This is a genomic window from Bradyrhizobium sp. WSM1253 (assembly GCF_000244935.1).
GTDB lineage: Bacteria > Pseudomonadota > Alphaproteobacteria > Rhizobiales > Xanthobacteraceae > Bradyrhizobium > Bradyrhizobium canariense.
The window spans coordinates 2,754,678-2,866,089 of the sequence record NZ_JH600073.1 but is presented as its reverse complement, the minus strand read 5'-3'; the positions used below and the strand labels follow the sequence as shown (position 1 = coordinate 2,866,089).

Sequence of the window (111,412 nt, the reverse complement as noted above, 5' to 3'; positions counted from 1 at the left end):
CGGCGTCGAAATAAGCTGGAGGAATTTCGAATTTGTTGGGCCTGCCGATCCGGGACGGCATGGCGTCGGTGAGATCCTTGTAAGCACTGATCACGGCGACGCGTGCCAGATACAGCGCTTGGCCCGGCAGGTTCGGCAGCGGCTGCTTCGCCTCGATCTGGCGCCGCCGCTCGGCCAGGATTGCCTTGAAATCGCCGAGCGCACGCTCGTAGGTCGCAACCGTTTCCGCTTGCCTGGCCGTGAGCGTTTGCGCCTGGCTCGGAACGAACGTCGTAAGGAGCAGTCCAAGCGCCGCGATGATGGCGAGGAGTTGACGTCGTGCAGTCATGGCCGGTTCCCCCAACGATTCGTCGGTCGGGGGATCGTAGCCTAGTCGTTGGCTTCGGGCGGCAGGAAGTCGACCTCGTGCAGCGCCGAGATGCGCACGACCTCGGCCGGGTCGGTCAGGTCATGGAGCTGGTTGAACAGCGCCTCCAGCTTCTGCATCGGCGAGACCCAGAACAACGCGCGGGCCGGTTTGTCGGATTTGTTGAAATAGCCGTGCGGGATGCCGCGCGGCAGGCGCACGAGATCGCCGGCATGGGCCTTGACCCATTTGCCGTCGAGCTTGAGGTCGAGCGTGCCTTCCTGCACCAGGATGAATTCGTCCTGGGTCGGATGGATGTGCACCGGCACGAACTGGCCAGGATCGCTGTTGGTCTCGAACGCGAAAGTAGACTCGGTGACGGCCTTCGGGAAGTAGACCTGGCCGAGGATGTTCCAGGTCTTGCCGCCATAGCCCGTACCGTTCGCGGTGATGCCCTTTTCGAGTGCAGTCATGGCTCGCCTCCAATGGGATTGTAACCGAGACGGAGTGTTGCGCAGCAGCCATGCGCTGTCCATGCGCAAGACGCGCCCTACCGCCTGTCGCGTTCAGCGGCCTGCCTGCGCAGAAAGCCTTCGAGATCGGCCTGCACGGAATAGGGCGTCGGGATCGGATCGCCCGCGTCGTCGACGGCGGTGTCGAGAGAGCGGCGCAGCATGCGCGCGAGCTCGGCCTTGCGGTAGGGCTTTGTCAGAAGCGGCGCGCCCTTGGTGGCGCGTCCCTGCGCATGCGGGGCGTCGTAGGCGTAGCCCGACGTGAATAGCACCCGCAGCGAGGGGCGCGCAGCCACCATCTCGTCGGCGAGCTCTCGTCCATTCAAGCTGCCGGCCATCACGATGTCGGTGAAAAGCAGGTCGAAGGGCGTTCCTTCGGCGGCGATGGCGAGCGCCTCGGCCGCATTGGCGGCCGGGATGACCTTGTAGCCGAGGCTTTCGAGCTGGACCGTGACGTACTGGCGGACGTCGCGGTCGTCCTCGACACAAAGAATGGTTTCCGTCCCACCCACGACCTTGCGCTCGTCATAGCCGGTGGGGCGAAGCGTGCTCGCCTCCGCCTTCGGCAGGTAGATCGTGAAAGTCGTGCCGCGTCCTTCCTCGGAAGCGACCTTGATGCCGCCGCCGGACTGCTTGATGAATCCGAACACCATGCTGAGCCCGAGCCCCGTGCCCTTGCCGACGTCCTTGGTCGAGAAGAAGGGATCGAAGATTCGCTCCAGAATGGCCGGCGGAATGCCGGTGCCGGTGTCGGCGATCTCGATCTCGACATAGTCGCCGGCATAGCCGGCCCCGACCGCCACCGCCTCGCGGACGCCGAACACGACGTTGCGCGTCGTCAACGTCAGTCTGCCGCCATCCAGCATCGCGTCGCGGGCGTTGATTGCGAGGTTGAGAAGCGCCGAGCTCAATTGGCCGCGATCGACCAGGGCGAGCCAGACGTTGCCGTCGAGCCGGGTCACGATCTCGATCTTCTTGTCGAAGGTTGCCAGCAGCAGCTTTGCGAGCTCTTCGAGCAGTTCGTTGATGTCGCTCTCGGCCGGCTTGAGCGCCTGCTTGCGGGCAAAGGACAACAGGCTCGACGTCAGCGCGGCGCCGCGGTCGGCGGCGTCGCTGATCAGCTTGGTGATGGTGGCGAGCGGCGGATTGTCCTTCACTGCGTCGGCGAGGATCTCGATCGTGCCCGTGATCACGGTGAGCATGTTGTTGAATTCGTGCGCGATGCCGCCGGTGAGCTGGCCGACAGCCTCCATCTTCTGGGCCTGGATCAGCTGCTCCTCGGCGGCGCGCTTCCGCGTGACGTCCTTGACGAAATTGTTGATGAGGGTGCGTCCCCCGAGGTGGAGCGCCGTGCTGGACGCCTCGATCAGGATGTCATCGCCGTTTCGGTGCAGCAGGGTCGCTTCGAACCGGATGCCGATCGGCGTATCCGACAATTCCGGCAGCAGCCGCATCATGCGTTGCCTGAAGCCGTCGCGCAGCGGCTCGGCGATGAGGAGGTTGACGACGTCGGTGCCGAGCGCCTCCTTGCGCGTCCATCCGGTCAGGGCCTCGGCCTGAATGCTCCATTCCAGCACGATGCCGTTCTGGTCGGTCTGGACGAAGGCATCGAGCGCGGTCTTGATGACGGCTTGCGTCAGCTGTGCGCTGGCCCGCGCCTGCTCGGTCAGTTGCGCGGCGGCGCGTTTGTCCTGCGCCGTTTCGATCGCGCGCGTGCACAGACGAGCCAGCAGGGCCGCAATGGCGCCGCTTGCGAGCAGCGCGACGATCTGGGCAATGCCGAACCCGGTGCCGATCGCGGCATGGAGACGAGGAGAGCCGCCGCGGTCACGATGACCTGCGCTGCCATCGCGAGTGTCAGAAGCCCCCTGAGTTTCATGGTCTCACACCAACGCGTCAGTCGCAGACCCTCGTGTCCGCCCTGTCAATGACCGGCTCCACCTGAGCTACAGATGTGAGCTACAGATTCCGCGCGGCGGCGTCGAGGGGCAATTTGCGGTGGTACCGGGTAGGCCGGCGCTTCAACCTGCCGGCGAATCGGTCTGGCGCAGCGTCGTCACCCAGATCACGCGTGCCGTCTGCTGGGTCGGGTTGTCGAACATGTGCGGCACGATGCTCGGAAAGCGAAAGCTGTCGCCGGCCTCGAGCAGATGGGCCTGGTTGTCGAGCCACAGCCGCAGGCTGCCCGAGAGGATATAGCCCGCCTTCTCGCCGGTGTGCTGCAGGAAGTCGGTGCCGGACGAGGCGCCGGGATTGAGGGTGAGCTCGTAGAGTTCGAGCTGGCCTTTGTCTGCCGGCGTCAACGCTTCCTTGACGACGCCGCTGGCGGTGAGCCGCAGCAGGCGCCGGCTGTTCTTGCGCACGATGTAGCGCTGCACGTCGGCGGGATCGGTTGTCTCGAAGAAATAGGAGATCGGAACGTCGAGCGCGATGCTGAGCAGGCGCAACGTGCGGATCGACGGCATGGCACGCGCGCGTTCGAGCTGGCTGATCATGCCGTTGGAGAGGCCGGTCTTGTTGGCGACGTCCTGGATCGACAGGCCCGCACGCTGGCGCAGCAGCCGCACGGTCTCGCCGAGGCGCTGGTCGACCGCATCGTCGGCCTCGATCGCCGGTGCATCCTTCGGATCGTTGATCTCGCCGCGACCATCCATGTCGCTCTCCCATACATCATCTCAGCCCCAGACAATGGCGGTCTGGAGCTTCAGTCGGAGTGAAAAGGTCGCGCATCCTACCAATCCGATTGACAGCTGTATTTAGTCGTGATGAACTTTTGATAGAAAAATTTAGAAGCACTAAAGCCCACTCCTGTCCTTTTGCCGGGGATCTCGGGGGCGCGGGAGACGGTGCCGCGTGCGAAAACGGAGAGTGGTCATGGCGGACGACACCGGGAAGTTCGGCGTTGGGGCACTGCATCTCGGCAATCCGAACCGCCGTCAGATCTTTCAGCTCGGCGCGGGCGCCGCGGCGGGATGGACGCTTTCGGGCCACGCGTTTGCGCAGACCGAACGCCCGACCAATCCGCCGGACAAGCCGCGCGGGCAGGTGATCGCGGCGCTGTCGCAGGAGCCGACGGTCTTTCATCCCCTGATGCCGGGCATCGAAGTCGATCAGGGCATCTGGTGGCAGGTGTTCTCGCCGCTCTGGTTCATCGATCCCGACGGCAAGTTCGTTCCCGACCTCGCCCGCGAAGTCCCGACCATCGAGAATGGCGGCCTGTCGGCCGACGGCCTGACCTGGAAGATCAAGCTCCGCAGCGACGTGAAATGGCACGACGGCACGGCGTTCACGGCCGAGGACGTGAAGTTCTCGCTCGAGCTGATCAACAATCCCGATTTCCGCGCGCGCAGCCGCGTCGGCCATAGTCTCGTGAAGGACATCAAGGTCGTCGCGCCCGACGAGGTTCACTGGCGCATGGAAGCTCCCTATTCGCCCTACATGTCGATCCTGGGATCGCTGACCTTCATCGTGCCCAAGCACATCCTGGAGAAGGTGACAGATCCGAACGCCTCGCCGTTCCACAATGCGCCCGTCGGTACCGGACCGTTTCGCTGGGGCGAGCGCGTGCCCGGCGACCACATTCAGCTGAATGCCCATACCGGCTATCACGGCAAGGGACCTTACGTTGAGCGCGTAGTGTTCAAGTATATTCCCGACCTGACCGTGCTCTACACCCAGTTCCGCACCGGGCAGGTCGACTACACCGGCCTGCAAGGCATTTTGCCGAACTTCGTGCAGGAGGCGAAGACGCTGAAGGGGCGCAAGATCTTCGTCTCCTCGACGTCGTCGGTGGAGCACATCGCTCCCAATCTGGAGTTCGGCGCGTTGGCGGACCGCACCGTGCGCGAGGCGCTTTATCTCGCGATTAATAAGCAAGCGATCATCGACGCGCTGAACTACGGCTTGCCGACGCAGACTGAAAGCTTCGTGCCGCAGCAGGCCTGGTCATTCCAGCAGGGGCTGCCGCAGCACAAATACGATCCGGCCAAGGCCAACACGCTGCTCGATGCGGCCGGCTGGGTGCGTGGCTCTGGCGGGGTGCGCGAGAAGGGCGGCGTCAAGCTCGAATTCACCAATTCAACGACGTCGGGCAATGCGGTGCGCGAGCAGACTCAGCAATTGCTGATCCAGGACTGGCGCGCGATCGGTGCCGCGATGCGCGTGAACAACATGCCGGCCGCGGTGATCTGGGGCGACTTCTGGCAGCAATCGAAATTCAATTCGGTGATCGTGGGGGTGAATTTCATGCTCGGCAGCGACCCCGACGTGACGCCCCGCTTCGGCTCCGGCGCCATTCCTGCCAAGGGTGGCCGCGGCTACAACACCTATCAGTATCGCAACCCGGAGGCGGATCGGCTTCTCGCAGAAGGTGCCAAGCAGTTCGATCTGGCGCAGCGCAAGACGACCTATGGCACTCTGCAGAAGCTCATCCGCGACGACCTCGCGATCCTGCCGCTATTCCAGGGCTTCATCGCCGAAGGCGTGAAGGAAGGGCTGCAAGGTTTCCGCCCCAACATCAACATGTCGATCAACTGCTGGAACATCCGCGAATGGTATTGGGCCTGATGGTTCAGGTGCGCGAGATCGCCTGAGATGGCCCGTTACGTCGCCAATCGCCTGGCGCAGGCGATCATGTTGCTGGTGATCGTGTCCGCGATCGGCTTCGCCATTCTGCATCTGGCGCCCGGCGGTCCGCTCTCGCAATTCGCGGCCTCCGCGCAGATGACGCAGGAGGATCTCGATCGCGTCACCAGGCAGCTTGGCCTCGATCGTTCGCTGCCGATCCAGTATCTCGACTGGTTCGGCCGGATGCTGAGGGGGGATTGGGGCCACTCGTATCGCGACGGCGAGGCGGTGCTGTCGGTGATCTCGTCGCACCTCGGCGCCACGCTGGAGCTGATGTCGACGGCGACCATCATCGCGGTGCTGCTCGGCGGCTGGATCGGTGTGCTCGGTGCGCTGCGCCGCTATTCGCTGTTCGATTCGCTCGCGACCGTCGGCGCCATGATCGCATTGTCGATCCCGACCTTCTGGTTCGGACTCGTCACGATTTACATCTTCTCCGTGAAGCTCGGCTGGTTGCCGGCCGGCAACCGCGAGACCGTCGGCGACGGCTCCTTCCTCGACCTTCTGCATCATCTGATCGCGCCGGCGCTGGTGCTGGCGCTGGTCGAGACCGCGATGTGGGGCCGCTTCATGCGTTCCTCGATGCTCGAGGTCATCAACCAGGACTACATTCGCACCGCGCGCGCCAAGGGCATGCCGGAATGGCGCATTCTCACCGTGCACGCGCTGCGCAACGCCCTGCTGCCGATGATCACCGTTGCCGGCCTTCAGTTCCCGACGCTGCTCGGCGGCGCGCTGGTCGCCGAAACCGTGTTCACCTGGCCGGGCATGGGGCGCCTGTTTCTCGATTCCATCGGCTATCGCGACTACCCCGTGGTGATGGGCATTTTGATGTTCTCGGCGATCATGGTGCTGATCGGGTCGCTGCTCGCCGACATCCTCTATGCCGTCGTCGATCCCAGGATACGGGTGGGCTAGGCGATGACGAGCGCAGCCCTCTCGACCGTTCAGCTCGCGCCGGGCCATGCCGCCTGGCGGCGCTTCCGCCGGCACCGGCTCGCGCTCGCGGGCGCCGTGATCATTCTGGTGCTCGTCCTCGGCTCGGCCTTTGGTCCCTATCTGCTGCCGTTCGATGACACCTATATCGATATCATGAAGCGGTTCGCGCCGCCGTTCTCCGGCGCGCACATCCTCGGCACCGACGAGCTCGGTCGCGACGTGCTGGCGCGGCTGATGATGGGCGCGCGCGTCTCGCTGTCGATCGGCTTCGTCGCGATGGTGATGGCGATGGCGGTGGGCATCGTCGTCGGCGCTTTCGCCGGCTTCTTTGGCGGCGTGGTCGGCGCGGTGCTGATGCGGCTGGTCGATGCCATGCTCTGCTTTCCGACCATCTTCCTGCTGCTTGCGCTCGCGGCGCTCATCGAGCCCGGCTTCGTCACCACCACCGTGCTGATCGCGGCAACTGCCTGGATGTGGGTGGCCCGCGTCGTCGAGGCCCAGGTGCGCTCCCTGCGGGAACGCGAGTTTGCGGTTGCTGCACTCGCGTTCGGCTCGTCGAACCTGCGGATCATGTTCCGCGAGCTGGTGCCCAACGCGGTCGCGCCGATCGTGGTGGCGGCGACGCTGAACGTCGCCAAGGCGATCCTGCTGGAGTCCTATCTCAGCTATCTCGGTTACGGCATCCAGCCGCCGGCGGCGAGCTTGGGCAACATGCTCAACAACGCACAGATCTATCTCACCAGCGCGCCCTGGCTCGCGATTGCGCCCGGCCTCGCCATCACGCTGGCGGTGACGAGCTTCAACTTCCTCGGCGACGGCCTGCGCGATGCGCTCGATCCGCGAATGAACATCCCATGATCTGCAAACTAGCGATAAGCAAGCTTGCTCCGATCGAACTGAATATCTGGAGTGCCCCATGTCCCCGCCGCTCACCCGTATAAACAGCGATGAACGCCTGCCGGCGCAGGTGGACGTCGTCGTCATCGGCGGCGGCGTGATCGGCGTCTCTGCGGCCTATCATCTCGCCAAGAAGGGGCTCACCGTCGCCCTGGTCGAGAAGGGCCATGTCGGCGGCGAGCAATCGAGCCGCAATTGGGGCTGGTGCCGCCAGCAGGGTCGCGCGCGTGAGGAGATCCCGCTGGCCCGCGAGGCGCTGCGCCTGTGGGAAGACATGCAGAACGATGCCGGCGTCGATGCCGGCTTCCGCCGCACGGGCGTGCTGTTCCTGACAAAGAGCAAGGACGAGCTCGCCAGCTGGGAACGATGGGCGGCAACGGCGCGCGAGATGCAGGTTCACTCGACCGTCCTGACGCCGGCGGAAGTCGCCGAGCGTCTGCCCGGCAATTCCGAGACATGGGTTGGCGGCCTGCACACGCCGAGCGACGGGCGCGCGGAGCCCTCGATGGCCGTGCCTGCGCTTGCGACCGCCGCACGAAAACACGGCGTCACCATTCATCAGGGCTGCGCCGCGCGTGGGTTGGAGACGCAAGGCGGCCGGGTGAGCGCCGTGGTCACCGAGAAGGGCTCCATTCGCACGCAATCAGTGCTGCTGTCCGGCGGAGCGTGGTCGTCGCTGTTCTGCCGCCGCCATGGCATCGAGCTGCCGATCGGCCTTGTCAATGCGACCGCGTGCCGGACCACGCCCGGGCCGGAGATTACCTCCGGTGCGCTCGGCACCGATTTCTATTGCATCCGCCGCCGCCTCGACGGCGGCTTTACGCTGGCGCTGCGCAACCGCGGCACGGTCGAACTGTCGCCCGATCTGTTCCGCTACGCGCGAACCTTCTGGCCGACCTATCTGCATCGCAAGAACGGGTTGAAACTGTCATTCGGCAAATCCTTCTTCGACCAGCTCACGCGGGGCACCAGTTGGAGCTTGGACAAGCCGTCGCCGTTCGAGACCGAGCGCGTGCGCGATCCCGCGCCTGACATGTCGCTGGTCAATGCCGCGCTGGCTTCGCTGATCAAGTCGAATCCTGAATTGAAGGACATCGAGATCGCGGAAGCCTGGGGCGGCACGATCGACTGCACGCCGGATACCATCCCGGTCATCTCGCCGGTCGACGCCATGCCCGGCTTCTTCCTCGCTACCGGCTTCTCCGGCCACGGCTTTGGCATCGGTCCTGCGGCCGGCAAGCTCGCCGCCGACATCGTGACGGGCGCGACGCCGCTGGTCGATCCCGCGGCCTACAGCCACAAGCGCCTGATCGACGGCCGCCGGCTCGCGCCGGTCAGCCCGTTCTGAGGGCCTTGCGGCATGACGGTTCTCTACAAGGCCAACATGGTTCGCGGCGCTGAATGGGCGGGCTTCTTCGCCGAGCGCGCGCCCGATGTGCCGTTCCGGCTCTGGCCCGACATCGGCGATCCCGCCAACGTCCGCTATCTCGTGGCGTGGGTGCCGCCGGACGACATCGCGACGACTTTCCCAAATCTCGAGCTCGTCTTCTCGGTCGGTGCGGGCGTCGACCAGTTCGACGCGTCAAAAGTTCCGCCGCACATTCCGCTGGTGCGCATGCTGGAGCCGGGCATTGCCGAGACGATGGTCGAATACGTCACCATGGCGGTGCTCGCGCTGCATCGCGACCTCCTGCCCTTCATTGCCCAGCAGAAGGAACAGGTCTGGCGCGAGATCCGGATCACGCCGGCCAAACGTCGGCGCGTCGGCGTGATGGGCCTCGGCCAACTCGGCCAGGCCGTGCTCGAACGGCTCAGAGCTTTCGATTTTCCACTTCTCGGCTGGAATCGCTCGCCGCGCGAGATCGAGGGCGTCGCCTGTTGCGCAGGCATGGAGACGTTGCCGGATTTCCTTGTGCAGACCGACATTCTCGTCTGCCTGTTGCCTTTGACCGATGAGACCCGCGGCATCCTGAACGCGGATCTGTTCGCGCGCCTGCCGCGCGGCGCGTCGCTCGTCAACGTCGGGCGTGGCCCGCATCTGGTCGAAGCCGACTTTCTCGCGGCGCTCGACAGCGGCGCGTTGTCGGGTGCCGTCCTCGATGTCGCCGAGCCGGAGCCGCTGCCTGCGGGTCACCCTTTCTGGAGCCATCCGCGCATCCTGGTCACGCCGCACAATGCCAGCATGACCACGCCGGATACGGCGGTCGATTTCGTGCTGGATGTGATCGCGCGCCACCGCCGCGGTGAAGAATTGCCGGGGCGTGTCGATCGTAGTCGCGGCTATTAGGACACTGGCATGAGCAGCGGCGCAAGGATACCTGACCACGTCGCTGCCAACGCGACGTCGCCGGTGCTGTCGGTCTCCGGCCTGACGACGTCCTTCATGCGCGAACGGCAATGGAGTCCCGTCGTCCGCGACGTGTCGTTCGATATTGCCTCGCGGGAAACCGTGGCGATCGTCGGCGAGTCCGGTTCGGGCAAGAGCGTCACCGCGCTCTCGATCATGCGGCTCATTCCGAAGGAGAACGGCCGCGTCGAAGGCAGCGTCCGGCTTGCCGGCCGCGACCTGCTGACGCTGGCCGAAGCGAGCATGAAGGACGTTCGCGGCAACGAAGTCGCCATGATCTTCCAGGAGCCGATGACGAGCCTCAATCCGGTGCTGACCATCGGCTTCCAGATTGCGGAAGCGCTGATCCAGCACCGCGGTCTGTCGCGTGCGGCGGCGGAGGTCGAGACCATCCGCCTGCTCGATCGTGTTCGCATCCCCGCGGCGAAATCGCGCTTCCACGAGCATCCGCATCGCTTCTCCGGCGGCATGCGCCAGCGCGTGATGATCGCGATGGCGCTGGCCTGCAAGCCGAGGCTGCTGATCGCGGATGAGCCGACCACGGCGCTCGACGTCACGATCCAGGCCCAGATCCTGGAGCTTCTGAAGGAGCTTCAGCAGGAAGAGGAGATGTCGATCCTCTTCATCACCCACGACATGGGCGTGGTTGCCGAGATCGCGGACCGCACCGTGGTGATGTATGGCGGCCAGGCGGTGGAAACCGACCATACCTCGCGCATCTTCGCAGCCCCTTCGCATCCCTATACGAGGTCACTGCTCGCGTCCGTGCCGCGCCTCGGCTCGATGGATGGGCGGACGCGGCCGATGCGTTTTCCGATCGTGGACAAGCAAGCGGGAACCTCGGACGAGCCGGCGGAGACGCCCGATACGGTCTCGATTGCCGAGCGACCGCTGCTCGAGGTCTCCAACCTCACGACGCGCTTTCCAATCCGCTCGGGCCTGTTCGGCAAGGTCTCGGGCCGCGTCCATGCGGTCGAGAACATCTCCTTCTCCTTGCGCGCCGGGGAGACGCTGGCGCTGGTCGGCGAATCCGGCTGCGGCAAGTCGACGACGGGCCGCTCCATTCTCAAGCTGACGGAGCCCGACAGCGGCACCGTTCTGGTCGACGGGCAGGATGTGCTGGCGATGAATGCCCGCACCTTGCGTGACTTTCGCAAGCAGATGCAGATCGTGTTCCAGGATCCGTTCGCGAGTCTCAACCCGCGCATGTCGGTGGGAACGGCGATTGCGGCCCCATTGCTCGCCAACGGGCTCGCCACGGCGTCGCAGGCGCGGGAGAAGGTCGCCGACCTGCTCGTTCGCGTTGGTCTCACCGCCGACATGGCCCCACGCTTTCCGCACGAATTCTCCGGTGGCCAGCGCCAGCGCATCTGCATTGCCCGCGCGCTCGCGCTCGGACCGAAGCTGATCGTCGCGGACGAAGCGGTTTCGGCACTCGATGTTTCGGTCAAGGCGCAGGTCGTCAATCTGATGCTCGATCTTCAGGCCAGCATGGGACTTGCCTATCTCTTCATTTCCCATGATATCGCTGTGGTCGAGCGCATGAGCCATCGCGTCGCGGTGATGTATCTCGGCGAGATCGTCGAGACCGGCCCGCGCGCGGCCCTGTTCGGCAATCCGCAGCATCCCTATACGAAGAAGCTGATGGCGGCCGTGCCGGTGCCCGATCCAGCGCGCCGCGGCACCAGGCGACAGGTAGCGAACGACGAGATCAGAAGCCCGGTGCGCTCGCCCGATTACCAGCCGCCCGTGCGCCAATATCGCGAGGTGTCGCCGGGCCACGTCGTCCAGGTCTGGGGCGAGGAATGGTCCAACTGACGTGCGCAGGCCGCAAATCCTTTCCAAAATGCACGATGAGGTCGCGCAGCGATCTGCCGGGCAGGTCAACGGTTGTGTCCTTCGCCCTGCCGGGCCTGTTACATCACGCTGAAATCACAATGAAATCATCGCGTCGCGACCCGGTGCGACGGCCGGCCGCGCCAGCTTCGTGCTATGCGCTGCAGCTGGACCGTTGGCCGTCGATCTCCGATAATGCGCGGATCTCGGGAAGGCCGGCGAAGGCGTGCCTTTACGGATGGATTTACTAGAATGACACAAGCAGGCGTCTACGGGCAGAGGCTCGGGCAGGGCCTTCGCTCCGAGCAAGCACCGGTCCTGATCACGCGTTCGCTGCACAGCGCCGAGCTCGCGGTCACCGAGGTTCGCAACGACGATCCGACGCCGGATATTTCCGGTTCCCTGGCTGCGGAAGATGCCTATCTCCTCAGCCTGAAACTCCGCGACTATCCGGATTGCGAATGCTGGGAGGAGGGCCGCTGTGTCACCAAGGCGGATGTTCGCGCAGGTGCGACCTATCTGTACGACCTCAAGCGCGACCCGCGCTATGTGATCGACAAGCCGTTTCACTCGCTCTTCTTCTATTTGCCGCGCTCGGCGCTCAACGGCATTGCCAGGCAACCGGGCGGGCCGCGCGTTGGCGAGCTCAGCTACGAGCCAGGTGTCGGTCATGACGACGAGGTCGTTCGACATGTCGGTGCCTCCTTGCGGCAAGGACTGTGCCGGCCCGACGAGACCAACCAGCTTTTCGTCGATCACATGATGCTTGCGCTCACCGCCCATGTCGCCCAGACCTATGGTGGGCTGAAGCCAGCCGCAGAACCGAGCCGCGGCGGTCTCGCGCCATGGCAGGTGAAACGTGCGTGTGACCGGCTCGATTCCGATCTCTCGGGCAAGATCGCGCTGCAGCTGATCGCGACCGAGCTTGGTCTGTCAGTCAGCCACTTCTCACGCGCGTTCCGGATCTCCACCGGACTGCCGCCGCATCAATGGCTGCTTCAGCAGCGCGTCAAGGCGGCCAAGCAACTTATGACAGTTCGCGACCTGCCGTTGTCCGAGATTGCCATATCGGCCGGATTTGCCAATCAGAGCCATTTCACGCGGGTGTTCTCGTCCATCGTCGGCGTCAGTCCGGGCGGATGGCGCCGCGAAACGGATGGCGGACGGGACAAGACTTGAATTTACCGGCGCTTCGCCAGCGAGATCGTGTAGGCCGTGCGGCGCGCCGCAAAGATCTCGTCCGGCGGATGGCCGATGCCGTCGGCAAGATTGACGGGATTGAAGATGGATCCGTCGCAGGCCTCGTTGGTCTCGAGGCTGGTGATGACGATCGTCCCTAGCCGCACCTGCTCACGGTTGTCCTCGTCCGGCCATCGCAGGGTCACGTCCATGGTGGGATCGCCGGGACGGTCGAGCAAGGCCATCACGTTGAAGCGGACATCGCCGGCTGCGATCCTCCGCGCGAGATCGTCATGCAGGAAATCAGCCGACTTCGCCCTCGCTTCGTCCTCGCTCAAGGTGACGTCACCGCCCACAGGCGCGACCTTGAACTTGATGAAGCGGGTTTCACCCTTGGCGTTCGTCGCGGGAAAGGCGTGCACGCCCCAATAAGTCGTGGCGGCAAAGCTGCCGGGCAGCCGGCGTGCCGCGACGTAATTCGCCTGGTTCAGTGTTTCAGGATTGGCCGCGGAAAAGGCCCGGACCTTCTCGATGTCAGGCTTGCCGTCCGCGCCTGGGATGCGCGCCTCGAGGAAGGCGAGCATCTGGTCGAGCGTCCGTGCAAAATGCACCGGAGCGGTTTCCGTCAGGATGTCCGAGCGATGCGCGTCGTCGCCAAGCCTGAAGCTGAAGCCGCGCAGGACGAGATTGTTGGTGTCGGTCACCCCGGGATTGCCGCCGCCAACGGAGAAGCGCGCGAGCACCCGCGACGGCTTGGTGAAGCTCAGCGATCGCGTGATCTCTGCCGCGCGATCGGACGGGGCATAGGTCCCGCGCACACATCGACCCTTGGCGAAGCTCGCGCGCACCTTCGGCGGATTGCCTGCGACCGCCTTCAATGCATCGACGACCGCGGCGGGTGTTGCAGCGGGGGTGGGAAGTTCGGACATGGCTTGGCCTCCGGCGCGAGCGGCATGGCCAGGTTTTAGGTCTGGTGCAGCGCCGGCGTCTTTCCCAAAGCCGCGCTGCCTTGTCCGATCCTGCTGATTGCTTGCTCGCGCTTCGGGAATTCACGTGGGCAAAACATGGTATGAGTGGATAGATCTGATGTCGGCGAGACGCGGGACAACTTGTTTACTGATGGCTCTTTCAGCTCCCGCGCTCCCGGGTCTCGCGACGATGCAGACTTGTCCTCCGGAAATTGTGATCGGATAGAGCAACGGGGAACCGCGTTATGTGAACCGTCTCATATTTCACCACTCTCTTTTCGAGCTATCACTCCCGCAAGAAATTGCCGCACCCGGACTTAACTGACAGGCACGGGTGAGATGCAATGCCTGCGTAGCCGCGTGCTCGCAGCTTTGGATTGGCTCTCGTCTTGCTCACGAGCAAGCCAGCCCCATCACTCAGCACAGATTTTTCAGAAGTTGGAATCAAGGCAATCGCAAAACGCGTCCACGAGGCTGCCTCTATTCGGGGTCGGCCGGTAGGTCGCTACTTACCTAAGAAGGAGACCCCCAATGAAAATTAGTGATGCAATTTCCAGCGCATTTTCCCTAACGAGGGGCTCCGGCAATCTTCGGATCGCTCGTTCCGGTCTGATCAGGTCGGCCCATCTTCTTGAAAGAATAGGGCTCGCAGCCGTTGGGGCCTCTTGCGGCCTCTATGTGGGTGCGGCCCTGTTGCGTGAGAAAGGCGGACTGTTTGAAAGCGGCTGGATCGTGCTGATAACGATGCTCTACGGAGCTCTTAGCTATTACGTCGGAATTGATTTGTCTCGCAGTGTCGCGCGGAAGTCGATTTCGAGCACCTCGGAAGAGTGGAATGGTTCCGAGCCGGCTGAGATTATGAGTGCGGCCGGAACGTTCGGCGCCGCGATTGCCGCAACTCTGTCCGTCAGCATCCTTGTCCTTGATCATAACCCAGCCAATGGGCTGATAGCCTTTGTTGCCGGCTGTTGGGTGGTTGGTTCTTCGCTCCAAGTCGCGGCGGGCACGATGGCTCGCAACTACGAAGCACGCATGGACAAGCAATGAAGGAATTGTGCTCACCCAATAACGTCTGCTTGGCGTCATGACGAGAGCACAAGCCGCAGCGCTGGATTCGGCTTCAGGTCCCGAGTGAGTCGTGATCACTCATCGCAACCTCTGTCGTGCAACGCTGCGTGAAGACGATGTTGGGTAGCGCAGTCTTTCGCATCGGGCGGCGACCCGGCTTGGAAGCCGTGTCGGTACTGAGTAACCTAAATTATCGCACAACAAACAAGACGTGCCATCATGGCGATGTTGGGATATCGTCCCCGCGCCGTGGTCCAAAATCCTGCTAACCGCCAACCACACGATCGGTGGAGCCAATGCAGATTGCGGAGTGGCTCGACAAACTGGGGCTTGGGCAATACGCAGAGCATTTTGCCCAGAATGCAATCGACGTGGGCATCCTCCCCGAACTGATGGACGAGGACTTTGATAAGCTCGGAGTCCTGCTAGGCCATCGCCGCAAAATGCTGCGTGCTATTGCCGACCTCGATCCAGCCGCGTTGATCGCATCGCCGACGCCTCCTCAGGACGCCGAGCGGCGCCACCTCACCGTTATGTTTTGCGATCTGGTCGGCTCGACCGCGCTCTCGGCGCGTCTCGATCCCGAGGATATGTGGGAAGTGATCCGGGCCTACCGCGCCGCCTGCGCGAGCGTCGTTGCGGCTTATGACGGCAGGATAGCCAGGTTCGTCGGCGACGGAATACTCGTCTATTTCGGCTATCCTCGCGCCCACGAGGATGATGCGGAGCGCGCAGTGCGAGCGGGTCTCGACACTATCTCCGCAATTGGGCAGCTCAAAACAGGCGCCGACGAACGGGTTGAACTGCGCATCGCAATTGCGACAGGGCTTGTGGTGGTCGGTGACCTCATCAGCGGAGATGCGTCAGAGGAACAGGCAACCGTCGGCGACACACCAAACCTTGCCGCTCGGCTCCAGAGCCTGGCGGAACCGGGCGCGGTCGTCGTTGCTTCGTCGACGCGCCGGCTGCTTGGTGATCTCTTCACGTTTCGCAATCTCGGCCGCCGTGAGGTCAAGGGCATAGCCGAACCCATCGCAGTCTGGGCGGTGGAGGGAGCGATCGCATCCGAGAGTCGCTTCGAGGCGGTCCGCGCGGTACGCTCGATCGGTTTTGTCGGCCGCAGGGACGAGATCGAGTTCACTCTCTCGCGCCAGCGGCTGGCATGGCAGGGGCAGGGGCAGATGGTATTGATTTCTGGCGAAGCGGGCATCGGCAAGTCGCGCATTGTCGCAACGCTGTCCGAAAGCCCCTCGTTGGGGGCTCACCGCCGGGTGCGATATCAGTGTTCGCCCTACCATATCAACAGTGCGCTCCATCCCTTTGTCGCGCAGCTCGAGCGCGCCGCCGGCATCAGGTCGCACGACACGCCTGGGCAAAAGCTCGACAAGCTCGAGGCAATGCTGGCGCTTGGAACACAGCAGGTCGCCCAAGCGACACCGCTCATTGCGGCTCTCCTTTCGATTCCCACCGACGACCATTGTCCGCCGCTGAGTTTGAGCCCGGCGCAGCAGCGGCGACAGACATTTGCCGCCCTTCTGGATCAGCTTGAGGGGTTGGCGCGAGAGCAACCCCTGCTGATTATCTGCGAGGATATGCATTGGGCCGATGCCACGACACTTGAACTGTTCGATCTCGCGGTCGATCGGATCAGAGGCCTGCCGATACTCGTGCTCATGACATCCCGGCCAGAGTTCGAGCCCTCCTGGTCGGGCCTTGCCAACGTTAGTCTGTTGCGGCTCGACCGACTCGATCGGCAGGACTCGCGCGCGCTGGTCGAACAGGTAGCCGTTGGTCGTCAGCTGCCACGCGAGATGATGAAGCAGATCATCGATAGGACGGATGGCATCCCACTATTCGTCGAGGAATTGACCAAGATGGTGCTGGAGTCCGGGCTACTCGTCGAAGATGCCGGGCGCTATCGCCTCGATAATCCGCTCCCGCCGCTCGCTATTCCCGCGACGCTGCAGGATTCGCTGATGGCGCGGCTTGACCGGCTGGCCCCGGTCAAGGAGTTGGCGCAGATAGGCGCCGCCATCGGTCGCGACTTCTCATACGCGCTGCTGAGATATGTGGCGGGACGCGATGATCTGACGCTGAGCGCTGCGCTAGCGCAACTCGAAGAGGCCGAACTGCTGGTGCGTCGCGGGGCTCCGCCCGAAGCAAACTATAGTTTCAAGCACGCTCTCGTTCAGGAAGCGGCCTACGAGAGCCTGCTCAAGAGCAAACGGCAGGTGCTTCACAAGCGCATCGGCGATGTCCTGCGCGAGAAGTTTCCAGTCGTCGCCGAGACTGAGCCGGAAGTTCTGGCACACCACTTCACTGAGGCGGGGCTGAACGAGGTCGCCCTCGAATGGTGGCGCAAGGCGGGCCTGCAGGCGCTGAAACGCTCCGCCTATTCCGAGGCGATTGCACATCTCGGCAAGGCGATTGCCGTCGCCGATGAGCTGCCCGATGAGCTTGACCGGATGATGAGTAGGCTACATCTTCAAATCGCATATGGCCGTGCATTACGGGGCAGCCTCGGGCACAGCGCTCCCGAAACGGTAGCCGCATGGACGCGCGCCCGACAGTTCGCAGCCGACATCAATGATCCGGTTGAACTTGCGCCAGTCCATTCGGGTCTCTTCAATGCCTGCCTGACACACGGCGAACTCGCGCCGATGCGGGCGCTGGTGGATGCTATCGTGAACGCCGCTGAACGGCGACCGGACTCACCGGTGGCCGCCGTCGTTGCACATTGGACGGGCGGGGTTACCTGCTGGTTCGGGGGCGACTACTTGAACGCGAGAGTACATCTTGAGAAGGCACTAGAGATCTATGGTGACGAGCCGGATCCCGCGACGTTTAGGGGCTCGGCACTGGATCTCCCATTCGTGATCATGAGGTTTCTTGCCCTGGTGCTTTGGCCGCTTGGCAGGATCGCTCGCGCACGTCGCCTCGCCGTGGAAGCGATAAGTGCTTCCGGAGAAAAACGGGCGCTTTCTCAGGCCAATGCGCTTGTTCATCGAGCTGTGTTCGACGGACTATGCGGGGGCATGTTGCAGCAAACAGAGACGATCCTGGCGCTCGGTCTCGCTCGCGACCACACGATGCCGCTGTATGTGGCCGCCGGCACCTACCTGAATGGCCTGGCCAAGTGGCGTGCCGGCGACGGAATGGCCGGGCTAACGGAAATGCGTCGCGGCTGGACCTTGCTGCACGAGAATGACTGCTACCTCTGTGAGCCGTTTTGGGGGATGCATGTCGCGATGGCGGATGCAGAGTCGGGCCGACTCGAAAACGGGCTGGAAATCTTGAGCGGATTGATCGCATGGGCGGGGCAATCCGGTCAGCATTGGCTTGATGCCGAGCTGCATCGCGTCTACGGGGAGCTTTTGTTGCGTCATGATCCTTCGGACCTAGCCAGTGCCGAAAATGCGCTAAACCGAGCGCTGGAAATCGCACGGCACCAACAGGTGAAGACTTTCGAGCTGCGCAGCGCCCTTGGACTTGCACGCCTGCACAAGACAAATGGCCGAGCGGGCGCGGTATCCGAGGTGCTCGCTCCCGTGCTCGCTGAATTCGATGCGGAGCGCAATCTTCCCGAAGTCGTTGAAGCCAGAGAGCTGCTCAAGCAAGTGCATTAGGCACGTGCGGTTTCTCTAGCTGGCCGTTTGGTCAGGAAAGGCGTCGAGATCCTGTCTCCGGTCGCCTCACTGCAATGCGCGTTGAAGTTCGCTCGTGACGTACGGGCCAGGGGCTGACGGGTTACGAATTCACGTGCACGAAATCCCGCAGCAGCGGGTAGATCTCGTTGTTCCAGCGCTTGCCCGAGAACACGCCGTAATGGCCGACGCCAGCCTGCATGTGGTGGACGCGGCGGTAGGCGCGCACGCCGGTGCAGAGGTCTTGCGCGGCCAGCGTCTGGCCGATCGAGCAGATGTCGTCCTTCTCGCCCTCGACCGTCATCAGCCCCATGCGGCTGACGGCCTTGGTGTCCACCGGACGTCCCCGATGCATCAGCTTGCCCTGGGGCAGAAGATGCTCCTGGAACACGTCGCGCACGGTCTCGATGTAGAACTCGGCAGGCAGGTCCATCACGGCGAAATATTCGTCGTAGAAGGTCTTGATGCTGGCCGCCTTCTCCTTCTCGCCCTTGGCGATGTGATCGGCGAGATCGATGTGCTGCTTGATGTGGCGCTCGAGATTCATCGAGACGAAGGCGGTGAGCTGCACGAAGCCGGGATAGACTTTCCGCAAGGCACCGCGGCACTGCATCGGCACGTAGTTGATCAGGTTCTGCTCGAACCAGTCGATTGGCCTGCTCTTGGCGAATTCGTTGACCCTGGTCGGCTGGATGCGCGTGTCGATCGGGCCGGCCATCAGCGTCAACGTCGCCGGCCGCGAAGGATGGTTGCCCTCGCACATGATCGCTGCGGCCGCGAGCGCCGAGACCGAGGGCTGGCAGATCGCGACCATATGCGGGCGCGGGCCCAATTGGCCGAGGAAGTCGATGAGATGCTCGGTATAGTCGTCGAGCCCGAAACGGCCCTCGCTGCGGGGAATGTCGCGCGGATTGTGCCAGTCGGTGATGTAGACGTCGTGGTCCTGGAGCAGCGTCTTCACGGTGCCGCGCAGCAGCGTCGCGAAATGGCCGGACATCGGCGCCACCAGCAGCATGCGTGGCTGCTCGCCCACGCCCTCCTTCTTGAAACGCAGCAGCGAGCCGAACGGGGTCGCGTAAGCGATCTCCTCGGTCACGGCGACCTCGCGATTGCCGACCATGACGCTGTCGATGCCGTAGGCGGGGCGGTGATAGGTGAGGGTGGAGCGGGAGATCAGCTCCAGCGCGGCCGACAGCCGGCCGACGACCTGATCCGACAAGCCCTGCGGCACCAGATTGAGGAATTTGAGCGCGGACGAAGCGCCCGACCGCCACGGCGCCGTCAGGTCCATTTGGTTCTGAAAGGCCTGATAATACATCGACATCATACTGAAACGCCCACCTGTCCCGTGCTGCTATGCAATATCGGAGCCAAACCCGGGATGGGCCGCCCTCAAGATTGGCACGTCGCTTGCTGCTCTTTTTGCGGGAAGCACAGGCACTGCGCACTCCCGCAGTCCGGGCGGGGTGCATGTCTTAGGCGTGAGTCACAGGCGTGAGGGAAGGCCACATGGCGAAGGCGACACTGACCATCAGCAGCAAGAACTATTCGTCCTGGTCGCTGCGTGGCTGGCTGCTGACGAAATTTTCCGGGCTCGATTTCGAGGAGATCGTCACCGCGCCGGACGACGCGTCGGCGCGCGCCGAAATCCTGCTGTTGTCGTCGTCGATCCTGGTGCCGTGCCTGCGGCACGACGGCGCGGTCGTCTGGGATACGCTGGCGATCGGCGAATATCTCAACGAGGCGATGCCGAATGCAGGGCTGTTGCCCGCGGATCGCGTCCAGCGCGCGCATTGCCGCTCGATCTGCGGCGAAATCCATTCCGGCTTCACCACCTTGCGCGCCTCGCTGCCGGTCAATTTGAAGGGGCACTTCCCCGGCTTCAAGATCTGGTCGCGCGCGCAGGCCGACATCGATCGCGTCTGGGCGATCTGGCGCGACTGCCTGGACAAATCGGGCGGGCCCTTCTTGTTTGGCGAGACCCGCACCATGGCTGACGCGATGTACGCACCGGTAGTGACGCGCTTCGTGACCTATAACGTCAAGCTCGAGCCGCAACTGCAGGCCTATGCCGATACCATCATGGCCATGCCGGAGATGAAGGAATGGATCGCGGCGGCAAGGGATGAGCCGGCCGAGATCGAGGAGCTCGAGGTCGAATATTAGGCAGGCCGGCTGCCATCTGCCTGTTTTGGGAGCGAGCATCCAACCGCCGCACCCAGCCGTCATGTCATTGAAGCCGTTAACTTTTGACGCCGGTGGCCGGCTGGCCCTGCTCAGGCGCTGCGCAGATATTGTGTGCGCCTGGTGGCCAGTTGCGACATCTAGCCGTGAACAGGCGCGTACGGGGCCCTGCGGCTGATTCGGACGTGATTCGTTCGGGCCGCGTTCCGAAGGTTAAGACGGGACGCGGCCCCGTTGCATTTTGAGACAGAAATCAGTGCTCAGGCCACGCCCGAATGCTTCATGCGCGGGACGCGCCAGCCGATAACGGTAGCTTCGACTGCGACACCAGCCGTGTGGTTCTGCCAGCGTCCCTCGACATAGCGGCAGGCGAACGGCAGCTGATAAGTCCCGCTGTGGTCCTCGCACAGCACTTCGACTGCAAGGCCAGGCGGCGGTTCTCCGGCGCCGTCGAATTCCGCCAGTCGTCTGTCGCGCGTTGCCATCAAAAACTCCCCTAAACAAAGCCGCGAAAGGAGCGCCCATTTCCTCCGCGTGCAGATCATCGCTCCCCGTCCGAGGGAACAGCCGCAAGCTCAACGCGAGAATGCGGTGCGAGTGTGGTAGCCTCGACAGGCTGCGTGCAAAAAGCGCACATTGCCGTGATTGATTTGACGAGGAACCTGCATGCTGCTTCGAAGCACCGGCGCTTGTTTCGCGATGGTACTCGCCACGCTGGCGATTGTGTCGGTCCGCGCGCAGGACGTGCCCGGCATCGAGATCTGCACCGTCGAGAAGACCATGGAGCGCCGCACCAGCTGCCTCCAGAGCAATGTCGACTTCCTCCAGAAGACGATCACCAAGCTGAACCTCGATCACCAGCAGAAGCTGGACGCCGCGGCTCGCCAGATCGATGCGTTGAAGACGACCGTGGCCGGTTTGCAGAAGACGCTCGGCGATCTCCAGGCCGCGCAGGCGAAGACCGCCGAGGATGTGAAGAAGAAACAGGATGCGCCGCCGCCAAAGGATGCGGCGAAATAGCCGCCGCGCTCAGGCGACGCGATATCGCTCCATCACGCTGCGATCGGGCTCATGGCCGAGCCCAGGTCCGGTCGGCACCGCGACATGGCCGGTGGCATCGACATCGGCGCGGCCGCCCCAGAGGCAGGCCTCGCGCTTCAGGTAAAACATCTCGACGAACCCGTCGTCGCGCCCCGCCAGGAGATGCAAGGTCGCCAGCAGGCCGGGGCCGAAATACGGGGAGTGCGGAACGACCTTGACGCCGACCCGATCTGCGAGCGCTGCAACCTTGAGAAATTCCGTGATGCCGCCGACCTTGATCACGGACGGCTGGGCGTGGCTGACCGCGCCCGCATCCATCATCTGGCGAAATTGATATTCGGTGCAGGCGTTCTCGCCGGCGGCGACACCGAGCCCGCCCTTGCTGCGGACTTCGGCGAGCGCCGCAAAATCCTCCGGCGGCCAGACCGGCTCCTCCAGGAACATCGGCTGCGCGTCCCGGCATGTGCTGGCGAACGCGATCGCCTCTTCGCCTGATAGCGGGCAGTTCATGTCCACCATCAGCGGAATGCCGGGCCCGATCGCCGCGCGGGCGGCAAACACCGCCGGCGCCGTGGTCTCGTGCAGCTTGATGGCGCCGTAGCCGAGCGCGAGCGCCTTCTTGCATTCGGCGGCGATATTGTCGGGCGAGCCGATCCGCAACAGGCTCGCATAGGCCGGAATGGCCGGGCGCCTGGTGCCGCCGAGCAGGCGGTGCAGCGGCACGTCCTTGATCTTGGCGGCGAGGTCCCACAGCGCGATGTCGAGCCCGGAGATCGCGAACATGGTGATGCCGTAACGCCCGAACAGATGCAGGTTACGCTGGATCTGCTCCATGACCGCGGGAATGCCGGCGGCATCGGGAACCTCCAGCCCGCGGGCCTGCGGTGCGATCATTTCCTCGACGGCACTGCGCGTGGTGCGGGGGCAGACATAAGCAAAGGCATCGCCCCAGCCTGTCAGCCCGGCGTCGGTGGTGACCTCGACGATCACCATGTCGAGGGCGGTGATGGCGGAAGCGCCCTGACGGAAGCTCGCGACACCGGCGTCATAGGGGATGCGGATATGGTGCGGCCGCACATCGGTGATCTTCATGACACGGTTCCTCCTGCTTTCTTATGAGCGGTTTCAAGAACAACCCGAGTGTAGCCATGAACGCCCGGACGTTGCCAGAGGCTGGTCCGGCGTTATCCTCTTGCGGGACCGCAACGCCGATCAAGCGAAACCCGCGGACTTCCATGCATCATGGTCGCGCTTCGAACGAGAGAAACGCCATGAACCCAGCCCAGCGCGCGCTCTGGTATGTCGAGAGCCATCTGGCCGAGCCGATGACGCTCGACGAGATCGCTGCGATATCGGGCGTGTCGCGGTTCCACATCGTGCGCGCGTTTGCCGCAGCCACCGGCCTGCCGGTGATGCGGTACGTGCGCGCGCGGCGGCTGAGCGAAGCGGCGCGCAGTCTTGCGAACGGCGCGCCGGACATCCTGTCGCTGGCGCTGGAGGCGGATTACGGCTCGCACGAAGCATTCACCCGCGCGTTCCGCGACCAGTTCGGCACCACGCCCGAAGCGGTGCGGGCCGCGCAATGCACCGGCCATCTCAAGCTTCAGGAGCCGATCCTCATGGACTCAACCATCGCAGACAAACTCGCCACCCCGCGCTTCGAAACCACAAGGGCCTTCCTCGTCGCAGGCATCAACGAGCGCATCTCCTGCGACAACGGCGCGGCCATTCCTGGACTGTGGCAGCGCTTCCACCAGGAGGTCGCCGACATTCCCGCGCGCGTTGGACCCGTCGCCTATGGCGTCTGCTGCAACGGCGACGATGCCGGCAATTTCGACTACATCGCCGGCGTCGAGGTCGCCGATTTCTCCGAGCTGCCGCGCCGCTTCGGCCGTATCCGTATCCCCGAGCAGCGCTACGCGGTGTTCACCCACGCCGACCACGTCGCCTCGATCAGGCGTACCGTCAACGCGATCTGGAATCAGTGGCTGCCGGCCTCCGGCCTGAAGGCTGCCGATGCACCGAATTTCGAGCGCTACGACGAGAACTTCGATCCCGCCACCGGCAATGGCGGCCTGGAGATTTGGATACCCGTGCGAGATTAGCGCGCAACGCTGGCATACCATCCCGCTTGCTTGGCAAGCCTCGGCGACTTTGTCATAACCGCAGGCAATCTTGCGTGTGGGGCCCGTGCCGGACATCCCGTGCAAGTCATAACAAGCAGCCGGGAGGGTCCCACATGTCCAACGTCCGCGTTCTCGCCACCGACCTCGAATTTCCCGAAGGGCCGGTCGTGATGCCGGACGGCTCGGTCGTGCTGGTGGAAATCCGCGGCCAGCGCCTGACCCGCATCCATCCCGACGGGCGCAAGGAGATCGTCGCGAAGATTCCGGGCGGCCCGAACGGTGCAGCCCTAGGCCCCGACGGCAAGATCTACATCTGCAACAATGGCGGTTTTTCCTGGATCCCGACCCGCAACATGATCATGCCGGGTCCGCAGCCCGACGATTATCTCGGCGGCTCGATCCAGCGTGTCGATCTGCAATCGGGCCAGATCGAAACCGTCGTGACGCGTTGCGGCGAGCACGATCTGCGCGGGCCGAACGATCTGGTGTTCGACAAGCAGGGCGGCCTCTGGTTCTCCGATCTCGGCAAGCGCCGCGCGCGCGAGATGGACGTCGGCGGCATGTACTATCTCAAGCCCGGCATGAAAGAGATTGTCGAAATCGTCCACGGCGTGTTGCCGGCAAACGGCATCGGCCTGTCGCCGGACGAGGCCACCGTCTACATCGCGGAGACGCCGACGGGCCGGCTCTGGGCCTACGAGCTCTCCGCGCCCGGCACGCTGAAGCCACGCGACGTGATCTATCGCGGCGAGCGGGGCAAACCGATCTGCGGCCTCGGCGGCTACCAGATGTTCGACTCGCTGGCGGTCGAAGCGAACGGCAATGTCTGCGTCGCCACCCTCGTCTCCGGCTGCATCTCGGTGATCGCGCCCGATGGCACCCTGGTCGAGCAGGTCCCGACCGGCGACCGCGTCACCACCAACATCGCCTTCGGCGGCCCCGAGCTGAAGACCGCCTACATCACGCTCTCAGGCAAGGGCGAGCTGATCGCCATGGACTGGCCGCGCGGCGGTTTGCCGTTGAATTTCCTGAACAAGTGAGCCAAGCCGTCATTGCGAGGAGCGAAGCAATCCGGCAGACCCTCACCCTGAGGAGCGCGCCCTTCGCGCGCGTCTCGAAGGGCGAGGCCACCAGCAGGGCCTTCATCCTTCGAGACGCGCGTGCCGCGCTCCTCAGGATGAGGAGCTGACAGCCTGGATTGGTTCGCTTCGCTCGCAATGACAACAGAGAGAGACCTGCAATGCCCTGGCCTGATCCCATCACCCTGCGCGGACAGCATGCCGGTCTGGAGCCGCTGTCGCATCAGCACCGCGAGGGGCTGATCGAGGCCGTGAAGGATGGTGAGCTCTCCACCATCTGGTACACCGCGATTCCGACGCCGGACAACATGGGCAAGGAAATCGACCGCCGGCTCGGTCTTCAGGCCGCGGGCTCGATGCTCCCCTTCACCGTGTTAGATGGCAGCGGCAAGATCGTGGGCATGACGACCTACATGAACATCGATGCCGCCAACCGCCGCGTTGAGATCGGTTCGACCTGGTATGGCAAGAGCGCGCAGCGCGGCCCGCTCAACACGCAGTGCAAGCTGCTGCTGCTCACCCACGCCTTCGAAACCCTGGACTGCATTGCGGTGGAATTCCGCACCCACTTCTTCAATCACCAGAGCCGCCGCGCCATCGAGCGCCTGGGCGCCAAGCAGGACGGCATCCTGCGCAGCCACCAGGTCGCGCCCAACGGCACGCTGCGCGACACCGTGGTCTACAGCATCACCGCGGCCGAATGGCCGACCGTGCGAATGCATTTGAATTATCAACTCAACGACAAGCCGCGCTAGAGCGGCCGAGGCACCATGGACAGATTTGATTATGTGATTATCGGCGCGGGCTCCGCCGGTTGCGTGCTCACCAGCCGGCTGAGCGAAGACCCCAACACCAGCGTCTGCGTGCTCGAGGCGGGCCCGAGCGACTGGCATCCCTACATCCATCTGCCGGCAGGCTTCATCAAGACCTTCCATATGAAGAGCATCAACTGGGCCTACCAGCAGGAGGTCGGGCCCTGGACCGGCGGGCGCAGCATCTACGCGCCGCGCGGCAAGACGCTCGGCGGTTCGTCCTCGATCAACGGCCATATCTACAATCGCGGCCAGCGCATGGATTTCGACACCTGGGCGCAGATGGGCAATCGCGGCTGGGGCTATGCCGACGTGCTGCCCTACTTCCGGCGGCTGGAGAAGCGCGTCGGCGAGGGCGAGGACGTTTACCGCGGCCGCGACGGCAATCTCACCGTTACCACCATGAACTGGCGCGATCCGCTTTGCGAAGCCTTCATGGAAGGCGCGGTGAGCCTCGGCATTCCACGCAACCCCGACTACAACGGCGCGAAGCAGGAAGGCGTCTCTTATTGCCAGCGCACCATCGATAAGGGCTTGCGCGTCTCCGGCGCCACCGCCTTCCTCAAGCCCGCGATGAAGCGGCCGAACGTGCACGTCCACACCCACGCGCACGCGACCGAGATCATCTTCGAAGGCAAGCGCGCCGTCGGCGTGCGCTACATGAAGGGCGGCTCTGGCGGCACGCCGGTCGAGGTCCGCGCCAACAAGGAAGTGATCCTGTCCGGCGGCACCTATAATTCACCGCAGCTGTTGCAGTTGTCCGGCATCGGCTCACCGGATCTGTTGCAGGCCCACGGCATCGCCGTGCGTCACGCGCTTCCGGTCGGCGAGGGCCTGCAAGATCACTACGCGCCGCGCACGGTCGCGCGCGTCAAAGACATCAGGACTATCAACGAGCTCCGCCGTGGTCTGTCGCTCTGGGTCGAAGCGCTGAAATGGGCTACCACGCGCGGCGGCCTGCTGTCGCTGTCGCCGACCATGGTCTATTGCTTCTGGCACTCCGGCGAGAGTGCGGATTCGTCCGATCTCCAGCTCACCTTCACACCGGCGAGCTACAAGGAAGGCGTGCAGGGCCAGCTCGAGGACGAGCCCGGCATGACGGTGGCCTCCTGGCAGCAGCGCCCCGAGAGCCGCGGATATGTCCGCATCCGTTCGTCTGATCCGTTCGCGCCGCCGATCATCCAAACCAACTATCTCGACGCCGAGCTCGACCGCCGCGTCATCGTCGGCGGCATGAAGCTTGCGCGCAGGCTTTTGAAGAGCGCGCCGCTGTCGCCCTATTACGCCTACGAGGATTTCCCGGGTCCCAACATCAACACTGACGACGAATTCCTGGCCGCAGCCACCGAGCGCGGCACCACCACCTTCCACCCCGGCTGCACCTGCCGCATGGGCCCGGCGGATTCGACCTGGGCGGTGGTCGACGACCAGCTCCGCGTTCACGGGGTGCAAGGTCTCCGCGTCATCGACGCCTCCGTGATGCCGCGCATGATCTCGGCCAACCTCAATGCCTCCACCATGATGATCGCCGACCGCGCCTCAGACCTCATCCGCGGCAAGCAGCCGATGGAAGCCGCGCGCGTGCCGGATGCGGCGGTGGCGTGACCTTGTAGGGTGGGTTAGCGAAGCGTAACCCACCACGCCTCTCGACGCGGAGACAAAGGAGGTGGGCTACGCTGACGCTGACCCACCCTACAAGCTGCAAGACGTAGGCGACGTGCTTGAACGACTGGAGCGCTGGTATGCGGCTCAATGCAATGGAGATTGGGAGCATACCTACGGTATAACGATCGAGACGTTGGATAATCCCGGCTGGAATTTCAAGGTGGAGCTAAGGGATACATATTTGTCCGGCCGGACTTTCGAAGAAGTTGCCGAGCCTCAATCAAGCGATCATCGGAAGTTTTTTCATTGTCGCGTGAAGGACGATGTGTTCGCGGGGGCCTGTCCTCCTGACAGGCTCGGCGAAGTCATTTCGATCTTCTTGCGCGGGGCTGAAACGCGCTCGGCGGAGCAGATCGAAAAGCTCGCAAGGTAGACCGGATGGTCCAAGCCGGTACCCGGCCTTCCCTGCACCCTCTTTGTTTGAAGGAGGTGATGGAGAGAGCATAGCTCGGGCGGATGCGCCGCGAGGATGCGATTTGAAATGCGAGTTGGAGAAGGCGATGCTCGCCCTTGCTCCGTCATTGCGAGCGCAGCGCGCAGCGAAGCAATCCAGTCTGTCACCGCGGGGGGATTCTTATCGAAAGGTCACGCGGTATGGCCCTGGCTTTCGCCAGGACGACCCGTAGGTTGCACTGTGCTTCAATTTTACGATTTCAGCCCGTATTTTCTTCGTGCAACTGCTGGTTCGCGCGCAAGGCGGCGTTTTCCTTGCGGAATCACACAGGACTTGGGTGTGGCTTATGCGTCACAGCCGGCGCGTTCAGCGGCCCGCGGCCGTCGCCGCGATGATCTCGAGCTGGTTCCTGAGCCAGCGGTGGGCCGGATCTTTCTGATAGCGCTGGTGCCAGACCATGAACATCGGCAGCTCGGCCAGGGTTCGCGTGCGCGAGGCCAGCGGTATCCGCACCTGCGCGAAGCCGTGCATCACGCCGGGCGCCAGCAGGCTCGGCATGCTCGCCAGCATTTGCGAGCCACGCAGGAAGGACGGCACGCCGGAGAAGCTCGGCACGGAGATCGCGATGTCGCGGTGGAAGCCGTTGGCTGCAAGCCGACGATCGAAGTCGAGGCGCTCATTGTCAGTGTAGACCACCGTGATGTGACGCGCCGCGAGATAGGCGCCGCGCGTAGCCGGCGCGGCACGCGCTTTGGGGTCGTAGTAACAAACGTAATGGTCTTGCAGCAGGCGCTTCTGCACGATGTCGATGCCGGACGGCGGCAGCGGCGTGATCAGCAGGTCGCAGCGGTTTTCCCGAAGCATCGCTGGCGACGGCGACTGCGAGGGGATCACGCGCAGGTTCAGGCTCCTCACTTGCGCGGCGACATGATCGAAGAACCGCGGCAGCAGCAGGTCGCGCTGGAAGTCGTTCGCGGCGATTGTCAGCGAAAGCTGCGCGCTCGCCGGCTCGAACGTGACGCCGCCGGCAAAGCTCCGCATCTCGTCGATCAGTGCTCGCGCCTTTGCCGCGAGCGCCTGGGCGTGCGCCGTGGCCACAATGCCGCGGCCGGATTTGGCAAACAGCGGATCGCCGACGATCCGCCGCAGCTTGTTGAGGGCGTGGCTGACCGCGGATTGCGTCAGGCCGAGCCGCGTTGCGGCCGCCGTCACCGAGCCCTCTTCCAGCACCGCCAGGAACAGCTCCAGCGCGTGGCCATCGAGCGCCAAATGATCGATTTTTTTCATGGAATTCATTATAATCGATCTATTTATCTTGAGAATAGCTCGCGCCATCATCTCCCGATAAATCGTGCGCCCAACGGGCGCCAGAGGGAGAGACAACGCCGATGCATGCCCAGGCGCCAGCCTTGCGGGATCCCCGCCTCAACCGCCCCGAGCCGTTCACGCCTCCGCTCGGTGACGGTGGCTTCTTCCAGCGCGACCGTTCCATGCATCCGCCGGCGCACGCGCCAGGCTACAAATCCTCGGTGCTGCGCTCGCCGCGCCAGGCGCTGCTGTCGCTTGAGACCTCGGTCTCGGAGATCACGGGGCCGGTATTCGGTCACAACGACCTCGGCCCGCTCGACAATGATTTGATCCGCAACTACGCCAAGGACGGCGATCCCGTCGGCGAGCGCATCATCGTCCACGGCCGCGTGCTGGACGAGACGGGCCGCGGCGTGCCGGACACGCTGGTCGAGTTCTGGCAGGCCAATGCCGGCGGCCGCTACCGGCACAAGAAGGACACGTATCTGGCGCCGATCGATCCGAATTTCGGCGGTTGCGGTCGCGCGCTGACCGACGACACCGGCTATTATTATTTCCGCACGGTGAAGCCGGGGCCCTATCCGTGGCGCAACTACGTCAACAGCTGGCGTCCCGCTCACATCCACTTCTCGGTGTTCGGCTCGGGCTTCGCACAGCGTCTGATCACCCAGATGTACTTTGAGGGCGATCCCCTGATCCCGGCCTGCCCGATCCTGACGACGATCCCGGACAAGGATGCGCTGGAGCGCCTGGTCGCGCCGCTCGACCTCAATGCATCGACCCCGTTCGACTCGCTCGCCTACCGCTTCGACATCGTCTTGCGCGGCCGGCGCTCCACTTACTTTGAAAATCGCACCGCAGGGAACTAGGTCCATGCCGCAGCCGCTCAACTACCTCAAGGAAACCGCCTCGCAGACGGCCGGGCCCTACGTGCATATCGGGTTGATCCCGGCCATGGCCGGATTCGACATTTTCGAGAAGAACTTCTCCAATGTGCTGGTGACGCCGAACACGCAAGGCGAACGCATCACGCTGGAGGGCAAGGTGATCGACGGCAGCGGCACGCCGCTGCGTGACGTGCTGCTGGAGATCTGGCAGGCGAACGCGGCCGGCCGCTACAACCATCCGGCCGATCGGTCGACCGGCCCGCTTGACGAGGAATTTCGCGGCTGGGGTCGCGCCGGCTCCGACTTCGAGAGCGGTCTCGTCACCTTCGAGACCATCAAGCCGGGCGCGATCATCGACAAGACCGGCCGCAAAGGCGCGCCGCACATCAATGTCTGGACCGTCGCGCGCGGTATCAACATCGGTCTCAACACGCGCCTCTATTTTTCGGACGAAGAGGCCGCCAACGCCGCCGACCCCGTGCTCAGCCTGATCGAACAGCCGATGCGACGTTCGACGCTGATCGCAAAGCGCAGCGAGCGTGGCGGCAAGATCGTGTATGCCTTCACGATCAATTTGCAGGGGCCGGAAGAGACGGTGTTCTTCGACGTGTGAGAGCCGCCGCCCGAAGGTTCACTCCACCTGGTCGCCGCGATCGATCGCTACGCGCGCGCGGAATTGCGGTGACTGACGCATCTCGCGCGATCCCGGCCGATTGGCCGGATCGCGCCCCACTTTTGGTTGCAGTTCTGCCAAATCGATGAATATGTCCGCCTGTCGGCGCAGCTCGTCGGCGACCATGGCTGGCTGAGTGGAGAGTGTGGAGACGACCGTCACGCGGACACCGAGGCGTTGCAGGGCTTCCACCAGCGAACGAAAATTCCCATCGCCCGAGAACAACACGATCTGATCGACGTGCTCGGCGAGTTCCATCGCATTTACGGCGAGGTCGACATCCATGCTGCCCTTCACCTTGCGGCGGCCGGTGATGGCGTCGACGAATTCCTTCGTGAGTTTCGTGACGACGGTGTATCCGTTATAGTCGAGCCAATCGATCAACGGACGGATTGACGAATACTCCTGATCCTCGACGACGGTCGTGTAGTAGAAGGCCCGCAACAGCGCACCTCGGCTTTGGAATTCGCCGAGCAGTCGCCTGTAGTCGATGTCGAAGCCGAGCGCCTTGGAGGTGGCATGGAGATTGGAGCCATCGATAAAGAGTGCGATCTTCTCAATCGAAGACATTATGCACAAATCTCCGGTTGTACGCGAAAGGTGGCCGGTCCAACCGCCGGGGGCGGTGTGTCGGCCGGAAAAACATTGAAGCCACCGATGGCTTGCCGAAAAAGCAGCGCAGACGACCGGACAGGGGCGGCCGTCTTGCGCCCAGGTTAGGGAGGATACAATGCCCACCGGCGCCAGGGCGCCGAATGCAGCCAGGCTAAGGCGCGCGCATTCCCTACTCAATTGTACTGAGGTAAAGGGCGCCTATCCAAAGGATAGGGCCCCATATACGAAGGTTAAGTGGCAGCGCTGGCAACAAAGGCCATTGCGGTTCCCAGCGTGGCCTTCGACCACAGGCGCGCCTGATCGATCGGCCGATGTGTCAGCCTTCCTCGCCGTGGAGCTGCGCGCGAAAGGCGCGCGGCGACACGCCCGTGGCGGCGGCATAGACCCGGCTGAAATAGGCGGGGTCCTCGAAGCCAAGCGCATAGGCGATCGTCGAGACCGGCAAATTGGTATAGACGAGGTTGCGCCGCGCCTCGCGGATCAGCCGGTTGAGGATCAGGTGCGAGGCGGTGTCGCCAGTTGCGGCCCGCGTCACCCGGTTGAGATGGGTCGGCGTGATCGACAGCGCGCCCGCATAGTCCGCGACGCTCCAGCGTTCCAGATGATGCTGTTCCAGCAGCGCCTCAAAGCGGCGGAATAGTCCGCTTTCAGCCGTGCCGTTGCCACCGCTCTCGCCAGTGAGCGCGCGGGCCACCAGCCCGATCATCGCCGCCGACAGTGCACGCAGCACATGCGCTCGGCCGAAATCGCGCGCGGCGTGTTCGGCAAAGATCTGCTTCATGGTGGTCCGGATCTGCGGCGTGCCGCGTATCACGGCCGAGCGCGACAAGGCACTTCGCAGGCCTTCAGAGGCGAGCAGCGCTTCGTCCAATATTTCCGCGGCGATGGTCAGCACCCAGCCCTGGGTATCAGGCACGAAACGGAAGCCATGGACGTGGCCGACAGGCACGTTGACGATCTGCATCGGCTTCAGCTGCACCACGCGCCCGTCGAGCGTGGCTTCGCCGCCGCCGCGCTCGATCAGCAGCACCTGGTGCAGCCGGGCATGGCGGTGCACGGCCAGCGTCCAGTCGTGCAGCACCGAGCGCGAGGCAATCGTCTCGCAATGCACGACATCGGGCAGATCGCCGGACTCGCCGAACAAATTGTAGACCCGGATCGCCGGGGCGGGGGCTGCGCGTCTCATGTTCGAATAGTACAAGACAAAGACGAAAGCCTCCATCGGTCAGCGGCGCTGAATCTGCAAGAAAGTGCCGAGGAGGACGCAAAAATGAAAGTTCAGGTCTGTATCATCGGCGGCGGGCCGTCCGGGCTGCTGTTGTCCCAGCTCCTGCACCTCAAGGGTATCGACACGGTCGTGCTGGAAAAATCCAGCCGCGACCACGTGCTTGCCCGGATCCGTGCCGGCGTGCTCGAACACGGCTTCGCCAGGCTGATGCGCGAGGCTCAGTGCGGCGAGCGGATGGACCGCGAGGGTGAGATCCACAAGGGATTCGAGATCGCCCATGATGGGGTGCTCTCCCAGATCGACCTCCACAAGCATTCCGACGGCAATTCGGTGCTGGTCTACGGCCAGACCGAGCTGACGCGCGACCTCTACGAGGCGCGCGACCGCCTCGGCGGCAACGTCGTGCACAATGCCGAGGACGTGACGCCGCATGACCTGACCTCCGACCGGCCTTACGTGACCTATCGTTCGAATGGCGAGACCGTCCGAGTCGATTGCGATTATATCGTCGGCGCCGACGGCTTTCACGGCGTCAGTCGCAAGTCGATCCCGAAGGACGTGCTGCGGGAATACGAGAAGATCTATCCGTTCGGCTGGCTCGGCGTGCTGTCGCGTACGAAACCGGTGTCGCCGGAGCTGATCTATGTGAAGCATGAGCGCGGCTTCGCGTTGTGTTCCTTGCGGTCGCAAGTGCTGAGCCGCTACTACGTCCAGGTGCCGCTCACCGACAAGGTGGAGGACTGGAGCGACGATGCGTTCTGGGCCGAGCTGAAGCGTCGTCTGCCGGACGAGGTCGGCGGCCGCCTGATCACGGGACCGTCCATCGAAAAGAGCATCGCGCCGTTGCGCAGCTTCGTCGCCGAGCCGATGAGCTACGGCCGCCTGTTTCTCGCCGGCGATGCCGCCCACATCGTGCCGCCGACGGGCGCGCGCGGGCTGAACAGCGCTGCCTCCGACATCTATTATCTCTACCACGCCATGCTCGCGCACTATCAGAACGACGATGATTCCGGGCTTCAGGGCTATTCCGCCAACGCACTGGCGCGGATCTGGAAGGCGCAACGCTTCTCGTGGTGGATGACGATGCTGCTGCATCGCTTCCCCGACCGTTCCGAGTATGAAAACAGGCTTCAGCAGACGGAGCTGGAGTATCTGCTGTCGTCCGAGACGGCGCAGCGTCTGCTGGCGGAGAATTATGTGGGGTTGCCGTTCTAGCGTGGAGTGAACCCGAAAGCGGTGCGACGCTGCGCTACTTTCCTTCTAGGATGTTCACCGGAGTCCAATCCGACCCCGGTGGATTTGTAGCGAGCGCAGTCGCGCGCTTGTCAAAAAGCGCTGACGCCGGATCCATTTCCGCCGTTCGCCCGAACGCATCAGCCGCCTTCGCAAACTCCCTTGCCCGCCAGCACGCCAGCCCTTCCGCATACGCGGCGGCAATCTTCGCCTGCCCGGCACTCTCCGTGCCCTTCTCCGCGAGGGGCTCGAACACTTTGATCGCCTCGCCGCGTCCTATCACTTTGATGGCGTCGAGCTCGCGCCAGGTGAAAGTATTGCCTGTCTGCGCGACAGTCGTTTCTGAGGCCATGATGGAGGTGCCATAATATTTGTTGGCGCCTTCGAGCCGCGAGGCGACGTTCACGGTGTCGCTCATCACGGTGTAGTTGAAGCGGCGGCGGGAGCCGATATTGCCGACCACGGCCTCGCCGCTGTTGAGCCCGATGCGGTGCGACAGGCCGCGGCCGGCGAAAGCGGCGCTGGCGGCATTAAGCTCCGCCAGCTTTGCGTGACATTTCAGCGCGGCATGGACGGCGTGGCGCGCATGCGCGGGATCGTCGGCGGGCGCACCGAACATGGCGACGATGGAATCGCCGATATATTTGTCGACATAGCCGCCATGGCTCTCGATGATGTCGGTCATGGCCGACAGATATTCGTTCATCAGCGTCACCAGTTCGCCCGGCGTCATCGTCTCGGCGATGGAGGAGAAGCCGCTCAGGTCGGAGAAGAACATCGTGACGTTGCGCATTTCGCCGCCGAGCGCCGGCATCTTGCCGGAGGCCACCATCGTCTCGATCACTTCGGGGGCGAGATAGAACGCAAAGCTCTTGCGCAGGAAACGCTCGTCACGATCGGCCAGCACGAAACGGTAGCCGATCATCATCGCGAGTGCGGCAAGGCTTGCGAGTGCCGGCTCGGTCAGCGGCAGCGCCAAGGCATGGACGAATGCACCGACGGCCACAGCGGCGTATACGGCGGTGAGGCCAAACCAGGCGATCAGTGCGGCACCCGGTGCGAGCACGCAGGCCGCGCAGGCCACGATCGCTGCGAACACGATGGTGAGAATGCTCCGCAGTGGAAAGCCGAGCTCGGTCACCGCATCGCGTTCGATCAGATTTCGCACCGCGTTGGCATGAACGAAGACACCGGCGATGTCGCTGCGGGCCTTTTGTACGGTGCTCGCCGGGGCAGGCTGGGCGCATCGTGGACCCGGCGTTCCGTCATATCCGCCGGACAGTCGCATCGAGGTGAGCTTGCGATCATCGAAATTCAGGGCGGTGCCGAGCAGCACGACTTTGCCGCCGAAGGCGCGACGGAAGAAATCGCGGTCGCCTTTTTCGACGCAGGCTCGCAGATCGGCGAAGGAGAAAGTCGGAATGTCGCGGCCCAGTCCTCGAAAATTGAGCGCCAGTGTATTCGGTACCGCACTCGGAATTGCATAACCGGACAATTCGGTCGCTCCGGACGGTGCAATCTCGGGCTTTACAGCGAGCGCGCGCGCGGCGAGCTCGACCGCCATCGCGGGGACCGGCTTGCCGTCGATCGAGAAGCTCAGCGGCATCCGCCGGATCACGTCGTCGGTGTCGGTATGGACGTTGAGGGCGCGGATATTGTTTCTCACCACCAATTGCTGCGCGCGGTCGGGCCTTTCCTGATGGTCGTTGCTCAGGATCTCGCCGAGCACCAGCTTGCCGCTGTCGGAAAGCTTCCGCAGGGCGATGAGATAGTCCCGATCGAATCCCTTGAGTCGCGTGCCCAGCGACGCGTCGCCGAAGGGAATCTCAGACTGCTCGATCGAGCTCGGGAAGATGACGTCGAAGCCGATCGCCCGGGCGCCGCCGTCGTCGATGCTGCCGAGAACCCGGCCGATCTCGCGCGTCCAGGTCTGCGTTGGCGATCCCTTGAACGGCGGAGTGTCGTAGGTCTCGCCGTCGATGGCCACGACGACGACCGGGGATGTCGCGGGATCGCGTTGGTCGCCGACGAACTTGCTGCGCAGTGCCGTGAGGATATCGAGCGACAGGCCCTGCAGCGTCTGCAACGGTGGAGACGTCACGACGGCGCCTGCAAGAAGCGCAATCAGGATCGCTGCAACGATGTCCCGTCTGCCGATCCGCCGCATCGCCCCGCCGCTAGCTGCCTATTCTAGCCGCAGCAGGCGCCCGACGATCGGCGTTGGCGACGACGTGGCGCTGGGATCGACCTGGAAGGCGTAACGCTTGGTGCCGAGGATGGCGAGATAGCTGCCGCCCGGCGTCAGCGACTTCCCGGCCTTGGCGAAGTCATAGAACTTGCCTCCGACCATCGTCTCGCTCTTGAGGGGAACGCTGATCGTGGGCTCCTTGCCATCGGTACGTTCGATCACCAGGGTGCTGCCGCTCTTGGCCTGCACCAACGGCGCGACGCCGTAGAGCGTCGGCAGCTTGGCCGGAGCGTTGCCCTTGGCGTCCGACCGCATGGTGCGGAAGGTCGTCGCGGCACTCTGGTTCGCCTCGCGCTCCGATAGTTTTGCCGCGTTGGTATCGCAGGGCACCTTTTCACGCTTGACCTCGCCGAGTTGCACGGTGCTCTGCTCGGTGCCGACCATGACGACGCCTTCGCTGATGGTCTCGCGCTGGCACGATTTGAGATAGCTGAGCGTAATGGTTGCCTTGGGCCCCAGCTTGATGATCTTGCCCGGCGCCACATAATCCATGAACGCGACACCGTCGACCTTGCCTTGCACCTCCTCGACGATGGCGGCCGGGGTCTCCGCCAAAGCGGGGGCAGCAAGACAGCACGCGCCGACAACAGCGCCGATCAGGCTTTTCATGGGAATTCTCATCCAATTCGACCGATACTTGCCCGGTCCCCGTCCAGGCCCGATGCTTAGCAGCGAAACGCCCAGGTAAGTGTGACCGGAATCACTCTCAGCTATTGGTGCACTCTATCAGGAAGAGGTTCAAACCGGCGACCGGATGGATAATTTCATTCGGCTGGGACGGCCTCGACCGGGTAGCCCTCCGCTGCACTCTCTATATCAATAATGGGCGCGAGCGTGGCCTCGGTCTTCTGATACGGCGTCGCCTGCTGACCGTCGGCGATCTCGACCACTTCCTCCCAGCGCGACAGGAAGGCTAGCTGTCACGAGCTGGCTGGAGTTGATAGCGGTTATATGCGTGCTGCCAAACGAGGTCGGCACGCCGATCGTTTTTAGCGCGGTATGCAACGAGCTCCATCTTTCTTGCCCGCTGCACGGGGGAGCGTGCGCCCGCCCGCGTCGCTGCGCGTCGGCAGCAATTTGACTGGCTCGCTTTGCAGGGCGTTAACCGTGGCGGAATGCTCCCCGCGCGGGTCATTGTCGCGCCCCAGAGTTGGTTGCAAATACGTTTGAGTTTTACGGTGGATGTTTTCATGCTGAGAGACGGCAAATATGCGGCCTGGTTCAGGACCCCGCGCGGTCAGGGCACGGGCGTCGTGCATCTGGCGGAGGGACGAATCTCCGGCAGCGACAGCTTCTTCACGTATGGCGGCTCTTACCGAATCGACGAGCAGCGCTTCACGGCGGTTCTGACCACGCGGCGACATGCCGAGGGGCCGCCGACCGTGTTCGGGCTCGACGAAGTCGAGGTCAAGCTCTCGGGCGTGTGCAGCGGCGCGATGGCGACTTGTTCCGGAACGGCCGAGCAGGCGCCCGATGTGACCTTCGAGGCGACGCTGATCTACAGCCAGGACGAGGTGCCCGCCGTTGAGGCCAGAGGTGCGGTCGTGAAGCTCAACGCAGACAAGCTGCCCAAGGGGCTCGACGGCCGCTCGCGATCGCGCCATCCGTTTGCGCCGGGATCGCTCGGCTCAGAACGGAATAGACCATAAGGCCACGTCTCATCCCGCCTGATCGACTTCGACGATGTCGTCAGGGCTGCTTAAGCGGATGAGCCCTCTGGTGCCAGGCCCAGGCGGTGCGGATCACGGTCGGCAGATCCGAATGTCGCGGCACGAAATTCAGCACTTTTCGCGCTGCGGAGGGATCGGCGACCAGATAGGTGGGATCGCCGGCGCGGCGCGGTTTGACGGTGTGGGGCACCTCGCGCCCGGTCTCCTGCCTGATGGCAGTCAGAATTTCCCGCACCGAAAAGCCGGAGCCGGTGCCCAGATTGAAGCTCCCGCCGGCATGCCCTTGTTCCAGCAGCTTCAGCGCCGCGACATGCGCTGCGGCGAGATCGGTGACATGGATGTAGTCGCGGATCGCGGTGCCATCGGGCGTGTCGTAGTCCTCACCGAACACGGCAAAATCGACATGGCCCTGTAACGCCATCATGGCGCGCGGAATGAGATGGGTTTCATTGTCACGCAATTCGCCGATGCCGCCGGCAGGATCGGCGCCGCTGGCATTGAAATAGCGCAGGCAGAACGCGCCGAAGCCGTAAGCGGCGCGGTAATCGGCGAGCATGCGCTCGATCATCCACTTCGATGCGCCATAGGGGTTGATCGGCGCGCAGGGGAAGTCTTCCGGCAGTTCCTTGGAATCGGCATTGCCGTAGACGGCGCCGGTCGAGGAGAACACGATACGATGGCAGCCCGCATTGCGCATCGCCTGCAATAGCGACAGCGTGCCCTGCACATTGTTGATGTAGTACTTTTGCGGGTCGGTCATGGACTCGCCGACGAGGCTCGCCGCCGCGAAATGCATGACCGCCGTGATTTTGTGCTCGGCGAAGGCGCGCGCCAGCGTGGCGCCGTCGAGCAGATCGCCTGTTACCAGCGGCCCGGCGACGAAGCCGCGATGACCTGTCGACAGATTGTCATAAACGACGGGCTGATAACCGGCGGCGGTCAGGGCGCGACAGGCATGCGAGCCGATATAGCCCGCGCCTCCCGTAACGAGGACAGTCGGTCGGTCGGTCATGTCAGCTTACCTCGAGGTGAAATCAACGATCATCGATGCGCCCGTGGCCAGCACCAAATCGGCACACAGCACGAGCACCGCAAGCGTCAGCAATGCAGGACGTTTGCGGCGAAGCCGGCCCAAAGTGGTGCCCAAGTCGGTGCCAAAGGCGGGGACATGCCGGGTGGCGCCACGGGACACGACATCACTCAAGGAGAGGGCTTCCGAAGTGACCTGTCCCAATGCGATTGCCTCAGCTCAACGGTTGATCGATCTGGTGAGCATAGATTGATCTTCACCGTATGCAACCCACCGGGGGCTCGCCACGATTGTCCTTCTTCGTTTAGCTCGCATTGACCCTATCATTGCGAAACGGTCGGCGCGCGCATCGCGGCAACCGAAGCTTTAAGCACGAAAAATAAGCTGATGCCGAGTAAAGGAGTGACTGAAACATGGCACAGATCTGGATGACTTATGACGAACTCGCCGGGCTTAGTGGATGCACACCTGCCGAGGCCAGAATGCGGGCCATCCATTTGTCACTTGACCGCCGCAAAAGCCGCGATGGCGCAACCCGCGTTAAGCTCGATCTGGCGCTGACGGCTAAATTTTTCGCGTCTGTCCGGGACGCCGGTTTTGATCTGGACGGCGCCATCGAGGCGCTCCAGGCCACCCATCGGCAGATGGCAGAACTCCTGTCGCCGAACCAGTTCCAGGGCCGGCGCCGGTCGGCTTAGCCCCCGCATGCTCCGACCAACTCGCCTGGAACAGGCAAGGCCGAGGCAGCCTGCGGATCTGCTGGCCGGGAGATGGCAGGCGAACATTCATACGGCCGCGAACCCGGGCGGTGAACTACGCGGATAAATGATGAAACAACGACGGCAACTTCCGATGCGGACGTGCTGCTCAGGCGGGCGGTCTCGGTAAGAAGGCCAGGATTGTTTGAGCGAGGAGGACCCCGACGGTCCCGCCTGCTGCTTTTTGCAGCACGTCTAAGAAACCCGGATCACGATCGGGTGTCATTGCTTGCAGGATTTCGAGCCCCATTGCGACGGCCACGACAAGCGAGCATGCGAGGGTGAGCCGACCAGGCAACAGGAAGGACAACAGAAATCCCAGCAACCCATAGGCGCTGAAGCGCTCGATCACGACGACCCAATAAGCCTCGTGATGACCGATAAGCACGGGTCTCCCCGCCAGTCTCGCAAGCGTAGCATAGACGATGAGCGCGAAGCAGACGCCTGCGGCTGCGATAAGATGGTTTCGGCGCATTGGACGACCATAGCCGGATGGGAGCCAGGCCGCGTTGAAAGATGAGAGTATCGTTAAGGCTGATTGAGCGGGGGCCAGATGGATATGGAGCGTTTCGCCGGTCTCGGGTAACGGTTGAATCCAGTCAGGCCACCAGCACCGCGTCGGTCGGAAATTTAGCGCTCTGCGCCAAGCAGCGTGACTCGACCAACTCGTTGGATCGAAGGAAGGGCAGTGGGGCGGAGACCTTACCCCTCCGCTCTCAAGCTCTAACGGCCCAGTCGATGGCGGAGGGAAGCGGGTGCGGGATTGTAGGGCGCGATGGGAGCCTGCCGAGTGCTGCCACCATGCTGTGACCGGGTGGCTCGCAGGCGCAAGACCACGAAGGCGATATTGATAGCCAACCAGACCAGGATGACGGAAATGGCAAGATGTGCCACAGCCAGACCTCACGATGAAGTTGGGATCAACGCGAGCGCGCTGGTTCGGTTCCCTGGCGAACAGGGCTACTGCGCTTTTATCTCCTGCAGCCGGATTCGAGGCTTTCGAGCGGACGGGGGTCTCACCTTGGCTTGAGTCTGGCTCCAGTCCGATCAGCAACACGTCGAATTCGTTCTTCGTCAGAACCGGTGATCGCGCGCCCGCGGCCATCATGACCTCGTTGGCGGAACACCGCCGCACGCTAGACCTTTTTTCTCGCCTTCGTTTTCAACGAAAGACCAAGGCGCAAGGCCATGCGCTTGATCGCATCGGGCGATCGTCCGAGCTGTTTCGCCGCCTCCTCCAATGAAGCCGAAGACTTGGCCAACTCCATCAGCCGGCGGTCTTCCTTGAACGACCAGGGCTTGCGCGCCATAACCGAAATCATCCTCTCGTCGAGACAAAGACAAAGCCGCCAAGCGGACCCATGTCGCTCGACGGCTTTGCTTGGGTGGGGCCGAGCTTGGGGAAGCCCGGTGAGACGATGGGATAAGTGATCGGTGAGACTTCGCAACAGACAACGCGGATTAAGCTAACCGCTCAACCTTAACGCGCCTCATCCGGACTTCGTGGCTCCGTATTATCACGGAGATTTCAATGCGGATCAGCAGTGGCCGTCGCCGCGTTTTGAGTGGTTCGAAGCCGAACTTATCGACCGGAGATTCTGAAGGCTGCATGGACTGGGGCCGTCGACGTGAACCCGGATTAACATCCGGTCTGATCTAACTTCAATCAGTGAGACGTTTTGTCATTCCCCGGCCCGCGGCTATTGGGCAACGACCAAACTTCAATCAACTCCTTGCACAAATTTCATCATCGCCTGACAAAACTTTCAGCGGCGCCAATCTTGAAGTCGTCACAACGACAAGATGAAATGCAATGGGAGGAACGCGCCGGAAAAATGGGACGTTCAAATGTTGGCAATTGTGGTTTTGAGTTCGATCTTCGCTGGCGGTTTTGCTTGCGGCTATGGTGCGAGGGCGTGGCGCTCGCGCAAGCGATCTGCAAGGTATCGTCTCTACGCGCCCTATACTCCCGAGGCAACAGGGGCGGGACGAAGTCGGTCGCCGTCGTAATGGTGGAATCTCGCGCGTGGCCTGTTTGCCGGACGATCTGCGCGGCGTGATCGAAATAACCATGTGCGGTTAGGTTAACTTGTCGCAACTCTTGAGAGCTTGGCCAACGTCACCTAGAACATATCGATTGACAGCGAAGTTTAGTCGCCCCGATTTTTCCGGGGCCCGCGTTAGAGTAGGCGTAAATGGCGTATCTGATTGCGTTGCTGAGCGCGATAATTTGTATCCTTGTGTTGATGGTTTTCGTTCGCGCCTATGATCGACACCTGAAAGATCTTCCAGGTCCTTGGATCATGGAGGAGGGTCGTTCGAATGACTGATTCAAGGCACAACGCGCCCCGCAGGTATTTCGTTGATGCGCAAGGGAAACGGGTGCTGATAGGGCTGTCCCTGCAGGAAACAGCGGAGTTCGAAGCGCTGGACATCACATCGGGAGAGATGGTTCAAATCGGTCCGGGCGATGGGGCCGCCGCGGCGCACGAAGCTCGATGGCTTGACCTTTATTCCAAACACGAAGGAGCCTGGCGGGCGTGGATCGCACAAAGCCAGGCGGAGCAGCCACAAGATTCAAGCTTTGTTAACTATGTCTGACCGATGTTAGCGGTCCAAATCTCGAACGTGGGATGGCCCAAATGTTTCAGCTGTTCCTGAGAGCGCGCGCACACAATTTTCTCAGCTCCCGCCGTGAGGACAAGGGCTTCAAGGCCCGTACCGTCGAGCGCGATGCGGAGACGGACCGCGTTCGAATCGATGCCGTCATGGTCGCGATCGATGCGGCATTGCGCGATGCAGAGAGGGAGCAGGTCGGCCTCGGACGACGCGTTGATGACGCGCTTGCGCGTGCATCCGTCACCTTCGGCAACGGCACCGATGAATATCTCGAACGGGAGCCGATCGACAGCCATCATCAAGATCTCTTTGCCGCCGATATCTCCAACGGCCAGCGGCGGCTCAAGGAATTGGCAAACACCATCACTCACTTGAGGTTTATCAGGACCGCGATGCTCACGCGCTTTCCGAACCTGAAGCCGCCGCAGCTCAATAGCTAGGATCGAGGCTTTGGCTCGGCATCTGCCGTCTGGTGAAAAGCAGCAGGTCCGGGCGCGATGGATATCTCGGCCCGAGAAGCATCATCTCTCGCAGAGCAGCTTCTGCCACCAGACATTTCGGCGCCGCTTTGCCGTTTGGCTCTTCTGTCCTTTTTGATATGGTCCCGTCCTGTTCTCGGACGGATTGAAGGAGCGAGCCACGTGATCTCCAGAAATTTGCAAAGGTCGATGGGATTGGCATTTGTTTTGGCTATTGGCGCACCAGTCACGGCTTCGGCCGTCACGGTAGAAGTCGCGCGTGCATGCGACGCAGCTTTGGCCAAGGCCTTTCCGCCAAAGCAAATCGGCAATCCCGCTGCGGGCAGCGCCGGGACTGTCAAGGAGCGGCGCGATTATTTGAGCAAATGCGTCGCGAACAACGGCAAGGTCGACGATGCGCCGGCGGATGCGCCTAAAGATGCCAAGGCCAAAAAATAAACGAAACGCGTCGCGCCACTTTAGCGTCGCGGCGGGCAGGGGGAGTAGAACGCGCCGTTCGTTGCATTGATGCGTTCGACGCATTGGTTGGGATCAGTCGGCGTCCCGGCCACCGTGAAGTCATAGCCCATACCTTTGACGACCACGACGTAGCGACCCGGCGAAAGCGTAAAGCCGTCCTGCTCCGGCTGCAGCGATAGCATTCTCGGCTGATCCTCGACCGGACCGACTTTGTAAGGGTAGGACATGCTGCGGATGACCCAGGTGTCGCCGGCAGTGACCATGGCCGCTTTGCCGGTTGCATCGACGCCCATCGCTCGGGAGACTTTTGCGACCACCCGAACCTCGGTCCCGGTTGCATCGACGCCACCGTCGGGCCTGAACACAATGAAGCTGACATCTCCGCTTGTCAGGGTCGTCGCGCTGGGCGTGGTGATTGCCGCTGAGATCGCGACACGACGGTCTGGAATCTTCCCGGGGACCGGCTTGAGCTCCTGGAGCTGGCCCTCGCTCAGGGCATAGACGCCAAACGCTGTTGGCAACGGCATCGAGGGTTGAGCAGCCGGCGTCGGCTCCTTCGGTGTCGGTTCGACGCTCTCACCGCTCGCTGGAGTCACAGCCGCGGTGGGCTGAGGCTCGGGGCTTGTCGAGCTGCGCCTGGACAGCGTCGCGGACTGCCACAATGCGAGGGATTGCGTCCTCAACCGCGGCCAATAAGTAACCGCCGCGCTGGCGCCGGCAATGACGACCAGGATGGCGGCTAATCGGATGAGGGAGTTGAGGATGCCGCTTCGCTGAGATTGGTCGAGCGGTCTGGGCCGCGCGACAGAACCGCGCCTGGTTTCCGCCGCCGTCGGGACGGGCGGCGAAGGCGGAACGGGCTGAGGAGCCGGGGGATCGAGTGGCGACCGATGCGAAGCGACGTCTAGGGCCGAGTCCGGCGCTGTGGACAGCGCGTCGCGCTCGCTGCGTTCAAATGATAGCTCAACGTCCCGAATGGCGCGTTCGAGCAGTTGCTGGAGCTCGCGGGATTCCCGTGCGTCGCCATGGGTGAATTGTTCCAGAAGCTTGATGCGAGCCAGCTCATATACGATTTCCCGGACCTGCCGTGGGTCGCCGGATATGTCGCGAATCCGCCCGGACAGGAGACGCACAAACCCGGCCTTGATCGCGTGCGTATTTGGCGCGCCGGCGGCGGTGTCGCTGGGGTCGGTCATCAAGGCCGATCAAGTAACCCGGAACAGGCTATTTCGCTAGGCATTTCCCCGTCAAATCCGATCGCCGCGAAAGCCGCTTTGATCGCCAACCTTGCAAGAGCCCTCGTCGAACAGCTTCGGGGGCTTGCTTTTGGGCAGAAAGCTGTGACAGTTCGACGAGCTCCTCTTTCCGGTATTTTGATCATGCGCGACGGTTTCATAGCACTCACGTTTGTGGCTCTCCTGGTGCAACCTTCTTTTGCACAAGGGACCAAGGACAAAGCCAATTTGACGAGCACCAGCATCGTGACCACCCCTACCAAGAAAACCCAAACGGCCCAGAGCGCCTCCCGACCGACAGCCGTCCGGATCCTGGCGCCGGGTAAGCTGCCGAGCGGGATGGCGGCTCAGGGGGTCTGGAGAGACGGCAAGCTGATCGCCGTGCCTCGGCAATGACGCCCAAGCAAGCGTGAAGGAACGGTGATCGACCCCCCGATGTTCTCGCTTGGGAGACATCTCATGAAACGATTAGTCCTGACCGCAGTTGCGCTTTTTGTGACCGCAAGCACGTGGGGTCCAAGCGCTTTGGCCCAGGGGGTCAATGATCCGTCGACGCCCAACCGAAATGTCATCATCGTCAATCCCTCGCAGCCTGCGCCGAGCACGGCTACGCAGAATATTCCGAGCCAGATTCAGCCGCCTCTGGTGAGCGGGGGGCGCGCACGCCCCTATTATGGAAGCAGAACGCGGGGGAGTGGGTCGAGCAGGCGCTAGTCTGGCTACTGTGCGTTGGGTGTCATTCCGCCGCCGGTGGGGAAGTTGCTGGATTTGAGCGCCATTCCACTGACGCGAAAGCGGACATTTCCTGCCAGGTACAAATAATCCGAGGTCGTGCTGCTGACGGTCCGCACCTCGACATAGGTCAGCGTGATCGAACCCACGCTTGGGGTTACCTGGGTGATGTCGACAAACCGAGCTCCCGGGAAAAGCTTCTGGTCGAGGCCATAGAAGATCTTTTCCCGCTCTGACCACAGCACGAAGTGACCGCCGGTCTTCTGATCGACAGCTTCGTATTGCGTATGGATCACTTGCGGGTATTCGATCTGGCCTGCCGCTGCAAAGTGAGTCCCCAAAAAGATCGCCAGAACCAGGAAAGTAATGTTGCGGACCACTGGTCAATACCCTCGCGCGCTAAAGCACAAAGCTTGCCCGCGATTTGGCTTTCGTGCAATCGGCAAACGTATACATTGAATGGAGTAGACGAGACGTTTCCGGCCCTTGCTCGTTCTTGTTGCTCTGCCCTGGAGTTACAGCGTGCGAACCGCGCGACCCCACACCTCACTAGCTCATGCAAGGCGGCTTGGGCCGTTGTCGGGAGCGGTCCTGACCGTTGCCGGTGCGATCGGCTTCGGTCTCGCAAATCCGCCCTCGTGTTTTGCCCAGACCGAGCCGGAGCCCTCGGTCAACGACTATCTCCCACCAAGCGAGCCGGAAGTCAGCCGTGACGAGTGGCGTCAGCGTATCGAAGATGCGCGGCGAAGATCCAAAGAGCTCTCGCGCGAGCGGCGGGATCATCCCGAGTTCTATAAGCCGGTCCCGGAGGATCCGGACCTTGTCGCGACCGAACGTCTCCTCAACGATGACAGCCTGCAGCGCGGCGACATCGTCTCGACCAAGAAGGGCATGTTCGTCTACCAGGGGCGACCGGATCAACCGCGCCGCGAGCAGGATTTTGTGCCGATCGCGCCAAAAGCGACGCGTTGAAATTGACGACGAACCAGCGGGCTAAGTCGCGCTCGAACGCTCAGTACCGCCGCAAAATCTGATTGAACTTCGGATCGTTCCCCTGCGTGGTCTCCAGAAGCAGCGACTTGCCCTGCGGCGTAGCCTGCAGGTAGGCAGCGATCAGGAGCTGCTCGTAGCGAGAGCGGTTGGCAAGCGCCGAGCGAACGTCCGATTGCGCCAGCAGCTTGATCTCTTCGTCGGCGGCCGCCGCGCTCGAGGTGACGGTTTGGAGCCGTGCGAAGGCAACAGCGATCGGCACCGCGCCGGTCAAGTAAGACATTTTCACTGCGGGCGTCACCAGCTCACCCGACTGCGCCTTCAGCGTGCCGAGCGTGAGCCAAAGCGCAGGCCGGATGGGTGATACTTTCAGGGCCGCAACAACGGCATCCTGGGCCGCCTTGTTCTCGGTCACCCTGCTGGTCGCATCGGCTGCGGGATGGTGAAGAAAATCCGCGGCTTTGGCTGCCGCATAATTCGCCAGCAAGTCGCCGTCCAATGAAAGGGGCGTCAGAACGCCCGAAGCGGCTACCTTGACCTTCTCGGGCGGAAACTCGCCCAAGAACAAATCGCTCGCCCGAAAGTTCGACCGCGTGAGGTCGCCGTAAAAGCCCAATGTTGCGTAAAGCAGCAACATCACTGCGATGCAGGCGCCAACGATGCGAAGCAGGATCATGCGGCTCATGATGAATTTCGATGCCCGTGTGGCGGGGCGCGGGAGTTGGCCAGCAACTCTGCAAAAGTCCTAAATTGCGAGCAGACTATCGCCCTGGATCGTGAGCAAGGTCAAGTTGCCGGTCGCGTAGGCGCCGGTGTCGATATTGATCCGGTTCGAGCGGATATCCGGGACGCTGACCGGGGTATGGCCGTGGACGACATATTTGCCGAAGCGTCTTTCGGACTCGAGGAATTCCTCGCGGATCCAGAGCAGGTCCTCCTCCTTTTGACGTTCCAGGGCGACGCCCGGCTTCACGCCGGCGTGCACAAAGAAGAAGTCGCCACACGCGAAGGACGGGCGGAGCTGCTGAAGAAACGAAAGATGCTCCGGCGGAAGCGCCTGCCTCAACCCTTCGATCAGCTCAATCTGCTGCTCCGGCGTCGGATTCATTGTCGGGTTGATGCCGTAGGAAACAAGGGTCAGCAGGCCTCCGTAGCGACGCCATTCCTCCAGCCGTGCCGGGTCCTTGAGGACCTCGAGCAGGAACACTTCGTGATTGCCCTTGAGGCACACTGTCTCATGCGACTTCGAGCGCTCGATCAGGAGATCAATCACAGCACGCGAGTCCGGGCCCCGGTCGACATAGTCGCCAAGAAACACCTGGATCGCTCGTTTGGGAGCGGACCGAGCAAGGTCGGCGTCGATGACGGTTAAGAGCGACTGAAGCAGGTCGGCGCGTCCATGCACATCGCCGATGGCATAGATCCTCACGCCGTCGGGAAGCCGAGGCTTGACGTTCTTACGAAAGCGCTTGGAAAGGCCCATCAGCTCATCGAATCGGGTCTGGCGTCAAAAATGCAGGGCATGATCGCTCATAGCAGAACAAGTTACGCCTCGGTATTCTTAATTGTTTCTAACCAAGGCGCGGCGGTTTTGATTAAAGGACTGCTCGGCTTTTGAGCCGGATTTCAAGACGTCTCGCGTAGCGTTTCCCCAACAAGAAATGGGGAGCGCGACATGCGCAAGACTTTAAAGTTCCTGGCGATTGCCGCTGCTCTGTTGGCTGGGGCGGCTCAACACAAGGCCGAGGCCGCCTTCGTTGGTGCGCCGTCGGCGTTGCGCGGCGCCATCCAGTACATCAAGTTCAACCAGCCGACCTTGGCGCCGATGGCATTCACGATCTTTTGCCTGAAGTACGAGGGCGAGTGTAAGCCGCGACCGCAGCAAATCGTGTTCAGGGGCGGACGTTTAAAGCTTACGGGCGAGCGCCTGGCGCAGCTTCAGGAGGTCAACCAGCGGGTCAACAGCGCGATCCGACCCGAGCCCAATTTGGAGGGGCTGCGCGGCGAGAAGTGGCTGCTGCATCCCACCAGCGGCGACTGCAACGACTATGCCGTGACAAAACGCCATGACCTGATCGCCAAGGGCTTTCCGGCGCGATCGGTGTTGCTCAGCGAGGTCGTGACGACCTGGGGTGAGCATCATCTCGTAGTCGTGGTGCGCACGTTCTCCGGCGACCTCGTGCTGGATAACCTCACCGGGCACATCCTGCCGTGGTCGAAAAAGTCCTATCGGTGGGTCCGCATTCAAATGCCCAAGAACCCGACCTACTGGGCGTCACTCGCTGATCGCGACGTCTAACGACGAGCAACTAATGACCCGTGCCGCGTGCGGACTGGGTGATGCTTTGGGACAATCCGAGTCCCACGATCGTCGACAGACAAAGGATTGCTGCCGGATGCAGCAGTCCTGAACCAGCGAAGCTCTCAACCAGCGCGAAGACAAGGCAGGCCGCGGCCGCCGCAGGGAAGAACGAGTCGCGGCCGCGCTGCAAAGCTCCAAAAAACAAGCGTCCCAAAGCCAACATGCCCACCAGCAGCGCGGCGGAAAAGCCGATCCATCCGGTATCCGCGAAGACGGCAAAAGCCGTCGAGGGCGCCGTCAAAGCCGCGCCGGCATCGCTTTGGTAGATCCTGCCAACGGCTGAAAAGGTGCCTGCGCCCGCACCGAACCATCTGGTGTCGGCCAACATTCGCTCCAGCGCGGCTCTGGTTTCGGCCCCGACATCCGGGACAAGCCGCAAAAGAATCGGCCCCGCATTCTTTTCGAACAGGAAGCTCAGGACAATCATCGCTCCGACCAGCGCGGCTAAGGACAGCGCGCCCGCGGCCAACGGCGATAGGTCGATCCTTCGAATGACAAGGATCAGTAAGATCAACACGAGGCCAAAGGCCGCAGCGATCGCACTGTTCGTCCCGGATAAGCCAAAAACCGCAACTGCGCTGGTTAGAGCGCCCACGAGGCCGCAAAGGCCGATGGTGACCGAACGAACGAGCGAGTGGCGCGTTTCGGCCCGCTCGGCGGCCAGCTGCATGACGGCTAGATTAAGCATGACGCCAAGGCCGGCCATCGTTGTCGCCAGGTCGGAAGGAACGGCGGTTGCAAGGGCGGACGACAGCGGATGCAGATCCAAGGTCAGAGCCGACACCGCTGTTACCCCGCTCAGCACGAACAGCACCAGTTCGGCACGGCTGCGGTCACGGACCACGACGATTGTCACGCTGAGCAACGAGATCGCTGTAAGGGCCTGAAACAACGCATTCAGGGTGAGGCCGAGATCCGCCGTCACTGGCCCAAGCGACAGGCCACCGAGAGCATCGTGGCTGCTCGCCCAGATCGGATGCGCCCAACTCAGCCACAGCGGCGCCAGCTGGGTTGCGATGCAAAGGGGAATGGCGATCAGGACCCAGCGGCCCCAGACGGTGGCCCGCAGATAGTGCTCGTAGTCGGCCTTTCGTGCGCTGAAGACCGCTGCAAATAGCCCCAGGGCCGTCGCCGTCATCCCGAGCTGAACGCCGAATTTGGCGCCGGCAATGTCGAGAGCGGATGCAGAAACAAGGCAAACGATGAGGGCAAAATAAGCGAAGGACAAACGTGCGCCTGGAAGGAATCCTGAAAGGGTCAGGCCACCATACAAGCCGGAGGCAAGTTTTCAAACAGAGCTCTGCAGCCAACGCAGCTCCCAGCCCAACCCCACATCAACGAAGCGTCGCCTGCGGGATTAGACGGATTGATGCGCCAAAGAGGTCAGCGGGCGGTCTTGAGCGGACGGGCAAACACGCGAGCGGCACGACCAGCGGCGAGAGCAAAGCGGGCGGCCGAGCCAAAGAGATAACCGGCCTGGAGCGCGATGGCCGCGAGCACGACGCCCTTCAGGCCGTCAAGAAAGCCCAGATTGGCGATCCAGCCGACCGGGATCGCGGCGAGCAGCATGACGAACGTCAGCGGCAGGAGCACCAGGACGCGAAAACGCTGGCCCAGAACTGCGCCTACCAGAAAGCTGAAGATCAAAAGCTCGGTCATCCGAAACACTCCGTGCTCCGGACCTTAGGTTCCCCACCCTAAAAAGACCCTTAAGTCGTATGGCTAAATTTTGTCTATTGGCCGCAACTTGCCGCCAGAGAATTATAGGCTTCGCGAAGCCCGTTCAGGGCCACCACGCCTTTGATCTCGCTGTCGCTTTCCTTCACCACCACGGAAAGCGAGGGCGTCGTCTGCCACTTACCAGCGGCAAAGGCTGAGACCTCGTCCGGTAACAGGACTGCGGCCCCGGCCGCTGCCATGCTGGCTTCGACCGTCACGGTGCCCCCCGTAGCGGAGGCGATCGTGACCTTAGGGCGGCTCCGTGGCGGGAAGGGGCGGATCAAGGCCACCAGCACGTCGATCTTGCCTTTGGGAGCGCAGCGGACGATCAGGCCGGCGAACTCCGGGTCAGACTGCATCGTCTCGGCTGTCTTGGAGATGGAAGCGAAGCTCTCGCCCTCTTTGGGACCTGGGGTGCGGGCGAATTTCCAAATCGAGGATGGGTTTGCCACCGCAAACATGCAGACCGAGTGCAATCCTGATGGCCCGACGGCGCAATCACCTCCCAAGGGGGCGGAGCCCCCAGCTGGAGCCGACGAAAGTCCCCCAAGTAAGGACGACAACAATCCAAGAAGGGCCAAAGCCAGAATCGGCACGTCGGAAATCCATCAAATTGGTGCTGTCGGCTTTACTAGCAGAAGGGCGGGGATTTTGGAGAAGGTCTCTTCCTGGGCATGGTGCCCGTACATCGGGCAAAAGGATGTCAACAAACAGTCACAAGGGGTTAGTCGGGTTCCGGACCGTGGCTTGCACGCAACAGTTGGGGACTCATTGGGCCGTTAACCATCCGCTCAGGGCTGGGAACCCTTGTCGCACTGCCCACTAGGCCGTACCAATCGATGCAATTGGAACTACGGGGGCCGTTCATGCATACCTTTGCCAAAACGTATCTATTCAAGCCGGCTTTTCTGGCCGTCGCTTTGGCGCTGGGGGCGTGTTCGACCAACCCGGGCTCCGGCCCGTTAACCGACGACGTCAACAACAAGATCCAGACCGAGAATGCACCGGCCTATGAGCTGGTGCCGCTCAATCCGGCCACGGTGAAGATCCTGCACACCCATGAGCCCAAGGGGCTCGCCGGCGTGTTCACGGACCGGCGTCCGCCTGCCAGCATCGTGTTCGGCATCGGCGACGTTGTTGCGGTTACCATCTTCGAAGCCGCGGCAGGCGGTCTGTTCATCCCGGCGGAAGCCGGCGTCCGTCCGGGCAACTTCGTCACCATTCCGGATCAGTCGGTCGACAACGACGGCTTCATCACGGTGCCCTACGCCGGCCAGGTCAAGGCGGCGGGTCTCACGGCGGTACAAATTCAGCGCTCTATCGTTGAGAAGATCTCCAACCGCGCCATTGAGCCTCAGGTCGTGGTTGCGATGTCCTCGCAGCGCACCCAGCTCATCAGCGTGCTCGGCGAAGTCAATGCGCCGGCACGTTATCCGGCGAGCGCCGCGGGTGCCAAGGACAAGGTGCTCGACGCGATCACCCGCGCTGGCGGCATCAAGGGCCAGGGCTTCGAGACCTGGGTCATGCTGGAGCGTGCCGGCAAGCGGGCGACCGTGCCGTTCGAGAATCTGGTCATGAGCCCGGAGAACAATATCTATGTTCGTCCGGACGACAGCGTCTACGTCTATCGCGAGCAGCAGAAGTTCCTGGCGTTCGGTGCCAGCGGACAGAGCGGCGAGTTCAACTTCGATGCCTGGCGCATCAACCTCGGCGAGGCTGTCGGCAAGGCCGGCGGTCTTCTGGATGGTCAAGCCGATCCGGCTGCGGTGTATCTCTATCGCCGCGAGCCGCGTGAGGTTGCTGCCCAGCTTGGCATCGACGTCAGCAAGTACACCTCTGAGACGATCCCGGTCATCTTCAACGTGAACTTCCGCGATCCGGGTGGCTTCTTCCTGGCCACCAAGGTCATGATGAAGAATGGCGACGTGCTCTATGTCTCGAATTCGCGCAACGTCGAAACTGCCAAGTTCCTCACCTTCCTGAGGGTGATCATGGCGACCGGCAGCGATGCGGTGAACCTCTCCAACGACGCCCTGATCTTCCGCAACAACATCAAGCTGGCGCCGTAAGGCGGGGCCAACCTGATCCACGAAACGATGGCACCGGGGCTTTGTCCCGGTGCCATTTTCATTTAGCAATCACCGGCGGTGCAGTTTGGGTGGATCAAGGCTTCACCGAGCAAGATTCACCGCCGATCGGTCACCCCGCAGGTTGCAAGGTCTTCATGTGCTTTGGACGGCAAGCAGCTCGGTGCTTATTGGCTCTCGTCATCGCGGGGCCGCCTCTGACGGCCAAGGCTGCCGGCGAAACTCAACAGCTCGGTGTCCGCCACCGGATCGACGTGGTGGTCTCGGCTGAGCCTGATGCACCAATTTTTCGGCACTTGCGCGAGGCCAAGGGCGAACTCTCCTTCACCGTCCGGCTTTCAGCAAACGCGAAGGAGAGCCGCTTCTTCGGAATGCTGCACCCCTCGTTCTCAGACATTGTTGTTCCTGACGGCGCGGGCAAACCTCTGGTCCGGCAGACCAAGCTATGGGAGGAAGAGGTCTGCCATCAGCGTCGCGGGCTTCCGAAAGTGACGGTGACCCAGCTCGCGGGACATTTCGGCGAAGGGGAGGGGGGGATTGAGTTCTCCGGCATCAACCGCCACATCGGTCTCTTGGTCCCGCCGGATGAATTAACCCCTGGAATAAAACTCGATTCGGGGAGTGATGATCTTGGGCTATTCTACGGCTTCCGGGCGCAGACCCGGGTCAGCCGTTTGAATGTGGATCTGAAGATCTATCCGATCGATTGCTTCCTCTAGAGCTAGAGCCAAGGCCGGCTAACCGACGATGCGCCTTCCCCATATAAGTTGGTCGTGGAGCTGGCCTGCGACCTTCATCCTGTTGTTCGTCGCCGCCGGCGCGCCGTTTCCGTTCGGCTCGACCAACGACCTCTCGATCGCGTTCTGGTGCCTGTGCCTGGGCCTCGCCTTGATGGTGGCGCCCACGCGCGACTTGCGCCGACCCCATCTCCGGATCATCGCAGGCATCGGGGTGATTGTGGCCGGATATGCCTTCGTGCTGCATGAGCAGCTGTCCGATCATCCCTGGATCGCACCGTTCAACCCGATCTGGAAACAGGCGTCGGATCTGTTGGGCGTGCCGATTGCGCCGTCGGCGTCCATCGTCAAGAACGAGGCGTTCTTCGCATTGGGCGCGCCGCTTGCGAACATCCTGGCGATCCTGCTCGGAATCACCGTCGGCGCGAACCGCGAGCGGGCGCGGCAAATGCTCTGGGTTATCGCCGTTTCCGGCAGCCTCTACGCGCTCTACGGCGTGCTCTCGTTCCTGATCGAGCCCACCATGATCCTGTGGCGGGACAAGACCGCCTATCTCGGCAGCGTCACCGGCACCTTCATCAACCGCAACACGGCGGCGGCCTATTTCGGCTCCTGCGCGGTGATCTGGATGCTCTTGATCCTGGAGGATGTCCGCCGGCGCTTGCCTGAGCGGCACCTGATCTGGAAGCGCGTCTGGCGCGATGTCGCCGAGATCCCGCCGCGCCAGATCCTGCCGCAGCTCGGAGCGCTCTTGATCTGCCTGATGGCGATGTTCATGACCGGCTCGCGCGCCGGCGTCGGCCTGTCGCTGCTCGCGATGATCGTCGCCTTCACCATATTCCTGCGCAAGGACCTGCCGCCGCGGACCGGCATCTGGATCTCGCTCGGCTCCGGAATCGTGGTGGCGCTCGGCCTGATGCAGCTGCTCGGCGGCCGCGTCTCCAGCCGCTTCGACAGCCAAGGGCTCGTCGACGAGGGCCGCATCGAGGCGTGGAAGTCCACGCTGCGAATCATCGCCGACAACCCCTGGTTCGGCACCGGGATGGGCACCTTCCAATGGGCCTTCCCGCCCTACCGGAGCCCCAACATTTCGATTCGCGGAATCTGGGATATCGCCCATTCCACGCCGCTGGAGCTCGCCTCCGACGTCGGCATCCCCATGGCGCTTTTGGTGGCGGCCGCATGGGCGGTCATGTTCGTCATCCTGGGCCGCGGCGTGTTCGCAAGGCGGCGCGACGCCATCATCCCGCTGGCGGCGGCGGCGACCGCGAGCCTGTCGCTGCTGCATTCCTGCCTGGACTTCACGCTCCAGATCCCCGGCTATTCCATTCCGTTCTTTGCGCTTTTCGGCGCCGGCCTGGCGCAATCGTTTCGCATCCGCGACGCTCGCCCGGACGTTGTGCAAGGCGCTGTGGAGGGCGCTGTGAAAGGCCAGCAAGCCAGGCGGACCATTGCGGCCAAAAAAGCCGTCCCCACGCATGTCTGAGCTTCACAAAACTGTCTATTTTTGAAGCAGTTGCTGCCTTAACGAAGTTTTCAGTATGAGTGGACAGCCGGGGGTTGTTCCGCTAGTTTCGCGCTGCACGCATCACTTGCCCGAAGCTACGGGTAGCTGATTTCAGGAGGAATTTATGGGGTTTGTTAAGTTTGCGCTTCGTCTGGCCGCGGCCGCGGCTCTCGCCGCGACCATTTCAAGCGCCGCCAGCGCAGCCGTTTATCCGCCGCAGCGCCAGCTGCCGCCGCAGGTCATTTCGGAGTTCAAGACGACGCCGGGCAGCCTGCTGCAGCAATATCCGGCCGGTGCGCAGCTGATCTCGCGCGTGCGCGACCTCGGCGCGTCTGATCCCACCACGCTTCCGGCCCTGATCGCGCTCCTCAAGGACCCCGCGACGACCAAGGACCAGATCCGCGCGATCACGGCCGGCCTCGCCCAGGTTGCCCGCATGGCCGCGGCGACCGACCAGGCTTTCGCCAATGAGATCCAGGCCGCGATTGCCGGCACCGGCAGCGCCGACGTGATCGCAGCCTACCAGGCCGCAACCGGCGACGTCGCGATCGCGGCGGCCGGCGGTGGTGCAGGTGGCGGCGGCTCCGGTTCGGGCGGCCCGATCGGCAATCACGGCAACACCGGCGGCTCCAACAACGGCGCGCCGACCTTCGGCGGCCTGCACTACGCGACGACGGTCAGTGGCGGCGCCTCGGGCGGCGTGAGCGGCACCACCAACGCCGCCAACCGCATCAGCACGCGCTGACCGTAATTGCCCGGAGGCCATGAGCCTCCTGGCTGCCTCATTCGCGATCCAGTCAAAGCGGCGCTTCATCGCGCCGTTTTGCATTTCGGCCGTTAAGCTTCATGTGAATTGGCAGGGGCTCGGCGCATTGCGCTGCATCAATTCAGTTCTGGTTGCAATAAGGCCGTGCTATTCTGGCGTGCGGCCTCATTCTTGCGCGAGCGCTTCGCGAACGTCGAGCCCGCGATGCCGGACTTTCAATCCTTGCGTGTTTAACGGATTGCTTTTGGGAATTGCCCGATGCTGCAAGTGAATAAGCCTTCGTCGGAGATCAACCGCGGCTATGCCGAGGACGAAAGCTCACCGGCCCAGACGCTCACCTCCTATGTCGAGATCATCCGCCGGCAATTCCCGACCATCGTCGCCATCGTCTCGGCCTGCGTGATCCTGGCGCTGCTCTATCTCTTCACCGCCGCGCCGCAATTCACCTCGACCGCCGCGATGGTGATCGACACCCGCAAGGTGCAGCTGTTCCAGCAGCAATCGGTGCTCGGCGACATCGCGGTCGATTCGGCCACCATCGAAACCCAGGTCGAGATCCTGAAATCCGAGAACATCAGCCTTGCGGTGATCCGCGACCTGCACCTGATCGACGATCCCGAGTTCACCGGCTCCGGCGGTGGCCTGCTTGGCTCGGTCCTCGGCTTCATCGGCGACCTGTTCTCCGACGGGCATGCTCAATCCGAATTCGAGCTCACCCGCAAGGCGCTGGAGCGCTTCGAGAAGAACCGCACCATCAAACGGCTCGGCCTCACCTATGTGATGGAGATCGGCTTCACCTCAAAGGACCCGGCGAAGGCCGCCAAAATCGCCAACTCGATCGCGGACGCCTACATCGTCGACCAGCTCGAGGCGAAATACCAGGCCACCCGCCGCGCCAGCGTCTGGCTGCAGGACCGCATCAAGGAGCTGCGCACCCAGGCTTCCGCCGCGCAGAAGGCGGTGGTCGATTTCAAGACCGCCAACAACATCGTCGACACCGGCGGGCGGCTGATGAACGAGCAGCAGCTCGCCGAGGTCAACAGCCAGCTCATCATGGCGCACGCCGCCACGGCCGAGGCCAAGGCACGGCTCGACCGCATGAACGACATCCAGAAGCAGGAGATCCCGGATGCCAACGTCGCCGACGCGCTGAAGAACGACACCATCGTCAAGCTGCGCGGGCAATATGTCGACATGGCCTCCAAGGAATCGATCTGGTCGAGTAAGTACGGCTCCGATCACTTGGCCGCGGTCAACCTGCGCAGGCAGATGGCGGAAATCAAGAAGAACATCATCGACGAGCTGAAGCGCATCCAGGAATCCTACAAGAGTGACTACGACATCGCGGTCACGCGTGAGGAGAGCATCAAGGGAAGCCTCGCCAACGTCGTGTCCGAATCCCAGCTCACCAATCAGGCGCAGGTAGCTCTCCGCGAGCTCGAGAGCAACGCGCAGTCCTACCAGGCAATGTACGACAATTTCCTGCAGCGCTACATGGAAAGCGTGCAGCAGCAGTCGTTCCCGATCACCGAGGCGCGGGTGATCAGCGCGGCGACCACGCCGCTGAAGAAGAGTTACCCGAAATCGCTGATCGTCCTGGCGGCGAGCCTGCTCGGCGGCCTGATGCTCGCCTTCGGTGCGGCGATCGCGCGCGAGCTCGCCGACAAGGTATTCCGTACCACCGGTCAGGTCGAGGATGTGCTGGGCGCGAACTGCATCGCCATCCTGCCGGCGCTCGGCGCCGCGGCTTCCGGGCCGGGCCTAGGCGAGAAGATGCTGGGCGGCAAGCTCGCCAGGAAGGGCAACCCGCAGCCTGATCTGTTGCGCTATGTCGTCGACAACCCGCTGTCGCGCTTCGCGGAAGCCGTGCGTTCGGTGAAGGTGGCGGTCGACCTCAACTCCATCGTGCGCGAGAACCGCGTGCTGGCGACCACCTCGACCCTGCCGAACGAGGGCAAGAGCACGCTCTCGACCAATCTCGCACAGCTCATCGCCCATGGCGGCGCCCGCGTCATCCTGGTCGACGCCGATTTGCGCAACCCCTCGCTATCCCGCGCGCTGGTGCCCGATGCCAGGATCGGGCTGGTCGACGTCGTCGCCCAGAAGGTCCAGCTCGAGGAGGCGCTGTTCGTCGATCCCGAAACCAAGCTCTCGATCCTGCCCGCGGGCGCTACCTCGAAGCTGCTGCACACCAACGAGGTGCTGGCGTCAAAGGCGATGCACGCGCTGGTCACCCAGCTCCGCTCGCAATTCGACTACGTGGTGCTGGACATGCCGCCGATGGCGCCGGTGGTGGACGTGCGCGTTACATCCTCCTTCGTCGATTCCTACGTGTTCGTAGTGGAGTGGGGCAGGACCAAGATCGATGTAGTCAGGCACAACCTGCGTGGGGCGCCCGAAATCCAGGACAAGCTGCTCGGTGTGGTCCTGAATAAGGCCGATACCAAGGCGCTCGCCCGCTACGAGTCGTATCATGGCCGCTACTATTATCAGAAGTATTATGCTCGTTACGGATATGTGGAATAGGTCGTGGGCCTCATCGTTCGTAGTGCGCTCCTTACGTTTGGCGTGCTTAGTTTAGTCTGGGCTTATTTGGCGCTGCCTTCTTTCGTGCTTCTTGGGCCAGCGAGAACTGCTACTGACCGCATAAGTGTGGGTGAGCGGTTTAAGCCTGAGTTGGTACGTGAGACACTAGCGCAAGCTATGATCGATCCTGCGACCTTATTGCTGCATCCTGAAATTGCGCGTGTGCGAGCCCTTTTAGCGACGCGTTTAGCGGACGAGGCGCTTCAGAACAGAAGTGGTGATGTTGATACCGAGTCAGAGAGAGCCCGAGAAAATCTTCTGGCCTCGCTTGAGAGGTCTCCTTCCGAGGCACTCCTATGGTTGTCGCTCTATTCTGTAAGCATGCGCTGGAGTGGCTTTGACTCCAAGTATTTCGGCTATCTTAATCAATCTTACTTGGTTGGACCACGTGAGGGCTGGATTGCCAACCAGCGCAGCCGAATAGCGTTGGGCGTATTCCCTATGCTCCCAAGTGGTCTACAGCGGAACGTCCTTGACGAATTCGCCGCACTGGTTGACTCAGGCTTCGTCGAGGATGCTTCGCTGTCGATTCTGGGAGTTGGTTGGACATATCGTGACCGCCTTCTCGAAAATCTCCAACGAGCAGACATCGTGAATCGAGAACAGCTGGCGCGGCGTCTTTCCTGGGAAGGCGTTAGCGTGGCAATTCCAGGCGTGGCGCCTGGAGAAAGGCCTTGGAGGTGATCCGTCAGACTACGGCACTAGCACTATATTTTGCATTTGCAACTTCCCTGGTCGGGTTCGTCGGACCTTTCGCAACCGCTGTCAGGGGGCAGTCTCGCCCGTCACTCACAATGCAAGGTCCGGCTGAGCAATCAAATTCTCCGACGATTCGCGATGCGTTTGGTCGGCCTTGCCTCGATGTAGAAGCAGCTGCTCGTGCTCATGTGGTCAGTCCAGAAATGATGGATCACTTAGTCAGCATAAAGAACAACTGCTCCCGAACTATCCGCTTGAAGGTATGCTATTTCAACTCAGACCGATGTAATGATGTAACGGTGCAGGGCTACAAACGGGTAGATAGCATTCTCGGCACAATGCGAGGGATCCAGTTCTTTCGCTACTCACTCACTCCTCAGAAATGAGATTAACTGAGGTGAGAAGGGCGGCAAGGCGGATCATGGCTGATGGGCGCTCTTCCGGAGAACTTCGGCCAGTCTTATTGCATTCTTCGAGATATCAAAGTCGGCAAGAAACGTGCGGCGCGCTGACGTACTGAGACTTTCTTTCTCCTCGGGTGACATCGAAATAAACCGCTTCAAGAGCGATCGAACCCCGTCCGAATCGTCATTATCGACAAGGCCCGCTTTTCCCGCTAGGATCTCTCTCCAGATATTGACCTTGTTGGTGATTAATACCGGCCTGCCGCAGGCAAGAGCCTCTGCGACGACAATCCCGAAGTTTTCCTGATGGGATGGCAAAACAAACGCTTCGCAAGAGCGAAAGGCTCCCCACTTCTCGTCACCTACCAACATTCCGGGCCAATGTATTCTGTCGCCGATTCCGAGCTCGTTTGCGCGCCTCTTCAGTCGCTCGATCAGGCCGGGATCACCGGGGCCCGCTATCACAAGGTCGAGCTCTGGAGCGCTGCTAGCAACCTCCGAAAATGCATCTATGAGCAAATCGCACCCCTTTTTAGGGTGGATCCTACTTAGAAAAAGCAAAAAGTCTCTGCCGCCCAAAGATCCAACCCGTTGGCGAAACGCTGCCTTCTGCGAGCTTGCACCGCTCGGAGCATCAGCCGTACCGTAACTTATCACTCGCTCCTGCACTCGATAGGGATAGAACGCGTTCCGAGCCAGTATTCTTTCCTCTTCGCAGGTGAATAAGACTTCATGGGCATTCGCTAAAAGAGGTCCCTCCACGAGCCACCATGAAACCTGCTTAGCGATCGTCTTAATCGGATACGTTCGGCGAAACCATGGATCGAGCATGCCGTGAGTGAACACGAGGTAAGGTACATCCAAATCCGGAAGCGCCCGCCTCGCAGCCGCAGTCGCATAATTCCAGAGCCCGCTCACCAGGACGACGTCATATTTTTGCACGTTATCACGCAGCCATTGGACAAGCCTTGGCGCATAGCCATAGCGTACCCAAGGGAACAGCTTCTTTGTTGCGCGAAGTTCGCTACGTGTTTGTCCCAGAGGGAATACAACGAGCGGGAAACCTTTCAACCAAGGATCGGCCGGATGATCTAGCGTCACAAGATCCCTCGTATGGCCTAGGCTTGAGAGAACCTCCGAAGACCGTATAATGCCTTCGATAGGCCCGCCATAGCGGGGGTCAGCTGTTGGGATGATATGGAGTATCTTCACGGTTGTCCTCTGGCGGCAGATTTGGATGGCGAGAAATTGTAGAGGAGACGGTGGCACGAAAGTCTACGGGCTGCTTCGCTTTCTACCAGATGACCTGTATCCCACGACGTAAACGTTTCTTCCCAAGCATGGTTATTTCTTCAGATGCAGAATAATACTAGGCCTACCGTTGCTGTCTTGTTGACGTGCCACAATCGGCGCGAAACAACCTTAAGAACTTTGAAGTCGGTCCAGGCGGCGGTACAAGATTCATGTCATCCTAGGATTGTATTAGTCGACGATGGTTCGCGGGATGGCACGGCCGAAGCAGTTAAGCAAGCATATCCGGATGCTGTCGTTCGGAGCGGCGATGGTCAACTATATTGGAACGGCGGCATGCGACTGGCTTGGGAAGTCGCTTCAGCTGGGCAGCCAGATTTTTATTTGTGGCTCAACGACGACACCCAGTTAAGGCCAAATGCAATAAAGGATCTTCTCGAACGCTACGAGCGAGCAGCTCGTAGTCGGACGATAATCGTTGGTCGCACGGTGGATCCTGCGAGCAAAGAGACGACCTACGGAGGCTATCGTCACGCGAACGGGGTTTCCAAAATTCGGTTTCGGCGCCTCACTTCCAATGAGGAGCGCTGCCATACGATGAACGGAAATTGCGTTTTGATCCCTGGGATGGCTCTAGGTGAGGTCGGAGGCATGCGCTCTCAGTATCGACATGCCTTTGGAGACAACGACTATGGTCTCAGGGCAACAAAATGCGGCTATGACCTTCTCGAATTGAAGGAGCCTATCGCAGAGCAAGAAAGGAATTTCGCCTATCACGAGGCCGTCCGAACCCTAACGCTCAAGAATTGGAGGTTTATACTCTTCCACCCAAAAGGTGTTCCTGTTCGAGAGTGGTTTTTCTTCTGCAAGACTCACGGTGGCTGGTTATGGCCTGTGAATTTTGCCGTTCGGTATTTGAAAATGGTGTGGCGCTGATGGTTGCTTCAATGAGGCTGGCATCGTCACTTCCCGCTTACGGTCGATCACGGGCGGTATTCATCTTCGTGGGAGTATTTTTTCTCGCTGGCGCCGTTCAATATGCGCCCGCCGCCTTCTCCGATTCAAGCTCCAGTACACCTCTCTATTGGAGATTTCAGGAAACTGATTTGGAGCAGGTCGGTCCTCTAAGGTACGTCAAGGACGCGGTTCTTTTGCTGTTTGGCGCGTACTGGCCCTTTGTCGTGTCGCGCTTCCCGTCAGCGATCCATGCGTTGTTTAAATACGCCGTGTGGTTTTTGGCCGTCTTGTGCTTCGGATTAATCGCCTACGTTGCGGATACGGGATTTTTGCCGTTCGTTACGGCAGGTCTTCGGTGGTTGCTGATTCTGCATGCGGCAGTTGGAGTCGCAGCACTCGCACTATTGGGCAGATCATCGGCCTTCAGCGAGCGTTTTATGGTTACAATGCTGATTGCGATTTGCCTGTTTGATCTTTATCCCGTGCTCCGGCAGCTTGGTGGTGCAAGCGTTGCCAACTTGGCCGTTATTCGATTGCCCGGCATGTTCAGCAATGCCGGAACCGCAGGATATTTTTCTGTTGCATGTGGAATTCTTGCACTTATTTCCACCAAAGCGGGGCCGGGCAGGTGTTGGAGCTTGGCGGTACTCAGCCTGTTGATCGCGGCTACGTCAGGTACGCGCTACGCAATTCTCGCCAACCTGCTCTTGATGATCTCAAGCTACAGCCGAAGCTCCTCTAGAGCTGGTCTGAATCTCAAGGTTATTCGCACTTACCTCTTGTTTTTCGTAATCGTTCCTTCAGCTCTCATTGGAGGGGTGGCGCTCATCGCGTTCGCTGGACGCGATGGGCTTGTCGACCAGCAAATGGCTCAAGGAGGGCGACTGGCAAACCTTTTACTCGTCTGGGACGAGATCGAGCGGGCCGATGCATTCGATGTCTTATTTGGACGCGGCATCGGGGTTGGTACAAATACGGCTCAGGGGATTGCGGCCGCAAATCAAATTGATCCGTTGTCCGTTAAATGGAACATCCTTATCGACAATACGATTGTAACGACCTTCTTGCAGTTAGGGTTGCTCGGCTCGGTTCTGGTGTGGGTGGGAGTGGCGTCGATGCTCTGGCCTCTGGCCCGAAAGGAAGCCGTGCCAATTCTTATTGTCATTGCGCTCGGATTGATCACTCAAAATATGTTTGAGCAGTATTTCTTGATGCTTGCCTTTGCTCTTGGGCTAGCAGTAACAAGAAAATCCTCATTTGAAGTCAAGTCACGCCCTATGCTTGGAGCTTTCGATGGTAACGCGCCGGGACTTTATTCAAGGAGTCGCGCTGGCCGCCAGCTCAGGCGTAGTAACTCGGTCTAGTTTTGCCGAATTCCAGCCAGCCGATTCTGTTCAAGCAATTATCTTGTCTGGGTTCAACCAGCCGGGAGATCGAGGAAGAGGCGCCTTATACGCGCGAGGTGACGCAACCGGTCTTCTTCCGATCAAGGATCGATCAGGCAGTTGGTGGAACCTGAATGCCAACACTGGCGAAGTGTGGGCCGGTTGGTTCGGTGCACTTGGTTTAGCCGATGACACCGCTGCACTTCAGTTGGCGATCGATCATGTGTATCGACAGGGTGGTGGTACTGTGCGGATCAGTGCAGGCGAGTATACCGTTGCAAGTGTAAGTGGTTACGCCGAGATCGCGGCTCATGATGATGGACAACTTGTGGGGTTTCCCGCAATCGAGCCGGAGGTTGTGCAATCGCAAGCATTTGCGGTTCGAGTACCTGGAGGCGTCAGGATTGTCGGCGAGTTTGGAACCTACTTTAAGGGCTCATACACTTTTGGAAATGCAAGCAGAGACGAACTGATTTGCTTCGCTATTGACGGCTCTGGTTTTGTACAAAGCGTCGCGATTGAAAACATAACGTTTCGAAATTACTTCATGGCAATTGGCTCTCCGAAGGCGAACCTTGTCATGGCGAAATTTGAAAACCTACGATTTGAAAATTGCGCACTAGGCTTATACGTGAGGCAGCTTGAGCGATGTTACGTCGACCGCGTAACTGCGCAAGGTACCGGTTGTGTTGTCGCTGTTGGTGGGCAATGGTGTTCGAGAGAGGACGTTTATCAGGAAGGGGGCGGATTCTGCGACAAGACCTATTTCGGTACAATTCACAACATCTATCAGCGTGTGATGGGCACTGCAGAAGCTGCGATAGACGACTATTTTGACAGGTCCTTCTACAAAACCAGGAATGAGCGAATCCGCCTTGGTCCGCCGACTTATGCGCGGTCGATTGCTCGGAACTTCAAATATCGCGGACTCTGCGGAAGGGCAGTATATATAATGGCGCGCCATGGCCGACCAAGTAACGCAAATACGTTTCGATTGATCAGTCATGCTTACGCCCCAAGAGCTGCGCTTTGGATCGATGCTGCGCTAGCTTGCACGGGTGACGTAGTTTACCTGGAGAACTGCGGTTACCAAGATAACGTTAACCGCAAAGGTGGTATAGGCGAAGTGTTCGTTGACACTTACCTGGGTGATCGAGTGCGCGTTCCGGCCTTTGTGAAGGGGGTCAATTGCAAGATCGACGCTCAGAAGGTCTTCTGCGAACGACTGGTATTGGAGCCTGAGTCTCCCGATCATTTTATGTTCAAGTCTGATGTCCTCTTCACTAGCGGGAATCGTTAGCGAGAACGGGCGAGGGTCTCTTCAAGGAAGTTGAGCAAAACGGGATTCATCATTGATGCGTAAGCACCAAGGTGGCGTCCTTCTGCAAGCAACGCTGAAAGGCCGGACCGCAGAATCTAGCACGTCTCTCTAGGTTAGAGACGCAGCCCGATATCCCTTCACTTCGGCGGGATGGCCGGCGACAATCGTGCCAGGATCGACGTTGCGTAACACCGTACTTCTGGCGGCCACTATGGCACCGGCGCCGACTGTCACGCCTGGTGCGATAAAGCAGTCCGTGGCGATCCAAGCTTCCCGCTCAATGATGACGGGATCGGCTACCAGCGGAAAAGTAATGTCCTGATAATTGTGAGTAGCCGCACAAATGTAGGATCGCTGTGATATCACAGCATTGTCTCCGATAGTAATGTGTCCGAGGCTGTAAATTTCGGCGTGATCGCCGACCCAACAGTGGTTACCAAATCTAACTTTCCAAGGGTAGGTCACTCGAGCCGTGGGCCTGATGAGTACGCCTCTTCCAACCTCTGCGCCAAACAGGCGAAGCAGCCAACGGCGCCAAAAAAAAGCCGGCTGGGGAGACCAAGCGAACAAAGTCTGTTGAATCGTTTGCCAGACAAGTACTGTGAGCCAGGATCGCCCTCTGAATTCTGGCGGTGTTCTAAACCGCGACAGGTCCTGATATTTCGGCCCCTTCTGGTCTATCATTCATTTCCCCGGTCAACGTGTGCGTGTCTTAGCAGCCCTGGAAAGCGCCGTTTGCGAGGCCTTGAAGCCTGATCCAACTTTTTGGCAAGGAGCGTCAAAGTTCAGATTCGGAAGTAAATATCTCCCCGCCGGTAGACGGCCTGCATGCCGTGCCGTTGATTGCGGCTAGCAGTGCACTGACGGCGATCGTAGGCTCGCGCCATACCGCACGTGATTCGAATGATGGTGAGGGGCTTGGTCCCAGGGCTCACGTTCTAGTGTCTTTAACCATCTGGCTCCTTAGAACTTTTCTGAGTTTCAGTATAACCGGTATCCCGGGGCAAATCACGTAGCAGGCGGAGAGAGCCCAAACTCCGCCGGCTACGCCGAAATGACCGTACGCCAAGAGCTTTGCTGGAAACGCCGAAAGGGTGAGCAATACTGAGGTTATCGTCTGAAATCGATATTGCCTAGCACTATTCAGGTAAGCGTTATACGCGTACGAGGCGGACTCGATTGTTTTCCAGACAGCAAGCCCGACTAGTAGACTAAGAGGTGGATCGACCTTCCCGCTCACCCATGCTTGCAAAATCAACGGCATCGCTGCGATCAGCATTAATCCGCAGGTCGCTGACGACAGGCACGCTATTAGCAACGCCTTACGTAGGGTGATACCGACCCAAGCCGCTTCGCCGCGAGCTAGAGCTTCGCTCATGGCTGGCCACAATGGGACGAGAGCCATGGAAAGGATAATGCTGGGGAGACTCATCAATCTTTCAGGGACCGAGTAGATAGGAACTGAAGACGAGCCAAGACTATGGGATATCAGCACCGCATCTGAATTATAAACCAGCGCCGACATCACTTGGATCGACAAAAACATAGAGCCGATCTGAAGAGACTCCAGTAGTTTAGATCTTCCAACTAGAAGTATCGAAGGTCGGTAAGGAGCGCCAGCGTAACAGAAGAAAAAGACCGTGTTGAGCACATTGGTAAACAGAGGTGCTGCCATATAGATGATGACAATGTCTGGTAGTGTGGACCCGTTGTGAAGCGAGACTACAATACCGAAAAGTGAGGCAATAGTGGAGGCGATTTGCCAGAGACTTGCTACAAAACTGGTCTGGAATCCAATTTGAATCTTCTGGATTAGAGCCAATGGCATGTTCAGCAGGAAAAGGATCAGGAAGCATTTGAATGCGTGCTGAATTTCAATATTGACGGCTTGATTCGACGAACCGATTGGCGACAGGCTTGCTCCCGCAAGCAGGGCAAGTGAATAAAGGATCAGCAGAATCAGAGCGACTGTGGCGAGCACAAAATATGCATTTGTGATCGATCTGCGAATGCCCAGCCTGTCCTCTTTGCCCGCCGCCGCCGATATATCATTGATAATTCCATTGCCGATGCCTAGGTCAGCAAACGAAAGGAATAGCGTCAAGGAGGCTATGGCTGTCCACGCGCCAAATTGTTCAAGGCCCAAATGATTCAAAAGGATTGGTATGAGGAGTAGATTGGCTCCGATTGCGGTTCCTCGAGCAATCATGCTCGAGAGAGCGCTCAACGACACTCTTCGAGCTCGTTCTTGTACCCGTCCCGTCACCGAATTGGTGTCAAAACTTCTCAGTCGGATGACGCGCTTTGCCTGATGAAATGCATTGAACACTCGCTTCGCAAGTGCAGGAGCGAATTGTGACTGTGTTGGCATTGGTTCACATTAGAGCGTAGCAGGCGGATTCTCAAACCGAAGCTCACGTATTTTTCTTGCAGGAGAGCCAGCATAAATCGAGTTTGGCTCCACATCGCCCACCACGACGCTGCCTGCCCCGATCACAGCGTTGTCACCAATCCTAACACCTTTGCAAACGATGCTTCTTGTTCCTATGAATACGTTGTTTCCCACGATGACTTCAGACACGTTCTGAGGACTAACCTGAGCAAAACGGCGATCCAACGTATCGGGCGGGTGAAAATCAGTGTCGAAAATCATTACATCTGCTCCCATTAGGCAGCCTTCGCCGATTTGGATACCCTTGTGTGCGCAAAGTACCGTGCCGCTCAACCCGCTGTTGCGGCCAATTTCGATGACTGCGCCCTCAGCCAACGTTCTCAGTATTACAGGAGATCTCACGCCTAGAGCAGTTGCGGAAGAGTGAGAGGTCAATACGCAGCCGTCTTTGATAATGATTCTTGAATTGCGTGCTTGGGATACTACGGGAAACCCATGAAAGCGCACATTCTTGCCTATCTCAAATCCCTGTCTAGGGAGTAGCAGCTTTGCAAGCGCGTCCGCAATCCTGAGGCGAATCTTGATGAAGATCATTGAGGGGGCCGAGTCGGTCTTAGTACGCCGAACCTTGGATAAATCCGGCCATTAACGTGCGCAGCAAGATCTTTAAGTCCAGCCACAAGCTCCAATTATTAATGTACCACAGATCATACTCCACGCGCTTCTGCATCAGCTCGAGCGTGCGGGTTTCTCCGCGGTAACCATTAACCTGGGCCCAGCCGGTGATGCCGGGCTTCACATGGTGGCGGAAGGCGTAGTTGCCGATGATCTGCTCATATTCGGTGTTGTGGGCGGCCGCGTGCGGGCGGGGGCCGACCAGCGACATGTCGCCCTTGAGCACGTTGAAGAGCTGCGGCAGCTCGTCGATCGAGGTCTTGCGCAGCCATTTGCCGATTGCAGTCACGCGCGGGTCGTTCTTTTGCGCCTGCACGATTTTCGGGCCGTCCTCGAGCACGCGCATGGTGCGGAACTTGAAGATCTTGAAGGCGCGGCCATTGAAGCCGTTGCGGGTCTGGCGGAAGAACACCGGCCCCTTCGAGGTCGCCTTGATCAGCACGGCGGTCACCAGCATCACGGGGGCGAACACGATCAGCGCCAGGCTTGTGCCGGCAAGGTCGAGCGTGCGCTTGAGCGCGCGTTCGTTCCAGGACAGCGGCGCGCGGCGCAGCTCCGCGGTGAAGGTGTTGCCGGTGCTTTGCAGCGGATAGCGCAGGAAGCGCGCGGCGTGGGAATCGGGCACCAGATGCACGGGAACGGGCAGGATCTTCAGCGCGTCCAGGATGCTGTCGATGGCGTGCTGCCGGCTCCAGCTCATCAGCAGGAAGATGTGCTCGACCCGGTTCTCGCGCGCATAGGCGATCAGCTCGTCAAAGCGCGGTGCGATCGCCGACAGCAGCAGCGGCGAGGCAAGGTCGGTGGAGCGGATCTCCATGATCCGCATCAGGCGATAGCCGTGATGGGCAAGATCCATCATGGTGTTGGAGGCGGCCGGCAGCCCGAATTCGGCGATCATGACCGCGCGGCTGTTGGCGAACGCGCCGGTCGCAAGCGCCCTGGCGGTCCAGCGCCCGGCCGCTAGCTTCCAGGCCAGCAGCACGGCCAGCCCGACCAGGTAGAACGAGATCGTGGTGCCGCGGGAAAAGTCTTCGCTGACCTTCATGGTGAAGGCGATCGCCAGCAGCGCGCCGAACAGCCCGGTCCACGTCGTCAGCGTGATGCGGAACGCGCGCGGCAGGTTGGTGATGTTCTTCAGGCGGTAGCCGTGCTGGACCGTGGTCAGCAGGATGAAGTTGATTGCAACCACGACGCTCGCCGCGGCGTAGACATTCGCCTTGCCGAGCGCCGATTGCGTGTAGAGGTGATAGGCGACCGCGCAGCCGAGCCCGCTCAGCACCACCAGCACGGCGTCGCAGACCATCACCAGTCGCTCCACAACCAGTGGGCGAAGAAAGTTCCATGCCAAACCCTGGGGCGCCGGCGAAATTGGCTCCACCACGCGGATTTCCGCAGCCGAATCAGGGACGGAAGCCGGTCGAGCCGATAAAAGTGTCATCGCGCTAATGCTCACTTACGAACAATTCACTATCCGAATACACCGTGCTATCGGGCAGAATCGCAATTAAAACAAGGCGAAGAAAAAAGTAACCTTACCCCAATGGGTTGATAGTAGCGCATCTTTGCCCCTGCCCAATATGTTAAATGTCACAGTTCGTTAGGAAGCTCTCAAGGAAGCTCTCAGTGACTCAGACCCGGTCCCGGCGGCGATCCAGGAGAAGGTTCAGCCGGTATGTGGCGATCGGCCTTGCGACCGTTGCCCTGCTGGGCTTGGCCTTTATCACGCTGCGCCCAGATTCGGTGCCGCCGCGGCGGGCATCGAACCCCGCGGCCGCGGCAAGTCTGCTCCTCGACGGACCCTACGCGGCGCGCTTTGCCGGCGAATTGATCGCGCTCAAGCAGGGCTTTTTCACTTCCCAGATCGCGTTGCGCCCGCACCCTGATGACCCGAACTTCGTCGAGACGATCGCACGCGAGCATGCCATTGGCGTGACAAGCGGCCAAAAGTTTCTGTTGGCTGCTTGGCGCGGCGTGCCCGTAACGGCGTTCGCCGCAAGCTTCCTCGACACATCGATTGCGCTTTTTACCCTGGAAAGCTCCGGGTTGCGCCGGCCGCCCGACCTGGTCGGCAAGCGCGTCGGTTATCGCAGGACCAGCGAAGGAGACGTAATCTTCGATGCGATGATGGCGCAGCTCGGCCTGCCGCGCAGTCAAGTGACAAAGGTGGTCGATCGCGACAGCTTCGATGCGCTCCGGGCCGGCGAGGTCGACGCCATCATCGCCGCCATCGATGACCGGCCAACTCCGTCCGGTACGGGCCACGCCCGGCTGAATGTGATCAAGCCGCAGGACTACGGCATTCATGTCCCAGGGCTGGTCTATTTCGCCAGCAACGATCTTATTCATGACCGTCCATCCGTGATCACCGACGTGCTCCAAGGTCTTATCCGCGGCTGGCAGTTCGCCTATGGCGATTATGCACGAAGCGTGCCTGTTCTCGCCAGTTTTGCTCCCGAAAGGCTCAGCCCGGATCGCCTGAAAGCCGAGTTGCAGCAGCAGCGGAGCCTCATCTTGCCAACCGGTGGCCGCATCGCCGACTACGACGAAAGCCGCTGGAGGACGCTTCGGGACATCCTGATGTTCGCGAAGCTGGGTGAGGAGGAGGTGCCGCTCGCCCAGGTAGTCAACTATCAGTTTCTCCGGGACGTTTATCGTCGCTCGCCCGATCTTGGCTCGCCCGGCGCCTGGAGCGGAGACAACTAGGGCCAAGAAGCCACAGTTCTGCGCCATATCGCTTCGAACATAAATTCGGTGCGTCGGATCGGTTGCGTTCCTCCCCTGGGCCTTGGTAGTCTGTTTCGTCTATTTCACGGCGATTTCTGGGGTGATTGACGAAGCACAGTGCCGCCGAAGCAGTTCTCGCAGGGCTGAGTGGCTTCGCTGATGAGTTCGTTGGGGCAAAGGAGCTTTACAAATGTTCAAGACGTTTGCGCAGGTCGGGCTTTTGGCGTTGGCCACTTCTCTGTGTGCAGCGAGCGGCGCAAGTGCCGGCATGCAGATGCCTGCAAGCGCGGCTTTGCTCACGGGTGCCGCCCAGGTAACGCCGATCACCTTTTGGGCACAACCCTATCCATACCGTTATGTGCCGTCGCGTCACTGTCCGCTCGTTCGGGTAGAGACTCCGTACGGCTGGTATTTGGATCGCGTCTGCGCCCCCGAGGGTCCCATCCTCCGACGTGCGTACTGATCCGCTGGACTAAATAATGTTTTATCGAACAAGCAGCCGTGCGGCTCGCGCGGCTGCTTGTCTATTTTGTCGCCAATGGCCTGCTTTGAGTTTGTGCACCCTGCTGCAGTTCACCATTAATATCCTCGCCGTGTTAGGCGGGCTGCTCGATGGTGAAGATTGTGTTAGCGAGTGAGAACGCGCACGAGTCTTGCTTGACGCATCAGCGCGCCGCGTGAATGGGCTGTACTGTCGGTTTTTCCGCATAGGTGTGACCGAAGAGGGGATGTATGACAGGGGCTTCTACCTACGATCTTTCGGGCAAGCGGGTCTTCGTCGCGGGTCATCGCGGCATGGTCGGTTCAGCCATTGTGCGGCGTCTTGCTTCCGAAAATTGCACGGTGCTTGTTGCCGATCGTCGCGAGCTGGATCTGACGAAGGAAGAGCCGACGCTGCGATGGCTGGAATCCAACCGTCCGGACGCGGTGGTGCACGCTGCTGCAAAAGTCGGAGGCATTGCTGCGAACAGCAGCTTTCCTGTCGACTTTCTCTGCGAAAATCTAGCGATCGAACTCAATGTGATCCGCGCAAGTCACGCCATCGGCGTTCAGCGCCTGTTGTTTCTGGGCTCGTCTTGCATCTATCCCAAGCATGCCAAGCAGCCGATTGCGGAGCGTGAATTATTGACTGGGCCGCTTGAGCCGACAAACGAATGGTACGCCATCGCGAAGATCGCGGGTCTCAAGATGTGCCAGGCCTATCGTCGCCAATATGGGGACGATTACATTTCGGTGATGCCCACCAACTTGTACGGCCGTGGCGATAACTACCACCCCGATCACAGTCACGTACCGGCCGCGCTGATCCGCCGCTTCCATGAAGCAAAGCTCGCGCAAGCACCGAGCGTGAGTGTCTGGGGCACGGGCACGCCGCTTCGCGAGTTTCTCAACGTCGAAGACTTCGCCGACGCGTGTATCTTCCTTCTGAAGAACTATTCAAGCGACCAGCCGATCAATGTCGGTAGCGGCGACGAATTATCGATTGGCGATTTTGCGGCAACGGTTGCAGACGTGGTGGGCTATCGGGGCAAGCTGGTCTTCGATACGTCCAAGCCGGACGGTACGCCGCGTAAGCTGCTCGATAGCTCGCGGGTGCGGGCGCTTGGTTGGCAGCCAAATACTTCTTTGCGCGCCGGTCTCGCTGCTGCGTATGCGGATTTTCTAAAAGGCTACGGTCGTCATTTGGAGGTTAGCGCCACCAGCTGAGCCAGCTATTCTGCTGCAATAGTTTAATCTCTGAAAAACTTACTTGGATTGCGCCTTTATGCGGGTTCTTTTGGTCGGCATCAATTATGCCCCCGATCTGATCGGAGTGGCAAAATACAATAGCGAGCTCTGCGAAAGCCTCGTCACCGAAGGTCACGAGGTCAGGGTGATCACGGCTCCGCCGTATTATCCCGCCTGGAAGATTCCGCACCGCTTCAGTAGTTCTTACTTCAGAACGAGGCATATCGATGGCGTTCGGGTCACGCGTACGCCGATCTATGTGCCCGAACATCCGTCAGGGGCGAAGCGACTTATCCATCATGCCTCCTTCGCACTCTCGAGCGCAGTGCCGGCCCTCGCGAATGCGCTCTCCTGGCGACCAGACGTCATGATCGCGGTAGCCCCGTCTCTGATGTCCGCTGCCTTCGTCTCGTTCGTTGCTCGTCGCGTCGGCGCGAAATCGTGGCTCCACATTCAGGATTTCGAGGTCGATGCAGCGTTCGATCTTGGTCTGCTGCGCAATGGTTCCTTGCGCAAATGGATGCTTAGAACTGAAGCAGCGATCCTCAAATCCTTCGATCATGTTTCGACTATCTCTCAGCCGATGATGGATCGCCTGATCCTCAAAGGCGTGGACTTCGATAAAGCAGTTGAGGTCAGAAATTGGATTGATACCCGGGCGATCTGCCCCGCCTCGCGGATGACGAAATATCGCGAGCAGCTCAAGCTTGGCGAGACCGACATCGTTGCGCTCTACTCCGGAACGATGTCGAGAAAGCAAGGGCTTGAATTCGTGATCGAGGCCGCGATCGGGTTGGAGCAAAGCCATCCACATATTCGGTTTATTCTTGCCGGCGACGGACCAGATAAGACGAGGCTCGAGCAATTGGCCGCCGGGCATTCCAACATCCACTTTTTCGGGCTTCAGCCCAAGGAAAGCTTCAACGAGTTGTTGGCAACTGCCGATTTCCACCTGATTCCGCAGAAGGCGGAGGCGGCCGATCTGGTGTTGCCTTCCAAGCTTGGCGCGATCTTTGCGTCCGCTCGGCCAGTCATCGCCATGGCCGAAGAGGGTACGGGGCTTGCGGCGGAAGTCATCGGCGCGGGCCTTGTGACTCCACCTGGAGATTCGTCCGCTCTTCAAGCCGCAATTTGCCAGCTTAGTGAGGCATCCGCCCTCCGCGAACATTACGGGGAGGAAGGAAGAAAGCGAGCCCTTGATCGGTGGGACCGACAAACAATTGTTCGTCGGTGGTCGGAAGTCATGGCGGACGAGCGCAAGTCGACAGGGGCGATGGGAATCGGACCGACAAGCGCTAACGACAACATTGGACTTCCAGTGGAGGATGCGGTTCGGTTGCCCTGAGGCGTCTGGCCTCGACTGCGGAGAAATGACGTCTGCTGACGAACAAGAGCAGCCAAAGGTGAGCGTCGCGATGAGCGCTTACCTCCGGCCCGCTCGCGGTGACGGCTGATCTAACTCAGGATCACTCGTGACGCGGAAAGTATCTGAATCCGTGCTGCTTGATCAGTTCGTCGCGCTTTGCCGATTCGAGGTCTTCCTTCATCATTTCCTGAACCAGAGACTCGAAGGAGGTCGTTGGCTCCCATCCGAGTTTCTGCTTCGCTTTCGCGGGATCTCCCAAGAGAGTTGCGACCTCTGTGGGCCGGAAATAGCGAGGGTCGACCGAGACGATACATTTGCCGGTAGAGACGTCATAGCCCTTCTCATCGACGTCGCTGCCTTCCCAGCGAATCCTTATTCCGACTTCGCTGGCCGCAATATTAACGAAGTCTCTCACGGAATGCTGCACACCAGTGGCGATGACGAAATCCTCCGGCTTCTCCTGCTGCAGCATCAACCACTGCATCTCGACGTAGTCGCGGGCGTGGCCCCAGTCGCGCAGCGCGTCGAGATTGCCCAAATACAGGCGCTCCTGAAGACCTAAATGGATTCGCGCGAGTGCTCGCGTGATCTTTCGGGTAACGAAGGTCTCACCGCGAACAGGAGACTCGTGATTGAACAGGATGCCGTTGCAAGCATACATGCCGTACGCTTCGCGATAGTTCACCGTGATCCAATAGGCGTAGAGCTTGGCGACTGCGTAAGGAGAGCGCGGATAAAAAGGAGTGGTCTCCTTCTGCGGAATTTCCTGAACCAGTCCGTATAGTTCGGAAGTCGATGCCTGGTAAAAGCGGGCCGTCTTCTCGAGCCCCACGATGCGCATGGCTTCGAGAATCCGCAGCGTCCCCAGCCCATCGGAATTCGCAGTGTATTCGGGTTCCTCGAACGACACGGCCACATGGCTCTGCGCAGCCAGATTGTAAATTTCGTCAGGCTGTACCTGGGCAACTATCCGGATGAGGCTGGAGGAGTCCGTCAGATCGCCGTAGTGCAGCCGGAACGGCGGATCGGGCTCGTGTGGATCGAGATAAAGATGATCGATGCGATCGGTATTGAAGAGGGAGGTCCGGCGCTTGATGCCATGGACTTCATAGCCCTTCCCTAGAAGCAGCTCGGCCAGGTAGGCCCCGTCCTGGCCCGTAACACCGGTAATTAATGCGCGCTTTTTGGTCATGCAAATTCTCACAGACTGGATGCGTGTTCTTACCCAATAGCCTGTCCCGTTGCTACCCGCGGCAGAGTATTTTTGAGCTGATTGGGCGCTATTATTAACGAGCCAGCCGTATCAACTTCGGAGGGCCGGCTAAGGGCCTAATACCCCAAGCTCTCGGGATGACTGAATTCCCGAACGTGGCAGAATTCGAACCGCAGGCGAGCAGCTAAGATCTCGCAAGACCGCGCATCCAGAGTTGAGGGTTCAGACCCGATTGCGTGCGCAGGAAGACGTATTGATCCGAGGCTTCGTTGAGCTGGACGACCGCCCCGCTCAGATTGTCGAGAACGAAACTGACTCTTCCTTCTCGTACGAGCAAAATGAGGTGATGCTCTCCTGTGTTGCGAATAACAACTTCTGCCAAAAGGAGAGACGAGGTTGGCCAGCCCGCTTGGAGCAGCAAATGGCGTTTTGTAACGGCATAATCGCCACAGTTTCCATCATAGGGAAAGATCTGCCATTCATAGTCATTCCGGCTTACCAACAGACTCTCGGGCGCGATGCTAGAATTGACAATTGAATTGATTTGATTGAGCTCGCGCCAGCGCTGCCCTCGGAAGCGGAAGCCTGTTATCCGACGGTCCTGCTGTTCCTGGCAATCTTCAGGGTACTTTGTACAGAACAGCGTGAACGAAAGCGGAGGGACGACCTCCTGTGTGTCGAAATTGGAGTAGGCGGGCCGGCTGCTAACACAACACGCCAGCACCAGCATGCGTGCAGCATGTCGGATCATCGCATCGGCCTCATGATGGGCTGGACGATCCTTGTATATTGCGACGCAATAATGAAAACGCGATATCAAATGTGAGGCAGTCGATGCCTCAATCTGCGCCGTTATGGGCCACTTGCAGATATCGCGCGAGCGGTGTGGGTTTCGAGGCAACGTATTTCGCTTTCGGAGCGACGTGCAGCAAGATCAAACGCCCACCCTCAAAGAGGATGGGCGCGTGGTGACTTACGACAGGATGACGTCCTACTTCTTCTCGGCGCTGGCTTCCTTAGCTGGAGGCGGCTTCATGCCGACGGTCAACTGGCGGATTTTTAAAGCGCCGCCTTCACGTATGTCGATGCCGCCCCAGAACACTGTGACCTGGGTGGCGTCGCCGCTCTTAGGGTCCTTACCGAAGATGTCGGTCTCGCCGTTGGCAACGACCAGATCGTTGTTGATGACCGACATGTTGCCGACTCTGATCTCTATATGATCGGTGCCGTTCTTGAAGTTGTTTTCGTATACGGTCTTAAGATCGGAAAACACACCGCCCGGGTTGATCTGGACCCCGTCCTTTGTATAGAGCGCAGCGACACAGCCCGCGTCTTTCTTGGCGACGCAGTCGGTGTAGGCGACGGCTAATTTTTCGGCCTCCTGCTTGACCTCATCGGCGAGTGCCGGTGCAGAGATGAAAGCGGAAGAACACAATGCCAAGAGCAATGAACGTCGCTTCATAACAACTTCCCCTCTGGTTGTGATGCACAATTGCATCGCGACGTCCTCCTGACGTAGGACGTCGCGTTGCATTTGTTCCGAGGGGCATTCTTTCGTTAGGCTGTAATACTACCGGCTTGCGAGTATATGCCACTTTGCACGGCTTGGCGCGCGCCAACTTTGATCATCGACGACGGAGGCGGCATTCCTTCGAGAATGCGGCGAATGCGGTCGGGAAAGACAGGCAAGTTGACGCATTTGACAGATGAAAGTGTCTTGCTCGACGCCACGATGGCCTACTTGTTCATCATGGTTAGGACGAACGACAAGCTCGCTACGGCCCAAGGCGCCTAAATTGCCGTTCAACGGCGAGGGCCGGCCTCAGGCAGGAAGCCCACCCGTAAATTTCCCAAGTGTCGGTAATAACGCTCGCTGGTTAACTGGTGCGGATCGAGCGCCGCATCATGAAAACACCGAAGCCAAAGCAATGGGCCGAGCAGGAGGTCCGACGGTTGGTCAGGCTGGCCCGGCAGGGAGTTGGCACATCGAGGATAGCCGCCGATCTCGGTCGCCACGCCGGATCGGTGAGGCGCATGGCGCGAACGTTGGGACTGCTGTTGAAGAAGTAGTCCCCGAGCGATCTTGAGCGCAGCGCGGCTAACCTACAGCCCAAAGCCTCGGCCAATCTACCGCGCAAGCTTGAGCACGGCGTCGGTATTGCGGCCATAGAAGAACGCTCGATCAAGCTGCGAAAAGATGCCCATTCCAAATAGCGCGATGGCAATGCCTCTAAACATGGTTGTGGACCGGCTTGAACGATGGAGCGAAAGTTCAAAACGGCCCCAGGTACTCATTAAGAGGCTGGCTGCCTGATGTGCGGTTTACCGCCAACATCGGCCGAAGAGCGGATGGGCTCCGAGGTCGCCGATGGGCCCACGAGCGGACGTAGCTTGCCCGCTATTCAATCACCTCGTCGGCGCGCGCGAGAAGATGGGGCGGGATGGTAAGGCCGATTATCTTTGCAGTTCTCAGATTGATCGCCAACTCGAACCTAGTAGGCTGCTCGACGGGTAGATCGGCGGGTGCAGCGCCGTTCAGAATTTTTCCTGCATAAACGCCAAGCTGGTAGGAAACATCGGTGATGCGCGGTGAATAACTCATAAGTCCCCCATATTTTACGAAAAGAGACCACTCGTAGATCGCAGGAATCCGACCTTGCTCGGACAGCGCGGCAAGTCTTTCTCGCCGCGCGATGTAGAATGCGTCTGGGCTAACGAGAAGTGCAACATGCTGCTGGTCTGTGATCTCCTTGAAGGCAGCAGCAATTTGCTCGTCTGTGCTGGCCTTCAGAATGTGAATCGCCCGCGCGAGCGACTTAGCGGCAGCCTCAGCGTCTGAGGCGACCACATTTGCGTTAGGGTTTGTCGGATTGATCAGCACGGCGATCGAACCGCCTCCCGGCGTCAACTCGGCCAAGAGCTCAAGTCGCTTGGCCGTAAGCTGTGGAGTGTACATGCTCACACCGGTGGCGTTGCCTCCGGGCCTGTTCAAACTGGAAACGACGCCAAGGGATACAGGGTCCATGGCAATTGCAAACACGATGGGGATTGTCTTTGTTGCGGAAGTTGTCGCCAAGACTCCATTGGTGCCAGTGGCGGCGACAATTACCTGAACACGGCCTTGGACGAGGTTAGCTATCAGCTCCGGAAACCGATCATACTTTCCCTCGGCGAAGCGGTACTCGATTGCGACGTTCTGATTCTCAACAAAACCCTTGGCGCGCAGCCCGCCGCGAAAAGCGACGAGCAGTTCCTTGCTTTTCTCGGCGGAATCGAAGCCAAGGTAGCCTACTATCGGAAGCGGGCTCTTCTGGGCGTATACCGCACACGGCGACATCGCTACTGCAATCATGAAAAGCGCAATGAGCTCCCGTCGCCTCATTTGGGCCTCGAAGATAGTGAGCCGGTTAAATGTTATCAGGTGTTAGTTGTGGCAGCCGGTGCACATCGTCGCACCCAATGCAAATGCTGCATCGCAAATGCGGTGCAGGACCGATCGGCTTTGGGTCATTCGCCTCAATTTGCCAGCGTGTTCTCGAGGTCCGCTCTGGCCCCGACGGCCGACGTGCGGGACACGATGGCGATCTTCGCCTTCGGGCCAACAAGCGACATTCACAAATAGCACGCGGTTCGCGAGCAGAGCGCGAATGCAGCCGGCCTACTTAATTAAGATGGCGCAGGTATCAGGCCGTGACATTTCATGATCTCGCCCATCCGGGCAGGATCAGGAGGCGCAGGGCCGCCGATGGCTATGGCCATTTCTCGGAAGAATTCCGGCCCGAGAACGCCTGGCGTGAGAACGCAAAGCATTTTCGCAATCGCCTGCGTCTCGTTGACGAACCCGTGGACAACACCGCGCGGGATGAAGAGATCGTCTCGGGGCTTGATCTCGATGCGCTTGCCGGCGACCGTCCAGGTGATGACGCCCTCAAGACCATAGATCGTTTCTTCCCAGTCACGGTGATGGTGCGGGACCGGCATACGGGAGTTGGGCGGGATCACCACCTCAAACATATCAAGCGCCCCGCTGGTATCATACTTGGTGCGCAGAAACCGCAATTGCATTTCGCCAACCTTGATAAGTTCAGCCATTGTCGTGCCTTCCGTGACGCCATAGAAAAGATCGCGGGACGGCTCAGCCCATCCGCACCGAAGTATCAGCAGAAAGCCTATGGTCGGACCTTGGGCATGTCTATTGGGCAATGATGTCTGGCATGGGTCAAAATGCGAAGAACTCAACGCGAGCAAATCTGGTCCGCCATGCCTCACTGAGCGGACCTCAACCGGTGCGCTGCTACTTCGCCGATGGCCCAGCAGCGGTCAATTGGCCGAGTCGACCCAAGCCGTCCTGACAGGCTGGGCCAAAGAAGCGGCTGCACTGGCCTTTAGTTGAACTGTTGTCGTTTTTGAACCTTCGCTCGAATTGCCGGACTCACGTCAGTAGACGATGGGGATGAACTGTCCCATCACAGCGTCGAGCGATTTTGGCTACCGTCACTCATCAGCGGCAGTTGCAACGGACTTAGTTTCGGGGTTGCCAGCCTAAGCCGCACCAAGCCAGCGGATCGGCCGGTGAATATCGCGGAGGCAAAGAGATGTTTCCAGCGAAACTTGCGGCATCGTTGCTTGGCTCAGCGTTGCTGCTGACACCCGTACTGGCACGTGACGATGGCCGATACGACCACTCTCCGCTGAAGCCATGGTTCGAAAGCCTGCAGAGCGAATTTGGGAAGTGCTGTACCGATGCCGACGGATACATAGTGTCCGATGCGGATTGGGAGTCCACTCGTGGGCGTTACCGCGTCCTCATTGACGACGAATGGGTGATCGTACCTGACGGCGCGGTTATCACACAACCAAACCGTTTCGGCCGCACAATGGTCTGGAGGCACTACATAGACGGCCATCCGCGCGTCCGATGCTTCATGCCTGGCAGTATGACTTAATGCCCTTTAAAAGGTAGTCCGCTTCGGTCAAAGGCTGCCCTCTCCAGCCAGCATGGCCTTGGTCGGATCAGTTGCCCGAAGCGGACATCCCCGCGCTCCGGGCTGGGGTCAGCCACGGGCCATCAGCCGACATGCACCAGCGGGTTAAGCAATCCGCTGTAGCAGCGTCGATTGAACGTCGTTGCCCCACGAAGCAGCTGATTGTTTCACCCCGGCGTCATACCTTTGCTCTTGATCACCGATATGGCGTCCGGCGTTTTCAGGTAGTCGACGAGCGCCTTCGCGGCTGCGGCTTCCTTCGTGCCCGCACCGAGCGCGGCCGTGAATACGACATCCTGCTGCAAGTCAGCAGGGAACGGGCCAACCACATCGAGGCCCGGCACCGTCAAGACGTTCATCAGGAACAGCGCGAGTTCAGCCTCGCCCTTGGCGACCACAGCGACGACCTGTGCCGGCGTCGGCTGCGCTTTCATCTTGGCTTTCATCTGCTCGGTGATGCCGAGGCGCTCGAATACCTTCGCTATTGAATAGCCGGTTGCGCTTTCCGGAATTGAGGCGACCGATTCCGCATTGAGCAAGGCAGCTTTTAACGCGTCGGACGTGGAGATGTTGGGCTTCGGCGCACCGGCGCGAACCGCGACACCGAGGCCGACACGAGCTATGTCCAGCGTCGGCCCGGCTGCGAAATGTGATCGCGCGCCAGCGTCCCTCATCACCTCAACCGGCACGACACCGACATCAAACGGCTTGCCGGAGGTAGCTTCCTTGATCAGGTTCGGAGTGGTGCCGAAGAAGATATCAAGCTTGTGGCCCGAGGTTTGTTCGAACTTCGGCTTGAGACCCGCCCACACTGCTGTCATGGCGCCGCCGGCCAGAACCCTCAACTCAGCTGAGGTCGCAGCCGATGACAGCATCATCACGGCCAAGATGCCCCCTGCCGCGAAAGAAAACGTCCTCATGTGACTCCCACAAGTCAATATGAACTGAGCGTTGATCGCACGTCGACGCTACGCCATTCTAGGTTAAACGCCTAATGTCTCAGATGGGTCACAAGCAGTCCCCAACCGCATTCACACGGCGGGTCGGCTAAGGGCCCAGAAGCTGACCAACGCTGGCGATGCCTGTCTCACGCGAATACTTTGCGGCGGTGGCGAATGCTGGACGGGGAGCGTCCAGAGAGCTCCCGAAAGGCGGCGTTGAACCGGCGCACGCTGCCAAAGCCGGCCCGGTAGGCGATCTGGGCCAATCGATCATTTGTCTCGTCAATTAGGCGCTTCGCCCGCTGTACACGCCTGGTCTTTGCTACCTGCTGCAGGCTGGCCCCGACATACCGCTCGAACAGACGCGCGAGGTGGCGCGAGCTTACCCCGAGCCGATCGGCGAGTGCAGCAACCGAACCGTCGTCCAACGCGCCACCATCGATCAATTTCGAGGCGCGCGCGACTGTCGAGCGCGTGTGGTCCTGACTGCCGTGTAGAAACGGCCGTCACCGCGCGGATTCATGCCCGTAGCTGCGACGCCACCCACACACCGATCGAGCGGGCACGACGTTTTGGCGTCAAAGGGATCGGCCGAAACCGAGCGGCGTCACCGGCGCAGCGGTCCACTGAGGAAACGCTGATTCCTAATCTCGCGAAGGAGCAGCATGCGCTTGGTTTGTGCTGCGTTGAGCAGCCCCTCGAACAAGACCAGGACCTCGCGGGCCTGCACGTAGACTTCGGTGGTGATGGCGCGTTGGTCGAAGCCATAGGTCCTCAGCCGCGCCTCTATCTCGGACGCAGCGACGGGATCACACCGCCAGCTCAGGGCATTTTGTAGCGTGTAGGTCTCGGCCTCCGCTTCGAACTCGGGATCAATTCCGACCATGTCGATGCGCCGCAGCGCCGCCTCAACCGCCTTTTGGCGATAGGTCTCGAGTAATTTATGCCGCAACATGCGGTAGCGCTGGATATCCCAGGACAGTTCGGCGACGTCAATGGCGAGGAGCCATTCGATGGCGGAGCGCGGCGCGAGGTCGGTAAAAATCGCCTGCTGGAGCGCCTGGTAGTGTTCGAGCTGTTCGCCCGGCAGCAGCAGTGGCGGGGACGCCAAGGACTCAAACTCGACCGGCAGCGTCGTGACGGTGAGCTCGCGCGCGGTTTGGAACAGACCGTTCATCCGGCGGCCTCCGAATCCAGGTTTGCCGCAAGCGACGCGGCGCCGACGGCGACGTTGGCGGGATCGTGGACGGGGCTTGCCGCCCACAACTCCTGCGCCACCGGCAGCGGCGCGATCTGCAGGTTCGCCCACCACGCCCGTTCATTGCCGTGCTGATGCAGCTCCTGGTGATGCGCGCGGCACAGGGGGACAGTGAACTCATCGCTGACCTTGCGGCCGAGCGCCCGGGCTTGAGCGAATTTCAGATGATGGGCATCGCACGGGGTTTGCCGGCACACCAGGCAGGGCTGCCCCCTAACAAACAACAGGTGCGTCTTGCTGCGTTTGCGGGACGGCTCCTTGGGATAGGCGAGCCCGGCCTCGGGTAGCGCTGGCTGCAGCGCGGCCTCGGCGTCAGCAGCAGGCGCTGCTGGCAGGCTTGGCGTGCCATTCAGGTCGGCCGTCTGCTCGGCCTGAGCACGGCCAGCGTCCTCAAGCTTGGCCTGATAAGCTGCCTCGACGTGCCGGGCATCCGGCTCCTGCAGGCTGTTCTTGAGCGGGAGGCTCGCCATGGCCCAGCTGAGCAGATCGGTGCTGGCGGGCAGCGCTTCGAGCTGGCGCAATAGCTGCTCGCGGAGTGCGGCGGACTCGCCCGGCCGCAGCACCGGGGCACGGTTGAGAGCGCCCTTGCCGGGCGAGGCCTTGGGGTTAGGTGGTGCGGGGGGACCAGCGGCCGCATCCGGGGCGTCCAGATCATCCTCGCCGGCAATCCCGACCAGCGCGAACAGGGCGTAGCGTCGGGCGTAGGTGAGCGCCGCGCCCATGCGGTGCGGCGCCTCAATGTCCCGTGAGGCGCAGACCGGCCACTCCGAGGAGATCCACTCGCCGGAGGAATGGGCAAGCAGGGTGGTGAGATGGATGTGGCCGGTGACCTGTTCGACCCGGGTGCTCTGGATGGCGGCGATCTCCTGCTGGCTCAAGGTCTTGCGCACGATGTCGAGGCCGCTCGCCAGCGAGGCGTAACGAAAGCTGCGGTCGTCATCGCGCAGGAACGGCGAGCGGATCTGAGCGGTCAGGGTCTTTTCCGGGTTGGTCAGTTCGGCCTGGGCGCGGGCCAGCGCCGCCGCGATCGCCCCGATATGCTCACTGGCCTGGTGCATGGACGCGCTCCATCTCAACCGGATCAAAGCTGATCGCGCCGGCTTTGGAGCGTTTGGCGCGAAGTCCGTGGCCAAACGCTTCCTTGGCATCCTCGGGCAGCAGCTTCTTGAGCTCGGTCTTGGCCAGTTCGTGCTCGCCATGGGCATCGCGGGTGCGCAGATAGGTCGCCGCGCATGCGGCCCACAGATTGGACGCGCTCATGTCGACGACCTTGACGGCGGCGAGCCGCGGCCGTGGCGCCTCGATCCCAAACAGCAGCGGCGGCTCGCCGCTCTGCACGCAGCGCCAGAACTTCTTTTCCGCCGTCAGCAGCAGGTGTTGGTAGAGCGGATCGGCATGCACGGTGATCTCGACCCATTTGCCGCCGCCGGTGATGATCGAGAGCACGGCCGCGCGCGCCGCGACCACCCACATGTTGTGCTGCAGCTGAGCCATGTGCTTCTCGGCCGCTGCCTCTTCAGTAAAGGCCCAGGGCAACATGAACTTGGCCTCGAACACCGCGCCGGTTTCTGCGACGATGCCATCGAGGGTGGCCGCCATCCAGCTGTGGACGGGATGGCGAATCCGCTTCTGAATATCCGTAATAGTCACGCCCGACGCGCGCTGGTACCAGCTGCGGTTGAGGTCTTCGGTCACGCTGCCGAGCTGGACGATGAGGTTGTGCGCAAAATCTTGCGGCGCGATCTCGCCGCGCTTTTCGCGCCACAGCCGCGTGAGATCGTCCTGATCATTGCCCATGATGATGCGGGCATCCGAGCCGCCGACAAAGGCGCGCCGGTCAATAGGGTCGAACTTGACGATGCGATGTGGCGTCTCCGCGCCATCGGTTGCAATCAGGGTCACCGGTCTCTCCTTGGTTTGGCAAACGCGGCTTGCCGCCGCACCACCAAAACCCCCGCCACTGCGAGGGGAGAGACCGGGGCCAAGGGCCTGCCGGCCGGTTTAATGATTAACGCTCCTTTTGCGCGGGAATGCCAGTCCTTTCTGCAGCAATTTTGCTGATCTTTGGGCTGGAAAATCCTTGAGAAGTCAGGATGTTAGGGCCACCTTTCCAGGTGCCGCAACTAGCCCCCGGCCGAGGAGCTCGACATGTCGTCAATTCGACAAATCGAAGCCAATCGCGCCAATGCCAAGCGCAGCACGGGCCCGACAACGGCGGGCGGCAAGGCAAGGTCCAGCCGCAACGCGTTGCGCCATGGGCTCGCCAGGAGTTGCAAGCCGGACGAGCCGGAGGTCGCAACGCTGATGATTGCAGTTAGCGCGGGCCTCGGCTGTGACACTGGATCGGACACGGTAGCCGCCCTTGCGAATGCCAAGTGCGACCTATGGCGGGTGCGACGGGTCCGCCAGGCGCTGTTGGCCCATCTCTTAGATGGTCCGATCGACGCCATTGCACGACGGCTGAACGGCCTGGAACGCTACGAGCGTAGCGCGCTGGCCGCGCAGAAGCGCGCGCTTCACTCGCTCAAGGCACCGCGGGTGTAGAATTGCGATTGGCTTCGTTCTGGAGAAACTCTCGATCTTGTAGCTGCCCGGCGACCGGTCATGGAAAACCATAGCCATAACCCTCCCGGCCGACCGAAATGATGTTGAGTTCGATGTCATCGAACATCGGGTGATTGCCCGCCCATTTCAAGAATTGCGAGGTGCTGTCGACCTGGTCGTCATGCTTGCCGTGGGGAAACGCCAGCAGCTCCAACAGATAGTCGTCCAGCCAGGGCGCCTCTGCCGGCAGATGCACTTGTCCGGCCTCGATCCGGAAGGATTGTGCCGCCATACGGTCGGCCTTGCTGCCTTCGGGTTTGATGCCAATCGGGCGCGGCATGCCGGTTGGCGTATTGCGTTGCAGGTCCTGCAACATCGCAATGCCGGGCCCGGCGTCCTCCACCAAAACCGCGTCTGCGTGATATCGTATCGCCAGCGCGACCACGGCGCGCCGCAGGTCGGGATATTGATGCCGGCCGCGGTAGAGATCGACAAGGTAGTAGTCATTCTTGATCATGCGCCAGGTGGTGCAGACCGAGTAATCGTTGGCCTTTCCGGTCATCATGGCGGTGTCCCAGCTCTGCACGACATAGTCGGATGTCCCCGCCGGCGGCAACTGATCGAACCAGCGAAACCAGGCGCGCTTGATCAAATTGCCCTCGAGTGGCACCGGCCGTTGCTGGTATTGCGCCGAGAATTGCAGGCTGCCGATTTCGGCCTTGATCCGCTCCAGCACCGGCTTGCTTTCGCGCCGCGGGTGCAAGAGGTCGCCTGTGCGACGGCGGAAGAGGCGATCGTGACCGATGGCGATGTCGCTATCTTCGATGGCAATGGCCGGCAGATCGAGGTGATGCCAGCCGCCCGCTTGCAGCAGATGACCGGCGAGATCATCTTCGTGCAGGCGCTGCATCACCACGACGATGCGGCCGTCCTCCTTGTCGTTCAATCGCGAGACCAAGGTGCCGCCAAACCAATCGGTGACGCGGTTGCGCGCGGACTCCGACATCGCCTCCTCCGCCTTGAGCGGATCGTCGATGATGATGAGGTCCGCGCCTCGACCGGTTAGCGTGCCCCCGACCGTGGTTGCGTAGCGGCTGCCGCCCGCCGTGGTCACGAGTTCAGTGCCGGTATCCTTGGCCGGGCGCATGGCCGGAAACAGCTCCTGATACCAGCCCGACTCGATCACCATTCTGAACTGGCGGTGCAGCTCGGCGGACAGCTCGCTGGCGTAGCTGACCACGATAATGCGGCGGCTGGGGTCGTGGCCCAGCCACCAGGCGACGAACGCGACCGAAACCGACAGCGATTTGAGCGACCGCGGCGGCTGGTTGATGAGCAGCCGAGGGCAATCGCCGCCGTAAACGCGCATGAGCTGATGGGCAATGGCATCGATATGCCAGTTCGCCAGGTAGTCGCTGCCGGGAAAGACGGTCGCGAAGGCCCGATGGATGAAATACCGCACATCCGTTCGCAGCAATGCCGCCAACACCGGCATCATGTGGCGTCCTCCTCGTCGCGTTGGCTTGCAGTCGTCGCATCGGCGTCGGCCAAGACGTCTCGGCGATATGCCTCGAGGATGGCCTGATCTTCGGGCGGCAGGCTGGTCGCGGTCTCTTCCGCGGAGCCGACACTCATCGCCATCGCGAGGGAGAGGAATCTGTCGAGCGCCCTGACGTCGCCTTTGAGCGCCTTTTCCCGCAAGCGAAGCAATGCCGCCTTTTGCGTGGTGACGCGTCGTGATCTGCCGCCGTCGTTGACCGCGACCGGGGCCAATAGGACGGTTTTCAGGTCGGTGGTAAAATTCAGGCTGCCTTTCGGCCGACCACGCGGGTTGCCGGATTGCCCCGGCTCGAACCTGGTGTGCTGGGGCGGTTTGCCATAGCCAGAGCCCTTATCCGATTTTTTAGCCACTGGCGCGCTCCAGCTTCGCCGGGCTGGTTTGGCCGAACGGCACGCCGGTCTCGGCGTGCACTGCCGCCTTGCCGGTCAGATGCTGCCAGCGGCGGATCGTGACATCGACGTAGCTGGGGTCGATTTCGATCAGCCGTGCCCGGCGCCGGGTCCGTTCGGCGGCGATCAGTGTCGTGCCGGCGCCGCCGAACGGATCGAGCACGATGTCGTGCTCGTTGGTGCAATCGCGGATTGCATCGGCCACAAGCGCGACTGGCTTGACGGTCGGGTGCAGCGAGAGCTTGCCCTTGGCCGAATTTGTCCAGGTGTTTTGGCTGGGATAGCTCCACACGTTCGAGCGATTTCGACCGTTCCGGCCCAACTGCACGTTATTGACGTGTGGCGCGCGCCCCTTCTTGAACACGAAGACGAGTTCATGCGCCGACCGATACAGCGATCCCATGCCGGCGTTTGTCTTGGCCCAAACGCACACGTTCTTCATTTCCGTGTATATGGGAGTGGCGGCAGCCAGCAGCGGTCCGATCCCGCGCCAATCCATGCAAAGGAAATGAATGGCGCCATCCCTGGTGAAGCTGGCGAGCAGGGCAAAGCTCGTCGCTAAGAACGCCTCGAATTCAGTCGTCGACATCTCGCCGGATGCCATCGCAAACTCGGCATGGGTGATTCTCCCCTTGCCAGATACGTGGCCATCGATTCTCTGGTTGTACGGCGCATCCGCGAACGCCATGTCTGCCAACTCATCGTCCAGGAGCCGACGGTAACTTTCGTCATTTCTTGCATCGGCGCAGAGTATGCGATGCTCATCGCCGAGTGCCCAGAGATCGCCGGGCTTGGTGATTGGTGGCTCGGCATCGGGTGCGGGCAAGTCGTCCTCCCAATCTTCTGAATCGGACGCCGCGACGTCGAGTTCTCCCATCGAAAATCCGGTTAGTTGCAGGTCGATCTGTGGGTCGATGGTCAGGAGCTCACTCAATTCGAGACGCAGAGCCTCGACGTCCCAACTGGCCTCTTCAGTTACGCGGTTGAGCATAAGCCTCAGCATTCGCAGCTGAGCCTCGCTGTGATCGGTAATGGTGACGGCGAGGACATGATCCAGACCGATCTGCGCGGCCGCTGCAACGACCGCCCATCCCGCTATCACCCGTAGCATCGCGTCAACGAGAATGGGAAAAACTTGACCGTACTCCCCCAAGCTTGTCGCCAGCGTATCGATTTGTCGCTTGGGGTGACGACGGGTTTGGTTGCCGGGCGGCTGCTTGAGGTCGCCGATCCGAACGTGAACGGCTTTCAAATCGTGGCGAAGTGCATCGCCATTGGTTGGTCGGGTGTAGTTCTCCAAGAGAGCCTCCGTGTGCGATATGCCTATCGGCATATTGGCGGGAGGCGCGCAGAATGCACTTAGAAGGACGTGGCCCTGATCCCCGATTTGCGATCGCGGGTGCGATTTCGCCGCTTGATGGCAGCGGCCATCAGGCTGCAGACAGTTTGTTCGGTGATGTGAAGACAGCTCTGCAGGAATTGCAAGACGAAATGTCCGGCGGGCGTATTGACCTCGCCCTTATACTCCAAACCCCGGTAGGGATTGTGGGCGAAGGTGCCGCCGTAGCGCTCGACCAGCTCGCCGAGCGAAATTACGACGTGCAGCAGCATGGGCCGCGGGAGCGGGCCACCGGACTTTTTGCCGGTTTCGAGCGCTGTACGGGTCGCAAGCTCGAGTCGTTGCGCGATCCGCACGGTATCAGCGAACTGTCGCACCTCGTAGTCCCACGTGTTGGGCAGGTACCGAAAGATCCTGCTCTGTGAAGGCTCGTTCAGCATCGTAAGATCTTCGGCGAGACGATCGGCTGCATCGGCAACCATGAGGAGCTCAGCGTTGCCGGCCCGCCTGGCGCTGCGCACAAGCGCTCGTAGTCGATTTGGAAAAGAGTAGGCCACGCTCAGGCGACCTGCGGGTTCGGTCGGCGGATTCCCAGCGAGCCAATCGAATTCAACGTGCTGCGCGCAGGTGAGAAACTGGCGGACGGAGCGAGCGATATCATCCAGCGCCGCGTTAATTTGGGCTCGGCTTGGTTGCTTAGCTCGCCACCGCCTGTCATCCTTCAGGATGAGTTCGCGAAGCCAATCGAGCTCCTTGCGAATATCCGCCTCATGGCCGTCGTGGAAACGGCCAGGGAATATCCGCATCAAAGTGCCAAATAAGTCGTCGCTGTGCAGAAAACCGTCGGAGGCGCTGCCCGGCCCGTGCATTTGTCTCTCTCGCGCCATGCGCTTTACTGAGCCGACATGCCGGCGAAGAGCTGCGGCAATCTCCGCCGCGCCGTACCGCCGGCGGATCATCGCCGAAAGCTTCTTGCGTTCGAGGTCGCTCCATTCCTTCGGCTTCGAGATTTTCATCGCGTGATCTTCGGGCCGGCCCGAGACGGGCGACATTGGGAAATTTACGGGTGCCATCCTGAGTTGTGCCCGAAGACCGAGGAGAAAGTGGGATGCAAGCGTTGCGGACGCTTGCGGGGCTTCGTGTATGCATATTCGCGCACGACCGGTCCCATGCGAGCCAAGCCAAACGTTGCGGGCCTTCGCGGCCGCGGCGGTCGCAGCGAACCTACACGGGGTGGCGCATTTCTGGACCGCTCCCAGCTCCAGGTTTTTGCCGTCGACGGCAAACAACAGGCTCAGGGACAAGTTCGACCGACTCGCGGGCGGCGCTACACCGACGCGTGCAGTCGGCCCGCCATGAAGATGAGCGTGAACGGATCGAGATGGCGACCAGCACACCTGCGATTTGATTGCATCGGCGAAGCCCAAGTGCAGCGGGTTAGTCTTCACACCCTTTCAGGAGGGGCGGCGGCGAGTTTAATCGCCAGGACCTACGACCAACCCGCCCCTAGCGCGAACACACGTCCGTAATGCGGAAGCGCTGCAATCGACCCGTAGACCGCCAGGCGTGCGAACCAGCCAGCGCGTGGGCTCGGCGACAGCGCTGATCATCGAAGGCTCAAAGCTCTCCTGCACATCGGGGATGTTGTATGTTCTTACCTGCCAGTGCTTCTGCCGACCGCACCGGCGGTCCCGGTGCTTCGATACCAACCCCTCCAACCCCATGCGGCAGGCCGCCCGATATAGGTCAGGCCCGAGCCCGCCGCTCGACTAGCGCGCCCGAGCAGAGAGATCGCTCGCCGCGCCGATTAAATATTAATTGATAAAATGGAATTAAACAAATTAAATAATGGACGATATTTAAATTTGGATTAAGATGCGAATGCTTGGCGCCGGACGCACGCGTCAAGGACCTCCTTGGAAGCGGCCCCATCATCTTGCCCCTGCTCACGCCGTCCAAAGGATGTAGGGGCCGCTTCTTTGGCAAATTGGGAGGGGAATCATGCAGTTCCTGTCATTGGGTGATTTGTTTTTCATCTCCGCGGCAACGGGTACGCTCCTATTGGTCGAGGTCGGAGTTTTGATCATTGTGGGCGTGATCTGAGCCGGACGCCTTCCGGTCAATGCTCCCATCGTCGCGGGCGTGCGCCTGGTGCGTGCCTCGAGTGGGCGGACAACCATCGACGTCATGCCTGCGGTCGCGAATGATAACGCAGGCACCTGGCCTCTACTACCGTTTCCGGATCGCTGGTACGCCACCTGTTGATCTGTGATGCGGCTCGGTCCTGCGGTGCTTAGCACGTCGCAGGCACGAGCGTTTTTCCAAATTCGGTCATTGCGCGGCTGCCGCTTGCTGTCGTTGGTGGTGAAGGCCTGTGCCTGACGTGTATGCCACCAAGGCTAAGTTGTATGCTTGCCAAAGCGTATGCCGGTCGAGATCCGGGAAACACTTCAACACGAGTGGTTCAACGTCAGCGGCTTGATATGCATCTAGGCATTGAAGAATGACGCAGCTGACGTCGGCGATGCTGTGGTGTTGCATTTTCATTGCTCCCGGTTATGGACATCAGCTGGTTCGGGGCCGCGGTCTCTTGGTCTGTTGCCAGGACGACAGGTGCAGCCACAAGCTGAAGCGACCGCCAGCAGACATTGATCGATGGCCCGATCACCGTAGGCGGGGCGCCTCGCTCGCGCGCAGGGTTTGCGGCAAGCGCGACGCCCTTGTCAGAGGCGGTCGCGACCCGACGATGATGCGCGGACATTGAGCTCTGATGAACCGCCCGGTCCATTAGTTTGGTGGAGTTGTTGGAGTCGCCTGTCGAGTTCTTGTTTTTTGGCAACGATCCTCGCGGCGAGAATCTGATCGACATCCGTGTAGAGAGCCCACAACTCATCGAGGGACATCTGCTCAAATTGCGGTTGGTAATCACGAATGTCCACAGTCCGGCCCCCGGCTGGGGCGGGTAGCAGCGAAGTCAGTCTTGAAAGCCCGGACCCTTACGCTGATCAGATGATCGCGTTGCTGGCCGGGCCGACCGCGCTGCCCTCATAAACCGCCTTCCCAGCTCTAGTTTCGCGTGTCGCACCGACGATTCTGCGCTCGGCCTTGGCTACTCGGTCTCTAAGGGTCTCAAGTTCGGATACTTGAGACGCGAGTGCCTCACAATGTTGGTGCAGAGCGAAATGACAACCATCCAGTCGCGCACGAGCGTCCATTGCACGCCCCTCTATGGTACTGCCCCAGAAGACGTGGCCCGCAATTGGGACCACCGCGAGACTAGTCAAATTGACCCATCAGGTCTGTTCGCTTTCGCACATTCGCTGTATGCTTTCCCTCCGCGGATCGCCACGCGTCGAGTTGCTGCGAGGGGCAAGCAAGATATTGCTGCTGGCCTGCCGCTCGGGCCTCACGGTTTTCGAATTCGCAAAATGGACGACTTCCAGGCGACTGCCGCCGCAGACAAGGCCGGGCCTTGGATCTCGCGATCGCACAAAACACCGCCAGCCCGTCTACGGCCCCGGCACCGCCGCGATCTGCGCGCGTTAGCTTGGATCAGCCGGATGTAGTATCCCGCGCCAAGGAAAATCGGCAGATCGCGCGTTTCGGCCGATGACGACGATATCTCTGCTTGGCCTTGGCTACCTAATCTCGAAAGGTCCCGGGGTTCGACAGCTGGAAGCGAGCGCCGCGAAACGCTGGCGCGGGGAAGCGGAGGAGCGTGGATCTCAACACGGGGCTGTCTCCAGCGCGGGATATCGGCTCGCGCGGCTCTTTGCCATCGGGCGGTTGATCGTTTCGCAGGAGGTTAGTTTCAGGGCATCTGCTGAGCATTGCGAATACCGGCCGATCTGCGCGGCTTTCATGCGGTGGTTCTCCCTCTTTCTGGTAGCAGTACTTCGATTGCGTAAGGCGCGAGCCGGATGTCGGTCTCGCTCTCCGGCTGGTGATCCACGGGGTTTCTTCTCTCTTGAGAGAGCAAACTTGGCCGCTAGGCGTCTGAACAATGAACGCTTTGCGACTTGCATAGCTGCGCGAAGGCAGCCTTCGCCTCGTTAGTGCAAAAACAACATGCATTCCTTTGTCTTGCTTCTCGACTCACCAGTCTGCCTCTTTGCCGAGCGATGCGGGAAGACTCAGCCCTCAGCCGCTCTATTTCGAGCCGGAGCAGCGCTTAGGATTAGACAAGTGCGCGATTTTGGTCTTCTGCACGAAAATCCAATTAAATGGCAAGTGACGTCCGGCGATTCAGGAGCGCATCGCGTCGATAGCGTGGGCGATTAAAATGCCCACGCTCAAAATAACTAGAAAAATGAGCAACCAGGTACTCACGTCCACCTCCTGTCTTGGAAGTGAACCTTCCTGTTTATGCACAGTCAAAGGCATCACGTAGGGAACCGCAATTTCAGCGGCCGCTGAGGATTCATTGCCACACGGCGGGCTATCGTCGGAACGCCAGGAAAAGGAGTGTGCCGACGATGGCGGTCGCGAGAAGTGGAAACCAAATGTCCGGCACTTCAGGGACTCCGACTCACTGCGTCGGATTAAATGCGAGCTGCGCTCTTAATTCTTCTGGTTTTCACTATTCTCCACAGCTCAAACAGAAGGCCGCAACTCGCAACGAACATTTGCGGTATTATGTTCGTGGTTTGGCATCGTCAGTATTCGGAGCTTTTCGATCTCGCGTGTTCGTATAGCTAGCCGGCCTCACGTGCAGATCCATTTCTGGTCAGCAGTTTCAGGTTTAACGCATCTCGGTAGCATCAAGCGTAACGAGTGACATTCGTTGCCAACTTGCCGAGACGGAATATCGTCGCGTCGATCGGGCATTTTTGTTCCCGAACCACCAGTTAGCGGGAGTTGCCTGAAAACGGGTTCGATTTCCATGATTCGATGTTCGTCTTATGGAAATTCGAACTATCGTGCACCAGCCGCGCAGTTCTCCTATCCCAGCGCGCGAGCGATATCGTCGGGTCGATTTCCTGCGGCGGCCAGAGCGATCAGCCGCTGATGATCTTCCGGCGTCCACCTTCTCACCAGTGGGTAGCGTGACTGTTCCATCGCGCCAGCGGCCCCCAGCCTGTTGCACGCCTATGCCTGCCTATATAGTTCGCAGATTCGCGCCCAACAAGCGAGGTGGGCTGCTGGTCGGCGATCGGCCAGAATGAAAGTGCTGCTGCTGGTCGCGGAGCGAGGCGCGCCGGTGATGTTCGCCCGGCTAGGGTCATGTGCCTGTGAGGGGAAAGCGCCCTGGAGCGCAGGGGGGCTTCAGGAGCGCCCCAGGGCCGCCCACTCCATGCCGGCGACGGCGTAAGGCCGGCATGATCGCCTACGGCGTTGCCCAAGGCACCGCCTATCGAAATGCCACTGCCTTAATCGTCATGATGGTGGTGATGGTGGTGATGCTCATGCGAGCTGCCCCCGCCAGACCGCGCAATGGCGTTAGACGTCAGCGATGTTGATAGCAGGAGCGTCATCGCTGGAGGCGTCACGACGGCAAACCTACCGCAGGTCTTTAAGAACTCGCGGCGATCCTCGTCTTCTGTGGCGCTTGGCATGCTGAGCTCCGGTTGGTGGCGTGCGGATATTAAGCCGAACGAAATTTAAAGCAATTAAATAAATTAAGTTACTTTTATTATTTAAAGGCCGCGAGCCGGCCTCAGGTCAGGTGGGTGTGTCCGCTACCGGACAGACCGGCCGTTGGTTGTATGTTGCCGCCCGACGTCAAGAACTCGCGATTGAATACAAGGCCCTTGCTAAATCATCCGCTATTTCCACCGAACGAGCAATTTTGTTGAAGAGCGTCGCAAGGACCCTCACCGGATTAGCTAATCAATTGGACCGGCTTGCCTCTCTGACGAGAGACGAAGGCGTCACGTACGAGCCGCCGATGATCGCCCCGGGGCCGAGCCGGAAGACGGCCAACGTCTTTAGGATGTCCGCGTCGGCGACGATGCAGCCGAAAGCCACGCCTTCGAGCGCGCCAAGAAGATCGTCAGGAGCGATGGTGCACATTGGGAGACGCAAGACCTCAGACAAGAATTCGCAAGACAGCTCGGCAAAGCAGCAGATGGGGAGTGTCCACGTTGCGCTCAACATGGAACAGCCCGGGCAGTGCATCCGAAATTCAATACTCCTATTGTTCGCCCTACGCTCAGTTCCAGAATTAACTTGCAACACGAACATCAAGCTTAATTCCAGACCGTGATTGCTGCCGCGCGCTAGAGGACTAGGTTTGCGCACAGGGACATTGTCCTTGTCCGCTCCACCCCAGCGAAGTCGCCGCACCATTATATTCGGTGCAGCGACTTCGACGCTGGACAGTCGCGCGAGCTTCACTTGAGAGAGCAGCCGGACCACGAAACGCTTGATCTCATCGAGATGCGTCGCCGACTTACGGCGCTCCGGTCGAAACACTCGGACAATCTTTTAATTACTTCGCTGTTGAACCGCTTTTTCGTGAAAGTCGCATTTCTGCTGAAGCCAACAGACCTGGCGCACGAGCAATATCTCAAATCCGAATTCGAACGAACGTTGACAAAGGTCAAAGAGATTGCTGCACGGACGAAATCTGACTGAAGGCCGCACCAACGCGTGGCTCTGGACCCGATTGGCCGGGTATCCGCCACTGTTCTATCGGATCAGCCAGTAGCGGTTGTCGGCTTTGGGCACCGGTGTCTGAACAATAATCTCCGCATTCGTCTTCGTCCTCCCTTAAAAAATCGGGTGCTGCTGCTCCCGGGGCTTGTCGGCAATCTCTCGCACAGCCAAGCTCAGCTCCAGCTCTCTGAGCTGCTCAATCAGAAGTTCTACGATCTGGTCGTAGTCAGACGCCTTCAGCGAATGCACGCCTCGCAAGGCCAGTTGGTTCTGGAGGATCATCGCCATCATGGCTTTAACGCTCATGGGCCCTCTCGTCGGGAAACAAGATCGTCATAAAAACAATCAGAAGTAGACGTCAAAGCTTTCGGATGCGCAACGTCCGTAAGAGTACGGACAACGTAAGGCGGCAAATCCCTTTGGCGCCGCACAAACGGGAGAATGTGTCGCGTGTGCGCCTTCAGACTAATCCGTCGGCAAAGGAGGCGCCGGGCTGCTGGGACTCCACCGCATCAAGTGTAACGTTTTCGCAGGTAAGGCCAGGTAGGATGGAGCTTTACTCGCCGGCAGGCCAGCCATGAGATTGCTAATGACTTCGGATTGCAATGATGAACTAGCGGCTATCGCTCGAGCAATCGCAACCAAGCAGCTTTATATCGAAAGTCAAACCATCTTGATCCAGGTGCTCGAGCGTGACGGACACGACATGCTTGAGCAAAGAAAAGCTCTCGGTAAGGAACGATCAGACCTAGCAACACAGATCGCGCGACAATTTAGGCTGCTAGAGACAAGGTGCACATCGGGCGCAGATGATCTCGTTGCGGCTATAATGAAATGATAGAACGTCGAAAGCTGGAGCGCATCGATGTGGACGAGGTCGCCTACATTTCAGGCGACGGCGCCAGCTTACGCTGCCGCGTGGTCAACATGTCGGAAGAAGGGGCATCAGTTGAGCTTCCGTCGAAGCGGCACGTGGCCTCCACATTCAAACTAATGCTCGAGACAGATCGCATCATCCGAAGTTGCCGCCTAGTCTGGTCGAGTGGAAATCTTATCGGGGTCTCGTTCGAGGATGATCTTTAGGCGGAGAAGAGTCAGTTAGCTCTGCCCTACAATGGAATTCGCGGTTGTTTCGCTGGCATGGATGGGCGATGTCAAACAATAGACCGGAAAATCCGTTCGTGGTCCCCCGAGGAAGAAGCGCAACTTCTTGCGCTATTCGACAGTGGCATGACTGCACGCGGGATCGGCCAGTGGCTAGGCCGCACTCGCCTTGCGGTTTACAGTCGATTGCAACGCTTCCATAAGCAGCAGGGTCGAGTAAGCCGCACTAGCGGACGTGTCTTCGCGCGGCGGGCCGGTTAGTCATCCAAATGCCGCATGGATGTGATGTAGAGGCAACCGCCAACCAATTTGTCGAGCCCTCTGCGGGAGGCGAATACACGATCTGAAATAGCGCGGCATCTGCAAACAAAAAGGTCGCGCCCACCGGGCGCGATCTTTCTCGAAGTTCGCCAGAATTCGATCAGGAATTCATTGCTTCTCTTTGATAACGGTCGTGCTGCTGGTGCTGCTACCAACGGTGCCTTCGTCGCAGACTTTGGTCTGCTTGATGCGGTCTTCAGCTTCGACGCGGCTCTTAAAGGCCATCGGACCGATCTGCGTCACGACTTCCTTGTCCGCCGGGCGCGTGGTGGTAATCGTACAGTTGTGGCTAGGTCCTTGCACGACGTAGAACTCGTCAGCAAGTGCTGGAGCAGCCCATCCGACGATGAGCGCGCCAGCAAGAAGGGATGCTTTCATTGTCACCTCTCTGTTTAAGTACTGCCCAATAGAGGACGAACGGATAAACAGAAATCCACCGTGCTACTGGGCGCATGGTTAGATTACCGCTTCTCCGGTTCTGTAACTCACCCGAGATTTCGAGGTTCCACGAGTTCTGGTGCAAACACAGGTCAGCACCAGGTCGAATTTAGATGTGGAGCGCACACGGGTGCCTGATGCGAAATTCCAAGGTGAACAGGGCTACTCGGAACGCTGAACTTGCTCGCGCGTTGTGCGTCATCGAAAGACCTAAAGATTGAAAGACCTAAAGATTGAAGGAGCGCGTTATGGATCGCGAGCACGTGAAAGGCGTCGCCGATAAGGCCAAGGGCACGATTAAGGAAGGTGCTGGCAAGCTGAGTGGCGACAAGGACCTCCAAAGACAAGGTAGGGCCGACAAGGCCAAGGGCGCCGTGCACAACGCCGCCGGTGACGTTAAGGATGCCGCGCGGGATGCAGCAGACGCCATGAAGAAGTGACTTCCCTTATGTGGGGACTAACACTCGCCGCTTCTTCTGGGCGGCGGTTTTGTTTGCGCTATCGAGGAACCGCGCGCCTCTGTGCAGCGGCTTTATCTTCCTTTCCTACCTCTCGCATCACGACCTTGAGCACATGAGCAACGGCTCTTGCAGCGCCTTCGCCTCGTCCATGGGGCGGCGCACCTAACGCCGGTTAAGGGATTGGTTACCGGTCACTGTGACCATTTACATACAGTCGCATTATGCGGCAGCGCATTCTGAGAACAGTCTATTACTTCGACACGCCCGGTTGGCGGTCTCTTTCAGGAGACGCCCGAATGCTTAAGGGCTTCACGGTCTTCGTTGTTGCGCTGATCAGTACAGCGCAAGTGGATCAATACCTAACCCACGGTCGGTACACCGACGCGGCCATGGCTATGCTGCGGCAGATCGGTCGCGCGTTTGGATTTTAAATAGTTCTTTTGCGACGGAGACCCGTCATGGACGGCATCTCATGTGCCGATCTCCAAAGGGATGAACAACGCGCAATTGCGATATTGGGAGCCGGTCTTCCATTGAATGTGCAGCCCCCTTGCTCTCCTGGCGTGAGGTCGACTTGGGTCTGATCATAGGGTCTCATTTGACGGCTGCTGCACACAATTTGCGAAGAGATGCCGTTTTGAAGTTTTGAAGCGTGTTGCTGGGTAAGCGGTTCGGCGCCGGTCGATCACGACAGGGGGTGGGATGCCAAACGCAATCGAGCTGATTGTGGACGGTTACGTTCGCTTGAACAATCGGAGGGCTCTGGATGATCTCCGCACGCAGCGCCGGAAACTGGCCGTGGACCTAAAGGCACGTACAGGTTTTGATTTCCGGACGACCGTCCAGCAGATCGAGGAGGATATCGCCGTGATCGAGGCTGGGCTGGCGCGGTTGGATGGCGCGGCGGCGAGCTAAGCTGCCAAAGCAGTTCGCGGTTCAAGCCGCCCGATTAGCTTCTTTCTCGGTCCCGCGCATAACGATCTTGAGCACATCATCCGGCAACGGGTCATTGCAGCGCCTTCGCCTACTCCCATGTCGGCGTGGCATCCAGCCATCTGCTACAGGTCAACATCGTCTCGACGCGTTTTACTGGTGCTTAGTAAGGCAATAGTTCGGACGCTTTTGTCCCGGCCAGGCTGTGGAAATTCTTGCAATGACCTATGGCTGTACGGGTGACATGGCGCTCAGCCGAAGGTGTGTAAGACCACAGCATAGTGGTTGCAACAATGAGGAAGGCAACGGCCACGATTGCAGATGAGATCAGACGCTTCATGGGAAACCTCCGGTTTCCGATTGAAGGTTCGTCCGACAGTTCGATTAAAGGTTCAATGGAAAAGCCAAAATCTCGGCCCGTTCATGGAGTTCCGTTTGAGACGTAAGGGCGGCCCGCGTGCTAGGCGGCATGCCCACCCGCAATCGTGACTATCTCGCACCCTGCACCTTCGAAAAGCCCGATCCGAATGGTTCGGAAACACCCCGGCATCGGTGCGAAGTTGCCGACATAGCGGTTGACGACGCGGAACAGCGCGATAATGGCGGCTTGGTTGCTGGTGATCAAACGCGCAAACGAGAACACCCGCTCGCCACCTACTCGACGTCGATCATTCGCTCCTTGGTGATCCGCAGGCTGCGGACGTAATAGCCTTGTGCCTGAACGGCTGACTTGATTTCGTCGCTGACCTTGAGAACTCGTTTCCTGCTCTTCCGCCACTTATGTGCAGAGTAAAGCACGGGCACGGGAGAGCCTGAACTTAGAACGAGCAAGAAGCGCCTGTCATTGCGATAGACATCATACATTTCGCCCCCGCGATCATGTTGAAGTAAGCATGTCTGGTCGTCTCCACAGCTTAGTATCGCGAATGGCTGCGCGGGTTGTAAATCTGCAACGTCCGGGATTTCTTCAGCAACGTTCCAGATTGGGAACGAACTTGGTGCAAGCTCGGCAGCTTCCGCGTAGGCGGTTCATGAGCGCGAGCGCAATCCAGCCTCCTCGGTAGCATCAAGCTTAACGAGTGACATTCGTTGCCAACTTGCCGAGACGGAATATCGTCGCGTCGATCGGGCATTTTTGTTCCCGAACCATCAGTTGGCGGGGGTTGCCTGAAAACGGGTTCGATTTCCATGATTCGATATTCGTCGTATGGAAGTTCGAACTATCGTGCACCAGCCGCGCAGTTCTCCTATCGCGCCCGCTGGAAGCCGAGTACCGTCAGCTCATCGAGTTACGAAAGCGGGTCAGACAGGCCGAAGCTGCGGCCTCAAAGCGGTTTACGATCGCGACAAGGAAAAGAACTCGCCGCAACGAAGATGAGTCCGCTGGCAGGCATCTGCTCGATGCGCGCGGCGGAGTTCGTGGCGTGCAGCGCCAGGGTTGTAACCACTAAAGTCAGGTCGTCGAGAGTGGTCGAGATGCCTTGGTGGCGGTCGACGGATTAGAGGCCTGTGCGCTGTCGCCGAAAATCCGCCCTCCGGTTTTCATCTTGTGGCCTTGCTTTGGTCAAACCGGCGTTGGGGAGTGTGGACTTGCCCGATTTAATGCCCGGCCTCGGTCCGGATGACATCGGGTGCGATGGGGAACGCCGATGCATTCGCCGATTAAACCGATATATCCCGGCTCACAAATTCATAGTCCCGCGCTCTCACCGGAAGACGTCGAGCTTGTTGCGCGCGCGGATGAACGGCTCGTCCACGCCTATGATCAGATCGCACGTGCAGATGAACAGCTGGCGCGTGTCAATGAACAGCTTGCCAAGCTAGATCAGGATGGCACGCGCCATCCTTCTCAGCCGAAGAATTCCGCGAAATGGTTTCGACCACCTGACCGCGGGGCGAGCTCATCGCGCGGAAGGCCGGCACTGCGCGGCCTGATCGGTCTGCTGTTGGCAAGCGGCATCTGTTTAGCTGCTCTTGCTGCGCAGTCATCTTACGGCGATGCGGTCAGAGCAATGATGTATCGGTGGTCCGCGCATGCCGTTTCACCTTCGTCGTTGCCGCAAGAAAGAGCCGAGATCTCCTCGGCTCTGCCTACCACTCAGACGAGTGCAACCTATGTGGCACTTCAGCAACCGGGGCCGCTGACTACACCGCACGATGCGATCCAGGCAGCCGCTGGCCCCAGTTCGCCGGAGCTAGCGCTCCAGGGATTGTCGGGCGACCTTACGAACCCGCAGCAAGCGATCGAGCAGCTCAAGGCCAGCCAAGATCAAATCGTCCGCGACCTTGGCCAGCTCTCCGACCAGCTTACGGCGGTCCAGGCACAAATGGTGCGAGACAGAGCGGATGCCGGCGAACAGCTCAGAATGGTCCAAGAACGATTGGCCGGCATCACCACTAACGCTTCCGAGCAGATCCTACGCCCCAAGACGCCGGTGCCGTTGCCCAGGCCAGTTGCCGCCACGATCCGCAAACCTGTGCCAACCGTTCGGCGGGCGCAAGACAGGGGGCGGCCACACGCGCCGCTGCAGACCGACCAGGCCGTGCAGGACTAGGGATTAACTGTTTTCCAACGCGTCTGATCGTCTGATCGCTGCGAGACCTCGATGCGGAGGGGGGCAGAGGGCGCTGTTGCTTGCTCCGCAGCTGTCGCCATCGCGCGGCTTGCTGCCCATAGTTCACTCGCAACCGGGAGGGAGATAATCGTCCCAATGTGGGGGATGGCGACCGGCGCCTTTTGGCGCTCTCCTTCCCTGTTAGATTGGGGCGGGAGCGCGACTGGCGTTCCCATCACCGGAGCTCTCCGCGGACGCTCAGATGGCACGCTCCTTGCCAATCAGTCGGACCAGTGATTTTCGTTGCGAGGAGACGTCTAGCAATGGGACCAAAAATTCGAATCTTCAAAGGCCCAAAGCCCAATCTGGCACATGTTACCCGCAATCTGATGCAACTACTCGACGCGCTCGAGGATCTTGAGGAGCTGAGAGAGAAGGTCCGGCTAGCAGAAGCAACCCGAGTGTTACATTAAAGCGGCCACCTCCGTCAGACCTGCTGACTAATCTGCCAATGGCACCTTGAATCGGCAATAGTAGCTCGCGCGGTTTTGCGTTTTGCGTGCGACCAATCGAGGGCTCGCGTGCGGTCCAGCACTATGCGGCAGAACCAGCCATGGCGCAGAGGAACCGGGCTCGGGCATCATGGTTAACGGTTTGGCAAAGGAGATCGTCCAATGCCCCATGCCGCCCCTTTGGTGCTCGCCGCCATCGTCGCCAACTCAGCTCTTCTGGTCCTCGCGCCAGGAGGCCCCGCAAATTCTGGGTCGGCGGGTGCGGGCACGGGGACAAGCGCGAGCAGCGCCAACGCTGGTCCCTCGGCGCCTGCCGGAATGGGGACGAATGCGGGTAGCGCCGGCGCTGGTCCCTCAGCGCCTGCCGGAATGGGGACGAAAGACACCGCCACCGGCGCAAATCCGAGCACCAACAATCAATTGAACAATCCGAGCGTTGAACCCGCCACCCCGACAAAGTCGCGGACGGCCGCACAGGCCGCAAGAAATGCCGGGGTTGGCCACGCGCAAAATGGCCTGCCGATCGGGGCCGTTGGAACGGGTACAAGCAACGAGGACCAGATGATCATCGGCCCCTTACCCGCCCGAAACGCATCAGCCCCGGCAGCACAGGCCAAAGGAAACATCAGTGGTGGTCACGCGACAAATGGTCTTCCAGTCGGAACGTTTGGAAAGGGCCCCAGTCTTTCGGACCAGGTGAGCCGGCCGCGCGCCGCGCGAGCTGGCGATAAAGTGCTGGACGCCAAAGCGCAGGTCGAGCGACGAACAACCGTTTCGCCCAAACGCGTTCCCGGCATCACAAAGCGGGGTTTGTAGCGGCGAGCAGACTTGTCCGGTGGGGCGTGGCAGGTCCCGATGGCTTGCGCCGCAACTCGCCTGCCAGAAGCCGGATAATTGAATCATTAATATCGCGCCATTTAACTCAAGTCACGGTGACCTGATTTGACCCGCGATTGAACCGGTCCTGCCGCGGCGCGCGCCCGCCCAATGGTCGACGCACAAGCGGCTTGGTGCCGTAGACCTGATGCGCCGAGGGCTTTGACGTCGTGGTCCGTTGATCGTGGTCGGATGCCGGCGAATGCGAACAACGGCCGAACCACACGACACCTTGTTCCTGGTCGGCTTGCGCGTCGCCTCTCCAGCTCACGTCGGTCCTATCATGGTTCCGTCCGAAGCGCCGCTTAATCGCTTGGACAAACGGAAGCACGAGGGCGAGCGCAATTCTCCCCGCAACCGAAGCAATAATGCGCTGGAATGAGGGGGGCGCAACCGTCTTCCAATCGACCGACCGTCTTATTGATCGGTCCCGGAGACGGAGGGCCCCTCCGACCATCTCGGAGGGGAGCGCCTCCGCGCGGGCACGACAGCCATCACAAAGAGAATGTTGATAGCAGCCATACCCGAATGAGCAGGATAGTACGCACAAGGAAGCGAGCATAAACCGGAGCCCGTCGCGAGGGAGCCACCTTTGCGCAGCTGGGCGAAAACGGCCCCGACATCCACCTCATTGGGACGCCGACACCGTCGGATCCCAGCGCATCTAGGGACACAATGAATCAGTCGAAGCCTAGTCCGGTGCAAAACTCGCGTCTGTGCGGTTTCAGGCCTTGATGTACCTTTGATGGCACCCTGGCTGGGTGGACCTACGGCGAGGTCGGAATGCCGAGGCCTCGCGCCGTGACCACCAGCCCGTCCATCCAAAGTTTGGCCCCACGGGCGACCGTGGCTATGCACCGCACGGTGAATATGCGGCTAACTAACAGTTAGGAGAACCAATATATTGTTTCCTGGTTGAATCATCTGTCATCCCGGAAAGCAACGTTACTGTTTGCGTCGAGGATGAGTTTAGAACCTGAGCCAAGACGATGAAGGACCTCAGGCGACGATTGGAGAAGCTCCGTGCGGACGCCAGAGACTTTGCTCTTATGAGTCAGTCGGCGACGAATGCAGAAAAGCGCGCGCTCTTTCAACGCTTGGCGGATGAACTCGCCTTCGAAGCTCTTGAGCTTGAGGTCATCGTAAAACAACAAGGGCACTCCGATTCCAGCGAGCAGCACGAGGTCGTAGAATTTAAGCCATCCGCTCAGAAGAAGCGCGGCTGATGCGGAAAGAGGCTGGGCGGTCGGCTTGTCTTCCTTTTCCGTCCGCGCCCTGAACGATTTTGAGCATAGCTTCCACCAACGGCCGCTAAGGCACCTTCGCCTCATCCCATTGCGCATGGATCCAGACGTCGCGCGGTTCATCAGCTCGGTCAGCTCGTCCCGCGGGGCCGGCCACGTCCCAGGCGGCGTCCTCGCTCAAGCATTTGAGCGCAAGTCGCAGCATCCGGAGCTGCACCTCGCTCAGATCGTGCAAGGTGACGATCGGCATCGCAGCCGCCCAGCAGCTCGGACTCGCGGCATCGACGACAATGGGAAGAACGAAACTGCACATCGCGATGTTGCATCGGAAGGCAAGGTAGTTTGGCGGCCAGCCTGTCGTACCGCGTCGCCACCCGACGACATTGTTTGATCTGGTTGAAGAACCGCCCAACCCGGTTGCGGGCGCGGTAGAGATATGGGCTGAAGCAGATCGGATCGCTCGGATTGCTCTTCGGCGGGATGTTGGCCCACGCGCGCCCTTCTTCATGGCAAGCTCCCTGATCCAGTCCGCGTCATAGCCACGCAAGCAACATTGACCCGGATTTCAGACGAGACAGCAGTTTTCCGGCAAGTCGAACGTCATTGGCCTCACCGGGGCTCAGCGCCAACCGTACCGGCAGACCATTGCTGTCGACCACCGCATGGATTTTGCTCGTCAAACCGCCGCGGGACCTTCCCATCGATTGGCGCTGGTTCCTTGCGATGCAGGCTCCTTGCTGATGTACGCGGACAATGGAGGTGTCGATCATCTGGGTAGCGGCATCATGGGCAGTGGCAAGCGCTTCTATGATGCGGCCCCAGACGCCAGCCCGCCGCCACCTGACGAAGCGGTTGTAGCAAGTGGTGTATGGCCCAAACGCCGCCGGCAGATCACGCCAGGGTGCTCCTGATCGAAGGATCCAGAAGATGCCATTCAGGACCCGTCTGTCGTTCGCCCGGGGGACGCCACGCGGCTTGTTCGGCAGCATCGGCTTGATGGCGGTCCATTCGTAGTCAGCGAGTTCGTAGCGCATGATTCGAGCTCCAGTTCGGGAGTTTGAATCACGGCCATCCGGCCAAACGAAACGCTCATGGGCAGACACTGGTACGGCGCTTTTGGACAGGAAAGGACATCAACCATCCCGCACTCTGTGCCAAGAAAATGACCCAAAGCAGTCGTTGCCGGAAATCAACAGGATTGAATGCTCCACCAACAGGACGGCAATGCCGGGGCAGCCGGGACATCGTCAGAGTGCGATTGTTTCCTCGACTACATGTTTCAGCGCCGTCCCCTCAGCCGACAGGGTCATTCGCAGTTTGAGCTTGCCACCTTTCACCGCCCCGCTGCGCACTAGGTTCTCAATTTCACGCTGCGATGTAACTCCGACATGCTTCAGAAATTTACGGATAGCCATATTGAAGCGGTCTTCATCGAACTCGGCGGTCATGGCTGTTCTCCCTGGTTGGTCAGGCGATGTCTAACACGAGGCGAGCAAAGACCCAACATCGAGGCCCAACTCGCGTCACCGCCGACTTCCTCCTCAACCTGATTGCCTACAACGTCGGCCCGGAGCTGAAGAATACACCCGAGGCGGCGCAAGGTCGGCCGTTTGAGGTGGACCGGACACGGCTGTCGCCGACCGCCGCTTGTGACCCATGGCGGAAGTAAAATATTCCTTCGAAGACCGCTGAAGTCATCTTCCATTTGTTCGGTTTTGGCGATTACACTGTTGCGCTCGTATGGTACCCATTTTTTTGCACGGAGAGATTTCATGACCTTGTCAGACGTCACCCGCCGCAGATTGATCGGCAGTCTCGCGGCCGGAGTAAGCGCGGTCTCGGTAGCTTCATCAAGCATCAGCAGCGCACGTGCTCAATCCCCGCAAAAGACGTTTGTTCTTATTGGCGGAGCCTTTTACGGAGCTTGGTGTTGGCATCGCGTCACCGAGAGGCTCGAAAAGCAGGGCCACAAAGTCTATGCGCTTACGCTTACGGGATTGGCAGAACGCTCGCATCTCCTCAGCAGAGACATAAATCTCGACACGCACATCACGGACATCGCAAATCTCGTCGAATGGGAAGACCTCACAGACATTTGCCTCGTTGCCCATTCGTATGCCGGATGTCCCGCATCGGGCGCGCTTGAGCGCGTCGGAAACCGTGTGTCATCTATCGTCTGGGTTGATGCAATAAAGCCCGCCGACGGGGAGTCATTCCGAGACTTGGTCTCCTTCCCGATAGAGGAGGGTGCAATCAGCCGTCCGGCTCCCAAAGCGCTCCCCCCGACGGCCTTTAGCGACCCCAAAGACGTTGCTTGGGTTCTATCGAAGGTAACTCCTCAACCGATTGGCACATGGCTGCAACCTGTGAAGCTCTCCGGCGCACGCGAAAAGGTCGCGAAGAAAACCTACATCCGCTTACCCAAATTCCAGTTAGCGGCCTTGGACAAAGCGGCAGGGGAGTGCAAGTCCGATAATTCTTGGACCGTCCTCGAAAACGCGACGTCCGGCCACTCCGTTATGATCGCCGAGCCGGATTGGTTGACTGACGTGCTGGTGAAAGCAGCGTGAGATTGATCTGATCAGGAACGACTTCCTGGGCTGCCATAATTAAAATTGTAGCCGAGCGATCCGTCTCGCTCGGCTTGCGAGTAGCCAGTGTACGAACGACTTCCACACATGGCCCGTGACCGACCTCAGTTAGAGCGCTGCGAGGGCCGCTTCCGGGAGATGAGCCGACCCGATCATGCAAGCCGCCGAGGGCTGCCTTTGACCCAATTCAGACATCGGCCTCTCTCTCTCTCTCTCTCTCTCTCTCTCTCTCTCTCTCTCTCTCTCTTCATGTTGCAGTAGTCTTGAATTGAGACGCCCCGACCAATTGTCGCGTCGCTTGTCGATTTCATATCGTCCGCCAACTAGCCCTTAGACGTTTGTCTCGCGTCGGTTTGCGCAGCGACATATCTAGAGTTCGGCGCAACCAGGAAGTCACGTCAGAGGGCAAACCGACGCGATCGGTGCGCCGTCGCGTGCGCCATTCGCAACTACAATCGAGTTTTTTGCGAAGAAACGAGCCTTAAGCCTTTAGGTCCGTGATCCGCATAATCGCGACCACGTTCCCATCATTGAACGCCTGCTCCTTTGTGTCCTTGTTGCAGGTCCAGACAAAATTCTTCTTGCCGGTAAAGGTCTTTTCGTCCTGCTCAAGCCGAAGCTCTCCTTCGGTGATATGGCAGACCATGGCATTCATCATTGGGGGCCCCATGGTCTTCGATCCCGGCTGCATGATGATGTCGCGCATTGAGACGGTCTTAAAACCCGGGATCAGCGATGGTGTCTCGCCATCATACTCACGCACCACCACACCTGGCCACGGAGTTGTGTCCTTGTAGCCCGTAGTTTGAGCGGCGGCGGGCTCTATCATGGCCGCCGAAGCCGCTGCCAACCCGAATGTCAATGCAGACCTTCGATCGATCTTGCTCATCGCTTTTCTCCCTAGGTTACTGCAACAAGCCGCCGCAAAAGCTGCGCGCGTGTGGAATGTGAAATCGTGGTGTGAAACCGAAAAGGGGGCGGTCTCTTAGGGTGGCGTACCTGCCGACAGCGCTAGTACTGCTCGTTCGTCCCGAACGGTGACTTCGGCACATCCCGCTTCAAGGGCAACCACATTCTACGAGAACGGACGCGCCCTAGAAATGGGTGTTTCGCCCAAGAGGCATAATGCCTCAGTTTGCTTAGGCCTGAAGTTCGGACCCGGCGTCAGCAACTTCACACTGCGACCAACTGAATACGCAAGTCAGTGTCACTGACTGGTCCTGTGGCGGGTCGCAGTAAGTGTGCGGCCACGACCTATTGGCGTCGAGTGCGGAGGCGATGATGCTGCTCCCGCAAGACCGCCCGGAGTTAGCCCATCAGCGAAGTGGCAGCACGCCTCAGTTTTATCGGACAAAGGGCAAGCGTCCGATGGCATCAGTGCAACCCGGAAATGAAATAGCTCCAAGCGTTGGCCGGTATTATACTGGTGCTACTGGAAGTGCTGTTTCAAGCGTTCGTGGAAAGATTGCTACGACCAGTCTGGGAGGAACATCTGATGACGACTATGTTTGTTAGACACACGGTTTCCGACTACAAGACCTGGCGGAAAGTTTACGACGATTTTGCTCCTGTTCAGAAGGCGAAGGGCGTAGCAGCCGAGGCTGTCTACCGAGCAGTCGAAAATCCCAATGACATCACAGTAACTCACGAGTTTGCCACGATTGAAGCTGCGCAAGCCTTTGCGGAGAGTGCTGAATTGAAGAATGCCATGCAGAAAGCGGGAGTGGCGAAAGCTCCAACGATTTGGTTTACCAAAAAGGCGTGAAGTATCGATCCCGGCCAAGTGCCGGGATTTTTTGCTGTGGTGGTACCATGTCGCCTGTTGGCCTATTGAGACATGCCGAGGCGGTCTGACGATATCCGTTCACAGGGGTAGACCGGTAGAGAACGGCACGCGGCCAAAGTGACGCGATTGACCCTGGCTGTGTAAAAACGCAAAAGATCGAAACGCGACGAGAATGACATTCTGGCTTTGCGGGCCCGCCGCCCTAGAATTGCGGCGATCAGGATGGGCGAAATGCAGTATGTTTGCGACGCGCCGAAGGGTAAGACCTGGTTCCGTATCGAGACGGAAGGTGAAGCGGTGCAAGAGTCGCGCCTGATGCGCCACACAGTCGAGAAATATTTCTGCCGCGAGCGAGAGAAGGCAGTCCAATCCTGGCGTCCGGAGCAGCCCAACGCGATCGAGCGCGACATCGGCCTCGAGGCCCATGTACAGCGAGAGATGCCGCTTTTCCTCACGTTGCGTGACAGGGAGGGTAATCCACTGGCTACAGCGATGCTGCCACCGGGTGGCAAGGATCGCGGCGGGTTCCGGATCATCATCGTTGCCGCATGCAATGCCGATCCTTATCCTGAGCAGGATGCGGCCATCGCTGCGCTAGGAGCGCATTTCGGTCTCACGCTCGATCGCCACCGCTGCTTCCCCTACGGCCGCTAAGGAGCCTGACAAGTATCGCTGCTTGGAGCGATGTCGGCTCATGGCCCGAAGGCGAAGATCGCCATCGTGTCCGGCACGTCGGCAGTCGGGGCCAGAGCGGACATCGAGAAGACGCGGGCAAAATCGACGCGAATGGCCCAACTCCGACTCCGCCGAACGATTGCGTTGATTTACGCGACGCGATCCTTGTCGGACTGTTCCTCGACTGCCGTCACGGTTTCTTCGAATCCCTTTTCGTAATTGCCCGCAAACCTTTCGATGCTGTCGGCCCACATCCTCAGAATTGAGACCTGAAAATGCATAATTGGCTTCAAGGCAATCATACCGATTTCTGTCGCTGCGGTTGTGCGCTTTTGGGCGTCGCGCGCGAAACGGCCTGAGTTAGAGATGTTGTCTGCCATGGCTGCTTGCTCCTTCTGCTCGGGTGATTAAGCCCAAAGCGACCTGCCAGGTTGTGCACTGCGTGATGCTAACCCCTCGGCTAAAGCCTGATCTGCGGCGAGTCTCGCATGTCGGTCGTCATGCAGTTCATCCAGCTTTTTCAGGTAAGCGACCGCTGCTATTTGCAAGAGATCGAAATCATATTCGCCAGCATCGCGAAGATTGGTGACGTAGCGAAAGAGGGCGGAACGCCTGTTATCGTTCTCACTAATACCACTATGGAGCAGCAAGTAGTTCCGCCAGGCGAACGCACATGCGCCTTCTATGGCTTGAGAAGTCATGGGCACCTCCCGAAGGTCAGAGAAACACTGATGAGCCGTTTCGTTCCGCGAATGTCTCCGATGTAATGCTGTTCCGTAGGTGCGCCGCAAGGTGTTTCGCGAAGAGGTCAGTGCTGTGGTAGTGGCGGTGTGCACGTCATCGTGCGCTCTGTTGCGCCTAAAGCCGGCGATCTCCTTGTCGATTTTTACCGCAAATGACAAGGTCAAAGAACCTACCGCTCGCGCGGCGTTAACGTTGCAATGCTATGGCTTCCGGATTGATCACGAAGTCAGCCCCATCTCGGCTTGAACGAAAGGAGAGGACACGCAACTTTGGGCGAAGCGGGGATTTACGCCGCCGATCTTTCCCTTGTTCCACGGACGTGCTTCGAGACGTTCTCATTGATTCTTGGACATCGATCATGATGACTTCCTCGTTAATGAGGTTGGCCATTCTCAAGCCGATAAGTCCGAACCTGCGTCGGCTTTCAGACGATTGGAGACGTAGCGCCCAAACGTGCCCGCGCGGTAACCCGGTTTGGATCAGCAAACACCGTTCGGAATGATTTCTGGTATTGGCCCATCGGCGAAGTAACGTGACGCGTGTCGAGCGTCCGCTTATTGAGGAAGCGCAGACAAGCTTTGCTCAGGTTGAGTTCTTCGCATTTTGACCCGTAGCTGACTTCGTGGTCATCGCGTCCAGTTAGGGAACCAATATCGCAGTCGGTAAACTTCGATCTGCTCGGCAAGCCCTTCTCTAGGTCCTAGCCAGTACAAACTAGGGCGCCAAAGGATTGTGGCCATGTACTTCCTCACTGCCTGTCTGATCGTGGTCGTCTTGAGCGCCGCAGTGGCGTACCGTCGAGCTGGATCTCTACCACGAAACCTTCAGGGACGGCTGGACCGTCAGCCGCGGCGTGCGGCGATGTGGCCCGTCATGTGTGCAGGAATTTTTACACTGGGGCTGCTCGGACTTCATCATTTTCAAGGCTGGCAAGAATCCGGTCCCTTCGAAACGGACTATCTCCTCATGCTTATCCTGCTTATCACCTCTTTCTTTGGTGGTTGGTTTCTTGGCATCATTGGCTGGATTGATTGACCGACGACGAGCTGCCATGACTTTGGCATCTTCCTGTTGATGTCCGCTTCTGGCCCATCTCGGACATCCTGACCGGCGCCGATGATGTCCGTCCCCGGAGCTCAAGCGGAAGTAAGCAGCCAGGACACCGAAGGCCGCTCGTGACCACTCTAGACGTCAGATGCTCCAGGACCGCCTTCCCCTTGAGAGCGCAGCAGCGCCGCGGCGCGCCTGCGCTCAGCAGCGCGCGAGATCAAAATGCGAGGGGTACGCGGACATGTCAGTTCGCCGAGATTTGCATCCAGCCATACGCCATTCCTACGGCCTTACCAGCGCCGCCGTCATCGGAAACGCGCCACGCTGCCACGCCGAAACATAGCGTTAGCATCAAGTTGGTTAGCAATAGCAGGACTGAGAAGAAGTGGCTCACACGCGCACCCGAAACAGAACGTCCCTCCAGTACGGACACAGATGGAGGATTCGAAAACTGCAGCTGCGCTGACCTAACCGCCTTTTCCACAGGTTGTAGAATGCTGGATCAACAGGTTCGAACTGGGGAGCGCAGCCATCGAGCGTTTCGTGCGGAGCCGGGGACTTCGCGCCGCGCTGATCGTAGCTAAGCGGCACGGCAGGAGCTATTATCTTGTTCTTCTCGCTCGGGATCATTCGGTTTCAGGAGTCTGGCAGTGACAAAAATCTTACGAGGAATGCTCCTCGCGACCACGGTTCTCGCTGCTGCTAGTGCGGCGTACGCAGGGGGTGGCTGTGGCGAGGGCTGTCATAGGACAAGCGGTGGCGCATGTGTCGTTGACGGCTGGGGCACGGGAGCCAAGGTTCGGAACGAATGCCCGGCGACCTCTCGCCCCCGTCCACCCTGCGGCGGCGGGGATTTCATCTGGGACCGCACCAAACAGGCGTGCTTCCAAAATAACCGCAGCTGGTTCTGATCTCGCGCGCCATTTAGGCGCGCTGTACACAGCGCAATTTGATCTCACTGCGCGGCCTCAGCGTGGATACGAACGAGTTCAGTGGAACAGCTTGACCCTCATCTTGGCCAGTGCGCCGCTTCATGAGTCCGCTCTCGGCGGCGGCGCCGACGGGCTCGGTTCGCGTGCTTGGGATCAGGTGCGGACCTCCAGGCACGGAGCCGGATAGCGCTGGACTGCTATGATGGTTGTGCGGCCCTGCCGCCAGCTTACAGCTCAACTGCGGACTAGCCGTCTTGGCAGGGAATACCGAGGTTGTCACAAGCGAGAGCGAATGACTCTTTTGCTTTTGTATCCTCGAAGCAGAAGCGAGTGCCGACCTCTGCCTGATCGATCCACCAATCGACGTTACTGCCTTTCGCGATGCGGGAGGCTTCGCCGCGTAACAGGTCGAGTTGTCTTCCCGCAGCTCGAACGATCAGGCAATTGTTCTCTTTGGACACAATATCTTCTCCATGGCACAGGACGCCGAACTCGTTGGTACTAACAGCCGTGAACACGAAGGCCGCAGCAGGGGGACTGCTGCTGCGGCCCGCGCGGTCAAAAATAACGACTAGGTGAAATATGCAGCCAGCCCCGGTGCTATGATCGTACCGCAGCATCTCTGGCTCGCAATATGATGCAATTTCACAATCGGCAGAAGGCTTAACATGCATCAGTGCGCCGGCTCTCAAGTCCATGAGGATCGGGAACAACTGGCAATCTGGGTGCGTTCGCCTCCAGCTCCGGGCGATGTCTCGGAGCGGACGCGTAGAACTTCTGGCCTCAGGAATCATCGTCTGGGCCGGCTTTTTTGCAGCATTGCGTTGGCGCCAGTTCGATTTAGCCGTTGCCTATGTCATTTGGCATATGAAAGGTGACGGTCGGAAGGCATCGGGACTTTTTGGCAATTCAGCGGAAGCTGGCGGAACTGTCCGGAGCATGAGGACTCTCCTCCATCGAACGAGAGACGCCCCCCGGCTTGAGGGCCTGAGGGTTGATGCCGAGGGCCGCTCCGCCAGCTCGAAAGAGAGGAGCCAGCAAGACCGCAAGCGGGGCAGTGATGCTAGGTTCCTACAGTTGTCAGGAGCCGCACATAGGTGCCGCTCTCATGCAGCTCCAGCCAGCCCTTCTCGACAGCGCACCTGATGCCGGCGCCGAACTCTGCGCCGCTTGCCTTGAGCGTGTAGAGGAAGGGGTAGTTTATCTTCTAGATATACCGCCTCGATGCCTGAAGCCAGCTGAACGAGCTGACGCGCGGCGGCTTCCGGACTGGCAAAACGGCGCTCGGTGACGTGCTTCATCGCTGGAATCAAAACCTCAAGCCCCCATGCTTGGCCTGACTTGCCCTCGACTGTCATGCCAGTTTGGGAGATATGCACAGATCCTGCGGCGCCGCATGCCGCACAGACCAGGCGCACGCCGACGCACGAAAATCGCAACCGAGCTTGGAAGGCATATTGCGTCAGTCAAACGTGTGGCCCGAGACATGGGAATTTTGCTCCGAACCAAGAGGAGCGGCTGCACAGAGACGTAGACGTATAAGTCGCTTGTAGAATCGCTCTATGCTGGCTCAGCCAAACCTTACGGGGAAAGCAGGGAATGGTTAGGCCCGGCGCGTCTTACCGGATAAGGACGCGTCGGGCCGCGAGTGCGTAAACGCGCATTACGCAAGCTGGCGGCGCCTTGTCTTGGGAGTCAGCCCACCACCCGGCCCGAGTTGTGCGAAGTGCTTTCGGTGGCCCGCTACTGATTGGTCAGCCGTCAGAACGTCTCGGTAATCTTGCTCAGGCGAGGTGGACGATCCGGGTCAAACCCGCAGGCCCGCGCCGTCTGCTCGATCATCCGATAGGCCGGAACCAGCATGGTGATC

General features: G+C 60.4%; 107 protein-coding genes and 2 pseudogenes (1 of these 109 running past the window's edge). 52 read left to right on the top strand and 57 right to left on the bottom strand.

Going from position 1 to position 111,412, the window contains the following annotated elements:
• The 4 genes and pseudogenes from BRA1253DRAFT_RS15085 to BRA1253DRAFT_RS15070 all read right to left on the bottom strand — a co-directional run.
• Positions 1-328, bottom strand: the 5' portion of a protein-coding gene (locus BRA1253DRAFT_RS15085; protein ID WP_007595619.1) for a hypothetical protein. Its footprint begins 746 nt before the window's first position; 328 of the gene's 1,074 nt are visible here — the first part of the coding sequence; the start codon lies at positions 326-328; the stop codon falls past the left edge of the window.
• Positions 329-369: 41 nt separating this feature from the next.
• Positions 370-819: a cupin domain-containing protein gene (locus tag BRA1253DRAFT_RS15080; RefSeq protein WP_007595617.1), complete on the bottom strand. Its 450-nt coding sequence runs from the start codon at positions 817-819 to the stop codon at positions 370-372.
• A 77-nt stretch (positions 820-896) separates the two neighbouring features.
• Positions 897-2,737, bottom strand: a pseudogene (locus tag BRA1253DRAFT_RS15075) (ATP-binding protein).
• A gap of 142 nt (positions 2,738-2,879) precedes the next feature.
• Positions 2,880-3,512 carry a cupin domain-containing protein gene (locus BRA1253DRAFT_RS15070; RefSeq protein ID WP_007595614.1) on the bottom strand — a complete coding sequence of 211 codons (633 nt, stop codon included), beginning with the start codon at positions 3,510-3,512 and terminating at the stop codon, positions 2,880-2,882.
• 220 nt (positions 3,513-3,732) lie between these two features.
• Between BRA1253DRAFT_RS15070 and BRA1253DRAFT_RS15065 the strand changes: the two genes are divergently transcribed.
• The 7 genes from BRA1253DRAFT_RS15065 to BRA1253DRAFT_RS15035 all read left to right on the top strand — a co-directional run bounded on the left by BRA1253DRAFT_RS15065 (position 3,733) and on the right by BRA1253DRAFT_RS15035 (position 12,682).
• A complete protein-coding gene (locus tag BRA1253DRAFT_RS15065) occupies positions 3,733-5,424 on the top strand; it encodes a peptide ABC transporter substrate-binding protein (RefSeq protein WP_007595606.1) in 1,692 nt (563 codons plus the stop codon).
• A 27-nt stretch (positions 5,425-5,451) separates the two neighbouring features.
• Positions 5,452-6,402 carry an ABC transporter permease gene (locus BRA1253DRAFT_RS15060; protein WP_007595605.1) on the top strand — a complete coding sequence of 317 codons (951 nt, stop codon included), beginning with the start codon at positions 5,452-5,454 and terminating at the stop codon, positions 6,400-6,402.
• A gap of 3 nt (positions 6,403-6,405) precedes the next feature.
• Positions 6,406-7,281 carry an ABC transporter permease gene (locus BRA1253DRAFT_RS15055; protein ID WP_007595604.1) on the top strand — a complete coding sequence of 292 codons (876 nt, stop codon included), beginning with the start codon at positions 6,406-6,408 and terminating at the stop codon, positions 7,279-7,281.
• 58 nt (positions 7,282-7,339) lie between these two features.
• Entirely contained in the window at positions 7,340-8,668 is a 1,329-nt protein-coding gene (locus BRA1253DRAFT_RS15050) for an FAD-binding oxidoreductase (protein WP_007595603.1), read from the top strand.
• A 12-nt stretch (positions 8,669-8,680) separates the two neighbouring features.
• Entirely contained in the window at positions 8,681-9,607 is a 927-nt protein-coding gene (locus BRA1253DRAFT_RS15045; protein ID WP_007595602.1) for a glyoxylate/hydroxypyruvate reductase A, read from the top strand.
• Positions 9,608-9,616: 9 nt separating this feature from the next.
• On the top strand, positions 9,617-11,485 hold the full coding sequence (locus tag BRA1253DRAFT_RS15040; protein ID WP_007595601.1) for an ABC transporter ATP-binding protein: 1,869 nt from the start codon (positions 9,617-9,619) through the stop codon (positions 11,483-11,485).
• A 270-nt stretch (positions 11,486-11,755) separates the two neighbouring features.
• Positions 11,756-12,682, top strand: a complete 927-nt coding sequence (locus BRA1253DRAFT_RS15035) for an AraC family transcriptional regulator (RefSeq protein WP_007595600.1) — start codon at positions 11,756-11,758, stop codon at positions 12,680-12,682.
• Between the two features lie 2 nt (positions 12,683-12,684).
• Here BRA1253DRAFT_RS15035 and BRA1253DRAFT_RS15030 read toward each other — a convergent pair whose 3' ends face one another.
• Positions 12,685-13,611: a catalase family peroxidase gene (locus BRA1253DRAFT_RS15030; protein ID WP_007595599.1), complete on the bottom strand. Its 927-nt coding sequence runs from the start codon at positions 13,609-13,611 to the stop codon at positions 12,685-12,687.
• 570 nt (positions 13,612-14,181) lie between these two features.
• Between BRA1253DRAFT_RS15030 and BRA1253DRAFT_RS15025 the strand changes: the two genes are divergently transcribed.
• Positions 14,182-14,697, top strand: coding sequence for a hypothetical protein (locus BRA1253DRAFT_RS15025; RefSeq protein WP_007595598.1), 516 nt, complete (start codon positions 14,182-14,184; stop codon positions 14,695-14,697).
• Between the two features lie 317 nt (positions 14,698-15,014).
• The gene (locus BRA1253DRAFT_RS15020; protein ID WP_007595597.1) at positions 15,015-18,344 is read left to right on the top strand and encodes an adenylate/guanylate cyclase domain-containing protein; all 3,330 of its coding nucleotides are present in this window, start codon (positions 15,015-15,017) and stop codon (positions 18,342-18,344) included.
• 121 nt (positions 18,345-18,465) lie between these two features.
• On the opposite strand, the gene BRA1253DRAFT_RS15015 is transcribed toward BRA1253DRAFT_RS15020, so the two are convergent.
• Complete coding sequence (locus BRA1253DRAFT_RS15015) at positions 18,466-19,689, bottom strand: polyhydroxyalkanoate depolymerase (RefSeq protein WP_007595596.1); 1,224 nt, start codon at positions 19,687-19,689, stop codon at positions 18,466-18,468.
• A 182-nt stretch (positions 19,690-19,871) separates the two neighbouring features.
• On the opposite strand from BRA1253DRAFT_RS15015, the gene BRA1253DRAFT_RS15010 reads away from it, so the two are divergent.
• On the top strand, positions 19,872-20,528 hold the full coding sequence (locus tag BRA1253DRAFT_RS15010) for a glutathione S-transferase family protein (RefSeq protein WP_007595595.1): 657 nt from the start codon (positions 19,872-19,874) through the stop codon (positions 20,526-20,528).
• Between the two features lie 278 nt (positions 20,529-20,806).
• On the opposite strand, the gene BRA1253DRAFT_RS15005 is transcribed toward BRA1253DRAFT_RS15010, so the two are convergent.
• Positions 20,807-21,031: a hypothetical protein gene (locus BRA1253DRAFT_RS15005; protein ID WP_007595594.1), complete on the bottom strand. Its 225-nt coding sequence runs from the start codon at positions 21,029-21,031 to the stop codon at positions 20,807-20,809.
• Positions 21,032-21,212: 181 nt separating this feature from the next.
• On the opposite strand from BRA1253DRAFT_RS15005, the gene BRA1253DRAFT_RS15000 reads away from it, so the two are divergent.
• A complete protein-coding gene (locus tag BRA1253DRAFT_RS15000) occupies positions 21,213-21,566 on the top strand; it encodes a hypothetical protein (RefSeq protein ID WP_007595592.1) in 354 nt (117 codons plus the stop codon).
• 9 nt (positions 21,567-21,575) lie between these two features.
• On the opposite strand, the gene BRA1253DRAFT_RS14995 is transcribed toward BRA1253DRAFT_RS15000, so the two are convergent.
• Positions 21,576-22,679: a mandelate racemase/muconate lactonizing enzyme family protein gene (locus BRA1253DRAFT_RS14995; RefSeq protein WP_007595590.1), complete on the bottom strand. Its 1,104-nt coding sequence runs from the start codon at positions 22,677-22,679 to the stop codon at positions 21,576-21,578.
• A 179-nt stretch (positions 22,680-22,858) separates the two neighbouring features.
• Between BRA1253DRAFT_RS14995 and BRA1253DRAFT_RS14990 the strand changes: the two genes are divergently transcribed.
• From BRA1253DRAFT_RS14990 to BRA1253DRAFT_RS14970, 5 genes are all read left to right on the top strand, one after another.
• Positions 22,859-23,692 (top strand): AraC family transcriptional regulator, encoded by an 834-nt coding sequence (locus tag BRA1253DRAFT_RS14990; RefSeq protein WP_007595588.1) that lies wholly within the window; start codon positions 22,859-22,861, stop codon positions 23,690-23,692.
• A gap of 134 nt (positions 23,693-23,826) precedes the next feature.
• The gene (locus BRA1253DRAFT_RS14985; RefSeq protein ID WP_007595571.1) at positions 23,827-24,753 is read left to right on the top strand and encodes an SMP-30/gluconolactonase/LRE family protein; all 927 of its coding nucleotides are present in this window, start codon (positions 23,827-23,829) and stop codon (positions 24,751-24,753) included.
• A 200-nt stretch (positions 24,754-24,953) separates the two neighbouring features.
• The gene (locus tag BRA1253DRAFT_RS14980; protein ID WP_007595568.1) at positions 24,954-25,547 is read left to right on the top strand and encodes a GNAT family N-acetyltransferase; all 594 of its coding nucleotides are present in this window, start codon (positions 24,954-24,956) and stop codon (positions 25,545-25,547) included.
• A gap of 15 nt (positions 25,548-25,562) precedes the next feature.
• On the top strand, positions 25,563-27,209 hold the full coding sequence (locus BRA1253DRAFT_RS14975) for a GMC family oxidoreductase (RefSeq protein ID WP_007595566.1): 1,647 nt from the start codon (positions 25,563-25,565) through the stop codon (positions 27,207-27,209).
• Positions 27,210-27,270: 61 nt separating this feature from the next.
• Positions 27,271-27,642: an immunity 53 family protein gene (locus BRA1253DRAFT_RS14970; RefSeq protein ID WP_007595565.1), complete on the top strand. Its 372-nt coding sequence runs from the start codon at positions 27,271-27,273 to the stop codon at positions 27,640-27,642.
• Between the two features lie 387 nt (positions 27,643-28,029).
• Here BRA1253DRAFT_RS14970 and BRA1253DRAFT_RS14965 read toward each other — a convergent pair whose 3' ends face one another.
• Positions 28,030-28,959, bottom strand: a complete 930-nt coding sequence (locus tag BRA1253DRAFT_RS14965) for a LysR family transcriptional regulator (protein ID WP_035993424.1) — start codon at positions 28,957-28,959, stop codon at positions 28,030-28,032.
• Positions 28,960-29,051: 92 nt separating this feature from the next.
• Between BRA1253DRAFT_RS14965 and pcaH the strand changes: the two genes are divergently transcribed.
• Positions 29,052-29,840, top strand: coding sequence for a protocatechuate 3,4-dioxygenase subunit beta (gene pcaH, locus BRA1253DRAFT_RS14960; protein ID WP_007595562.1), 789 nt, complete (start codon positions 29,052-29,054; stop codon positions 29,838-29,840).
• Positions 29,841-29,844: 4 nt separating this feature from the next.
• A complete protein-coding gene (pcaG, locus tag BRA1253DRAFT_RS14955; protein ID WP_007595560.1) occupies positions 29,845-30,471 on the top strand; it encodes a protocatechuate 3,4-dioxygenase subunit alpha in 627 nt (208 codons plus the stop codon).
• A gap of 18 nt (positions 30,472-30,489) precedes the next feature.
• On the opposite strand, the gene BRA1253DRAFT_RS14950 is transcribed toward pcaG, so the two are convergent.
• Positions 30,490-31,101, bottom strand: a complete 612-nt coding sequence (locus BRA1253DRAFT_RS14950) for an NYN domain-containing protein (protein ID WP_007595558.1) — start codon at positions 31,099-31,101, stop codon at positions 30,490-30,492.
• Positions 31,102-31,462: 361 nt separating this feature from the next.
• Positions 31,463-32,368 (bottom strand): helix-turn-helix domain-containing protein, encoded by a 906-nt coding sequence (locus tag BRA1253DRAFT_RS14945; protein WP_007595556.1) that lies wholly within the window; start codon positions 32,366-32,368, stop codon positions 31,463-31,465.
• A gap of 48 nt (positions 32,369-32,416) precedes the next feature.
• Between BRA1253DRAFT_RS14945 and pobA the strand changes: the two genes are divergently transcribed.
• Entirely contained in the window at positions 32,417-33,589 is a 1,173-nt protein-coding gene (pobA, locus tag BRA1253DRAFT_RS14940) for a 4-hydroxybenzoate 3-monooxygenase (RefSeq protein ID WP_007595554.1), read from the top strand.
• A 34-nt stretch (positions 33,590-33,623) separates the two neighbouring features.
• On the opposite strand, the gene BRA1253DRAFT_RS14935 is transcribed toward pobA, so the two are convergent.
• The 3 genes from BRA1253DRAFT_RS14935 to BRA1253DRAFT_RS45875 all read right to left on the bottom strand — a co-directional run bounded on the left by BRA1253DRAFT_RS14935 (position 33,624) and on the right by BRA1253DRAFT_RS45875 (position 36,745).
• A complete protein-coding gene (locus tag BRA1253DRAFT_RS14935) occupies positions 33,624-35,774 on the bottom strand; it encodes an adenylate/guanylate cyclase domain-containing protein (RefSeq protein WP_007595552.1) in 2,151 nt (716 codons plus the stop codon).
• An 18-nt stretch (positions 35,775-35,792) separates the two neighbouring features.
• Positions 35,793-36,464 (bottom strand): hypothetical protein, encoded by a 672-nt coding sequence (locus BRA1253DRAFT_RS14930; protein ID WP_007595550.1) that lies wholly within the window; start codon positions 36,462-36,464, stop codon positions 35,793-35,795.
• A 155-nt stretch (positions 36,465-36,619) separates the two neighbouring features.
• Positions 36,620-36,745, bottom strand: a complete 126-nt coding sequence (locus BRA1253DRAFT_RS45875; protein ID WP_256375805.1) for a hypothetical protein — start codon at positions 36,743-36,745, stop codon at positions 36,620-36,622.
• A 300-nt stretch (positions 36,746-37,045) separates the two neighbouring features.
• Between BRA1253DRAFT_RS45875 and BRA1253DRAFT_RS14925 the strand changes: the two genes are divergently transcribed.
• Complete coding sequence (locus tag BRA1253DRAFT_RS14925; protein ID WP_007595548.1) at positions 37,046-37,504, top strand: hypothetical protein; 459 nt, start codon at positions 37,046-37,048, stop codon at positions 37,502-37,504.
• Between the two features lie 40 nt (positions 37,505-37,544).
• Here BRA1253DRAFT_RS14925 and galE read toward each other — a convergent pair whose 3' ends face one another.
• Both galE and BRA1253DRAFT_RS14915 read right to left on the bottom strand, forming a co-directional pair.
• On the bottom strand, positions 37,545-38,537 hold the full coding sequence (gene galE / locus BRA1253DRAFT_RS14920) for a UDP-glucose 4-epimerase GalE (RefSeq protein ID WP_007595546.1): 993 nt from the start codon (positions 38,535-38,537) through the stop codon (positions 37,545-37,547).
• A gap of 6 nt (positions 38,538-38,543) precedes the next feature.
• Positions 38,544-38,729 carry a hypothetical protein gene (locus BRA1253DRAFT_RS14915; protein WP_245285925.1) on the bottom strand — a complete coding sequence of 62 codons (186 nt, stop codon included), beginning with the start codon at positions 38,727-38,729 and terminating at the stop codon, positions 38,544-38,546.
• 239 nt (positions 38,730-38,968) lie between these two features.
• Here BRA1253DRAFT_RS14915 and BRA1253DRAFT_RS14910 point away from each other — a divergent pair, with 239 nt between their 5' ends.
• On the top strand, positions 38,969-39,253 hold the full coding sequence (locus BRA1253DRAFT_RS14910) for a hypothetical protein (protein ID WP_007595543.1): 285 nt from the start codon (positions 38,969-38,971) through the stop codon (positions 39,251-39,253).
• A gap of 7 nt (positions 39,254-39,260) precedes the next feature.
• Positions 39,261-39,380, top strand: coding sequence for a CHRD domain-containing protein (locus tag BRA1253DRAFT_RS43590; protein WP_157158597.1), 120 nt, complete (start codon positions 39,261-39,263; stop codon positions 39,378-39,380).
• 42 nt (positions 39,381-39,422) lie between these two features.
• Here BRA1253DRAFT_RS43590 and BRA1253DRAFT_RS14905 read toward each other — a convergent pair whose 3' ends face one another.
• Together BRA1253DRAFT_RS14905 and BRA1253DRAFT_RS44470 are read right to left on the bottom strand one after the other, a co-directional pair.
• Entirely contained in the window at positions 39,423-39,788 is a 366-nt protein-coding gene (locus BRA1253DRAFT_RS14905) for a VanZ family protein (RefSeq protein WP_035993419.1), read from the bottom strand.
• 661 nt (positions 39,789-40,449) lie between these two features.
• A complete protein-coding gene (locus BRA1253DRAFT_RS44470; RefSeq protein WP_007595539.1) occupies positions 40,450-40,623 on the bottom strand; it encodes a hypothetical protein in 174 nt (57 codons plus the stop codon).
• 1,012 nt (positions 40,624-41,635) lie between these two features.
• Between BRA1253DRAFT_RS44470 and BRA1253DRAFT_RS14900 the strand changes: the two genes are divergently transcribed.
• The 3 genes from BRA1253DRAFT_RS14900 (at position 41,636) to BRA1253DRAFT_RS14890 (ending at position 42,849) form a co-directional block, all read left to right on the top strand.
• Positions 41,636-41,914, top strand: a complete 279-nt coding sequence (locus BRA1253DRAFT_RS14900; RefSeq protein WP_007595537.1) for a hypothetical protein — start codon at positions 41,636-41,638, stop codon at positions 41,912-41,914.
• Between the two features lie 41 nt (positions 41,915-41,955).
• A complete protein-coding gene (locus BRA1253DRAFT_RS14895; protein WP_007595535.1) occupies positions 41,956-42,372 on the top strand; it encodes a hypothetical protein in 417 nt (138 codons plus the stop codon).
• A 201-nt stretch (positions 42,373-42,573) separates the two neighbouring features.
• Positions 42,574-42,849 carry a hypothetical protein gene (locus tag BRA1253DRAFT_RS14890; protein WP_007595533.1) on the top strand — a complete coding sequence of 92 codons (276 nt, stop codon included), beginning with the start codon at positions 42,574-42,576 and terminating at the stop codon, positions 42,847-42,849.
• A gap of 20 nt (positions 42,850-42,869) precedes the next feature.
• Here the strand turns inward: BRA1253DRAFT_RS14890 and BRA1253DRAFT_RS45255 are convergent, their stop codons facing one another.
• Positions 42,870-43,397 (bottom strand): hypothetical protein, encoded by a 528-nt coding sequence (locus BRA1253DRAFT_RS45255; RefSeq protein WP_245285923.1) that lies wholly within the window; start codon positions 43,395-43,397, stop codon positions 42,870-42,872.
• A gap of 498 nt (positions 43,398-43,895) precedes the next feature.
• On the opposite strand from BRA1253DRAFT_RS45255, the gene BRA1253DRAFT_RS45250 reads away from it, so the two are divergent.
• Positions 43,896-44,501 (top strand): hypothetical protein, encoded by a 606-nt coding sequence (locus BRA1253DRAFT_RS45250; protein ID WP_245285922.1) that lies wholly within the window; start codon positions 43,896-43,898, stop codon positions 44,499-44,501.
• Between the two features lie 323 nt (positions 44,502-44,824).
• On the opposite strand, the gene BRA1253DRAFT_RS14875 is transcribed toward BRA1253DRAFT_RS45250, so the two are convergent.
• Positions 44,825-45,217, bottom strand: coding sequence for a hypothetical protein (locus BRA1253DRAFT_RS14875; RefSeq protein WP_007595527.1), 393 nt, complete (start codon positions 45,215-45,217; stop codon positions 44,825-44,827).
• 196 nt (positions 45,218-45,413) lie between these two features.
• Here BRA1253DRAFT_RS14875 and BRA1253DRAFT_RS14870 point away from each other — a divergent pair, with 196 nt between their 5' ends.
• A complete protein-coding gene (locus BRA1253DRAFT_RS14870) occupies positions 45,414-45,809 on the top strand; it encodes a hypothetical protein (protein WP_007595526.1) in 396 nt (131 codons plus the stop codon).
• Positions 45,810-45,849: 40 nt separating this feature from the next.
• Here BRA1253DRAFT_RS14870 and BRA1253DRAFT_RS14865 read toward each other — a convergent pair whose 3' ends face one another.
• Positions 45,850-46,389 (bottom strand): hypothetical protein, encoded by a 540-nt coding sequence (locus BRA1253DRAFT_RS14865; RefSeq protein ID WP_245285921.1) that lies wholly within the window; start codon positions 46,387-46,389, stop codon positions 45,850-45,852.
• A 183-nt stretch (positions 46,390-46,572) separates the two neighbouring features.
• Complete coding sequence (locus BRA1253DRAFT_RS14860; RefSeq protein ID WP_007595522.1) at positions 46,573-47,310, bottom strand: metallophosphoesterase family protein; 738 nt, start codon at positions 47,308-47,310, stop codon at positions 46,573-46,575.
• Between the two features lie 192 nt (positions 47,311-47,502).
• On the opposite strand from BRA1253DRAFT_RS14860, the gene BRA1253DRAFT_RS14855 reads away from it, so the two are divergent.
• The gene (locus BRA1253DRAFT_RS14855; RefSeq protein ID WP_007595520.1) at positions 47,503-48,126 is read left to right on the top strand and encodes a transglutaminase-like cysteine peptidase; all 624 of its coding nucleotides are present in this window, start codon (positions 47,503-47,505) and stop codon (positions 48,124-48,126) included.
• Positions 48,127-48,136: 10 nt separating this feature from the next.
• Here BRA1253DRAFT_RS14855 and BRA1253DRAFT_RS14850 read toward each other — a convergent pair whose 3' ends face one another.
• The 3 genes from BRA1253DRAFT_RS14850 to BRA1253DRAFT_RS14840 form a co-directional block, all read right to left on the bottom strand.
• Complete coding sequence (locus BRA1253DRAFT_RS14850; RefSeq protein WP_007595518.1) at positions 48,137-49,417, bottom strand: hypothetical protein; 1,281 nt, start codon at positions 49,415-49,417, stop codon at positions 48,137-48,139.
• 155 nt (positions 49,418-49,572) lie between these two features.
• Positions 49,573-49,848, bottom strand: coding sequence for a hypothetical protein (locus BRA1253DRAFT_RS14845; protein WP_007595516.1), 276 nt, complete (start codon positions 49,846-49,848; stop codon positions 49,573-49,575).
• A 74-nt stretch (positions 49,849-49,922) separates the two neighbouring features.
• Entirely contained in the window at positions 49,923-50,369 is a 447-nt protein-coding gene (locus tag BRA1253DRAFT_RS14840; protein WP_007595514.1) for a hypothetical protein, read from the bottom strand.
• 405 nt (positions 50,370-50,774) lie between these two features.
• Between BRA1253DRAFT_RS14840 and BRA1253DRAFT_RS14835 the strand changes: the two genes are divergently transcribed.
• The 6 genes from BRA1253DRAFT_RS14835 to BRA1253DRAFT_RS43585 all read left to right on the top strand — a co-directional run bounded on the left by BRA1253DRAFT_RS14835 (position 50,775) and on the right by BRA1253DRAFT_RS43585 (position 58,275).
• The gene (locus tag BRA1253DRAFT_RS14835) at positions 50,775-51,977 is read left to right on the top strand and encodes a polysaccharide biosynthesis/export family protein (RefSeq protein WP_007595512.1); all 1,203 of its coding nucleotides are present in this window, start codon (positions 50,775-50,777) and stop codon (positions 51,975-51,977) included.
• Between the two features lie 89 nt (positions 51,978-52,066).
• Positions 52,067-52,714, top strand: a complete 648-nt coding sequence (locus BRA1253DRAFT_RS14830; protein WP_245285920.1) for a hypothetical protein — start codon at positions 52,067-52,069, stop codon at positions 52,712-52,714.
• A gap of 28 nt (positions 52,715-52,742) precedes the next feature.
• The gene (locus tag BRA1253DRAFT_RS14825) at positions 52,743-54,218 is read left to right on the top strand and encodes an O-antigen ligase (RefSeq protein ID WP_007595508.1); all 1,476 of its coding nucleotides are present in this window, start codon (positions 52,743-52,745) and stop codon (positions 54,216-54,218) included.
• Positions 54,219-54,363: 145 nt separating this feature from the next.
• Positions 54,364-54,984, top strand: coding sequence for a hypothetical protein (locus BRA1253DRAFT_RS14820; protein WP_007595506.1), 621 nt, complete (start codon positions 54,364-54,366; stop codon positions 54,982-54,984).
• 279 nt (positions 54,985-55,263) lie between these two features.
• Positions 55,264-57,531 carry a polysaccharide biosynthesis tyrosine autokinase gene (locus BRA1253DRAFT_RS14815; RefSeq protein WP_007595505.1) on the top strand — a complete coding sequence of 756 codons (2,268 nt, stop codon included), beginning with the start codon at positions 55,264-55,266 and terminating at the stop codon, positions 57,529-57,531.
• A gap of 3 nt (positions 57,532-57,534) precedes the next feature.
• The gene (locus BRA1253DRAFT_RS43585; protein ID WP_007595504.1) at positions 57,535-58,275 is read left to right on the top strand and encodes a hypothetical protein; all 741 of its coding nucleotides are present in this window, start codon (positions 57,535-57,537) and stop codon (positions 58,273-58,275) included.
• A gap of 434 nt (positions 58,276-58,709) precedes the next feature.
• Here BRA1253DRAFT_RS43585 and BRA1253DRAFT_RS14810 read toward each other — a convergent pair whose 3' ends face one another.
• Complete coding sequence (locus BRA1253DRAFT_RS14810; RefSeq protein WP_007595503.1) at positions 58,710-59,906, bottom strand: glycosyltransferase; 1,197 nt, start codon at positions 59,904-59,906, stop codon at positions 58,710-58,712.
• 144 nt (positions 59,907-60,050) lie between these two features.
• Here BRA1253DRAFT_RS14810 and BRA1253DRAFT_RS41520 point away from each other — a divergent pair, with 144 nt between their 5' ends.
• From BRA1253DRAFT_RS41520 to BRA1253DRAFT_RS43580, 3 genes are read left to right on the top strand one after another with little or no spacing between them, the layout of a single operon-like run.
• On the top strand, positions 60,051-60,881 hold the full coding sequence (locus BRA1253DRAFT_RS41520; protein ID WP_007595502.1) for a glycosyltransferase family 2 protein: 831 nt from the start codon (positions 60,051-60,053) through the stop codon (positions 60,879-60,881).
• A complete protein-coding gene (locus tag BRA1253DRAFT_RS14800; RefSeq protein WP_157158596.1) occupies positions 60,833-62,266 on the top strand; it encodes a hypothetical protein in 1,434 nt (477 codons plus the stop codon). Before BRA1253DRAFT_RS41520 ends, BRA1253DRAFT_RS14800 begins: the two co-directional genes overlap by 49 nt.
• Positions 62,196-63,587 carry a hypothetical protein gene (locus BRA1253DRAFT_RS43580; protein WP_007595500.1) on the top strand — a complete coding sequence of 464 codons (1,392 nt, stop codon included), beginning with the start codon at positions 62,196-62,198 and terminating at the stop codon, positions 63,585-63,587. The genes BRA1253DRAFT_RS14800 and BRA1253DRAFT_RS43580 overlap by 71 nt, the downstream gene beginning before the upstream one ends.
• Before the next feature lie 129 nt (positions 63,588-63,716).
• Here the strand turns inward: BRA1253DRAFT_RS43580 and BRA1253DRAFT_RS46205 are convergent, their stop codons facing one another.
• The 4 genes from BRA1253DRAFT_RS46205 to BRA1253DRAFT_RS14780 form a co-directional block, all read right to left on the bottom strand.
• Complete coding sequence (locus tag BRA1253DRAFT_RS46205; protein ID WP_007595498.1) at positions 63,717-64,292, bottom strand: WcaF family extracellular polysaccharide biosynthesis acetyltransferase; 576 nt, start codon at positions 64,290-64,292, stop codon at positions 63,717-63,719.
• A 247-nt stretch (positions 64,293-64,539) separates the two neighbouring features.
• Positions 64,540-65,835: a lipopolysaccharide biosynthesis protein gene (locus BRA1253DRAFT_RS14785; protein ID WP_157158595.1), complete on the bottom strand. Its 1,296-nt coding sequence runs from the start codon at positions 65,833-65,835 to the stop codon at positions 64,540-64,542.
• 153 nt (positions 65,836-65,988) lie between these two features.
• Positions 65,989-66,594, bottom strand: a complete 606-nt coding sequence (locus tag BRA1253DRAFT_RS41510) for a DapH/DapD/GlmU-related protein (RefSeq protein WP_007595496.1) — start codon at positions 66,592-66,594, stop codon at positions 65,989-65,991.
• A gap of 19 nt (positions 66,595-66,613) precedes the next feature.
• The gene (locus tag BRA1253DRAFT_RS14780) at positions 66,614-67,978 is read right to left on the bottom strand and encodes an undecaprenyl-phosphate glucose phosphotransferase (RefSeq protein WP_007595495.1); all 1,365 of its coding nucleotides are present in this window, start codon (positions 67,976-67,978) and stop codon (positions 66,614-66,616) included.
• Positions 67,979-68,349: 371 nt separating this feature from the next.
• Between BRA1253DRAFT_RS14780 and BRA1253DRAFT_RS14775 the strand changes: the two genes are divergently transcribed.
• From BRA1253DRAFT_RS14775 to BRA1253DRAFT_RS14765, 3 genes are all read left to right on the top strand, one after another.
• The gene (locus BRA1253DRAFT_RS14775) at positions 68,350-69,378 is read left to right on the top strand and encodes an ABC transporter substrate-binding protein (protein WP_245285918.1); all 1,029 of its coding nucleotides are present in this window, start codon (positions 68,350-68,352) and stop codon (positions 69,376-69,378) included.
• 753 nt (positions 69,379-70,131) lie between these two features.
• Positions 70,132-71,106: a GDP-L-fucose synthase gene (locus tag BRA1253DRAFT_RS14770; RefSeq protein ID WP_007595492.1), complete on the top strand. Its 975-nt coding sequence runs from the start codon at positions 70,132-70,134 to the stop codon at positions 71,104-71,106.
• Between the two features lie 58 nt (positions 71,107-71,164).
• Entirely contained in the window at positions 71,165-72,472 is a 1,308-nt protein-coding gene (locus BRA1253DRAFT_RS14765; RefSeq protein WP_007595491.1) for a WcaI family glycosyltransferase, read from the top strand.
• Positions 72,473-72,593: 121 nt separating this feature from the next.
• Here the strand turns inward: BRA1253DRAFT_RS14765 and gmd are convergent, their stop codons facing one another.
• The 5 genes from gmd to BRA1253DRAFT_RS14730 all read right to left on the bottom strand — a co-directional run bounded on the left by gmd (position 72,594) and on the right by BRA1253DRAFT_RS14730 (position 77,798).
• Positions 72,594-73,685 (bottom strand): GDP-mannose 4,6-dehydratase, encoded by a 1,092-nt coding sequence (gmd, locus tag BRA1253DRAFT_RS14760; RefSeq protein WP_007595490.1) that lies wholly within the window; start codon positions 73,683-73,685, stop codon positions 72,594-72,596.
• 205 nt (positions 73,686-73,890) lie between these two features.
• The gene (locus BRA1253DRAFT_RS41500; protein WP_007595489.1) at positions 73,891-74,457 is read right to left on the bottom strand and encodes a transglutaminase-like cysteine peptidase; all 567 of its coding nucleotides are present in this window, start codon (positions 74,455-74,457) and stop codon (positions 73,891-73,893) included.
• A 240-nt stretch (positions 74,458-74,697) separates the two neighbouring features.
• Positions 74,698-75,168: a nuclear transport factor 2 family protein gene (locus tag BRA1253DRAFT_RS14745; protein WP_035995222.1), complete on the bottom strand. Its 471-nt coding sequence runs from the start codon at positions 75,166-75,168 to the stop codon at positions 74,698-74,700.
• Positions 75,169-76,104: 936 nt separating this feature from the next.
• On the bottom strand, positions 76,105-77,088 hold the full coding sequence (locus BRA1253DRAFT_RS14735; RefSeq protein WP_007595485.1) for an ABC transporter substrate-binding protein: 984 nt from the start codon (positions 77,086-77,088) through the stop codon (positions 76,105-76,107).
• 284 nt (positions 77,089-77,372) lie between these two features.
• Positions 77,373-77,798, bottom strand: coding sequence for a cupin domain-containing protein (locus tag BRA1253DRAFT_RS14730; protein WP_007595482.1), 426 nt, complete (start codon positions 77,796-77,798; stop codon positions 77,373-77,375).
• A 503-nt stretch (positions 77,799-78,301) separates the two neighbouring features.
• Here BRA1253DRAFT_RS14730 and BRA1253DRAFT_RS45245 point away from each other — a divergent pair.
• A complete protein-coding gene (locus tag BRA1253DRAFT_RS45245) occupies positions 78,302-78,652 on the top strand; it encodes a hypothetical protein (RefSeq protein ID WP_007595479.1) in 351 nt (116 codons plus the stop codon).
• Between the two features lie 206 nt (positions 78,653-78,858).
• On the opposite strand, the gene BRA1253DRAFT_RS14720 is transcribed toward BRA1253DRAFT_RS45245, so the two are convergent.
• The 5 genes from BRA1253DRAFT_RS14720 to BRA1253DRAFT_RS14700 all read right to left on the bottom strand — a co-directional run bounded on the left by BRA1253DRAFT_RS14720 (position 78,859) and on the right by BRA1253DRAFT_RS14700 (position 82,792).
• The gene (locus BRA1253DRAFT_RS14720) at positions 78,859-79,569 is read right to left on the bottom strand and encodes a substrate-binding domain-containing protein (protein WP_035993384.1); all 711 of its coding nucleotides are present in this window, start codon (positions 79,567-79,569) and stop codon (positions 78,859-78,861) included.
• Between the two features lie 209 nt (positions 79,570-79,778).
• Positions 79,779-80,060 (bottom strand): helix-turn-helix transcriptional regulator, encoded by a 282-nt coding sequence (locus BRA1253DRAFT_RS14715; protein ID WP_051058428.1) that lies wholly within the window; start codon positions 80,058-80,060, stop codon positions 79,779-79,781.
• A 179-nt stretch (positions 80,061-80,239) separates the two neighbouring features.
• A complete protein-coding gene (locus BRA1253DRAFT_RS14710; protein ID WP_007595464.1) occupies positions 80,240-80,809 on the bottom strand; it encodes a hypothetical protein in 570 nt (189 codons plus the stop codon).
• Positions 80,806-81,948, bottom strand: coding sequence for an ERF family protein (locus BRA1253DRAFT_RS14705; protein WP_007595461.1), 1,143 nt, complete (start codon positions 81,946-81,948; stop codon positions 80,806-80,808). The genes BRA1253DRAFT_RS14710 and BRA1253DRAFT_RS14705 overlap by 4 nt, the downstream gene beginning before the upstream one ends.
• A complete protein-coding gene (locus BRA1253DRAFT_RS14700; RefSeq protein WP_007595459.1) occupies positions 81,932-82,792 on the bottom strand; it encodes a YqaJ viral recombinase family protein in 861 nt (286 codons plus the stop codon). The genes BRA1253DRAFT_RS14705 and BRA1253DRAFT_RS14700 overlap by 17 nt, the downstream gene beginning before the upstream one ends.
• Positions 82,793-83,038: 246 nt before the next feature.
• Here BRA1253DRAFT_RS14700 and BRA1253DRAFT_RS14695 point away from each other — a divergent pair, with 246 nt between their 5' ends.
• A complete protein-coding gene (locus tag BRA1253DRAFT_RS14695) occupies positions 83,039-83,434 on the top strand; it encodes a hypothetical protein (RefSeq protein WP_007595457.1) in 396 nt (131 codons plus the stop codon).
• A 58-nt stretch (positions 83,435-83,492) separates the two neighbouring features.
• On the opposite strand, the gene terL is transcribed toward BRA1253DRAFT_RS14695, so the two are convergent.
• From terL to BRA1253DRAFT_RS14660, 6 genes are all read right to left on the bottom strand, one after another.
• Entirely contained in the window at positions 83,493-84,932 is a 1,440-nt protein-coding gene (gene terL, locus BRA1253DRAFT_RS14690) for a phage terminase large subunit (RefSeq protein WP_007595455.1), read from the bottom strand.
• Positions 84,929-85,345, bottom strand: a complete 417-nt coding sequence (locus tag BRA1253DRAFT_RS14685; RefSeq protein ID WP_007595453.1) for a DUF5681 domain-containing protein — start codon at positions 85,343-85,345, stop codon at positions 84,929-84,931. The genes terL and BRA1253DRAFT_RS14685 overlap by 4 nt, the downstream gene beginning before the upstream one ends.
• Positions 85,338-86,684 carry a DNA modification methylase gene (locus BRA1253DRAFT_RS14680; protein WP_007595452.1) on the bottom strand — a complete coding sequence of 449 codons (1,347 nt, stop codon included), beginning with the start codon at positions 86,682-86,684 and terminating at the stop codon, positions 85,338-85,340. The genes BRA1253DRAFT_RS14685 and BRA1253DRAFT_RS14680 overlap by 8 nt, the downstream gene beginning before the upstream one ends.
• A gap of 59 nt (positions 86,685-86,743) precedes the next feature.
• Positions 86,744-87,739 carry a hypothetical protein gene (locus BRA1253DRAFT_RS14675; RefSeq protein ID WP_157158591.1) on the bottom strand — a complete coding sequence of 332 codons (996 nt, stop codon included), beginning with the start codon at positions 87,737-87,739 and terminating at the stop codon, positions 86,744-86,746.
• Between the two features lie 4,813 nt (positions 87,740-92,552).
• Positions 92,553-93,137: a hypothetical protein gene (locus tag BRA1253DRAFT_RS44465; protein WP_198288251.1), complete on the bottom strand. Its 585-nt coding sequence runs from the start codon at positions 93,135-93,137 to the stop codon at positions 92,553-92,555.
• A gap of 297 nt (positions 93,138-93,434) precedes the next feature.
• On the bottom strand, positions 93,435-93,626 hold the full coding sequence (locus BRA1253DRAFT_RS14660; RefSeq protein ID WP_007595440.1) for a hypothetical protein: 192 nt from the start codon (positions 93,624-93,626) through the stop codon (positions 93,435-93,437).
• Between the two features lie 528 nt (positions 93,627-94,154).
• On the opposite strand from BRA1253DRAFT_RS14660, the gene BRA1253DRAFT_RS14650 reads away from it, so the two are divergent.
• Positions 94,155-94,403 (top strand): PilZ domain-containing protein, encoded by a 249-nt coding sequence (locus BRA1253DRAFT_RS14650; RefSeq protein WP_007595438.1) that lies wholly within the window; start codon positions 94,155-94,157, stop codon positions 94,401-94,403.
• A gap of 450 nt (positions 94,404-94,853) precedes the next feature.
• On the opposite strand, the gene BRA1253DRAFT_RS44460 is transcribed toward BRA1253DRAFT_RS14650, so the two are convergent.
• Entirely contained in the window at positions 94,854-95,123 is a 270-nt protein-coding gene (locus tag BRA1253DRAFT_RS44460; RefSeq protein WP_007595436.1) for a hypothetical protein, read from the bottom strand.
• 308 nt (positions 95,124-95,431) lie between these two features.
• Between BRA1253DRAFT_RS44460 and BRA1253DRAFT_RS14640 the strand changes: the two genes are divergently transcribed.
• Together BRA1253DRAFT_RS14640 and BRA1253DRAFT_RS14630 are read left to right on the top strand one after the other, a co-directional pair.
• Entirely contained in the window at positions 95,432-95,623 is a 192-nt protein-coding gene (locus tag BRA1253DRAFT_RS14640) for a CsbD family protein (RefSeq protein WP_007595434.1), read from the top strand.
• 723 nt (positions 95,624-96,346) lie between these two features.
• A complete protein-coding gene (locus BRA1253DRAFT_RS14630) occupies positions 96,347-96,559 on the top strand; it encodes a hypothetical protein (RefSeq protein ID WP_007595430.1) in 213 nt (70 codons plus the stop codon).
• A gap of 181 nt (positions 96,560-96,740) precedes the next feature.
• On the opposite strand, the gene BRA1253DRAFT_RS43570 is transcribed toward BRA1253DRAFT_RS14630, so the two are convergent.
• From BRA1253DRAFT_RS43570 to BRA1253DRAFT_RS45230, 3 genes are all read right to left on the bottom strand, one after another.
• Positions 96,741-96,917 carry a hypothetical protein gene (locus BRA1253DRAFT_RS43570; RefSeq protein ID WP_007595429.1) on the bottom strand — a complete coding sequence of 59 codons (177 nt, stop codon included), beginning with the start codon at positions 96,915-96,917 and terminating at the stop codon, positions 96,741-96,743.
• A gap of 120 nt (positions 96,918-97,037) precedes the next feature.
• Positions 97,038-97,220: a hypothetical protein gene (locus BRA1253DRAFT_RS45235; protein WP_007595426.1), complete on the bottom strand. Its 183-nt coding sequence runs from the start codon at positions 97,218-97,220 to the stop codon at positions 97,038-97,040.
• 11 nt (positions 97,221-97,231) lie between these two features.
• Positions 97,232-97,441: a hypothetical protein gene (locus tag BRA1253DRAFT_RS45230; RefSeq protein WP_007595423.1), complete on the bottom strand. Its 210-nt coding sequence runs from the start codon at positions 97,439-97,441 to the stop codon at positions 97,232-97,234.
• A 785-nt stretch (positions 97,442-98,226) separates the two neighbouring features.
• Between BRA1253DRAFT_RS45230 and BRA1253DRAFT_RS14615 the strand changes: the two genes are divergently transcribed.
• Together BRA1253DRAFT_RS14615 and BRA1253DRAFT_RS14610 are read left to right on the top strand one after the other, a co-directional pair.
• The gene (locus BRA1253DRAFT_RS14615; RefSeq protein WP_007595421.1) at positions 98,227-99,132 is read left to right on the top strand and encodes a hypothetical protein; all 906 of its coding nucleotides are present in this window, start codon (positions 98,227-98,229) and stop codon (positions 99,130-99,132) included.
• 2,377 nt (positions 99,133-101,509) lie between these two features.
• Positions 101,510-101,746 carry a hypothetical protein gene (locus BRA1253DRAFT_RS14610; protein WP_007595400.1) on the top strand — a complete coding sequence of 79 codons (237 nt, stop codon included), beginning with the start codon at positions 101,510-101,512 and terminating at the stop codon, positions 101,744-101,746.
• 85 nt (positions 101,747-101,831) lie between these two features.
• Here the strand turns inward: BRA1253DRAFT_RS14610 and BRA1253DRAFT_RS44450 are convergent, their stop codons facing one another.
• The 3 genes and pseudogenes from BRA1253DRAFT_RS44450 to BRA1253DRAFT_RS14595 form a co-directional block, all read right to left on the bottom strand.
• Positions 101,832-102,014 carry a hypothetical protein gene (locus tag BRA1253DRAFT_RS44450; protein WP_198288338.1) on the bottom strand — a complete coding sequence of 61 codons (183 nt, stop codon included), beginning with the start codon at positions 102,012-102,014 and terminating at the stop codon, positions 101,832-101,834.
• Positions 102,015-102,092: 78 nt separating this feature from the next.
• Positions 102,093-102,798, bottom strand: a pseudogene (locus tag BRA1253DRAFT_RS40475) (IS5 family transposase); the annotation flags it as partial.
• 213 nt (positions 102,799-103,011) lie between these two features.
• Positions 103,012-103,212: a DUF6494 family protein gene (locus BRA1253DRAFT_RS14595; RefSeq protein WP_007595394.1), complete on the bottom strand. Its 201-nt coding sequence runs from the start codon at positions 103,210-103,212 to the stop codon at positions 103,012-103,014.
• A 324-nt stretch (positions 103,213-103,536) separates the two neighbouring features.
• On the opposite strand from BRA1253DRAFT_RS14595, the gene BRA1253DRAFT_RS14590 reads away from it, so the two are divergent.
• The gene (locus tag BRA1253DRAFT_RS14590) at positions 103,537-104,334 is read left to right on the top strand and encodes an alpha/beta fold hydrolase (RefSeq protein WP_007595392.1); all 798 of its coding nucleotides are present in this window, start codon (positions 103,537-103,539) and stop codon (positions 104,332-104,334) included.
• Between the two features lie 502 nt (positions 104,335-104,836).
• Here BRA1253DRAFT_RS14590 and BRA1253DRAFT_RS14585 read toward each other — a convergent pair.
• The gene (locus BRA1253DRAFT_RS14585) at positions 104,837-105,244 is read right to left on the bottom strand and encodes a hypothetical protein (RefSeq protein WP_007595390.1); all 408 of its coding nucleotides are present in this window, start codon (positions 105,242-105,244) and stop codon (positions 104,837-104,839) included.
• 606 nt (positions 105,245-105,850) lie between these two features.
• Here BRA1253DRAFT_RS14585 and BRA1253DRAFT_RS14580 point away from each other — a divergent pair.
• A complete protein-coding gene (locus BRA1253DRAFT_RS14580; protein ID WP_007595388.1) occupies positions 105,851-106,120 on the top strand; it encodes an antibiotic biosynthesis monooxygenase in 270 nt (89 codons plus the stop codon).
• Between the two features lie 243 nt (positions 106,121-106,363).
• Positions 106,364-106,795 (top strand): hypothetical protein, encoded by a 432-nt coding sequence (locus BRA1253DRAFT_RS14575; protein ID WP_245285917.1) that lies wholly within the window; start codon positions 106,364-106,366, stop codon positions 106,793-106,795.
• Positions 106,796-106,965: 170 nt separating this feature from the next.
• Here the strand turns inward: BRA1253DRAFT_RS14575 and BRA1253DRAFT_RS14570 are convergent, their stop codons facing one another.
• Both BRA1253DRAFT_RS14570 and BRA1253DRAFT_RS41480 read right to left on the bottom strand, forming a co-directional pair.
• On the bottom strand, positions 106,966-107,196 hold the full coding sequence (locus BRA1253DRAFT_RS14570; RefSeq protein ID WP_007595383.1) for a hypothetical protein: 231 nt from the start codon (positions 107,194-107,196) through the stop codon (positions 106,966-106,968).
• Positions 107,197-107,223: 27 nt separating this feature from the next.
• Positions 107,224-107,517, bottom strand: coding sequence for a hypothetical protein (locus BRA1253DRAFT_RS41480; protein ID WP_083869852.1), 294 nt, complete (start codon positions 107,515-107,517; stop codon positions 107,224-107,226).
• Positions 107,518-108,298: 781 nt separating this feature from the next.
• Here BRA1253DRAFT_RS41480 and BRA1253DRAFT_RS14560 point away from each other — a divergent pair.
• Positions 108,299-108,595 carry a hypothetical protein gene (locus BRA1253DRAFT_RS14560; RefSeq protein WP_007595380.1) on the top strand — a complete coding sequence of 99 codons (297 nt, stop codon included), beginning with the start codon at positions 108,299-108,301 and terminating at the stop codon, positions 108,593-108,595.
• Between the two features lie 686 nt (positions 108,596-109,281).
• Positions 109,282-109,521: a hypothetical protein gene (locus tag BRA1253DRAFT_RS46200; RefSeq protein ID WP_083869850.1), complete on the top strand. Its 240-nt coding sequence runs from the start codon at positions 109,282-109,284 to the stop codon at positions 109,519-109,521.
• 266 nt (positions 109,522-109,787) lie between these two features.
• On the opposite strand, the gene BRA1253DRAFT_RS45225 is transcribed toward BRA1253DRAFT_RS46200, so the two are convergent.
• Positions 109,788-110,255, bottom strand: a complete 468-nt coding sequence (locus BRA1253DRAFT_RS45225) for a hypothetical protein (RefSeq protein WP_245285916.1) — start codon at positions 110,253-110,255, stop codon at positions 109,788-109,790.
• Positions 110,256-111,412: the final 1,157 nt, after the last annotated feature.

Bases quoted from the DNA above. Each gene is read 5' to 3' on its own strand.
- BRA1253DRAFT_RS14580 (WP_007595388.1), top strand. From the start codon at position 105,851: ATGACGACTATGTTTGTTAGACACACGGTTTCCGACTACAAGACCTGG.
- BRA1253DRAFT_RS14585 (WP_007595390.1), bottom strand. From the start codon at position 105,244: ATGAGCAAGATCGATCGAAGGTCTGCATTGACATTCGGGTTGGCAGCG.
- BRA1253DRAFT_RS15020 (WP_007595597.1), top strand. From the start codon at position 15,015: ATGCAGATTGCGGAGTGGCTCGACAAACTGGGGCTTGGGCAATACGCA.
- BRA1253DRAFT_RS45230 (WP_007595423.1), bottom strand. From the start codon at position 97,441: ATGTATGATGTCTATCGCAATGACAGGCGCTTCTTGCTCGTTCTAAGT.
- BRA1253DRAFT_RS15045 (WP_007595602.1), top strand. From the start codon at position 8,681: ATGACGGTTCTCTACAAGGCCAACATGGTTCGCGGCGCTGAATGGGCG.
- BRA1253DRAFT_RS14945 (WP_007595556.1), bottom strand. From the start codon at position 32,368: ATGGAGGCTTTCGTCTTTGTCTTGTACTATTCGAACATGAGACGCGCA.
- pcaH (WP_007595562.1), top strand. From the start codon at position 29,052: ATGCATGCCCAGGCGCCAGCCTTGCGGGATCCCCGCCTCAACCGCCCC.
- BRA1253DRAFT_RS14710 (WP_007595464.1), bottom strand. From the start codon at position 80,809: ATGAACGGTCTGTTCCAAACCGCGCGCGAGCTCACCGTCACGACGCTG.
- BRA1253DRAFT_RS14950 (WP_007595558.1), bottom strand. From the start codon at position 31,101: ATGTCTTCGATTGAGAAGATCGCACTCTTTATCGATGGCTCCAATCTC.
- BRA1253DRAFT_RS14975 (WP_007595566.1), top strand. From the start codon at position 25,563: ATGGACAGATTTGATTATGTGATTATCGGCGCGGGCTCCGCCGGTTGC.
- BRA1253DRAFT_RS14730 (WP_007595482.1), bottom strand. From the start codon at position 77,798: ATGGCTGAACTTATCAAGGTTGGCGAAATGCAATTGCGGTTTCTGCGC.
- BRA1253DRAFT_RS14995 (WP_007595590.1), bottom strand. From the start codon at position 22,679: ATGAAGATCACCGATGTGCGGCCGCACCATATCCGCATCCCCTATGAC.
- BRA1253DRAFT_RS14845 (WP_007595516.1), bottom strand. From the start codon at position 49,848: ATGACCGAGCTTTTGATCTTCAGCTTTCTGGTAGGCGCAGTTCTGGGC.
- BRA1253DRAFT_RS15080 (WP_007595617.1), bottom strand. From the start codon at position 819: ATGACTGCACTCGAAAAGGGCATCACCGCGAACGGTACGGGCTATGGC.
- BRA1253DRAFT_RS14770 (WP_007595492.1), top strand. From the start codon at position 70,132: ATGACAGGGGCTTCTACCTACGATCTTTCGGGCAAGCGGGTCTTCGTC.
- BRA1253DRAFT_RS14570 (WP_007595383.1), bottom strand. From the start codon at position 107,196: ATGGCAGACAACATCTCTAACTCAGGCCGTTTCGCGCGCGACGCCCAA.
- BRA1253DRAFT_RS14800 (WP_157158596.1), top strand. From the start codon at position 60,833: ATGGCCTGTGAATTTTGCCGTTCGGTATTTGAAAATGGTGTGGCGCTG.
- BRA1253DRAFT_RS14905 (WP_035993419.1), bottom strand. From the start codon at position 39,788: ATGCGCCGAAACCATCTTATCGCAGCCGCAGGCGTCTGCTTCGCGCTC.
- BRA1253DRAFT_RS14735 (WP_007595485.1), bottom strand. From the start codon at position 77,088: ATGAGGCGACGGGAGCTCATTGCGCTTTTCATGATTGCAGTAGCGATG.
- BRA1253DRAFT_RS15005 (WP_007595594.1), bottom strand. From the start codon at position 21,031: ATGGCAACGCGCGACAGACGACTGGCGGAATTCGACGGCGCCGGAGAA.
- BRA1253DRAFT_RS15010 (WP_007595595.1), top strand. From the start codon at position 19,872: ATGGCGAAGGCGACACTGACCATCAGCAGCAAGAACTATTCGTCCTGG.
- BRA1253DRAFT_RS15055 (WP_007595604.1), top strand. From the start codon at position 6,406: ATGACGAGCGCAGCCCTCTCGACCGTTCAGCTCGCGCCGGGCCATGCC.
- BRA1253DRAFT_RS14840 (WP_007595514.1), bottom strand. From the start codon at position 50,369: ATGTTTGCGGTGGCAAACCCATCCTCGATTTGGAAATTCGCCCGCACC.
- BRA1253DRAFT_RS14745 (WP_035995222.1), bottom strand. From the start codon at position 75,168: ATGAAGCGACGTTCATTGCTCTTGGCATTGTGTTCTTCCGCTTTCATC.
- pobA (WP_007595554.1), top strand. From the start codon at position 32,417: ATGAAAGTTCAGGTCTGTATCATCGGCGGCGGGCCGTCCGGGCTGCTG.
- BRA1253DRAFT_RS14900 (WP_007595537.1), top strand. From the start codon at position 41,636: ATGACTGATTCAAGGCACAACGCGCCCCGCAGGTATTTCGTTGATGCG.
- terL (WP_007595455.1), bottom strand. From the start codon at position 84,932: ATGATGCCGGTGTTGGCGGCATTGCTGCGAACGGATGTGCGGTATTTC.
- BRA1253DRAFT_RS14765 (WP_007595491.1), top strand. From the start codon at position 71,165: ATGCGGGTTCTTTTGGTCGGCATCAATTATGCCCCCGATCTGATCGGA.
- BRA1253DRAFT_RS14560 (WP_007595380.1), top strand. From the start codon at position 108,299: ATGTACTTCCTCACTGCCTGTCTGATCGTGGTCGTCTTGAGCGCCGCA.
- BRA1253DRAFT_RS14990 (WP_007595588.1), top strand. From the start codon at position 22,859: ATGAACCCAGCCCAGCGCGCGCTCTGGTATGTCGAGAGCCATCTGGCC.
- BRA1253DRAFT_RS44470 (WP_007595539.1), bottom strand. From the start codon at position 40,623: ATGGCGCGCAAGCCCTGGTCGTTCAAGGAAGACCGCCGGCTGATGGAG.
- BRA1253DRAFT_RS15030 (WP_007595599.1), bottom strand. From the start codon at position 13,611: ATGTCCGAACTTCCCACCCCCGCTGCAACACCCGCCGCGGTCGTCGAT.
- BRA1253DRAFT_RS46200 (WP_083869850.1), top strand. From the start codon at position 109,282: ATGCTCCTCGCGACCACGGTTCTCGCTGCTGCTAGTGCGGCGTACGCA.
- BRA1253DRAFT_RS14780 (WP_007595495.1), bottom strand. From the start codon at position 67,978: ATGGTCTGCGACGCCGTGCTGGTGGTGCTGAGCGGGCTCGGCTGCGCG.
- BRA1253DRAFT_RS14820 (WP_007595506.1), top strand. From the start codon at position 54,364: ATGGGGTTTGTTAAGTTTGCGCTTCGTCTGGCCGCGGCCGCGGCTCTC.
- BRA1253DRAFT_RS44450 (WP_198288338.1), bottom strand. From the start codon at position 102,014: ATGCCGATCGTCACCTTGCACGATCTGAGCGAGGTGCAGCTCCGGATG.
- BRA1253DRAFT_RS14660 (WP_007595440.1), bottom strand. From the start codon at position 93,626: ATGAGCGTTAAAGCCATGATGGCGATGATCCTCCAGAACCAACTGGCC.
- BRA1253DRAFT_RS14615 (WP_007595421.1), top strand. From the start codon at position 98,227: ATGCATTCGCCGATTAAACCGATATATCCCGGCTCACAAATTCATAGT.
- BRA1253DRAFT_RS15060 (WP_007595605.1), top strand. From the start codon at position 5,452: ATGGCCCGTTACGTCGCCAATCGCCTGGCGCAGGCGATCATGTTGCTG.
- BRA1253DRAFT_RS43570 (WP_007595429.1), bottom strand. From the start codon at position 96,917: ATGAAGCGTCTGATCTCATCTGCAATCGTGGCCGTTGCCTTCCTCATT.
- BRA1253DRAFT_RS14855 (WP_007595520.1), top strand. From the start codon at position 47,503: ATGCGCAAGACTTTAAAGTTCCTGGCGATTGCCGCTGCTCTGTTGGCT.
- BRA1253DRAFT_RS14610 (WP_007595400.1), top strand. From the start codon at position 101,510: ATGAAGGACCTCAGGCGACGATTGGAGAAGCTCCGTGCGGACGCCAGA.
- galE (WP_007595546.1), bottom strand. From the start codon at position 38,537: ATGACCGACCGACCGACTGTCCTCGTTACGGGAGGCGCGGGCTATATC.
- BRA1253DRAFT_RS15025 (WP_007595598.1), top strand. From the start codon at position 14,182: ATGAAAATTAGTGATGCAATTTCCAGCGCATTTTCCCTAACGAGGGGC.
- BRA1253DRAFT_RS14590 (WP_007595392.1), top strand. From the start codon at position 103,537: ATGACCTTGTCAGACGTCACCCGCCGCAGATTGATCGGCAGTCTCGCG.
- BRA1253DRAFT_RS14675 (WP_157158591.1), bottom strand. From the start codon at position 87,739: ATGAAAATCTCGAAGCCGAAGGAATGGAGCGACCTCGAACGCAAGAAG.
- BRA1253DRAFT_RS41520 (WP_007595502.1), top strand. From the start codon at position 60,051: ATGCAGAATAATACTAGGCCTACCGTTGCTGTCTTGTTGACGTGCCAC.
- BRA1253DRAFT_RS41480 (WP_083869852.1), bottom strand. From the start codon at position 107,517: ATGACTTCTCAAGCCATAGAAGGCGCATGTGCGTTCGCCTGGCGGAAC.
- BRA1253DRAFT_RS14910 (WP_007595543.1), top strand. From the start codon at position 38,969: ATGGCACAGATCTGGATGACTTATGACGAACTCGCCGGGCTTAGTGGA.
- BRA1253DRAFT_RS45250 (WP_245285922.1), top strand. From the start codon at position 43,896: ATGGGTGAATTGTTCCAGAAGCTTGATGCGAGCCAGCTCATATACGAT.
- BRA1253DRAFT_RS15065 (WP_007595606.1), top strand. From the start codon at position 3,733: ATGGCGGACGACACCGGGAAGTTCGGCGTTGGGGCACTGCATCTCGGC.
- BRA1253DRAFT_RS14925 (WP_007595548.1), top strand. From the start codon at position 37,046: ATGCTGAGAGACGGCAAATATGCGGCCTGGTTCAGGACCCCGCGCGGT.
- BRA1253DRAFT_RS41510 (WP_007595496.1), bottom strand. From the start codon at position 66,594: ATGATCTTCATCAAGATTCGCCTCAGGATTGCGGACGCGCTTGCAAAG.
- BRA1253DRAFT_RS14640 (WP_007595434.1), top strand. From the start codon at position 95,432: ATGGATCGCGAGCACGTGAAAGGCGTCGCCGATAAGGCCAAGGGCACG.
- BRA1253DRAFT_RS14980 (WP_007595568.1), top strand. From the start codon at position 24,954: ATGCCCTGGCCTGATCCCATCACCCTGCGCGGACAGCATGCCGGTCTG.
- BRA1253DRAFT_RS14705 (WP_007595461.1), bottom strand. From the start codon at position 81,948: ATGCACCAGGCCAGTGAGCATATCGGGGCGATCGCGGCGGCGCTGGCC.
- BRA1253DRAFT_RS43590 (WP_157158597.1), top strand. From the start codon at position 39,261: ATGCTCCGACCAACTCGCCTGGAACAGGCAAGGCCGAGGCAGCCTGCG.
- BRA1253DRAFT_RS44460 (WP_007595436.1), bottom strand. From the start codon at position 95,123: ATGAAAGCATCCCTTCTTGCTGGCGCGCTCATCGTCGGATGGGCTGCT.
- BRA1253DRAFT_RS14575 (WP_245285917.1), top strand. From the start codon at position 106,364: ATGGGCGAAATGCAGTATGTTTGCGACGCGCCGAAGGGTAAGACCTGG.
- BRA1253DRAFT_RS41500 (WP_007595489.1), bottom strand. From the start codon at position 74,457: ATGATCCGACATGCTGCACGCATGCTGGTGCTGGCGTGTTGTGTTAGC.
- BRA1253DRAFT_RS45255 (WP_245285923.1), bottom strand. From the start codon at position 43,397: ATGCCGTTGCCAACAGCGTTTGGCGTCTATGCCCTGAGCGAGGGCCAG.
- BRA1253DRAFT_RS14695 (WP_007595457.1), top strand. From the start codon at position 83,039: ATGTCGTCAATTCGACAAATCGAAGCCAATCGCGCCAATGCCAAGCGC.
- BRA1253DRAFT_RS14860 (WP_007595522.1), bottom strand. From the start codon at position 47,310: ATGGGCCTTTCCAAGCGCTTTCGTAAGAACGTCAAGCCTCGGCTTCCC.
- BRA1253DRAFT_RS45245 (WP_007595479.1), top strand. From the start codon at position 78,302: ATGTTTCCAGCGAAACTTGCGGCATCGTTGCTTGGCTCAGCGTTGCTG.
- BRA1253DRAFT_RS14630 (WP_007595430.1), top strand. From the start codon at position 96,347: ATGCCAAACGCAATCGAGCTGATTGTGGACGGTTACGTTCGCTTGAAC.
- BRA1253DRAFT_RS15000 (WP_007595592.1), top strand. From the start codon at position 21,213: ATGCTGCTTCGAAGCACCGGCGCTTGTTTCGCGATGGTACTCGCCACG.
- BRA1253DRAFT_RS14650 (WP_007595438.1), top strand. From the start codon at position 94,155: ATGATAGAACGTCGAAAGCTGGAGCGCATCGATGTGGACGAGGTCGCC.
- BRA1253DRAFT_RS15035 (WP_007595600.1), top strand. From the start codon at position 11,756: ATGACACAAGCAGGCGTCTACGGGCAGAGGCTCGGGCAGGGCCTTCGC.
- BRA1253DRAFT_RS14825 (WP_007595508.1), top strand. From the start codon at position 52,743: ATGCGCCTTCCCCATATAAGTTGGTCGTGGAGCTGGCCTGCGACCTTC.
- BRA1253DRAFT_RS14595 (WP_007595394.1), bottom strand. From the start codon at position 103,212: ATGACCGCCGAGTTCGATGAAGACCGCTTCAATATGGCTATCCGTAAA.
- BRA1253DRAFT_RS14985 (WP_007595571.1), top strand. From the start codon at position 23,827: ATGTCCAACGTCCGCGTTCTCGCCACCGACCTCGAATTTCCCGAAGGG.
- BRA1253DRAFT_RS14935 (WP_007595552.1), bottom strand. From the start codon at position 35,774: ATGCGGCGGATCGGCAGACGGGACATCGTTGCAGCGATCCTGATTGCG.
- BRA1253DRAFT_RS46205 (WP_007595498.1), bottom strand. From the start codon at position 64,292: ATGATAGACCAGAAGGGGCCGAAATATCAGGACCTGTCGCGGTTTAGA.
- BRA1253DRAFT_RS14815 (WP_007595505.1), top strand. From the start codon at position 55,264: ATGCTGCAAGTGAATAAGCCTTCGTCGGAGATCAACCGCGGCTATGCC.
- BRA1253DRAFT_RS15015 (WP_007595596.1), bottom strand. From the start codon at position 19,689: ATGATGTCGATGTATTATCAGGCCTTTCAGAACCAAATGGACCTGACG.
- BRA1253DRAFT_RS14835 (WP_007595512.1), top strand. From the start codon at position 50,775: ATGCATACCTTTGCCAAAACGTATCTATTCAAGCCGGCTTTTCTGGCC.
- BRA1253DRAFT_RS15040 (WP_007595601.1), top strand. From the start codon at position 9,617: ATGAGCAGCGGCGCAAGGATACCTGACCACGTCGCTGCCAACGCGACG.
- gmd (WP_007595490.1), bottom strand. From the start codon at position 73,685: ATGACCAAAAAGCGCGCATTAATTACCGGTGTTACGGGCCAGGACGGG.
- pcaG (WP_007595560.1), top strand. From the start codon at position 29,845: ATGCCGCAGCCGCTCAACTACCTCAAGGAAACCGCCTCGCAGACGGCC.
- BRA1253DRAFT_RS15070 (WP_007595614.1), bottom strand. From the start codon at position 3,512: ATGGATGGTCGCGGCGAGATCAACGATCCGAAGGATGCACCGGCGATC.
- BRA1253DRAFT_RS14965 (WP_035993424.1), bottom strand. From the start codon at position 28,959: ATGAATTCCATGAAAAAAATCGATCATTTGGCGCTCGATGGCCACGCG.
- BRA1253DRAFT_RS14895 (WP_007595535.1), top strand. From the start codon at position 41,956: ATGTTTCAGCTGTTCCTGAGAGCGCGCGCACACAATTTTCTCAGCTCC.
- BRA1253DRAFT_RS43580 (WP_007595500.1), top strand. From the start codon at position 62,196: ATGGTAACGCGCCGGGACTTTATTCAAGGAGTCGCGCTGGCCGCCAGC.
- BRA1253DRAFT_RS14720 (WP_035993384.1), bottom strand. From the start codon at position 79,569: ATGATGCTGTCATCGGCTGCGACCTCAGCTGAGTTGAGGGTTCTGGCC.
- BRA1253DRAFT_RS14930 (WP_007595550.1), bottom strand. From the start codon at position 36,464: ATGAAAAGCCTGATCGGCGCTGTTGTCGGCGCGTGCTGTCTTGCTGCC.
- BRA1253DRAFT_RS15050 (WP_007595603.1), top strand. From the start codon at position 7,340: ATGTCCCCGCCGCTCACCCGTATAAACAGCGATGAACGCCTGCCGGCG.